This window comes from Streptomyces sp. F63 (assembly GCF_018070345.1).
GTDB lineage: Bacteria > Actinomycetota > Actinomycetes > Streptomycetales > Streptomycetaceae > Streptomyces.
In genome coordinates, this window is record NZ_JAGPXX010000022.1 from 1 (window position 1) to 102,105 (window position 102,105).

The following is a 102,105-nucleotide window of genomic DNA, read 5'->3' on the forward strand; positions in this document are numbered from 1 at the left end:
CGCCACCACCTGCTGAAACACCGCACCCGATGGCAAGCGGAACGCGACCCCGACACCGGCGAGGTCCGCTGGACCGCCCCCACCGGCCACACCTACACCACCCCACCCCACACCCCCACCACCTGAACCCGAACGCCTCACCCCTGGCCCGCACGACCGCCCACCACGATCGGTACCACCGACAGCCCGCCACGACGGTGGAGCAGCCGAAGAGCACCGGCGCGCGTGTGCTTCCGCGCACCCCCACCGGCACCAGCCACGCCAACGCTTTTCGACCGACCCCGGGCACGCACGACACCGGATAGACGACCGACCCCCGCCCAACCCCGACCCGGATGCCGTAACCCCCACCACGACAACCACCCGGCAGCCCGCAACCCACCCGCCACCACCACCGCGCCGCCCACCCGGCGCCCAACCCCAACCCACCCGCCACCGCGCCTGCACTCCCACTCCCACTTCCACTCACACTTCCACCAACCCATCGCAGGTGGTTGGCAGAAGCAGACGCCCGATGCCCCTCCTTCGCGAAGAAGACAGCCGCTCTGCGGCACCGCAATCGTTTCCGGCAGTGCTGCAACAGTTGGCCCTGCTCACGGTTCTGTCGTTGCAGCGGCCGAGTCTCCACGCGCTCCGCACTGTTGAGTTCACCGGAGTGGCCGTCACCGTTCGCCGGTGCGGCGACCGGTGGCCTGGCCTTCGCCCTCGGAACGGGGGCCTGCTGATCGTCTCGGGTCAGGCTTGACGACGGTGCTTCGGATCACCCGTCCGCCGCCCGTGGCGGTGCGGGGAGGGGGCCTTCCGTCACCCGGGATTCGCCGACCGGGCTCCCTGCGAATGGCGGCGCGGGAATACTCCCGGCATGAGCATCACCCTGTCCACTGCCCCGGACCTCCTGCTGGTGGCTGCCGCGCTGGTGTTGATGGTCCTGGGGCTCCTGCTGGACTCCGCTGTATCGGAGGGGAGCCGCTCGTGGCTGCGGCACCGTGTCGTCCGGCCGTACCTCCGGTTGCGGGCGGGGCTGGTGCGGTCGTTCGCCGGCCGGCTCATCCGGGACACCCGGGAGGTCCTGCTGCCGGTGGTGGGCAACCGTGTGGCGACCGACCCCTACCGGATTCCGCTGTGCATCACCCACTGGTGGAAGAGCCTTTTGGCCACGGTTCCGTTCCGCCTGCTGGTCTTCGTGGTGGTGCCCGTGGTGATCCTCAACGGGGCGGCGGAGGCGTGGATCCTGTTCCAGTCCGCGTCGTCCTTCCGCGGTTCCCTGTCCGAGGCCCGGTCGGAATTCGCGGAAGCGGTCCACCTGTTCGTGGACAAGGCGAGGGAGAAGGTCGGCGCGCCGGTGGCCGAGTACCTGGGCGATCCGGTGGGATCGCTGGGCGCGGTCCGCGTCTCCGCGATGCTTCTGCTGCTGCTCCTGGCCGTCTTCCTGACAGCCCGCCCGCTTCTGGCGTCGGTGCTGCACTCCGGGAGCGTGTCCGGCGATGAGGCGCCGCACCCGCTGGATTCCGCGGCGCCCGGACGCCGGTACTGGCCCGTGGTGGTGCTCGTGGCGGCTGCCGTGCAGAGCGCGCGGGCCTGCCGGAAGTGGGAGGCCAGGACGCGGCTGGGCACACCGCCGCGGATCTCCCTGCGGGTGGCGGAACGCGTGATCCGGCGGGCGTACCGCACCCGCAACGTCTCCGCCCGCCGCCACCACCGGCGGCATCTCAGGGCGCATGCGGCGCACGTCATCGGCGCACTGCGCGCGGTCGAGGTGAGACAGGATCGGGACAGCGCGGCCGCCTACCACGATCTGGCCGTCATGCTGCTGACCATCGCCGAGCGCTACGCCGAGGGCCGGATAGGGGAGTTGCTCGACGAAGCCGACCTGGTCGGGGTCGAACCGGTTGTCGATCGTGCGGGCCTCCGGTTCGCCGCGGCCGGCGCCGTGGTGCTGGGAGTACTGGGAGCCGCCTCGTGGGGCGGCGTGCCGGCGGAGGTCATGGGCCCGTTGCTCGGCGTCACGGCCACGGCGGCCGTGGTGCTGGCGTACGGCATGGGCATCCCCCGTCCCTCCGATCTGGTCGACATCGTGCGCGGTGCCGACCGGCGGTAGTCCGCCGCCCTCCCGGCCCGGTCCCGGCTCCCGGGCGCCGCTGTACGGGCGCCGCTGTACGGGCGCGGCCCGGGGGGCGCGGCCCGGGGGGTGCGGCCGAAAGGACGGGACGGAGGACGCGGCCGGGAGAACGGGACGGGCGGGACGGAGGGGACGGCCGGATCAGCCCAGGTCCGCTGCGAGGAGCGCGGCGGTTTCGGCGATCAGCGCGTTGTCGGGTCTCGCGTCGGGGGCGGGCTTGGTGGTGAGGACGGCCAGCACGATCGGGGTGCGGTCCGGGGTCCAGGCGATGCCGGCGTTGTTGTTGGTGCCGTAGTCGCCCCCGCCGGTCTTGTCCGCGAGGTCCCAGCCGGCGGGGAGACCGGCCCGGAACCGCTCGTCGCTGGTGGTGTTGGCCAGCATCCATCCGGTCAGCCGGTCGCGGTCGGCGGGGGGAAGGGCGTCCCCGGCGGCGAGCCGGGTGTAGGTGCGGGCGATCGCCCGCGGGCTGGTGGTGTCCTCGGCCCGCCACGGTTCCGCCGAGTTGAGTTCGGGCTCCCAGCGGTCCAGTCGGGTGGTGCGGTCGCCGATGGAGCGGCAGAAGCGGGTGACGGCGCGGGGGCCGCCGAGTTCGCGGAGGAGGAGGTTGGCGGCGGTGTTGTCGCTGAACCGGAGGGCGGCGTCGCACAGCTCCCCGACGGTCATGCCCTCGGCCACGTGTTGTTCCGTGACGGGGGAGTGGACGACGAGGTCGCTGTCGCTGTAGCGGATGCGCCGGGCCAGGAACGCGCCGCGCCGGTCGTGGTCGCGCAGGACGGCCGCGGCGGCGATCGGCTTGAACAGCGAGCACATCGGGAACCGCTCGTCCGCGCGGCGGACGACGGTCTCACCGGTGCCGAGATTCCGCGCGAACACGCCCAGCCGGGCGCCGTGTTCGGATTCCAGGGCCCGGAGGCGCCGGGAGACCTCACGGCTGCGCGGTGACGGCGGCAGCGACGGGGACGGGGCCGGCGCCGGGGGCGCCGGTGAGGGCGCGGCGGCCGCTCCGTCCGAGGGGACGCAGGCGGCCAGGGCCGCTCCGGCGCCGAGAAGGAACAGCGCGCGGCGGGCCGGACGGGTTCCGTGTGCCGTGTTCAAGACCGTGACTCCGGGTGTGTGAGGGGTTCGGCTGCCGGTCCGGTCCCCGATGGTGGACCAGACCAATCCCGAAGACGCACCAGGGGCTCGTCCGGTTCTGGAGCAGCCGGCATCCGCCGGGGCGGGCGGAAAGCCGCCCCGCTCACCGCTCACCGCTCACCGCTCACCGCTCACGGCTCTGCGGTTCCGCGGTTCTGCGGCGAGGGGGCGGCAGGGCGCCGGGGCGGGGGCCGTTGGCCGGTAAGGACCGATCAGGGGGCGGCGGGGTGCGGGCCGGTGCGCGGGGATCGGTTTCCGCGCACCGGCCCGCGGACCCGGGCCGCCCGGCGGGGGCGGAAGAGCGGCCCGGGCGAATGCGGGCTAACCGGTGTAGTGGCCGGTCAGCGGGCCGAGGGCGGTGGTCGCGTCCCGGCCGTGGGCAGGAGGCCGGTGGTGGGGCGGCGGGGCCGGACGGCCCGCCGGCGTGCCGTTCCCGGGTGCGGTGTCGTCTCCGGGTGCGGTGTCGCAGATGCCCGGACCGCCGCCGTCGGCCGGCGGGGCCGCGGGACGGACTTCGCCGGCCAGGGTCAGCACCGCCACCGCCGCCGCGGCGGTCGTCACCGAGCTGAGGACGCGCTCGTAGCGGTCCGGGACGTGCACGGCCCCGAGCCACCGCCGCTGAACGGCCCGGGCCCGGTGTCCGTGCGCTGCCGGAGCGGGTGTCGCGGACGGCTCGGCGCGGACGGCCCAGGAGGGGGCCGGCCGCGCCTCCGGGGGCCCGGAGTACGGGGAGGGGGACGGAGACGGCGGCGGTGGCCGGGAGGAGGAGCGGAACGGCATCGGCGGCTCACCCCTCCCCGCCGGGGCTGCCGGGCAGCCAGCGCACATCGGCGACGGAGACGACCGCCGTGCCCTCGGTGTAGAGCATGAACGGCACGTCGACATGGCGCAGATCCATCCCCAGGTCCGCCAACTCGGCCAGGGGAACCGCCAGTTCGCACCACCGGCCCGGCTCCGCACCGGCCAGGCGCCTCGTCAGGTCCAGGCCCGGCTGGGCCGGGTAGTCGTCGTGGCAGGCCAGCAGAAGCGGCTGCGAGGGGGATTCGGTGATCCGGAGGCGGAAGGCCAGCCGGCCGCCGTCGTCCGCGTAGCCGCGCAGGTCGAGCGGCTGCGCGTCCGGCTCCGGCCGCTCCGCGTAGACGAACGCCACCGGATAGCCCTTGAAGGTGAGGGTGAGGGCCCCCGGGGGATCGCCCTGGCCGCCGGGCTCGGAGCGGACGATCAGGGAGTCCACCGGCTCCTCCGGCGAGACGTCCACCCGGGACCAGGTGTTGTGGCCGCCGATCCGGAAGCGGTAGCCGGAGCCCGCGCCCAGCACCGGCAGCGGACCGGCGGCCGGGGGCGGGGGAGTGGTGTCCTCGAAGGTGTCGAGCGGGAGCGGGTGGCGGTGCGGGTCCGCGTCGTCCAGCGACAGGCCGTAGCCGTACGGGAAGAGCGGCGCGTGCTCGCCCGCCGGCTCCTGCTCCTCCGGCGGCACCCGGTAGCCGGGGATGTGCGGCGGGATCCGGTTGGCGGCCGAGGCGCGGCGGCTGCCCGGCCAGCTGAAGCCGAGCCGGCCGCGGACGTCGTGGGCCCGCTCGCCGTCCGGGCCGGCGAACAGGACGTCCGTGATACCGCCGCCCTCGGTGCCGGGCAGCCAGGCGACCACGAAGGCGTCCGAGAGGTTGATCTCCTCGGTGGTGTAGAGGGGGCGGCCGGTGAGCATCACCGTCACCACCCGCAGCCCGGCCGCCCGCAGCCGCCGCAGGGTCTCCAGATCGCGGGCGTAGGAGGCCTTCAGCTCGGAGTAGGCGAGGGAGCGCCAGGCTTTGATCGTGCCGCGCATCTCGGCGTAGGAGTCCTCGCCGATGACGACCAGCGCCACGTCGTACGCCGTCGGGTCCACCGGGCCCGGGTACGGGTCCACGGTGCAGCGCTCCTCGCCGGTGATCTCCCGGACCGCGCCCGCGACGGTCGTGGCGCCCGGCAGGTCGGACAGCCCGACGTCGTTGCCCTGCCAGGTGAGGGTCCAGCCGCCGGTCTGCTTCCGGATGTCGTCGGCCCCGCTTCCGGACACCAGTACCCGGGAGGTGCGCGGCAGCGGCAGCACCCCGCCGGTGTGCTTGAGGAGGACGACCGACTTGCGCACCGCCTCCCGGGCCAGCGCCCGGTGCTCCGCGCAGCCGAGGACGGCGGTGCCGTGGGTCAGGGCCCGGTCGCGGGGCCGGGGGCGGTCCCACAGGCCGGCGCGCATCTTCACCCGCAGCACGCGGGTCACCGCGTCGTCGATCCGGGCGGCCGGGATCTCCCCGGTGCGGAGCCCGGCGAGGGCGTTGCGGTACACCGACCGCCACGCCTCCCGGCCGGCGACCATCAGGACGTCCAGCCCGGCGTTGAGGGCGTAGTTGGCGTTGCCGACCGAGCAGCCGGCGACCTCCGCGTGGGCGTCCCAGTCGCTGATGACGATGCCGTCGAAGCCCATCGCGCGCTTGAGCACGTCGGTCAGCAGGTAGCGGCTGCCGTGCACCTTGGCGTTGTACGGCGGGCCGTGCCGCGGGGAGTGGTCGTAGTTGGCCGGGTCCTCCCAGCTGCTGAAGGAGGCCATCACCGACTGGGCGCCCGCGGCCAGCCCGGAGACGAAACCGGCGGCGTGGAGGTTGCGCACCAGGTCCTCGGGGGCGAAGCAGGTGCCGCGGTCGCCGCCGTCGGCGGTGCCGCCGTCGGCCACCCAGTGCTTGACGCAGGAGATCACCCGGGCCGCGGCCGTCAGGCCGTCCGGGCCGCCGCCGCCCTGGAGGCCGGCGACCATCTCGGCCGCGTAGGCGTGCACGAGCTCCGGGTCCTCGGACCAGCCCTCGTAGTAGCGGCCCCAGCGGCGGTCGCGCGGGACGGTGACGGTGGGCGCGAACGTCCAGTCCATCCCCGTGGCGGCGATCTCGCGGGCCGTGGCGGCGCCGATCCGGCGCAGCAGCTCCGGGTCGCGGGCGGCGCCCAGGCCGATGTTGTGGGGGAAGATCGTCGCCCCGTACACGTTGTTGTGGCCGTGCACCGCGTCGGTGGCCCACATGAAGGGGACGCGGAACGGCCGGTCCGCGTAGGCCGCCTCGGCGGCCTCCCAGTAGAGGTCGACCGTCTTCACCCAGTCCGCCGGGTCGGCGTGCCGGTTGCCGCCCGGCCAGATTCCCGCGCCGTTGAGCGCCGAGCCGATCTTGTACGTGCGGACGTCCCCGGGCGTCAGCTCGGCCAGCTCGGGCTGGACGAGCTGGCCGATCTTCTCCTCGGGCGTCATCCGCGCGAGGATCGAGCGGACGCGCTCCTCGACGGCAGGGTCGGCCGGCACGGCGGATGCGACGCGTGGCCACGCGGGCCAGTGGGCGAAGGGGGGCACCGGTCCTCCTCGGAACGCGGACGGGGGGGCGGGGCTGTCAGGTCGTGGGGCTGCCGGGACGCCGGGGCTGCCGCCGGCGGGACCGGAGCGGGGAGCGGCCGTCAGACCGGCACCCAGAACTGCTCGACCTCCCGGGCGCGGACGCGGGCCGCGAAGGCGTCCGGCACGACCGGACGGTCCTGGGCGGGGCTGTAGAGCGTCACCTGGGTGCGGTGCTCCGCCAGCGCGGCCCGTTTGGTCTCCAGGTGCTCGCGGATGTCGAGGGACAGCAGCCGCTCCCCGCCGTCGGGGACGGAGCGGCCGGGCTCGCTGCGGTTGGTGAAGCCGAACTCGGCCTCCGTCTGCTCGTCCCAGACCACGAACTTCCGCAGCCGGGGCGCCAGTCCGAGTTCTCCGAGGCAGTCGAGGACGACCTCGCCCGTCAGCCGGTGATCGGCGTTCAGCTCCCGGATCTCGTGCGGCAGGAACACCTCCTCGACGTCCGGGTGGGCCTGGAGCACCGCGCGGACGCGGGCCCGGAACTCCGGCAGCGCCTCGGCGAGCGCCGTGTCGGTGAAGCCGAGGAACTGGACGTCGTCCGGTCCCAGGCCCAGCGTGCGGGCCGCGGCCTCCGCCTCCTTCTGCCGGATGCCGGCCAGCTCCTCCGGGCCGGGATCGCTGCCGATGCCCAGCACGGCCCGGTGGGAGCGGGAGCCGTCGGTGGAGAAGACGATCTGCACCCGGGCGCCCTCGGCGGCGCGGCGGGCGATGGTGCCACCGCAGGCGATCACCTCGTCGTCCTGGTGCGGGGAGAAGACCAGCACCCGGCGGGGCGGGCCGTGCGGGCCGTCGGCCTCCGCCCGTTCGGCGGCGAGGTGCTCCGCGCAGTTGGGCAGTCCGCGGTCGCGGATGATGTCGTTGATGGCGAAGAAGTGGTTGCCGTCGACGAGCGAGGTGATGGGCGTGCCGTACTTGGAGGCGAAGTAGCGGTAGTTGGCGGCGACCGACCGCATGTTCTCGGTGTAGCTCTTGCTGTGCGGCACGTGGACGGCGCAGGCGTCGCGGTTCACGACGAACACGGCGCCGTCGCGGTGCAGCCGGTAGGAGAGGTCGACGTCCTCGGCGCCCCAGGCGCGGTACGCGTCGTCGAACAGGCCGACGGAGCGGAGCTGTTCGGTGCGGGCGGAGACATTGCAGGTCCACCAGACCAGCCAGGGCGCGGGCAGGGCGGCGAAGTCCTCGCCGTACTTGGCGTAGAACTCCTCGCGGATGTCCAGCCAGCGCCCCTCGCGCCGCAGGCCCGCCATGAAGGCATCCGGGTCCGCGTAGTCGATGGCGCGTTCGATCTCGGCGCCGTCCTCGTTGTCCTCGTTGAAGCAGAAGACGTAGCCGCACACGGCGACCGGCCGCTCGGAGGCGGCGTGGCTGTCCAGATGGGCGCGGAGCGCGCCGCTGTGCAGCAGCACGCCGGAGTCGGCGAGGACGCAGACGCCGCCCCGGGCGTTGGTGATCCCCGTGTTGCGGGCACGGGCGACGCGGTAGCCCTCGTCGGGGTGGGCGAAGTAGCGCAGGGCCAGCCGGTCCTCGTACTCCGTCACCAGCCGCGCGGTGCCGTCCGTGGAGCCGTCGTCGACGACCAGCACCTCGAACCGCCCGGACGGCAGGGTCTGCCGGGTGAGCGAGTCCAGGGTGTGCCGCAGCAGACCCGCGCGGTTGTAGGTGGGGACGACGACGCTGACGTCCGGTCCGGGAGTGCTACTCATCTCTTCCTCCGGTGACGAGCAGAAGGGCGGCCACCGCGCTCAGCGCGGCGCAGGCCCAGAACACATGGGTGAAGCCGAGCCACTGGGCGACGGAGCCGGCGGTCATCCCGCCGAGGAAGCTGCCCGCCTTGAAGGAGGCCCCGTAGAGGGCGGAGGCGGCGCCGATCCGGTCGGACATGGCGTTCTGCAGGATGATCACGGGGATGCTGAGCACGATCGCCGTCCACAGCGCGTTGGGCACCTGGAGCAGCAGCAGGACCACCGGGGACCCGGTGAACGGCAGTGCGGCGAAGAACAGCGTGGCGCACACCGCCGCGACGGTCACCAGCCGCCACTTGCCGATCCGTTCGGCCCGGGCCCCCGTGTAGATCATGAGCGGGATCTCCAGGGCGGCGGCCAGCCCGAGGAGTACCCCGGCGAAGCCCTTGCCGAGCCCCAGGTCCTTGGTGACGAACAGGGCGATATTGATCTGGTAGACGCTGTTGACGGTCAGCATCAGCACGATGACGGCCATCAGGGACCGGACGCGGGGAGTGAGCCCGGAGAAGGCGTTGCGGGGCGGGGCGGGCACGGCGGCCACCGCCCCGGCCTGCTCCGGGACGACCGCCCCGGCCTGCTCCCGGACGACTCCCCCGGCCTGCTCGGGGCCGGTCATCCCGGCCTGCTCGGGAGCCGTCCGCTCCGTCCCGGCGGCGCTCTCCGCGGCCGTGCCCTCCGGCGCGCCCCCCGCCGGATTCCCCGCCGGATTCCCCGCCGGATTCCCCGCCGGGCTCCCGGCGGGGCCGGCGTGCGCGGCGCCGGCGCGCGCGGTGTCGCCGCCCACCGCGCCCCCGCCGCCCTCCGGCCGGGCCGCCGCCGTGTCCGGGAGCGCCGTGACGCACAGGGCGGCGGAGAGCAGGTAGCAGACCGCCGCGGCGAAGAACAGACTGGAGAAGCCGCGGGAGGAGATCAGATGGAAACCGAACGGCGGGCCGACGATCCAGGCCACCGACGTCACCGAACGCAGCGCCGAGTTGAAGAACGCGGCGTCCGTGCCCCGGCTGTCCGCGAACTCCCGCGTGTAGGCGAAGAGCTGCGAGAAGACGGCGCCGCCGATGCCGAAGAACAGGGCTCCCGCGACCAGCAGCGCGTAGTAGTCGCGCAGCAGCAGATAGGCGACCGCGCCGGCGGCCGAGCAGGCCGCGCACAGCGCGAGCAGGGAGCGGCGGTTCGACATCCGGTCGGACAGCGCTCCCACGACCAGGTCGGAGAGGATCTCCGACGCCGCCCGCGCCGCGAAGAACAGCCCGATCATCAGCGGCGACACCCGCACCGCGTCGGACAGGAACAGGCTGGTGGAGGTGACGACCATGGCTCCGGCGACCCCGACCATGCCGGTGACGCCGATCAGGCTGTTGAGCGCGCCGTCCCTGAGGACGCCGGCGACGCGCGTCCTGGCGGTGGCGCTGGTGGTGGTGTGCACGCTTCTCCCTGGCGCGGGTCGGTCACGGGACGGGACTGCGGAACGCCTGCGGGCCTGGCCCGGGCGCGGCCGTCGGCAGCCGGGAGCGGCGCCGCTGCCGGTAGGGCAGCCAGGGCGGGAGCACACGGCCGTCGGGGACGAGCAGCGCGGCCTCGTAGTCCGTCCGGCCGATGTCCCCCGCGGCCAGCAGGCCGTCCCGGTCGGAGAGGGGGAGGGCGGCGAGGATCCGGTGCCGGAGGTGGTCCAGGTCGAACAGCCCGTCGTACGTCGCGGGGCGCGCCACGGCCGGGCCACCGGGGCGCAGCCGCGACGGCGCCACCGTGCCCGACACCAGCCGCCAGTAGGCGGCGAAGGACGTGCGCGGATCGGGGAGGGTGCCCGCGGCGAGCCCGATGCGGATGGTCTCCAGCCAGCAGTCGAGGTAGCGCCGGTCGTCCGGCCGGCCCGGGTGCCGCGCGCACCAGGCGGCCATCGCCTCGGCGTCCGGCAGCGCGGCCCGCCCCGCGAACACGGCCAGGGCCCAGGCGGCGATGGTCTCGAAGTAGGGGCAGGCGGTGCCGAACCCCTCCGTGCCCACCGGGGTGTTGATGACGGCGAGCGTCGGGTCGTGCCGGTAGAAGTGGTGCTCGTAGAGGTCCTCGCGGCGGAAGCCCTCGATGAAGCCGTAGTCCGGCATGCCGTAACCCAGGCACAGCACGACGTCGTCGTAGGATTCCTCGCTGCCGTCGGCCAGCACCGCGGCGCCGCCGGGCGTGAACCGCTCGAACGCCGGGCGGACCGTGATCCGGCCCCGGTGGACCCGCGGAACCGCCTTCTCGTTCACCTGCACGGCGCCGTGGAAGCCGTCCGCCGGCAGCAGGCCCGTCTCCCGGTACATCGCCATGTACTCGGGCAGCAGTTCGCCCAGCCAGGCCAGATAGTCCCGGTAGGGCATCTCCTCCAGCGCGACCCGGCCGGCGTACGAGAAGAGCGCGTCGTTGTAGACACCCCCGCAGTCGCGCGGCAGGAACAGGGCCCGCCCGCGCACCGACCAGTCCACCCGCGCACTGGTGTCCGACAGTTCGGCGGCGATGTCCGCGCCGCTCACCCCGCCGCCGACCACCAGCACCCGGCGCCCGGCGAAGTCCGCCGCGCCTCGGTACGACTTCGGTGTCCGGACCCGGACCGGCGCGGCCGGGTCCGGCAGGCTCTCCGGCAGCCGGGGCTCCCACAGTTCGCCGCTCGCGACCATCACCGCGTCGAAGACCTCGCTGCTCCCGCGGGCCCCGGCGGCCTCCTGCTCCGGGCCTTCCCGGCGGGCGGTGACCCGCCACCCGTCCGCCTCCCGCGCCACCCGGACCACCCGGTGGCCGAAGCGGCAGACCGGCAGCACCCCGAACGCCTCGGCGTAGGAGCGGAGATAGGCGTGCATCTGCGGGAGCGTGGGGAAGTCGTCCACACCGCGGGGCGGGAAGTCGGAGAACGGGAAGCTCATCCGCGAGCTCTGCATCCGCACCCCGGGGTAGGCGCCGCCGGAGGCCGGGTCCCAGATCCCGCCCAGATCGGCGTTCTTCTCGTAGACCACCACCTCGTGGCCCTCGGCCAGCGCCTGCTTGGCGCTGGTGAGACCGGCCGGCCCCGCTCCGATGACTGCGATCCGCGTGCGTCTCCTGGCGCGGGGGAGCGACGCGGCACGGGGCGGGACCGGCCGGGGTCCGGGTGAGGGCGACATGGCGTGGGGGTCTCCGGTGGGCCGTCAGATGAAGGGGTCGAAGTCGTCGACGGGCTCGGGCGGTTCGCGGTGCCGCAAGCCGCTGATCTCGACGTTGACGGGGTGCCGCGCGCAGTGGAAGCGGCAGTCCTCGCGCGGGTCGATGACGGTGGTGTCGGCGCGGGCCCACATCTCCCCGAACGGCATCTCCGCGATGTCGCCCAGCTTCCCCTTCTCGTGGCCCCGGTGGTACGGGCAGATGTAGACGCCGCCGGGGGTGACCGTGGTGCGCAGCTCGGCGACCGGGCAGGCCGCGTACTCCTTCTTCTGCACCGGGTCCGCACCGGACCGGACGGCCAGCCAGTTGGAGGACCTCAGCAGCCGGAACGAGCCGTCCTCCAGCTTGCGCAGCCGGGACCACTGCTCCTCGACGAGCTCGGTGTGCTCGGCGGCCTGGTTGACGGTGAAGTGGTCGGCGTCGAGCATCGCCTTGAGCTCGAAGTAGTCGCAGCCGATGTCCTTGGCGAGCTCGCCCGCCTGCTGCACCTCGGGGTAGTTGGTGGCCGTCAGCCGCCCCTGCCCGTCGAAGCGCTGCATCAGCAGGAACGAGTAGCCGAGCCGCCCGGCCTTGCGTTCGGCCAGCCGCCGCATGTCCGCGATGATCTGCGGGAACACACTGGACTTGCGGCGGCTGGGCCGGAAGACGTCGTACGTCCCGGGGGTGGCCGCGTCCAGGGAGACGCGGACCCAGGAGAGCATGGACGCCAGCTCGTCGAGATAGCGGCCGATCAGCGTGCCGTTGGTGACCAGCCCGATGCGGATGTTTGCGCCGTGCAGCACCTCGATGACGGTCCCGATGGAACGGTGCATCAGCGGTTCGCCGCCGCCGATCAGGATCACCGCCCGCACCCCGGAACCGGCCAGTTCGTGCGCCAGTTCGGTGATCCGGTCCCGGGAGAACTGCCCCTGGTTGAGCCCCCCCGAGCTGATGCACTCGGGGCAGGCGAGATCGCACAGGGTCGTGGGATCCAGATCGACGACCAGCGGCCATCTCAGCCGCCGGCCCCGCGCGACCTCCCGCACCGCCGGCAGCACCGAGCGCTGGTACAGCTTGCCGACGAGGTCGAGCTTGCGGCCGACGTCGGCCGCTCCCAGGTCTCCCGGTAACTCCGGTAACCCCGGTGACTTCGGTAACCCCGGTGACTCCGGTAACCCCGGTAACCCCGGTGACTCCGGTTGTCCGTCCGTTCCGTACACGGGTCCCCCGTTCAGGTGCCGCCTGCTGGTGGTGGGTCAGCCGTTCCCGTCGCCGGAGAGGCCGTTGCGCAGGGCCACCCCGCCGTACCAGAAGGCGCTGTCCTTGGGCGTGCGCAGCTGGCTGTCGAAGTCGACGTGCACGATGCCGAAGCGCTTGGCGTAGCCCTCGGCCCACTCGAAGTTGTCGAGGAGCGACCAGAGGAAGTAGCCGCGCACGTCCACGCCGTTCGTGATGGCCTGCTGCGTGGCCCGCAGATGTGCGTCGACGTAGGCGATGCGGTCGGCGTCGTGGACCTTGCCGTCGGGCGTGACCGGGTCGTCGTAGGCGGCACCGTTCTCGGTGATCATGATCTTGATGCCGGGGTAGTCGCCGTTGATCCGCTCCAGCATGGTGCGGAGCCCCTGGGCGTCGATCTCCCAGCCGATGTCCGTCAGCGGCCGGCCGCAGGACAGGAACCGCACGTCCTCCGCGCCGGGCCAGCAGGATCCCGGGCCCTCGGCGGGCTCGCCGCCGCCCGCCACGTGGTAGGAGGTGTAGTAGTTGACGCCGAGGAAGTCGATCGGCGCCCCGATCAGCGCCTCGTCGCCCTCCAGGATGTGCTCCGTGCCGCAGACCCGCTCCAGGTGCGCCCGGATGTCGGCCGGGTAGCCGCCCTGCATCACCGGGTCGAGGAAGAGGCGGTTCTGCAGGATGTCGATGCGGCGCGCCGCGTCGAGGTCGGCCGGGGCGTCCGAGGCGGAGGACACCGGGTAGAAGTTGAGGGTGGTGCCGATCTCCACGGGCCCGGGCGCCGCGGCGCGCAGCGCCGGGACGGCCAGGCCGTGGGCGAGCAGCAGATGGTGGGCGGCGCGCAGCGAGGCCGGCGGGTCCTGGACGCCCGGGGCGTGCTTGCCCTCCCCGTAGCCGAGGAAGGCCGCGCACCAGGGCTCGTTGAGCGTGGTCCACAGCTTGACCCGGTCCCCGAGCGCCTCGCGCATGATCCCGGCGTACTCGGCGAAGCGGTAGGCCGTGTCCCGGCTGAGCCAGCCGCCCTTGTCCTCCAGGGCCTGCGGGAGGTCCCAGTGGTAGAGGGTGACCGCCGGCTCGATGCCGCGCTCCAGCAGCGAGTCCACCAGGCGCCGGTAGAAGTCGAGGCCCCGGGCGTTCGCCGGGCCGGAGCCGTCCGCCTGGATCCGGGGCCACGAGACCGAGAACCGGTAGGCGCCGAGTCCGAGTTCGGACATCAGGGCGACGTCCTCGGGGTAGCGGTGATAGTGGTCCGCGGCCACGTCGCCGGTGTCGCCGCCGACGACCCGTCCGGGGGTATGCGCGAAGGTGTCCCAGATGGACTGTCCGCGGCCGTCCGCGTCCGCGGCGCCCTCGATCTGGTAGGCGGAAGTGGCCACACCCCAGAGGAAGCCGGTCGGGAAGGCGGCGACCCGAGGCTCCGCCTCGGGTGCCACAGCGGTCTGTTCATCCTGCATTGTCACGTCCGGACCTCTTCAACAACTGTCGAATACGGCTCGCAGCGCACCTGCGAAGCGAGTGGGAGCGTTCCCAAAATCGGGCGGAAAACGGCCGCCCGGCCGGCCTGGACCGCAGCGGGTGGGCGAGTAGCGGAAGAATCTCTGGGAGCGCTCCCACAAATGTGGCGGAGCGGATAGCCGGTGTCAAGATTTCAACGCGCTGCGCTCCGCCGCGCCGGGGGCGTGCGGACGCAACCCCGGCAGTCGGTCGTGCGCCCGTGACCTGCCGTTTTCCTCGCCCGCCGGTGTGTGCGAGCAGCAATTCCCCGGAAAGAAAAGCCCACCGCCGCCACCGGCCGCGCCCGTCCCGGCCGCGTCTCCCGCCCCGCCCGGCCCGGGAGCACCCGGCCGCCGGGGCGGCGGGCACGGCGCCGGTCCGGCCGCCGACGGACCGGCCGGTGCTTTCAACAAATGAATCGCACCCCTCCGCTCCCGCCCGGCTCGGGCGCCGCCTCCCCGCCCGGGGTTCCGCGGGCCGAAGCGGCGGGCGTGCCGGGGCGGCGGGCGTGCCCGGGGGGGGGCGAGGCCGCGCCCCGGGCCGGGCCGGGTCCGTGCCGGAGCGCACGGCTTCCCCGTCCCGTCCCCTCCCTCCCCGCGCGCCGTGCGCCGCCGCCCGGGCGCGCGGTGCCCCCGGCCGGAGCCGCGCCGGAGCCGCTACGCGGAGTCCCGGCGCACCAGCCGCGTCCCCAGCACCACATGCCGCTTCGCCGTCGTGCGGGAGCCGATCTCCTCCACCAGGACGCGCGCCATCGCCCGCCCCATCTCCTCGATCGGCTGCCGCACCGTCGTCAGCGGCGGATCGGTGTGCCGGGCGATCGCCGAGTCGTCGAAGCCGACCAGGGCGACGTCCTCCGGCACCCGCCGCCCGGCCGCCCGCAGGGCGCCCAGCGCACCGGCGGCCATCACGTCCGACGCCGCGAACACGGCGTCCAGCCGCGGCTCCCGTGCCAGCAGTTCCGCCATCGCCCGCCGCCCTCCGCTCTCGGTGAAGTCGGACTCCGCCACGAGATGCCCGTCGCTCCCCATCCCCGCGGCCCGCAGGGCCTGCCGGTATCCGTCCAGCCGGCACTGGGCGACGTACATGTCGAGCGCGCCCGTGATGGTGGCGATCCTGCGCCGCCCGCCGGCCAGCAGATGCGCGACGGCGGACCGTGCTCCGCCGACGTTGTCGGAGTCCACGTACGACACCGACTCCAGATCGGAGCGCCGCCCGCTGAGCACGGCCGGCAGCCCCAGGTCCTCCAGCAGGTCCGGCAGCGGATCGTGCTCGTGCACCGAGACGACGAGCACGCCGTCGACCCGCTGCGCGCGCAGATACTGCGCGAACCGCTGCCGCTCCTTCGTCGTGCGGATCAGCGTCAGCAGCAACTGCATCTCCGTCTCGGCGAGTTCCGCGCCGACTCCCCGCACGATGTCGGAGAAGTACGGCTCGGCGAAGAGCTTGGTCTCCGCTTCCGGCACGACCAGGGCGATCGCGTCGGTGCGATGTCCCGCGAGCGCCCGCGCCGCCCGGTTCGGCACGTAGCCGAGCTCGGCCACGGCCTGTTCGACCGCGGCCTTGGTCTGGTCGCTGACCCGCAGTGAGCCGTTGATCACCCGGGACACCGTCCCCCGGCCGACTCCCGCTCGCGCGGCGACTTCCTCCAGTGTCGGCTGCCGGCTCCGCCGTCCGTTCACCGCCATCAGGCCTCCCCACCGTCGGCCCTGTCCGGGCCGCCCCGACGGGTCGTGCGGGGAGGCCGGCAGTGCCGGTTCGGGCCGTCTCCGGCCACTCGTTCGGACCGGCGCCCGGCCCGATCCCGCCCCACCCTTTGGGAGCGCTCCCATGCTATCCGAGCCGCTGGGGCGTACACGCGTCGCCCCAGTCACTCCCGCGCCGGTGCCGGGGGTGGTTCCACGCCGCGGCCGCCGGGCTCCGCCTCGTCCCGCCGCGGCGGCCCCGCCGCCCCGGCGCTGCCGTCCTCCCTTCGGGAAGTGATGGGCCCTCATGCGGCAACGGCGCCGGTCCGCGTGGCGGTTGAGGTCTCGCGGCCGCCCGTGCACCCCTCCCCGCCTGCCCCTACGTCCGCCCTTTCGCGGCTCCGGGTGGCCGTTAGGACACATGCGCACAACGAAACCGTATTCACGTCTTGACACTTTCCCGCTGAGGCGCAAACCTTCGGGCATGGCACGAGTGGGAGCGCTCCCACCCCTCGCCAGGCGGAGTCGGGCCTTCCGGGGGAGGTCCGTACTCGGCAGCGCCCAGCACCACCAGGGCCGCCGGTCCGGAAGGGACCCGAACCGGCCGGTCAAGCCCCCTCACGGTCCGGCCCGGCCGGCGTCCCGGCGGCGCGCGTGCCGCCCCGGCCGCCCCGGTGCGGACCGTCCCGTGGCATCAGCCCAGAGATCCACCTGGACAAGGAGAGTGGAATGCGCACTTCCAGCAGGACCCGCGGCCGCAGCCGCAGAACCGCGGCAGCGGCGGTGGCCGGGCTCGCGGCCTGCGCCGTCTTGATCACCGGATGTGGCGGCGACTCCGAAGGCGGGGCCGGCAGCGACGGCAAGATCGAGCTGCGCGTCGGCACCTTCGGGTCGTTCGGCTACGACAACAAGACGGGCGCCAAGCTCTACGCCGAGTACGAAAAGCTGAACCCGGGCATCAAGATCGTCGAGAACAACGTCTCCGACGGCCAGAAGTACTGGGACACCCTGAAGCTGAGGCTCTCCCAGGGCAGCGGCCTCTCCGACATCCAGGCGATCGAGGTCGGCTACATCGCCGAGGCGACGAGCCCGGCCATGGCCGGCAAGTTCGTGGACCTCTCCACCGCCGACGGGGTCTCCACCGCCGACTTCCTGGACTGGAAGATCAAGCAGGCGACCACACCCGACAACAAGGTCATCGGCCTCGGCACCGACATCGGCCCGATGGCGATCTGCTACCGCAAGGACCTCTTCGAGAAGGCCGGCCTGCCGACCGACCGCGAGGAGGTCGGCAAGCTGTGGGAGGGCGACTGGGGGAAGTTCATCGAGCAGGGCAAGGAGTACCAGGCCAACGCGCCCAAGGGCACGGCCTTCCACGACTCCGCCAGCGGCCTGTTCAACGCCGTGATCTCCAGCTCGCCGGAGCAGTACTCCAACTCCCGCGGCCAGCTCGACTGGGAGAACAGCTCCGGGGTCGAGCAGGCCTGGGACCTGGCGGTCGAGGCGGCGGAGGCGGACCTCACCGCCAAGCTGCGCCAGTTCGACGAGAAGGGCTCCTGGAACGCGGCGTTCAAGAACTCCAAGTTCGCCACGGTGGTCTGCCCGAGCTGGATGACCAACATCATCAAGGACCAGGCGGGCCCGGAGAACCAGGGCAAGTGGGACATCGCCGCGCCGCCGGTGGCCGCCAACTGGGGCGGTTCCTTCCTCTCCGTGCCGAAGGCCGGCAAGCACACCAAGGAGGCCGCCAAGCTCGCCGCCTGGCTGACCGCCCCGGAGCAGCAGGCCAAGGTCTTCGCCAAGGCCGGTCTGATGCCGTCCACCACCGAGGCCATGCAGTCGGAGGAGGTGAAGACCGCCAAGATCGACTACTTCGGTGACACCCCGATCGGCGAGATCTACTCCGCCGCCGCCCAGAAGATCGAGCCCGCGCCGATCGGCCGCTACGACGGCCAGGTGAAGACCTTCCTCACCGACAACGGCATCCTCGACGTCGAGCAGCGCGGAACGGACCCGGACAAGGCCTGGGAGAACGTGAAGAGCCTGATCGAGGACAAGATCGATCAGTAACGGGACGGCGGGCCGCCCGCCCGGCTTCCCGCCGGCGGGCGGCCCGTACGCCTGAGTCACCGTCAGAACCGATCCCCGTGGAAGGACGCCACTCGTGGCTACCTCCGTACGGGCGGCCGCGGACGGCAGTCCGCCCCCCGCGCCGCCCGCCCCCCGACCAGCAGGGCGCCGCAAGGCTCCCAGCGCCTGGCGCAGCAAGCTGTACCGGCTGGACGTGAAGGCGACCCCCTACACGTTCATCGCCCCGTTCTTCCTCACCTTCGCCGCCTTCGGGCTCTTCCCGCTGATCTACACCGGCTGGCTCTCCCTGCACCGGGTGGAGCTGGGTGGCGAGGCGGAGTGGCGCGGTCTGGAGAACTACACCGGGCTCGCCGACAGCGACTTCTTCTGGAACGCGCTGGCCAACACCTTCACCATCGGCGTCATCTCCACCGTGCCGCAGCTGCTGATGGCGCTCGGCCTGGCGCATCTGCTCAACTACAAGCTGCGGGGCCGCGGTTTCTACCGGGTCGCGATCCTCGCGCCGTACGCCACCTCGATCGCCGCCGCGACCCTCGTGTTCGCGCAGTTGTTCAACACCGACTACGGCATGATCAACGGCTTCCTCGGTCTCTTCGGGATCGACCCGGTCAACTGGGAGACCGAGAAGTGGCCGGCGCAGATCGCCATCTCCACCATCGTCACCTGGCGCTGGACCGGCTACAACGCCCTGATCTACCTGGCCGCGATGCAGGCCGTGCCGAACGACCTCTACGAGGCCGCGGCGCTCGACGGCGCCTCCCGCTGGCGGCAGTTCATCAGCGTCACCATTCCGTCGATCCGTCCGACGATCCTCTTCACCATCGTCGTCTCGACGATCGGCGCCACCCAGCTCTTCGGTGAACCGCTGATCTTCGGCGGCAGCCTCGGCATCGGCGGCGGCAGCGCCAACCAGTACCAGACGCTGAGCCTGCTGATGTACGAGAAGGGCTGGGTCACCGGTTCCCTCGGCCAGGCCTCGGCCATCGCCTGGGTGATGCTGCTGCTCCTGCTGCTCGTCGGCGGGGCGCAGGCGCTGGTCTCCCGCAGGAACCGCAAGAAGACGGGGGCCTCCTCATGACGCACGCCCTGACCAAGGTCCCCCCGGCCCCGGCCGCCCGCCGGAGGGCTCCGGGCCCGCGCCGCGGGGGGAAGGCCGGCCGGGCCGGCGGCCAGCACCACGCCGGTCCGCTCACCTACGTCGTGCTCGCGCTGGCGGCGTTCTTCTCGCTGTTCCCGCTGTACTGGAACCTCGTCGCCGCCTCGCACACCGGCGAGCGCGTCGTCCAGGCGCCGTCGCCGCTCCTCCCCGGCGACCAGCTCTTCACCAACCTGGAGATCGCCTGGAACCAGGTCCACATGGGCCAGGCGCTGATCAACACCACCATCGTGGCGGGCACGGTCGCCATGAGCACGGTGCTCTTCGCCACCCTGGCCGGGTTCGCCTTCGCCAAGCTGCGGTTCCGCGGCCGCAACATCCTGCTGGCGGTCGTCATCGCGACGATGACCGTGCCGCCGCAGCTCAGTGTGATCCCGCTCTACCAGATCATCACCGAGCTCGGCTGGGTGGACCAGCTTCAGTCGGTCATCCTGCCCACCCTGGTGGCCGCGTTCGGCGTCTTCTTCATGCGCCAGTTCCTGCTGGAGGCGCTGCCGGTGGAACTCGTCGAGGCGGCCCGGATGGACGGGGCGAACAGCCTGCGCATCATCTGGCACGTCGTGTTCCCCGTCGCCCGGCCGGCGATGGCGGTCCTCGGGATGCTCATCTTCGTCCAGTCGTGGAACGACTTCTTCTGGCCGTTCATCGCGCTGACGCCGGACGGGAACCCGACGCTGCAGGTGGCCCTCGCCGGTCTCGGGGCCGGCAACCACACCGTCAACCACGCGGTCGTCCTGACCGGTGCGCTGATCGCCACGATCCCGCTGCTGGCGGTCTTCGCCCTGCTGGGCAAGCACGTGGTGGGCGGCATCACCGCGGGGGCCGTCAAGAGCTGAGACCCGCGCCGGCCCGCACACCGGAGCGCCGGAGCCCCCGCGGAGCGATGCCGCGCGGTGCTCCGGCGCTGACGTGGTGACGAGGACCCGCCGCGGCGGCGTCCGGCCCCGGCCCGGGGCTCGGCGCCGGCGTCCCGGCACGGCGGCACCGGCCGTGCCGGCCGCACCGTCCCACGCGATTCGGCCCGGCACCCCCCCAGCACCGCCCGGCACCCCCCGGCACCGCCCGGCACCCCCCGGCAGCACCCGGCACCCTCCAGCACCACCCGCCACCGCCCTGCAGCACCCGCCGTCCCCGCCCGGCCCGCGGGACCCCGCTCCGCGCCACCCCGCTCCGCCCGCCCGCCTCCGGCACCACCCCCCACCGGTCCCCGGGCCTCACCTCGCCGTCCGCACCGAGCCCAAGGAGTGCTTCTCCCATGACCGCGCACGACGTCCGGTCCGCCGCCTCGGCCCGCTCCTTCCCGCCGGGCTTCGTGTGGGGGGCGGCCACCGCCGCGTACCAGGTCGAGGGCGCCGCGACGGAGGACGGCCGCACCCCCTCCATCTGGGACACCTTCAGCCACACCCCCGGCAAGGTGTTCCGCGACCACACGGGTGACGTGGCCGCCGACCACTACCACCGGATGCCGGAGGACGTCCGGCTGATGCGCGAACTCGGCATCGGCGCCTACCGGTTCTCCGTCTCCTGGCCCCGGGTCCAGCCCACCGGCCGCGGCCCGGCCGTCCAGCGCGGCCTCGACTTCTACCGGCGGCTCTGCGACGAACTGCTCGCGAACGGCATCCAGCCCGCGGTGACCCTCTACCACTGGGACCTGCCGCAGGACCTGGAGAACGTCGGGGGCTGGCCGCGGCGCGCCACCGCCGAGCGCTTCGGCGACTACGCCGCGATCGTCGCGGAGGCCCTCGGCGACCGGGTCTCCCTGTGGACCACCCTCAACGAGCCCTGGTGCAGCGCCTTCCTCGGCTACGGCTCCGGAACCCACGCCCCGGGCCGCACCGACCCGGTGGCCGCGCTGCGCGCCGCGCACCACCTCAGCCTGGGCCACGGCCGGGCCGCCGCCGTGCTCCGCGAGACCCTGCCGCCCGGCGCCCAGGTCGGCGTCACCCTCAACCCGCACCTGGTCCGGCCGCTGTCCGAGACGCCGGAGGACCTGGAGGCCGTCCGGCGGATCGACGCGGTCGGCAACCGGATCTTCACCGGCCCGATGCTGGCCGGCGCCTACCCGGACGACCTCTTCGCGGACACGGCCCGCCTGACCGACTGGTCCTTCGTACGCGACGGCGATCCGGAGGCGATCCACCAGCCGCTGGACGCGCTGGGCGTCAACTACTACACCTCCCGCGTCGTCTCCGCCGCCCGCCCCGACGGGCGGACCGCGCGCGGCACCGCGCGCGCCGCCTCACCCTGGCCCGGGGCGGACGGCGTCGTCTTCCACCAGCCGTCCGGTGAACGGACCGCCATGGGCTGGCCCGTGGACCCCACCGGCCTCTATCACCTGCTGATGGGCTTCACCGCCGACTTCCCCGGTCTGCCGCTGGTGATCGCCGAGAACGGCGCGGCCTACGACGACCGGCCCGGCCCCGACGGCACGGTGCACGACCCGGAACGCATCGCCTACCTGCACCGTCATCTGGACGCCGTCCTGCGGGCGCTGCGGGACGGCGCCGACGTGCGCGGCTACTTCCTCTGGTCGCTGCTCGACAACTTCGAGTGGACCTACGGCTACGGCAAGCGCGTCGGGGCCATCTACATCGACTACGAGACCCAGACCCGCATTCCGAAGTCCAGCGCCCGCTGGTACGCCGGAGTCGCCCGCACCGGCCGCCTCCCGGACGAGGTCCCCCTTCCGCTCCCCGAGCAGGCGCCCATGCCGTTCCCCGGGCAGAACCCCGCCCCGCTCCCCGAGCGGATCTCCGGGCGGCCGGTCCCGGGGCGGCCCTCCGGGCAGCTCTCCGAGCAGTAGGCCCCGCCACGTTCCGCACGAGCCGCACGAGCCGCAGGTTCCGCACGAGCCGCACGTTCCGCACCAGCCGTGCGCGTTCCGCACGAGCCGAACAGACCGCACGCGTTCCGCACGCCGTGACACGAGTGAGAGGACACCCCTCCCCATGACCGACGCCGGCAGTCCGCAGGACCTTCCGCGTTTCCCCGCGCACTTCCGCTTCGGCGCCGCCACCGCCGCGTACCAGATCGAGGGCGCCCACGACGAGGACGGCCGGGCGCCGTCCATCTGGGACACCTACTGCCGCACCCCCGGCAAGGTCGAGGGCGGCGCCACCGGCGACACCGCCTGCGACCACTACCACCGCCACCGCGAGGACATCGCCCTGCTGCGGGACCTCGGCGTCGACAGCTACCGCTTCTCCATCGCCTGGCCGCGGGTCCGCCCCGGCGGCGACGGGAAGGTCAACACGGCGGGCCTGGACTTCTACGACCGGCTCACCGACCACCTGCTGGAGGCCGGCATCACGCCCTGCGCGACTCTCTACCACTGGGACCTGCCGCAGGCCCTGGAGGACCGCGGCGGCTGGCGGACGCGCGGGACGGCGGAGCTCTTCGCCGAGTACACGGCCGTCGTCGCCGAGCGGCTCGGGGACCGCGTCGGCCGCTGGATGACCCTCAACGAGCCCTACTGCAGCGCCTTCCTCGGCTACGCCCGGGGCCGGCACGCGCCCGGTGCGCGGGAGGGCCGCGGCGCCCTGGCCGCCGCCCACCACCTGCTGGTCGGACACGGCCTGGCGGTACGGGCGCTGCGCGAGGCCGGAGCCCGGGAGGTCGGGATCACGGTCAACCCCGAACTTCTGGTCCCGGAGCGGGACACCCCGGCCGACCACGCCGCGGTGCGGCGCGCCAGGACCGTGCACAACGACATCTGGCTGGACCCGCTGTTCGCCGGGCGCTACCCGCGCCACGAGCACGAGACGTGGGGCGGGCTCGCCGCCGGTCCCGCCTGGCGGCTCGACGGCGACCTGGAGCTCATCGGGCAGCCGCTCGACTTCGCCGGCGTCAACTACTACCGCCCGATGACGGTGCGCGACATCCCGCACACCGAGCCGGACCCCGCCGCGCGCACCGCCGTGGACATCGGCGCCGCCGAACTCTGGCGCGCGGACGTCCGCCGCACGACCATGGGCTGGCCCGTCGTCCCGGAGGCCCTGCGCGACCTCCTCGTACAGCTCACCCGGGAGTACCCGGCCCTGCCGCCCCTCCTCATCACGGAGAACGGCTCCGCGGAGGCCGACGCCGTGGCGGACGACGGCTCCGTCCACGACCCGGACCGGATCGCGTACCTCCACGACCATCTGCGGGTGCTGGCGGACACGATCGCCGCGGGCGTGGATGTCCGCGGCTACTTCGTCTGGTCCCTGCTGGACAACTTCGAGTGGGCCTTCGGCTACGACCGGAGGTTCGGCATCGTCCGGGTCGACTACGACACCCTGAAGCGGACCCCGAAGGACAGCTACCACTGGTACCGGTCGCTCATCGCGGACCACCGCGCCCGGCACGCCGGCGGCCCGGGCGGCACCGGCTGACGGACGCCGCCCGGCGGGCCCCGGCCGGCGACCGGAACATGCCACGTCCCGCCGCGGGTGGCTGCGGCGGGACGTGGACGAGGGGGCGCCCGGACCGGGTCAGGCCGCGCCGCTGCCGTAGGGCGCGTACAGGTCCAGCAGCCGGGTGCGGGCGGCCGTCAGCCGGTGCGCGACGATGCCGGCGACCGCGGTGGACAGGGCCCGCCCCAGCACCGGGTCCTCCTCCATCAGCGCCAGCACCTGAGCCGCGTCGAACTGGTACGCCCGGACGGGGCTGAGCGCCTCCGCGCCGAAGTTCCACCGCCGGGGCGGGACGAGCCAGGACCAGCCGAGGAGGTCGCCGGTCCCGAGCGTCTCCACGGTGGGGGAGCGGCGGCCGGGCACGTGCACGTCCACTGTGACGCTGCCGGACTTGATCAGCCAGAAGCGGTCGGCCGCGCGGCCCTCCTCGAAGATCCGCGTCCCGGCCGGGAAGACGACCTCCCGGGAGAGCTCCATCAGCCTCTCGCGCTGTTCCGGTGTCAGCGCGGCGAGTACGCCGTTCCTGTTGGTCATCATCGCTCCCTTCACGCGTTCCGGTGTCCCCCTCCGATGATCCGCCACCGGGGCCGCCGCCGTACGGGGCCGAAAGTCCCCGAATCGGGGTGCCGTCCCGCCCTGCTGGGGAACAGGGGAGGGTGCGACGGTGGAGCCCGGAGACCGGCGCGGTGGCCGGCAAAGACCGGAGAGGAGACGGTGGACCGATGGAACTGCCCGTGGTCGTGGGGGTCGACGGTTCGGAGGACAGCCTGGCCGCACTGGACTGGGCGGTGGACGAGGCCGCCCGCCACGGGACGGCCCTGAGGATCGTGCACGCCTCCCTCTGGGGCGGGTACGAGGGCACCGAGTCCGCCGCGGGCGCCACCCGTTTCGCCGATCCGCTGCCGGTCGAGAAGATCCTCGGGGCCGCCGAGGAGCGTGCCCGCAAGCGGGCCCCCCGGCTGGTGGTCAGCACCGAGGCCCTGCCCGACGACCCGGCGGCCGCCCTCGTCCGCGAGGGCCGCAACGCCTTCCTCCTGGTCACCGGCAGCCGCGGCCGGGGCGCCATCGGCGGCCTGCTGCTGGGCTCGGTCGGCCTGGCGGTGGCGGCCCGCGCCGACTGCCCGGTGGTCGTGGTCCGCGGTGCCGGGCAGCCGCCGGCCGGTTCCGGCGGGGTCGTGCTCGGCGCGGGCGACGAGACGGACGGCACCACCGCGGCCCGCTTCGCCCTCCGCGAGGCCGAGGCCCGCGGAACCGGGCTGACCGCCGTACGGGCCTGGCGCCGCCCGCACGAGCCGATGCGGCATCCCCTGCTCACCGGGAGCCCCGGCCAGGCGGAGGAGGAACGCGCCGCATGGGTCCTGGAGGAAGTGCTGCGGGAACCGCGGCGCGAGCATCCCGGGGTCGAGGTCACCCACCAGCTCACCGAGGGTCCGGCGCGCAAGGCCCTGCTGGACGCCTCCCGCGGCGCCGGTCTGCTGGTCGTGGGCGCGCGCCGGCGCGAGGGGCACCTCGGTCTCCAGCTCGGTATCGTCAACCACGCCGTGCTGCACCACGCCGCGTGCCCCGTGGCCGTCGTCCCCGAGCGGCGCTGATCCCGCTCCCGCCCGGGCCGGACCGCCGTCCGCCCCGGGCGGCCGTCCGCAGCCGTACCGCACCGGAGAGGGAGCCCTCGTGCACCAGGACCCCGCGACGGACGACCCGGCCCCGTCCCCCGGCCGGGGCCCGGACCCGCGGCGGCCGGCCGGCGCAGCCGTGCCCGCCGTACGGGCCTGGGTCCTGGACACCGACGGGGTGATCACCGACTCCGCCCGGGTGCACGCCGCGGCCTGGAAGACCGCCTTCGACGCCTGCCTGCGCGACCACCCGCCGCCCGACCCCGCCGCCCGCCGCCCCTTCGACCCCGGCGAGGACTACCGCCGCCACGTCGACGGGAGGGCCCGCCTCGACGGAGCCGCCGCCTTTATCGCCTCCCGCGGGCTGCGCCTGCCCGCCGGGGAGCCCGGCGACCCGCCCGGGACCGGTTCGGTGCGGGCCGTCGCCGCCCTCAAGGAACGCCTCTTCACCGAACGCCTCCGGGCCGGCGGCATCGAGGCCTACCCCGGGACCGTCCGGCTGCTGCGCGCCCTGAAGCGGGCCGGTGTGCCCCGCGCCGCCGCCTCCGCCTCCCGGCACGCCGGCGAACTGCTGGAGAGCGCCGGGGTACGGGATCTCTTCGACGTGCTCGTCGACGGCCGCGAGACGGCCCGGCTCGGGCTGCCCGGCAAACCCGACCCCGCGCTGTTCCTGGAAGCGGCCGCCCGGCTCGGCGTGCCGGCCCGGGAGGCCGCCGTCGTCGAGGACGCGCTCGCCGGAGTCGAGGCCGGCCGCCGCGGCGGATTCGGCCTGGTCGTCGGCGTGAACCGGACGGGGGACGAGGGCGCCGCCGGGGAACTGCGCCGGCACGGCGCCGACCGCGTGGTCGGCGACCTCGCCGAACTCCTGTCCGGCTCCGGCTCCGGCTCCGGCTCCGACTCCGGCTCCGGGGCCGCATCCGCACCCGGCTCCGCCCCGGGCCCCGCTCCCGCCTCCGAGACCCCGAAAGGCCCGGCATGAACGACTGGACCTGGCGGTACGAGGGCTACGACCCCGCCCGGGAACGCCTCCGGGAAGCCCTGTGCACACTCGGCAACGGCTACTTCGCCACCCGCGGCGCGGCCCCCGAGTGCACCGCCGACGGCGTGCACTACCCCGGCACCTACGTCGCCGGCTGCTACAACCGGCTCACCTCCACCGTCGCCGGCCGCGAGGTCGAGAACGAGGACATGGTCAACCTGCCGAACTGGCTGCCGCTGCGCTTCCGCGCCCACAGCGACGGCACGGCGGACACCGCCCCGGAGACCGCCTGGTTCTCCCCCGACGCGGAGGGCCTCCTCGGCCACGAGCAGACCCTCGACCTGCGCACCGGCACCCTGACCCGCACCCTCCGCTCCGAGGACGCGGCGGGCCGCCGCCTCCGCGTCGAGCAGACCCGCTTCCTGCACATGGCGGACCCGCACCTCGCCGTGCTGCGCACCGTCCTCGAACCGGAGAACTGGTCGGGTCTCCTGGAGGTCGAGTCCGGGCTCGACGGCGAGGTCACCAACTCCGGTGTGGCCCGCTACCGCGATCTCGCCGGACGCCATCTCACCGACGTCACCACCGGCATCCGGGAACCGGACACCGTCTGGCTGCACTGCCGCACCACCCGCTCCGACATCGGCATCGGCATGGCCGCGCGCACCACCACCACACCCCAGCCCGCCTCCTCCCGGCTGGAACCGGGCACCGCGCACACCCGCCGGCTGCTGCTCCTGCCCGCCGCGCCCGGCCGGCCCGTCACCGTCGACAAGACCGTCGCCCTGCACACCTCCCGCGACCCCGCCATCGGCGACCCGCTCCAGGCCGTCCTCGACCGCGCCACCCACGCGCCCGGCTACCCGGACCTGCTCGCCTCCCACCGCCGGGCCTGGCACGAGCTGTGGGAGCGCGCCGAACTGGACGTCCCCGGCGAGGCCGGGCGCATCCTGCGGTTCCACCTCTTCCACGTCCTGCAGACCCTCTCGCCGCACACCGCGGGACTGGACGTCGGCGTGCCCGCGCGCGGCCTGCACGGCGAGGCGTACCGGGGCCACGTCTTCTGGGACGAGCTGTTCGTGCTGCCGTATCTCAACCTGCACTTCCCGGAGGTGTCCCGCGCCCTGCTGGACTACCGGCACCGGCGGCTGCCGCGCGCCTGCCGCTCCGCGCGCGAGGCCGGCCGGCTCGGGGCCATGTACCCGTGGCAGAGCGCCAGCGACGGCCGCGAGGAGACCCAGGAGGTCCATCTCAACCCGCGGTCCGGCCGCTGGCTGCCCGATCACTCCCGGCTCCAGCACCACGTCGGCTCCGCGGTGGCTTACAACGTCTGGCACTACTGCGAGGCCACCGGCGACACCGGCTATCTGCAGACCAAGGGCGCCGAGACGCTGACGCAGATCGCGCGCTTCTGGGCGAGCGGCGCCGAGTTCGACCCGGCACTGGGCCGCTACCGCATCCGCGGCGTCGTCGGCCCGGACGAATACCACGAGGGCTACCCGGACGCGGACGCGCCGGGCCTCGACGACAACGCGTACACCAACGTCACCGCCGCCTGGGTGCTCACCCGCGCTCTGGAGGTCGTCCGCGCCCTGCCCGAGCCGCGCCGCCGCCAGCTGTTCGAGGAGACCGGGACCGATCCCGGCGAGCCGGACCTCTGGGAGGAGGTGTCCCGGCGGCTGCACGTGCCCTTCCACCGGGGCGTGATCAGCCAGTTCGAGGGCTACGGCGACCTGGCCGAGCTGGACTGGGACGGCTACCGCCGGAAGTACGGCGAGATCCGCCGCCTGGACCGCATCCTGGAGGCCGAGGGCGACAGCGCCAACCGCTACCAGGCCTCCAAGCAGGCCGACGCCCTGATGCTCGGCTACCTCTTCCCGCCCGCCGAACTCGCCGGGATCTTCCGGCACCTGGGCTACGCGCTCGACGACGACACCTGGCGGCGCACCGTCGACTACTACCTGCACCGCACCTCGCACGGCTCGACGCTCAGCGGCCTGGTGCACGGCTGGGTGCTGGCCCGGGTGCGGCGCGCCGACGCGTGGGAGTTCTGCCTGGAGGCGCTGAAGAGCGATGTCGCGGACCTCCAGGGCGGCACGACCGAGGAGGGCATCCACCTCGGCGCCATGGCCGGCACCCTCGACCTGGTGCAGCGCGGCCTGACGGGGATGGACCCGCGCGCCGACGCGCTCGTCCTCGATCCCGCGCCGCTGCCCGAGCTGTCCGAGTACTGCTTCACCGTCCGCTACCACAACCACTGGGGCCTGGCCATGCGGCTGAGCCCCGGCCGGCTCCGCGTGGACGTCCCGGAGTCCGACGAGCCGCCGGTCCGGCTGGTGCTCCCCGACCGGTCCGTCACGCTCCACCCCGGCGAGTCCTGCACGCTGGAGCTGACGGAGCCGTAGGGCCGGGCCGTCCCCGGGCCCGGGCACCGGGCCCCGGGGAGACACAGCCGCGGACCCCGCGGTGCGCAACGGGCCGCGGCGTGGGGAAGACTCGGACCGGACACGCGGCGCGGCACCCGCCGGCGCGGCGGATGCCCGGAGCACCGAAAGATCTGCCCGTACTCAGCACACGGAGGTAACTCCCATGCCCCGACCCGTCGTCGCCGGCCTGGACGGCACCCGGGCCAGCTTCGCGGCCACCGACTGGGCGGCCCGGGAGGCACTCCGCCGCGAGCTGCCGATGACCCTGGTCCACGCCTGGAGCTGGGAGCCGGTCGATCTGCCCGTCACCCAGGACCAGGAGGCCCAGCGCGAGGCGGCGCGGCGGATGCTGCACGAGGCCGCGGCCGGGCTGCGGGAGCGGTACCCGGACCTGGACCTGACCGTCGAACAGCCCCCGGCGCCCGCCGTCGCGGCCCTCCTGGAGCACGGCGAGCACGCCGCGATGACGGTGCTCGGCACCCGCGGCTACGGCCGTCTGCTCGGCTTCCTGCTGGGCTCGGTCGGCCTCCAGGTGCTGGGCCGGGCCACGGCCCCGGTGGTGATGGTGCGGGCGGCCGAGGACGAGAGCGGCGGGCCGGAGCGGCCGGCGCGGGACGAGGTCGTGGCCGGCCTGCACCAGTTGACGGCGAGCGGCGAACCCGTGTTCGCCTTCGCCTTCGCGCACGCGGCCGCGCACGGCATGCGGCTCCGCGCCGTACGGGCCTGGAGCCTGCCCACGGTCTTCAACTACAGCCCGGCGGCCATGAAGCTCGCCGACGAGTCCGGCGGCATCGAGGCGCACGAGAAGAAGATGCTGCACGACGCCCTGAAGCCCTGGCGGGAGCGGTACCCGGAGGTGGAGGTCGTCGAGCACGTGGACATCGGCGCCGCGGCGGAGGTACTGCTGACCGCCTCGGCCCGGGCCGGCCTCATGGTCGTCGGCCGCCGCGCGGCCCCGGGCCGCGGCCACCATCTGGGACCGGTGGCGCACGCGACGCTGCACCACGCCGACTGCCCGGTCGCGGTGGTCCCGCACGACTGACGCGGGCTGACGCGACGGCACGGCTCCGGCCCGCGGCCTCACCCCCCGGCGGGCCGGAGCCGGACGGGGCGCCTCAGGGCAGCGGGGTGCCGCCCGTCGCGTTGAGGATCTCCGCCGTGATGAAGCTCGCCTCCTGCGAGGCGAGGAAGACGAACGCCGGGGCCATCTCCGCCGGCTGGGCCGGCCGGCCCAGCGGGGCCTTGGCCCCGAACTCCTCCGTGTCCGGCATCGTGGAGGGGATCAGCGGGGTCCAGACCGGTCCGGGGGCCACCGCGTTGACGCGGACGCCGCGGTCCGCGAGGTACTGGGCCAGCCCGTGCGTGAAGGTGACGATGGCGCCCTTGGTGGCCGCGTAGTCCAGCAGGTGCGGGCTCGCCTTGTAGGCCTGCACGGACGTGGTGTTGATGATGCTGCCGCCCTCCGGGATGTGCGGCAGAGCCATCTTCGAGAGCCAGAACATGCCGTACAGGTTGGTGCGCATGGTCCGGTCGAACTGCTCGGTGGTGATGCCCTCGATGCTCTCCGGCTGCGCCATCTGGAAGGCCGCGTTGTTCACCAGGACGTCGATCCGCCCGAACTCCCCGACCGCGCGGTCCACCAGCGCACGGCAGTTGGCCTCCTCCCGGATGTCGCAGGAGACGGGGACCGCCCGCCGTCCCGCGTCCTCGACGAGCCGCGCGGTCTCCCGGGCGTCCTTCTCCTCTTCCTCCAGATGGGTGAACAGGACGTCGGCGCCCTCGCGGGCGAACGCCAGCGCGACGGCCCGCCCGATGCCCGAGTCGCCGCCGGTGACGACCGTGCGGCGGCCCTCCAGCCTGCCGCTGCCCCGGTAGGACGACTCGCCGTGGTCGGGCTCCGGCCGCATCTCCTCCGGGTGACCGGGGTGCGGCTGGTCCTGCTGGGGGAACTCCGGCCGCGGGTGCCGCGTCACGGGATTCTGCTGGTTGTCGCTCATCCAAGCCGCCCTGTTTCTCGCGCGTACGGGTGCGCATCGGGTGCCCTGCCGACCGCCGGGAAAACCGCACCGCCACCCGCACGGGCGGCGTACGCGCGGTGGTGCGCTCCATGGGCGAGGCTGCGGAGGGCGCGCGGAGGCGGCGGAGGCCGCGAGGAATATGCCGCGCGGCTGAACGCGCCGCCGTCCCCACCCGTAAGAGAGGAGCAGGCGGGCTGGCCGCCGCACGGGCTGAGGAGGTTCCCCTCGCATGACCGCGCATCGCACGGCTGTGCCGGCCGTACTCGCCGGTGCCGCCGCCCTGCTGCTCCCCGGCCTGACCGCGGCCCCGGCCGCCGCCCACGGGGCGCCGACCGGCCCGCTCAGCCGGGCCGCCGCCTGCGGGCCGGAGGGCGGTCCGTACGCCCGCTCCGCCGCCTGCCGCGCCGCCGTCGCCGCCAACATGGGGCAGCCGCTGGGCGCCTGGGACAACCTGCGCCGGGCGGACACCGGCGGCAGGGAACGCGAACGCCGGGTCATCCCGGACGGCCGGCTGTGCAGCGCGGGCCTCGACGCCCACCGCGGCCTGGACACCCCGCGCACCGACTGGCCGGTCACGGAACTGGCCGCCGGCTCCGGGCTCGCCCTCGGTTACGCGGGGACGATCCCGCACCCCGGCACCTTCGACCTGTACCTCACCCGGCCCGGCTACGACCCGTCGAAACCCCTGACCTGGTCGGACCTGGACGCCAAGCCCTTCGCGTCCGTCACCGGCCCGGAGCTCCGGGACGGCTCCTACCGCATCCGGGGGCGCCTCCCCGCCGACCGCACCGGGCGCCATCTGCTCTACACGGTCTGGCGGACCACGGACTCCTCGGACACCTACTACTCCTGCTCCGACCTCCTCCTCGTCCCGGCCGGGACGGCGGGCGGGTCCGGCGCCGGAAGCGGCGGCGCGGAGGAGGAACCCGCCCGGGGCCGGGGCGACAGCGGCGCCGGGGCGGCCGGCGGCCCGTCCGGGACGTCCCGCGCCCCGGAGCCCTCCGGCCGGGACGCCGCCGGGACCGCGGAGCCGTCCCGGGACGGGAAACCGGCCGGAGACAAGGCCGCCGCGGAGGACACCGCGGGAGGATCCCCGGACCGTGCGGCCGCCGGCGCCGGGGAGGACGCCCCGCGCCCGGACCCGCGGACCGTCGCCTACTCCCTCCCCGGCGGCTCCTGGGCGCTGCCGGCGGGCGTCGCGGCGGTCCTCGCGGGCGGCGCCGCCATGGTCACGCTGCTTCTCCGCCGTCGGCGTCCCTGATCTCTCCCCACCGGGTCGGGCCGCTGCCCGCCCCGGGGCCGGAAGGCGCCGGCCCGCCGATCCACCGCCGCCGCGGACGCGTCCGCGGCGCACCGAACCGACAAGGAGTTCCCCGCCGTGTCCCAACCGCTCGATACCGGCGTGCTGCGCAGCACCGCGCACAGCCCGTCCTGGGCCATGCTCAACCGCCTTTCGGGGAACGACACCTCCGGCGGCGCGGCCGGGGCCGTGCGGCAGCCGGCCGCGGCCGAGGGGTCCGGGAGAGTGGCGGCGCCGGCGCCGCCGCAGGCGACGCCGCTGAACCCGGTGGCCCCGTACGGCAACGGGGCGGCCCCGCAACCGCCGGGCGGCACCCAGCAGCGGCTGGACTTCTGCATCCCCTGCAACCCCTACTTCCCCACGCCGCACATGTTCGGGCGGCTGCGGGACTCCCTGGAGACGATCCTCAAGTACTACCCGAGCGACGCCGACACCGTCACCGCCGAACTCTGCACCGTCCTCGGGCTGAACCCGCAGACCGTCGCCATGGGCAACGGCTCCACCGAGCTGATCACCTGGATCGACCATCTGCTGGTCAAGGAGAGCCTGGCCATCCCCATCCCCACCTTCGGCCGCTGGACGGACCAGCCGCTGGAAACCGGCAAGCGGGTGGACATGTTCCCGCTGCGGGAGGAGCAGGACTTCGCGCTGGACCTCCAGGAGTACGTGCGGTTCATCCGGCGGCGCGGCTCCCGCGTGGCGGTGGTGTGCAACCCCAACAACCCCGACGGCGGCTATCTCCGCCGCAGCCAGATCGTCTGGCTGCTGGACGAACTCGCCGATCTCGACCTGGTGGTGATCGACGAGTCGTTCATCGACTTCGTCGACGCCGAACGCGCCCCGTCCGTCGCCGACGAGGCCACCATCCGGCCCAATGTGGTCGTCCTCAAGAGCCTCGGGAAGAACTTCGGCCTGCACGGCATCCGCTTCGGCTACTGTGTCGCCAACCCGGCCCTGGCCGCGACCATCCGGGACGCGCTGCCGAAGTGGAACCTCAACGCCTTCGCCGAGACCGTGGTCTTCATGCTCAAGGAGTACGGTGCCGAGTACCAGCAGAGCCTGGCCATGCTGGCGAGCGACCGCGCCACCATGGCGATGGCCCTGGCCGCGCTGCCCGAGCTGGTGGTCTTCCTCTCCCAGGGCAACTTCCTGCTGGTCAAGCTGCCGAACGGGGTGGACGGAGTCGCCCTGCGGGACCGGCTGCTGACCGAGCACGGCCTCTACGTCCGCGAGTGCGGCAACAAGCTCGGCAGCAGCAGCCGCTTCCTCCGCCTGGTCGTCAGGCCGTACGCGGACGTGGAGAGACTCGTCGCGGCCCTGCGCACCTGCCTCTACGGAACCCGGCCGTCGCCGCAGCAGGCGCCGCAGCCGCAACGGCAGCCGTCGCAGCCGCAGCCGCAGCCCCAGCCGCAGCCGCAGCCCCAGCAGCAGGTGCTGGCGGCACTCCCCGTGGGAGCGGCCGTCTCCTGATGCGGCGGCGTGTGACGGAAACGGGTGGGCGGGGCGGGATCGGGTGGCGCGAGCGGACGACCGGGCGGGCAGCGACCGGGGGCACGGGCGGGCGGGGCACACCCGCGAGGACCCGTCACCGGCAGGCACCGGCACGGTGGTTCGTGAGAATGTTGGGGCACAGCGATACGACCGGCCCAGGAGGCGGCAGGATGGCGCTATCGGCCCGAGAGGTGCTGGACGAGGCGGTGCGGGAACTGGCTCCCGACTCCGGGGGCAACCGCTTCGTCGCCCGCGTCGCGGAGGGCACCGCGCCCCCGGAGACGATCGGGGTCTTCGCCCTCGAACAGCGGCACATCATCGGCTCCGACCGCCGCGGCTTCCTCCACCTGGCGGACCGTGCCGCCACCGAGCCGGCCGTGGAGGCGTTCTTCACCGGTCTGGCCCAGGGCGAGACCCTGGCCCTGGACCGCCTCTCGGAGCTGGAGGCGGCCTGCGGCCTCGACGCGGACACCGTGCGTGACTACGAACCCCTGGCCGGCTGCCAGACCTACCCGGCCTATGTCTCCTGGCTCGCGCTCAACGCCGAACCGGTCGAGGCCGTCATCGCCGTCACCGCCAACTTCGCGGCCTGGGGCAACTACTGCGCCGAGCTGAGCAGAGGGCTGCGCCGGCACTACGGATTCACGGACGCGGCCTGCGGCTTCGTCGACTTCTTCGCCACCCCCGCGCCGGAGGTCACCGAGCAGGCGCTGGACGCCGTGCAGTCGGGCCTGGACTCCGGGCGGCGCTTCGGGCGGCGGGCGGTGCACCACTACGGGCGGCTCCTGCAGACCTATGAACTCATGTTCTGGGACACGCTCGCCGAACAGCCCGGGGCCCACCGCCCGCAGGATCCCCGCCCGAACACCGGCCGCGCCGGCGGCTGAAGGGCGCCCGCCGGGAGAAGCGTGCCGAACGGGGCGGCGCCGAACGGGGCGGCGCCGAACGGGGCGAACGGGGCGAACGGGGCCGCGCCTTCAGGCACCCGGGCCGGAGCGTGGAGCGTCCGGGGCGGCCCGGTCAGCTCTCCCGCCTCCTGCGGGTCCGCGAGCGGTTCTCCTTGCGCACGGCATCCAGCAGTTCCCGCCGCGACATCCTCGACCGGCCGGTGATGTCCATCCGCTGGGCCAGCTCGTACAGATGGGCCTTGGACGCCTGTTCGTCGACGCCCTCGCCGGTGGGCCCGCTCTGCGGCCGCGGCTGCGCCGCCCGGCGGTCGGACGGGCCCTTGCGGCCGCTCTCCTTGCGCTCCCAGTGGTCGCCCACCTTCTCGTACATGTGCTTGAGCGCGCCGAAGGCCACCCGGTGCGCGCGCTCGCCCTCGCCGTACTCCTCCACGGCCGAGTCATGCGCCTTGATCCAGGTGCGCTGCGCCTTCTTGTCGGAGCGCTCCAGGGTCGAGGGGAGTTCCTTGCGTCCCGGCACCGGGATCACCTGCCTTCTCCGTCTGCCTTCTCCGTCTGCCGTCTGCTGCTTGGTCGCCGGGTCCTGGTCGCGGTGTCGTGCGGTCCGTCCGTGACGACCGGACCGTCGGCCCGGCCCCGTGCGTCGCGGGTACCCGGACGGGGCGCTCCGATGCCCGCCGTCCCGTCCGCGGCACCGGTGTGGGCGTCTCCGTCCGCTGCGGCGACGGCGGTTCCGGCCGCTACGACCCGGTCGTGGCCACCGACGGCCTGCGCTCCGCGACCCGCGGGCTGATCGGGATCCCCGACCGCCCGGAGCCCACCGGCATGGGCATCTGGCGCGCCACGGCACCGCGCCCCGAGGGCGTCGACCGCACCGACCTCACCCACGGCGGCCCGTGCTGGATCGCCGGCTACTGCCCCACCGGCGGGGACTCCCTCTACGCGTATCCGGTCGAGCCGAAGCGCGACCCGGCCGCACTCGACCCGGCCCGGTACGCCGAGGAGATGCGGGGCCTCGCGGCCGGCTACGGCGGTGTCTGGAAGGAGATCGGCGAGCACCTCACCGATCCGGAACAGGTCCACTGCACCTGGTTCCACCGGCTGCTGGTGGAGGGTCCGTGGCACCGCGGCCGCGTCGTCCTCGCCGGGGACGCCGCCCACGCCTGCCCGCCGACCCTCGCCCAGGGCGCCGCGATGTCCCCGGAGGACGTCTCCGTCCTGGCCGGTCTCCTCACGGGCCCCGCCGCGTCCGCCTCCTCCCTCGACGCGCTGCTCACGGCCTACCGGGAGCGCCGGATGCCGCGCGTGCGCCGGGTCGTGGACGCATCGGTGCAGTTGGGGGAGTGGCTTGATGCGCGGCGACCGCGGCGCGGACGCCGCGGGCCTCATCGGCCGCACCATGACCGCCCTGCGTGCGGAACCGTGAGGGCCGCCGCGCCGGCGGACGGGCAGATCGGGCGCAACCGCGCCCAAGGGGTTGGGATACGCCCGTTTCCGTGTGAACCGGTGGCGGAGGCCGCGCTACCCCTGCTCCGCGCCGCGAGCGGAGGCCGGGGCGGTTGGCGTGCCGGCGGCGACCGGGTCCGCCTCCGCCCCGGTCCCGGCCTTCGCCTCCGTCTCCGCCGCGTCCCGGCCGGCCTCCGGACGGCGCGGACCGCCGCCGGCCGTGCCGCGCTGCGGGGCGAGGAAGAAGACCATGGTGGGGAGCAGGTACAGCAGCCAGGCCGCCACCTGGTACACGGTCGGGTCCGGCTGGAAGTTGAAGATCCCCTTCAGCAGCGTCCCGTACCAGCTGTCCGGCGAGATCGTGTCGCTGACGTCGAAGGCCTTGTCCGCCAGGCCGCCCAGGAAGCGTGCCTCCTGCAAGTCGTGCACCCCGTACGCGAGCACACCGGCGGCCACGACGATCAGCATCCCGCCCGTCCAGGTGAAGAACCGCGCCAGGTTGATCCTCAGCGCGCCGCGGTAGAACAGCCAGCCCAGCAGGACCGCGGTGGCGATGCCCAGCAGCGCCCCGAGCAGCGGCGCGGACGTCCCCTCGCCGCTGGCCCGCACCGATGCCCAGACGAACAGGGCCGTCTCCAGGCCCTCGCGGCCCACGGCGAGGAACGCGGTCGCGACGAGCGCGCCGGTGCCGAGCTCCAGCGCGGCGTCCAGCTTGCCGTGCAGTTCCCGTTTGAGGTGCCGCGCGGTGCGCCGCATCCAGAAGACCATCCACGTCACCAGGGACACGGCCAGGATCGACAGCGAGCCGCCCAGCAGCTCCTGCGCCTCGAAGGTCAGCTCCTGGGAGCCGAACTCCAGGGAGGCGCCGAAGCCCAGCGAGATGGCCACGGCGATCCCGACGCCGGCCCAGACCGGCTTCAGGGCGTCCCGGCGGCCGGTCTTCACGAGGTAGGCGACGAGGATGGAGACGACGAGGCTGGCCTCCAGCCCCTCCCGCAGGCCGATCAGGTAGTTGCCGAACATGCCGGTCCCTCCACTGGATTGATCACGAGAACAGCTCCCGGCCCCACCAGTCGTCCCGGTCGCGGACGCCCGGCGGAACGGCGAAGACGGCCGAACCCACGTGCTGGATGTACTCGTTGAGCGCGTCGCTCCGCGCCAGGTTCCGCTGGACGGGGATGAAGGCGTCCCGCACGTCCCGCTGGTAGGCGAGGAAGAACAGGCCGGCGTCGAGGCGGCCCAGCTTGTCGGTGCCGTCCGTGAACGAGTAGCCGCGGCGCAGCATCCGGGCCCCGCCGTTGGCGTCCGGGTGCGCCAGCCGGACGTGCGAGGTGGGCAGCATCGCCCTGAGGTTCGGCTCGTCGTGCTCCCGCGCCTTGCCGGCCGGCGCCCCCTCGCCCTTGTCGCGTCCGAAGATGTCCTCCTGCTCCCGCAGGGACGTGCGGTCCCAGGTCTCGATGTGCATCCGGATCCGGCGCGCGACGAGATACGAGCCGCCGGCCATCCACGCCGGGCCGTCCTTCTCCGGGACCCAGACGTGCCGGTCCAGGGCCGCGGTGTCCCCGGCCGCGATGTTCCGGGTGCCGTCCTTGAAACCGAACATGTTCCGCGGTGTCTGCGCGTCGGGCGTGGTGGACGAGGTCTTGCCGAAGCCGAGCTGCGACCAGCGGATCGCGGTCCTGCCGAAGCCGATCCGGGCCAGGTTGCGGATCGCGTGCACCGCGACCTGCGGGTCGTCCGCGCACGCCTGGACGCACAGGTCACCGCCGCTGCGCGCCGGGTCGAGGTTGTCGCCGGGGAAGGCCGGCAGGTCCACCAGGGCCTCCGGCCGCCGGTCCGCCAGGCCGAACCGGCCCTTGGCAAAGAGGGACGGGCCGAAGCCGAGGGTGAGCGTCAGCCGCGACGGTTTGAGGCCGAGCGCCTCGCCCGTGTCGTCCGGTGGGGCCTCCGGCAGCCCGCCGTGCGCGCCCTCGCCGACCGGCCGGCCCCGGGTCATCAGCGCCGCGGCGGCCGTCCAGTCCCTGAGGAGGCCGGCCAGTGCGGCCCGGTCCCCGGTGGTCACGTCGAAGGCCGCGAAGTGCAGCCGGTCCTGCACGGCCGTGGCGATGCCCGCCTGGTGGGGGCCGTGGAAGGGGACGGCGTCACCGGCCGGCCCGGCGGCCGCCGCGCCGTCGCCGCCGAACGCGGTGGCCGCGCCGCCGGCCGCGGCCGCGCCGAGCGCCAGCCCGGCACCGCCCCAGCCGATCAGGGCCCGGCGCGTGGGAGCCCGGCCCTCCGCCGGTCCGTCCCCGCTGCCGGCCGCGCCGGTGTTCTCCTCCGCCATGGAGCCGCCCCCTCCTTCTGCCCGCTGCGTGGTGTGCCGGGTACCGCCGGGTGTGCCGGTCACCCGGCGACGGCCGCGGCCAGCTTCGACAGCGGCTCCGCGAGCGCGTTGACCGCGTCGGACAGCTTCTTCCGCTCCGCCTCGCCGACCTTGTCGTAGGAGACGAAGGCGTGGTCCCCCCGGCCCTCGCGGTAGGTGTCGAGCAGCTCGTTCAGCGAGGTGAACTGCCGGTCCAGCTCCTTGACGAGCTCCGGGTCGTTCTCCCGGGCGACCGGCTTCAGCAGCTCGTACGACGTCTGCGCGCCCTCGACGTTGGCCTTGAAGTCCACCAGGTCGGTGTGGCTGTACCGCTCCTCCTCACCGGTGACCTTGCCGGTGGCGACCTCGTCCAGGAGTTCCTTGGCGCCGTTGGCCATGGAGGTCGGGGTGATCTCCGCGGAGCCGACTCTCTTCTCCCAGTCCCCGAGGTCCTTGATCAGGAGATCGGCCAGTTCCTTGTCGCGGGAGGTGATCTTCTTCTCCGCCCAGAGCGACTTCTCCAGACGGTGCCAGCCGGTCCAGTCCTTCTCCGGGTCCCGGCCGTCCTCCAGGCCGTCCTCGCGCAGGTCCACCTTGGGGTCGATGTCTCCGAACGACTCGGCGACCGGCTCGGTGCGCTCCCAGCCGATGCGGGACGCGGCGTACGCCTTCTTCGCGGCGGCGATGTCGCCGTCCTTCACGGCGTCCGCGAAGACCTGCGCCTTGGGCAGGGTCTCCTCCGCCTGCTCCCGGACGTACCGGCGGTAGGCGGCGACGGCGGCGTCCATTTCGGGACTGCGCTCCGCCTTCTCGCCGCCGCCGGTGGCCCTGACCTTCTGCCGGATGCCGTCGCCCTTCATGCCCGGCTTGCAGGCGATCACGTAGTCGCCGGGCTCGACCTCGGCGGTGATGGTCGCCCTGGTGCCGGAGCCGATGTTCTCCCGCTCGGTGACGATGCGGCCGTCCGGGAAGAGCAGGTAGACCTCGGTGACCTTGGAGCCCGTGTTCTCGACCGCCAGCCGGACGTGGCCGGCGGGGAACTCCTTCTCCGACACCTCGCACGAGGAGTCGCCGGCGGTCACCTCGACGGTGTCCTGCCCGCCCTTGGCGTCGCTCTTCTCGGCGCAGCCGGTGATGAGGGTCAGGGCGGCCGCGGTGACGGCCGCGGTGACGAGCGGGAGACGGACAGGGCGCATGGGCGGGCTCCGGTGGCGGACGGATCGGCGTGGCCTCGGGTGAGGTGTACCTAAGTTAACCCACCCTTACCGGGCCCCGGCCAGGGGGGTGCGCTGTGACAGAGCTCTCCCGGACGGCGCCGCTCCGCTCCCGCGGCCGTCCGGAAGCGCCGTCCGGAAGCGCCGTCCGGAAGCGCCGTCCGGCCCCGCCCGCCGTCCGCCGCCGGGGCCTACGCGCCGGTCGTGCGGGCGTACGTCAGGAAGGCCGCGCCGCTCTCCAGGACCGTGTGGCCGGTGAGTTCCCAGCGGCGGGGGTCGAAGGCGGTCCCGGAGGCGAAGAGGGGGACGCCGGTGCCGACGGTCAGCGGACTCAGCTTGATGATCAACTCGTCGATCTCCCCGTAGAGGGCTCCGGCCAGCTCACCGCCGCCGATCAGCCAGATGTCCTTGCCGTCGCCGCCGTCCCGGCCGGTCTCCCGCTTGAGCTCCCGGACCTTTCCCACCGGGTCCTCGGGCACGAGTTCGACGGCCGGGTCCGGGCTCTCGCTCAGGGTGCGGCTGACCACCAGGTGCCGCAGGTGCGGGTAGGCGTCGGTGATGTCGGCCCTGAGACCGATCTCGTAGGTGCGCCGGCCCTCGATGACGGTGCCAAAGCGTTTCGCCTCCGCCGTGACCGACAGCGCGGCCCGGGCCGGGGCCGGCAGGGTCTCCGGGTACTCGGCGACGATGTGGGCGAGGTAGTCCTCGGGGACCGGCCAGAAGCCGCCGGGGCCCGTGGGGTCGGCGCCGTCCGGGCCTGCGATGAAGCCGTCGAGGGTGGAGGCGATGTAGTAGACGAGCTTGCGCACGGGGGACCTTTCGACGATCGGCCGGCGGCGGTGGCGGCTCCCGCGTCCGGGCGCCGGGGGGCTTCGTGATCTTCGCACGCGTGCCCGGTCGGGCGGGGCCGATTCAGCCGCAGAGGCCGCGGATCAGTGCCCGTGCCGTCGTCGTCGCCCGCTCGGCCACCGTGTCCGCGGCCTCACCCGGCTCGCCGAACAGGCCGCTGAGCAGCAGGGCGGCGTAGCCGCGGGTCAGCGCGGCCAGGGCCTCCAGGAGGGTGGTGGCCAGTTCGTGGCCGCCGTCGGGGACCAGCGCGAACGCGTCCGGCAGCAGCATGTCGATGAACGCCCGCCCGCTGTCGCGGAGTTCGGGATGGGCCGCGCGCAGCTCGGTGTGGAAGAGGATGTCGAAGCCGCCCCGGAAACGCGCGGCCGCCCGGACGTAGACCTCGCCCACCGCCGCGAGCCGGTCCTCCGGGGTGCCGAGGTCCGCGGCCGCCGCGGCGTACATCTCGTTGACCCGCCGCGACACCTCCAGCGCGGCGGCCGCCAGCAGCGCGTCCCGGTCGGCGAAGTGGCGGTACGGGGCGCCCGGGCTGACGCCGGTGCGGCGCGCGGCCTCCGAGACCGAGAAGCCGCGCACCCCGGCCTCGTCGACGATCTCCAGCGTCGCGCGGACCAGTGCGGCGCTCAGATCGCCGTGGTGGTACGTGCCGCGCCGTCCCTTCGCCCTGGTCACCATCCGGTAGAGCCTACTCAAAGTCGTTCAGGGGCCGCGCCCGGTGGGCCCGCCGGTTCCGCGGGTTCTCGCCGGGCCCCGGTCACCTCACCGATCGCGGTGGGCCGGCGGGGCCGGCCGGCCCCCGGGCGGCGGCCCGGGACCGTATCGGGCGGCCGCCCGGGGCACAGCGGCCGCCCGGGGCACAGCGGTGTCCCGGGCTCCCGGCCCGGACCCCGGCGGTACCCCGGGACGGCGCCCGGGGCCGGGGACGGGAGCGGCGCCCCGGGGCCGGGCCGGGAACCGGAGCCGCCGCCCCGCCGCTCATCCCCGCGCCGTCTCCCTCAGCGCCGCGAGCGCCCGGCGGGCGTCCTCGACGCGGATCGGCAGGTCGCGGGCCCGGGTGCCGGTCGCGTGGTGGAAGGCGTTCGCGACGGCCGCCGCCGCGCCGACGAGGCCGAGCTCCCCGATCCCCTTGCCGCCGACGGGGTTCAGCCGGTCGTCGCGCTCGTCCAGGAAGACCGCCTCGATGCCGCGCACGTCCGCGTGGGAGGCGATGTGGTAGCCCGCCAGGTCCGGGTTCGCGAAGTCCCCGAACTCGCGGTCGACTTCCGCGCCTTCCAGCAGTGCCATCGACTGGCCCATCAGCATCCCCCCGACGAGTTGCGAACGAGCTGTCAGGGGGTTGAGGATCCGGCCGGCCGCGAAGACGCCCAGCATGCGGTCCACCCGGATCTCCCCGGTGTCCGTGTCGACCCGCACCTGCGCGAACTGGGCGCCGAAGCAGTGCCGCGACAGCTCGGCCCGGCCGGCGAGGTCCTCCGTCGTGTCGGCGCGCACCTCCAGGCCTCCCGGCGGTACGGCGCCCCCGGCCGCCGCCAGCTCCGCCGCCAGCGCCCGGCACGCCTTGTCCACGGCCCAGCCCCAGGAGGCGGTGCCCATCGAGCCGCCCGCGAACGCCGCCATGCCCATCGAGGCCCGGCCGATCTCCAGCCGGACCCGGCCGGGGGCGGTGCCGAGCGCGTCCGCCGCCACCTGGGTCAGCACCGTGCGGGCGCCCGTGCCCAGATCGGCCGCGCCCACCCGTACCCGGTAGCTGCCGTCCGCCTCGGCGCGGGCCAGTGCCGAGGACGGGAAGGTGTAGTCCGGGTGGTGCGAGGCGGCGACGCCCGTGCCGACCAGCCAGCGCCCCTCGCGGCGCGCCCCCGGCGCCGGATCGCGGTCCGCCCAGCCGAAGCGCGCCGCGCCCCGGCGCAGACAGGCCACCAGGCCGCGGCTGCTGAACGGCAGTCCGCTCTCCGGGTCGGTCTCCGGCTCGTTGACGATCCGCAGCTCGACCGGGTCCATGCCGAGTCCGGACGCCAGTTCGTCCATCGCGGACTCCAGGGCGAACATGCCCGGGGTGTGGCCGGGGGCGCGGAACCAGACGGGCGTCATCACGTCCAGCCGGGCGAGCCGCACCGCCGCCCGGGCGTGCGGTGCCGCGTACATCATGCGGGTGGAGGAGACGACCTGCTCGACGAACTCCGTCGACCGCGAACTCTGGATGACCGCCTCGTGGTCGACGGCGGTCAGCCGCCCGTCGGGCCGGGCGCCGAGGCGGACCCGCTGGATCGTCGGTGTCCGGTAGCCCGTGAGCACCGGCATCTGACGTCGCGTCAGTGCGATCTTCACCGGCCGGGCGACCGCCCGCGCGGCCAGGGCCGCCAGCACGATCGCGCCCCGCGGCGCGCCCTTGGCGCCGAAACCGCCGCCCACGTGCTCCGAGACGACCTCCACCGCGTCCGGGTCCAGCCCGAACAGCGCCGCCAGCGTCAGGGAGCTCAGATACGGGGCCTGGTCGGAGTTGTGCAGCACCAGCCGCCCGTCGCCGTCCCAGGCGGCGATGGCGGCGTGCGGTTCCAGCGGGCTGGGGAGCTCGGCCGGGGTCGTGTACCGGGCCTCGATCCGGACCTGAGACGCGGCCAGGGCCGCGTCCGGGTCCCCCCGCTCGGACATCCCCGGCGAGCCGTCGTTCGCCGAGACCTCCGGGACGTACAGGTCCTCGTCGTCCTCCCGCAGCACCGCGTCGTGCGGCTCCCGCTCATAGGTCACGGACACCGCAGCCGCGGCCTCCCGCGCGCCCTCCAGGGTTTCCGCGACGACCGCCGCCACGATCTGGCCCCGGTGCGCCACCTCGGGCGACTGCAGGACGAGCATGTCGGCGCCCGCGCCCAGGAGCTGTCCCGAGCGGGCGAAGTCCGCGCGCAGCCGGGGCGCGCTGGTGTGGTCGAGCACGGCCAGGACACCGGGGACGGCGAGCGCCGCCTCCGCGTCCACGCCGGTGACCCGGCCCCGGCCGACGGTGGCACCGACCGGCCAGACGTACGCGGCGCCGGGAACCGGGAACTCGTACGCGTACCGGGCCGCACCGGTGACCTTCTCCAGGCCGTCCACCCGCACCAGGGGGCTGCCGACGGCCGGCGCGCGCCCGGGCTCCGGGCCGCCCGCGCGGCCCGCGGCGGCCGGTGGTGCGGGGGAGGCCGGGGCGGCCCCCGCCGGTGGGGCGGCGCCGTTCGCGGGCCGGGCCCCGGCGGTGGTGTCGGTGCTCAACGCGGTTCCTCCCCGCTGCCGTCGGCGGCGGGCTCTCCGCCGTCCGTGAGGAGATCGCGGACGGTGGCCGCGATCAGGTCGGTGGTCAGGCCGAGTTTGAAGGCGTTGCCGGGCAGCGGCCGGGCGTCCGCGAGCTCGGCCCCGGCGGCGGCGCGCAGCAGCGTGTCCTCCGGACGGTGCCCGAGCAGCCGTTCCTCGGCCGCCCGCGCGCGCCAGGGGCGCGGGGCGACGCCGCCGAGGGCGATCGCCACCCGGTCCAGCGTCCCGTCCTCCGCGCGCCGCACCGACACCCCCACGCTCACCAGGGCGAAGGCGTACGACCAGCGGTCGCGCACCTTGCGGTAGCGCATCACGGCGCCGGGCGGCGGTGCGGGCAGCTCCACGGCGGTGACCAGCTCGCCGGGCGCCAGTACCGTCTCCCGGTGCGGGGTCCGGCCCGGCGGCCGATACAGCTCCTCCACGGGCACGTCGCGCTCGGTGCCGCCGGGGGAGCGCAGACGGACGGTCGCGTCGAGCGCGGCCAGCGCCACGGCCATGTCGGAGGGATGACTCGCCACGCAGTGCTCGGACGTGCCGAGGACGGCCAGTTCGCGGTGCGCGCCGGTGACGGCCGGGCAACCGGAGCCGGGCTCGCGCTTGTTGCAGGGCTTGGTGACGTCCTGGAAGTAGCCGCACCGGGTGCGCTGCAGCAGATTGCCCGCCACGGTGGCGGCCGACCGCAGCTGCCCGGAGGCGCCCGCGAGCAGCGCCTGCGCCAGCAGCGGGAAGCGCCGCCGGATGCCCGGGTCCCCCGCCAGGACGCCGTTGCGCACCGCCCCGCCGATGAGCACCGAGCCGTCGGGGCGGTGCTCGACGCGGTCGTGGGGCAGCCGGGAGACGTCGACGACGAGGCCGGGCCGGGCCACGCCGAGCTTCATCAGATCGACGAGATTGGTGCCGCCGCCGAGGTAGACGGCGTCGGGCCGGTCCGCCACCAGGGCCGCGGCCTCGTCGGCGTCGGCCGCCCGGACGTAGGCGAACTCCTTCATCGCGGGCACCTCCCGGACGGCGCGGCGGTTCCGCCGGGCCCGCCGGGCCCGGCGGAACCGGCGGAACCGGCGGCCGGAACGGGCGCGGCGGGGCCGTGCTCGCTCGGGTCCGCTCCCGCGGCCTCCAGGACGGCGGCCACGATGCCCTGGTGGGCGCCGCACCGGCAGAGGTTGCCGCTCATGCGTTCGCGGACCTCCTCGGGCGTCAGAGCGGCGGTGCCGGCCACGCCCGCCGCCGGGTCCCCGGTCACCCGGCTGGGCCAGCCGCGGGCGGCCTCGCCGAGGGCGCCGATGGCGGAGCAGATCTGGCCGGGGGTGCAGTAGCCGCACTGGAGGCCGTCGTGGGCCAGGAAGGCCCGCTGCACCGGGTGGAGGCCGTCCGCCGCGCCTGCTCCGTCCGTCCCGTCCGCCGCCCCCGTCCCGTCCGCCGCCCCCGTGCCGGCCGCCGCTGCCGTGCCCGCCGCCCCGCCGGTGAGAGCGGCCACTCCCTCGATCGAGACGATGTCGCGCCCCTCGGCGGTCACGGTCAGCGTCAGGCAGCTGTTGATCCGCTCCCCGTCGGCCAGGACCGTGCAGGCGCCGCACTGTCCGTGGTCACAGCCCTTCTTGGCGCCGGTCAGGCGCAGGTCTTCGCGCAGCGTGTCGAGCAGCGTGGAGCGGTTGTCCACGGTCAGATGGTGCTTCTCCCCGTTGACGCACAGCGTGATCTCGCTGGTCGAGGCGGTATGTAAGAGGCTCATACATAACAATGTATCATCCTCTTACATTGCGGCGCCGGGACGTGGGGAGCCGGGAACCGGGTTGCGGCCGACGGGATCGGAGATCGCGGGTGCGGGACGTACTGGAGGATCTGGAGCGCTGGTGGCGGGCCGGAGAGCCCGTCGGGATGGCCACCGTGGTGGCCACCTGGCGGTCGTCGCCCCGGCAGCCGGGCGCGACCATGCTGGTCGGCCCCGGCGGCACGGCGGTCGGGAGCGTGTCGGGCGGGTGCGTGGAGGCGGCGGTGCACGAGCTGGCGGCCGAAGCGGCGGCCGGGGCGCCGCCGTCGCTCCAGTCCTACGGGGTCGCCGACGACGACGCCTTCGCGATCGGGCTGACCTGCGGCGGCACCGTGGAGCTGTTCGTCGAGCGCGTCGACCGGACGACGTTTCCGGAGCTCGGCGAGGCGGCGCGGGCCGTCCGGGCGGGGGAGCCGGTGGCCGTGGTCACCTGCGTGGCGGCGAACCGCACCGGCGGTGGTGGTGACGGCGGTGACGGCCGTGGAGGTGCCGGCCGCGGCCCCGGTGGCGGGGGCGACGGCGGCCGCGGCGGTCGCGGCGGCCGGCCCCGGGAGGGAAGCCCGGGCCGCGGCCCCGGCCCGGCGGCCCGCCTCGGCCGGCATCTGGTGGTCGGGCCCGACCGCGTCGCCGGCTCCCTCGGCAGCCGCGCCCTGGACGCCGCCGTCACCGCCGACGTCCGCGCGATGCTGGCCGCCGGGCGCGGCGGCACCCTGCGCTACGGGTACGACGGGCGGTGCCCCGGCGAGGAGCTGCGGCTCTTCGTGGCCGTCCACGCCGCTCCTCCCCGGCTGATCGTCTTCGGTGCCGTCGACTTCGCCGCCGCCCTGGCCCGGATCGGGGCGTTCCTCGGCCACCGCGTGACCGTCTGCGACGCCCGGCCGGTCTTCGCCACCCGCCGCCGCTTCCCGGAGGCGCACGAGGTGGTGGTGGACCGGCCGGACCGCTATCTGCGCGCCGAGGCGGCGGCCGGACGGATCGACGGGCGGACCGCCGTCTGCGTCCTCACCCACGACCCCAAGTTCGACGTCCCCGTGCTGGAGGTCGCGCTCCGCCTGCCGCTCGCGTACGTCGGGGCGATGGGCTCCCGTCGTACACACCACGACCGCCTGGACCGGCTGCGCGCGGCCGGCCTCACCGGGCCCGAACTCGCCCGGCTGGCCTCGCCCATCGGTCTCGACCTGGGCGCCCGGACCCCGGAGGAGACCGCCGTGAGCATCGCCGCCGAGATGGTCGCCGAGCGCACGGGCGCCACCGGAAGCCGCCTCTCCGGTCTGATGGGGAGCATCCACCCGCCCGAGCCCGAGCCCGAGCCCGAGCCCGAGCCCGAGCCCGAGCCCGAGCCCGGGACCGGGACCGGGCACGCACCCGGGCCTGGGGCCGCCTCCGTGCCGGAGACCGCCTCCGGTGCCGTGCCCGCACGCGGCTTCCGCCGGGCAGGCGGCCCCACGGCCTGACGGCCTGACGGCCTGACGGCCTGACGGCCTGACGGCCTGACGGCCTGACGGTTCGGCCGTCCCGCCTCCGGCCGTCCGGTCACCGGCGGAGCCTCCCGGAGCCGTCCCGGAGCCGCCGCGGGGCCGCCGCGGAAGTCCCCGCGCCCCCGCCGTACGGCGGGTGACGCCGCCGTACGGGCCGGTGTGGCGGAACCCCCGGATGCCGGTCCGATTCCGATCGCACACCCTGTGACGACTGTGTGTGCGCGGGCAACATCTTGGTGCTACTGCTCGGCCGGGTGCAGACGTTCGATAGGGTCGGCGCCGCCGACTCTCCGAAGTTCCTTTTTTGCCTCGGAGAGTCGTCAACTTGCCTTCTTGGGGGCAATGTTGACGTTTTTCTTCCGAAGACCGGATCCGAGAGCAGGGGGAAGCGTGGGGAACACGGCCGTCGTACCAGGGCGCCCGCCGCCGTCTCCGGTTGCCGGTGACCCGTGTCCGCCGTCCCGTTCATCAGTCCAAGGACGTTCATGATCGATTCCCATCTCTTACCGGAGCTCTTCCTCGGCGGCGGCCTGGCCGCCACCCTGGCGGCCCTGGCACATCAGACCCGTGGCAAACACCGTCTGAAACAGGCCAGAACAGCCGCGGAAGAGCAGAGCGAGCGAGCGCGGCAGCGGGCCGAGCTGGCGCGGTACGCCAACCGGGCGGCGGAGTCCGAGGCCCGGCACCTCGTCGAACGGCGGCTGCCCGCCGTGGTCGACGTCGAAGCGCGCGGGCATCCGGGTGTCGTCGTCCCCGGCCTGCTGGAGCCCGACCTCAAGAACACCCCGGTCGACAGCGCCTACAGCGCCGCGGAAGCCCTGGTGCGGGAGGCCGTGGCGATCACCCGGGAGAGCATCGGCCGGGACGCGCGCGCCGGGGTGCGGGGGATCGCCGACGAGGCGCAGACCTACCTCGTCCGGCTGCAGATGAAGATCGACGAGGAACTGGACAAGTACCCGGCGGCCGGCGCCTACCACCAGAGCCTCACGGACATCGACCACTTCGCGACCCGCGCCCTGCACACCCTGCAGCGGCTGCGGATCCTCGCCGGCTCCTGGCCCGGCGTCCAGCGCGCCAACTGCACCTTCCGCGAGATCGTCGAGAGCGCCCGGGGGCGCATCGACGCCTACGACCGGGTCTCCTTCACCTATCTCCCGCGCACCGCCGAACTGTTCGTCGAGGGCCGGGTGGTCGAGCCCGTCACCGTCGCCCTCACCGAACTGCTGAACAACGCCACCTCCTACTCCAGTGACCAGGTCACGGTCTACGTCCAGGAGGTGCGGAGCGGCTTCAGCATCGTGGTCGAGGACAGCGGCCTCGGCATGAACGTCTTTCAGCGCGAGGAGGCGGAGCGGCTGCTGCGGCAGAGCACCGTCATGGACGTCACGAACCTGCGCGACGAGCGGCAGCTGGGATTCGCGATCGTCGGCCGGCTCGCCGCCGACTACGGGTTCCGCGCCGACGTCGGCGCTCCCTCCGCGGGCGGCGGGGTCAAGGCCGTGCTCCTGGTGCCCGGCGCGCTGATGGGAGACGCCCCGGAGGACACCGGGGCGGTGCGCATCGGACCGGAAGCCGGTGCCTCCGTCCGCACGGGGACCGCGGGACGCCCGCGGCCCGTCGCCCGGGAGGAGCAGCCCGCCGGCGCCGGCCCGGCCGCCCCGGACCCGCTGCCCGCGCCGGCCGGGCCGGCGGCCCCCGCGGACGGCCGCGACACCCCGGCCGAGCCCCCGCTGTCCACCGAGTCCGGCCTGCCGAAACGGCGCCGCCGCAGCCGTCCCCGGACCCCGGAGGGCCCCTCCCAGGAAGCGGCCTCCGACACCACCGACCCCGACACCCTCGCTGCCGGCTTCGACCAGATGCGGCGCGCACTCAGCGCCGGATACGCCGCGCCCGACACCGGAGGAACCTCCACCGATGACTGAGCACACCGCCGACACCGTGGACATGACCTGGGCCCTCAACGAGCTCGCCAGGGAACGCGGAGTGGTGAACGTCCTGCTGTTCACCTCCGACGGCCTGCTGCTGGCCGCCTCCGACGGGCTCTCCCGGGACGACGCCGAACGCGCCTGCGCCGCCTTCTCCGGCATGAAGGCCCTCAACCAGGACCTCTCCGGCTTCTGCGGCCTGGACGAGGGCGACGGCGAGGGGCGGCTGACGTGGCGGCACATCGTCAGCGACATGAAGGACCACACCGTCCTCGTCTTCGCCGCCGGCCGGCGCACCGGGGTCGCCGTCTCGGTGCGGGGCGACTCCATGAGCCAGGAGGTGGCGGTGGCCATCACCGCCACCATGAAGATGATCCGAGGGCTCCGCCCGGTGCTGGAAGCCCGGGAACGGCCGGCCCCGGCCGGCACCTCATGACGCCGCCCGCGCACCGCCGCCGCGGGATGGTGCGGTCGTACACCGTCACCGGCGGCCGCGCCACCCCGTCCCGTACCAGTCTCGACGAGGCGACCCTGCTCATCGCCGACCACAAGATGCCCCTGACCGGTCTGAGCCCCCACGCGCACCGGGTGATGGACCTCTGTCTGCCCGGAGTGCTCTCCGTGGCGGAGGTCGGCCACCACCTGCAACTCCCGGGCGCGGTCACCAAGGTGATCGTCTCCGGGCTGGTGGACAGCGGCCACCTGGTCGCCCGCTCACCCGTTCCCGCCGCTCAGCAGCACGACATGGCACTGCTGGAGAGGATCCTGGATGCACTCCACGCGCTCTGACCGCTATCTGCCCGCCGGCGCCCAGTCGGTGAAGATCGTCGTTCTCGGGCCCTTCGCCGTCGGCAAGACCACCTACGTCGGCTCCGTGTCGGAGATCCGGCCGATGCGCACCGAGGAGCGGATGACCCGGGCCGGCGAACTCGTGGACGACCTGCGGGGGATGGAGGGCAAGGACACCACCACCGTCGCCATGGACTTCGGCCGCCTCACCCTCACCGAGGACATCGTGCTCTACCTGTTCGGCGCCCCCGGCCAGCCCCGGTTCGGGAGCATGGTGCGCTCCCTCATGGAGGGCGCGCTGGGCGGACTCGTGCTGGCCGACACCCGGCGGCTCGACCAGAGCTTCGACTCCATCGACCTGCTGGAGGACGCCGGACTGCCCTACACCGTCGCCGTCAACGAGTTCGACGGCGCCCCGGTGCACAGCGACGCCGAACTGCGCGACGCCCTCAGCATGGACGAGGACACGCCGCTGGTCCGGCTGGACGCCCGCTTCCGCGACTCCGCCAAACAGGGCCTCATCTCCCTCGTCAGCCAGATCCTCCGCCGCCAGAGTCTGGAGCCCGCCCGATGAACCGGCCGCCGACCCCCCGCTGCCCCGTGCTGCACGGCGCGGACTTCGCGGCCCGCCCGCAGGACGCCTACGACGCCCTGCGGGAGACCGCCCCGGTCGCCTGGGCCGAAATCGCCGACGGGGTGCACGCCCTGGTCGTGACCGGCCACCGCGCCGCCATCGACCTGCTCAACGACACCGAGACCTACGCCAAGGACTCCCGCGCCTGGGCAGCGCTGCAGCAGGGGCAGGTCCCCCCGGACAGCCCCGTCCTGGCGCTGATGGCCTGGCGCCCCAGCCTGCTCTACGCGGACGGGGAGCGGCACGAGCGCCTCCGCCGGGCCATGGACGACTGCCTCGCCCGGATCAGCCCGCACCAGCTCCGGGAAACCACCCGCGCCCACGCCGCCGCGCTCGTGGCCCGCTTCGCCCCCGACGGGCGGGCGGACCTGATGACCCAGTTCGCGGACATGGTGCCGCTGCTGGTCTTCGCCGACCTCCTCGGCTGCCCGCCCGAGTTCTCCAACCGGATGGTCACCGCCTGCCAGGGCATGATCAACGCCGGGCCGGAGGCGGGGCGGGCCGCGGCAGACCTGGCGGCCTGCCTGGCGGAGCTGCGGGAGTTCCGCAAGCTGCGCCCGGGCCAGGACTTCACCTCCTGGCTGCTCGCCCACCCCAGCGGGCTCACCGACGACGAGATCCTGCACCAGCTCGTCGTGGCCGTCGGCGCGGGCACCATCCCGACCGCCGCCTGGATCGCGCACGGCCTGCGGCTCCTGCTCAGCGACGACCGCTACGCCGGCGACCTCACCGGCGGTGCCGTCACCGTCGGCCGCGCCCTGGAGAAGGCGCTGTGGACCCACTCGCCCATGGCCAACTTCTCCGCCCACTACGCCCGTTACCCCACCCAGCTGCACGGGGTGCCGATCCCGCCGGGCGTCCCCATCCTCATCAGCCACGCCGCCGCCAACACGGACCCGGCCCTGGCCGGCCTCGGCTACGAGAACCGCTCCCACCTGGCGTGGTCCGCCGGACCGCACCGCTGCCCGGCCGCCGGCCAGGCCACGGTCATCGCACGGACCGCCATCGAGACCGTCCTCGACCGGCTCTGGGACCTGGAGCTCACCGAGGACTCCGTGCCCAACCGGCACGGGCCGTTCCACCAGTGCCCCGCCTCGATGCACGTCACCTTCCGGCCCCAGCCGGAAGACGTACCACTCCCTGCCGCCACGTTCTCAGGAGGTACCGCGTGACCAGCACCCCCGTCAGCACCCCGGCCGCCGCAGGCACTGCCCCGGGCGGCCCCGCGGCTCACGGCGAACCCGCCACGCCCGCCGCACCCGTCACCCTCGACACCAGCGGCCGCCGGCTCTACGCCCAGACCGACGAGCTGCGCGCGGCCGGGCCGGCCACCCCCGTCCTGCTGCCCGGCGGCCTCACCGCCTGGTCCGTCACCCGCGGGGAGACCGCCAAGCACCTGCTGACCCACCCCCATATATCCAAGGACGCCCGCAAGAGCTGGCCCGGCCACCAGCCCGGCTCCCACCCCTGGCTGACCTCCTGGGTGGACGTCGTCTCCATGTTCACCAGCGACGGGGACGACCACAAACGGCTGCGCTCCCTCGTCGGCAAGGCGTTCACCCCGCGCCGGATCGAGGCCATGCGCCCGGCCGTCGAGGCGATCGTCACCGCGCTGCTGGACGACCTGGAGGCCCTGGACGCGGGCGAGCACCCCGTGGTGGACCTGCGCGCCCGGTTCTCCTACCCGGTGCCCACCCGGGTGATCTGCGATCTCTTCGGGGTACCCGCGGAGCAGCGGCCCGAGATGCTCCGCGTCATCGACGCCGTGCTCGACACCAGCGCCACCGCGGAGCAGGCCATGGCCACCCGCCGCGATCTGTTCGCCGCGATGCACACCCTCATCGCGAGCAAGCGCGCCGCGCCCGCCGAGGACATGACCGGCCTCCTCCTCGCCGCCCACGAGGAGGACGGCGACCAGCTCAGCGAGGAGGAGCTGGTCTCCACCCTGATTCTGATGATCGGCGCCGGCAGCGAGACCGCCGTCTCCCTCATCGACCACGCCGTCGAGGCGATGCTGGCCCACCCGGAGCAGCTCGCCACCGTCCTGGCCGACCCGGACCGCTGGGACGACGTGATCGAGGAGAGCCTGCGCCTGCACCCCCCGATCATGCATCTGCCGCTGCGCTACGCCACCGCGGACATCGACCTCGGCGAGGGCGTCGTCCTCCGCCCCGGCGACCTCGTCCTGATCGGCTTCGGCGCCCACGGCCGCGACCCGGAACTCCACGACGGGCGGGACGTGTTCGACATCGACCGGGCGGACAAGCAGCACCTGGCCTTCGGCCACGGCATCCACTTCTGCCTCGGCGCGCCCCTGGCCCGCCTGGAGGGGCGGATCGCGCTGCCCGCGCTGTTCGAACGTTTCCCCGGGCTGAGCCCGGCCCGCGGGCCGGAGGAGCTCCGGCCGCAGCCCTCCTTCATCGGCAACGACTACCGCGAACTCCCGGTCCGCCTGCGGTCCGCCGGTGGTGCGGCGGCGGCATCGCCGTCCGCGGCGGACTGAGCCGGCCGCCCGGCACCGCGGCCCCGCCGGCCCCCGGCCCCGCCGGCCCCCGGCCCCGCCGGGGGCCGGTCAGTGCTCGTGTCCCGGGTCGTGGCCGGGGATCGTGCCGTCCTCCTCGGTCACCAGGAAGAGGCCCGCCATCCCCATGTCCGCGTGGCTCTGGACGTGGCAGTGGTACATCCAGGCCCCGGCGCCCACGCCCTCGCCCGCGATCACCTGGAAGCCGAACGAGTCCGCCGGGCCGGTGATCCTGTTGTCGATGACGGGGGTGTGGTCGTCGGGGCCGGCGAGCAGCCCGGTGCGGTTGTCCGCCCAGCGGTGCCCGTGCAGATGGAAGGTGTGGTAGTACTCGCCGTGCGTGATCGAGATGAACTCGACCCGCTCGCCGAGCTTCGCGGTGACGTCGTACGGGTCGTCGGCGGCGCGGTTGTTGATCGTCATGTCGTTGAAGACGATGGTGAACTGCTGGTCCGGCAGGACGTCCCCCGCGCGGCGCACGACCAGCGGGCCGTAGAGGCCCTTCCGGATGCCGGCCGTGCCGTGGACGGTGCCGACCGCGTGGTCGTGGTAGTGCCAGTAGCCGGCGCTGCCCGCGTCCCAGGTGCCGTCCGCCCGGCGGCGGGGTTCATGGGTGCGCCAGGTGTGGGTGCGGCGCTCGCCCGGCGCCACGGTGCTTCTGCTCAGCGGGGTGCCGTCGCTGCCGAACGCGTAGTCCACGCCGTGCGGATGGAGGCTGAGGGTGACGTCGGCGAGGTTCACCAGCTCGATGTGCAGGGTGTCGCCCTCGGTCATCTCCAGCAGCGGCCCGGGGACGGTCGCCCCGCCCGGCTTGAGGCCGTAGCCCAGCCGCCCGCCGGGGAGGTTCTCCGCGTAGAGGGTCAGGTACCGGACCTCGCCGCCGGCCTGCGCGGTGGCCGTGCTCCGGGCTCCGGCCGCGTTCCGTAACGGTGCCGGGCCGCCGGGCGCGGCCGCGGCCGCGGTGGGGGAGAGGGCCGCCGGGGCGGCCAGGGCGGCCGCGGCGACGCCGCCGGTGAACGACCGCCGTGAGAAGAAGCGCCGCGCCGTGCCGCTGCCGCCTGCCTCGGTCATCTGAGCTCCCATCCCCCGCGGGCCGTCGCCCCGGGGCGTCTGCGGGTCGTCTGGGGTCGTCGCGTCCGTCCGGGAGGGACCGCCCGGCCCCGGTGCTGCCAGGGCGGGGACGGCATCAAGGTAGCGGCCCCCGAGGGGTTCTTCCAGGGTCTGGACAAAGTTTGTTGATGTGCGGTCATTGGTATTGGCGGTCCGTCAAAAGCCCTCTAGCTTCGAGACATTGCTGCGATCACAGAGGGGTGAGAGAGCTATGCGGGCCAATCCGCAGCCAGGACCCTCGGCACAACGAGGGCGCACCAGGGGCCGCGCGTGGACGACAGCAGCGCTGGCCGCCGCAATGACCGCGACCCTGCTGGGAGGGGCCCCGGGGGCCACGGCCGGTCCCGCCGGCCCGCGACCCGCGCCGGCGGTGCCGCTGCCACCGGTCGCCGCGGCGGCGGAAGCCCCGCCGTCCGCGGCATCCTTACCCGGGGGCTCCGCCGCCGGGGACGTCGGCGTGCTCGTCTTCCACGACTCCGGAGGCCGGCCCTCGGCCAGGACCGCGGCCGGAATCGAGGCCGTGGAGGAGATCGGCCGCCAGGGCCCGGCCGAGGAGCGGTTCACCGTCGACGCCACCGACGACCCCGCCGTCTTCACCACGCAGAAGCTGCGCCGCTACAACGCGGTCGTCTTCCTCTCCACCCCCGGTGACGTCCTGAACAACGCGCAGGAGGACGGCTTCCGGGCCTACGTCGAGTCCGGCGGCGGCTTCCTCGGCGTGTACGACGCGGCGCGCACCGAGCCGGACTCCTCCTGGTTCACCGGCCTCATCGGCACCCGGCCCGCCGGTGACGGCTCGCCCGGGGTGCAGCGCGCCACCGTCGAGACCGGCGACCGCGGCCACCCGGCCACCGCGGACCTGCCCCAGGAGTGGTCCCGCAAGGACCACTGGCTCAGCTGGCGGCCCAACCCCTCCGGCGAGGTGCACACCGTCGCGCGGGTCCGCGAGCGCACCTACGACCCGGGCGCGGACGCCCTCGGCTGGGACCACCCGGTCTCCTGGTGCCGCGACTACCGCGGCGGCCGCTCCTTCTACACCGGCATGGGCGGCACCGAAGCCGCGTTCGCCGAGGAGCGGCTGCGCACCCATCTGCGCGGCGCCCTGCTGTGGACCACCCGGCTCGCCCGCGCCGACTGCCGGGCCACCATCACCGCGAACTACGAGGCCACCCGCGTCACCGAGCCCAACACCCCCGGGCAGGCCGACCGGATCGGCGAGCCGCACGGCCTCGTCACCGCCGGGGACGGCCGCGTGTTCCACATCGGCCGCGGCGGCGGCGCGAACGGCGATCCCGTGGTCACCGACTGGGACGACCCCGACGTCGGCCTCGGCATGGGCACCGTCCACGTCTGGGACCCGCGCACCGGGGAGAGCCGGCTCGCGGGCGTCGTCGAGGTCTTCGGCAACAAGGGCGGCGGCGGGGAACTCGTCAAGAACGAGGAGGGCCTGCTCGGGATCGAACTCGACCCGGACTTCGCGGAGAACGGCTGGATCTACCTCCACTACACCCCGCACTCGGAGATCGACCGCGAGAACCACCTGGCGCGGCGCCGCGTCTCCCGCTTCACCCTGGACCACGCCACCAACCGCTTCGACCCGGCCTCCGAGAAAGTGCTCCTCTCCTGGGAGGTGCAGATCCACAGCTGCTGCCACGCGGGCGGCGGCATGGCCTGGGACTCGGCGGAGAACCTCTACATCGCCACCGGTGACACCAACTCCAGCCAGTTCAGCGGTGGTTACTCCGGCAACAACCCGGAGCCGGCCTTCCGCGGCGTCTCCTTCGCCGACGCCCGCCGCACCGCCGGCAACACCAACAACCTCAACGGCAAGATCCTCCGCATCCACCCCGAGGACGACGGCACCTACACGATCCCCGAGGGCAACCTCTTCACCGGCGAGGAGGAGGGCGGCGGCAGGACCCGCCCCGAGATCTACGTGATGGGCGTGCGGAACCCCTCCCGCATCTCCGTCGACCGGGAGACGGACACCCTCTACGCGGGCTGGGTCGGCCCCGACGCCGGTGCGCCCAGCCCCGTCTGGGGCCCGGCCAAGTACGACACCTTCGCCGCCATCACCCGGGCCGGCAACCACGGCTGGCCCTACTGCATGGGCAACAAACAGCCCTACCGCGACCGCAACCTCCCCGACCCCTCCCAGCCCCTCGGCTGGTACGACTGCGATCACCTCAGGAACGAGTCCCCCCACAACGACGGCCTGGTGGACCTCCCCCCGGCCCGCTCCAACACCATCTGGTACTCCCCCCAGGGCGGCGTCCCCGACTACCCGCGCGACGGCGACGGCATCCCCAGCTACCAGCAGGACGAGGCCCGCTATCTGCTGCCCTGGCTCAAGGGCGGCTCCCAGGCGGCCATGAACGGCCCGGTCTACCGCCACGACGACGGCAGCGGCAGCGCCGTCACGTGGCCGGAGTACTGGGACGGCAAGTGGTTCGTCGGCGACTTCTACGACGGCGAGCAGCCGCGGCACGCCGTCGCCCTGGACCCGGACACCGCGGACAAGGGCGGCCTGCCCGTCCACGCCGAGAGCCTGGACGGCATCGTCCCGGCCGGCCCGGGCGGCATCCGCAACCTCATGGACTGGAAGTTCGGGCCGGACGGCGCCCTCTACGTCCTCGACTACGGCCGGGGGTTCTTCACCTCCACCCGCGAGTCGGCGCTGTGGCGCATCACCTACCGGGGCGGACCGCCCACACCGCTGCCCGGCGACCTGGTGACCGGGGCCGGCACGACCGGAGACGGGAGCAGGGGATGAACGGGACCAGAGGGGCCGCGGTGCCCCGGCGGCTCACCGGATCGCGCGGCCTGCTCACCGCCCTGGTGCTGGCCCTGCTGGCGGCTCTCGGACTGAGCGCGCCGCCCGCCGCGTACGGCAGGGACGGCGCGCGCCCCGCCACGGCCGCCGACCAGGTGCTGACCTGGACGGCCGGCAACCCCACCGACCGCTATCTGACGGCCCCGGCGGAGGCGGTGGCCGGCCCGGCCACCATCGTCTTCGAGAACAGCGAGGCCACCGGCAACACCACCGGTATGCCGCACACCCTGACCTTCGACACCTCCGACCCCTCGCGCCACAACGCCGACGTCGATCTCAACATCCTGGCCAACCCGGCCGACGACAACGGCGGCCGGCACACCGCCGAGGTCACCCTCACCCCGGGCACGTACCGCTACTACTGCACGATTCCGGGGCACGGCGCCATGCAGGGCACCCTTGTCGTCACCGATCCGGGCGGCGGCGAGGACACCACCGCCCCGGAGACCTCCCACGAGATCAGCGGGCAGCGGGACGCGGACGGCGCCTACCTCGGCGGCGCCACGGTGGCCCTCACCGCCTCCGATGCCGGTTCGGGGGTGGAGCGGGTCGAGTTCGCGCTGGACGGCGGGGAGTTCGCGGAGTACGCGGCGCCCGTGGCGGTGGACGCGGTGGGTGCGCACCGGCTGGTGTACCGGGCGGTGGACCGGGCGGGGAACGTGTCGGCGGAGAGGGCGGTGGAGTTCACGGTGGTGGCGCCGCCGGAGGAGGACACGACGGCGCCGGAGACGTCGGCGGAGGTGAGCGGTGAGCGGGACGCGGACGGCGCCTACCTCGGCTCCGCCACCGTGACCGTCACCGCCTCCGATGCCGGTTCGGGGGTGGAGCGGGTCGAGTTCGCGCTGGACGGCGGGGAGTTCGCGGAGTACGCGGCGCCCGTGGCGGTGGACGCGGTGGGTGCGCACCGGCTGGTGTACCGGGCGGTGGACCGGGCGGGGAACGTGTCGGCGGAGAGGGCGGTGGAGTTCACGGTGGTGGCGCCGCCGGAGGAGGACACGACGGCGCCGGAGACGTCGGCGGAGGTGAGCGGTGAGCGGGACGCGGACGGCGCCTACCTCGGCTCCGCCACCGTGACGATCACCGCCACCGACGCCGGATCCGGTGTCGGACGCGTGCAGTACTCCCTCAACGGCGGCCCGTATCTGGCCTACACCGCACCGGTGACCGTCGCCCGGGCCGGCGCGCACCTCCTCCGTCATCGCGCCACCGACAAGGCCGGCAACACCTCGGCGGCGAGGACGGTGGCCTTCACGGTCGCCGAGGAGGACACCACCGGGCCGGACTGCCCCGAATCCGACAACCGGCGGACCGTCATCATCGGCACCGTCGACACCGGTGTCCCCAACCGCCTCACCGGCAACGGCTGCACGATCAACGAGCTGATCGAGGACGAACGGGCGTGGGACGGGGAGAACGACTTCCTGCGTCACGTCACCGCCGTCGCCGACGGCCTCCGCGCGGAGGGCGTGGTCGACGAGCGCGAGCACACCCTCCTCACCCGCGCGGCCCGCGAGTCCGCCATCGGAACGCCGGGTCACACCGGCGGCTACCGCACCCTGTTCGACGGCTCGGCCGCGTCCTTCGCCGACTGGGAGCACGTCGGCGGCGGTGCCTTCGGCCTCACCGGCGGCGGCGCGATGACCAGCAGCACCACCCGCGGCGGCCTCGGCATGCTCTGGTACCCGGACCGCCAGTTCGGGGACTTCTCCCTCAGGCTCCAGTTCCGCGACGACGCGCCCGGCTCCGGCCGCGCCAACAGCGGGGTGTTCGTCCGCTTCCCCGACCCGCACTGGCATCCGGGCGAGTCCCGCCCGGAGTGGGTCGCCATCAAGTACGGCCACGAGAACCAGATCCTGGACCGCGCGGACGGCGACATGTACAAGACGGGATCCGTCTACGGCTTCGACAAGGTGAACCTCGACGGTGCCGGTGTGGAGGAGAAGGGGGTCTGGAACGACTACGAGATCCGGGTCGTGGACCAGCGCTACTGGATCCTCCGCAACGGCGTGCTGCTCAACGTCTTCGACAACGACCCGGGCCTGGTTTTCAGCCCGCCCCGCGCGGACGACCCGGGCACCGCGGGCCGGCAGTACGCGGACGGTTTCATCGGCCTGCAGACCCATGGCACCAGCGATGTGATCTCGTTCCGCAACATCCGGATCCAGGAGCTGTAGCGGCTCCCCGGAGAGCCGCGAGCCGGGGAGCCGCGAGCCGGGGAGCCGGGGAGCCGGTTGGACGGGGAGCCGGAGAACGCGGCACCGCCGCCCCGGGCACGGGACTCCCGTGCCCGGGGCGGCGGCCCGATCCCCGCCCGCCCCCCGGCCGGGGGGCGGGTGAGCGGATCAGCTGTGGGGGCAGTTGCCGCGGAACTCCTCGATCTGCAGGCTCGGCCGGGGAATCGGGCAGAGGAACTGCTCGTAGCGGGTGTCGTTGTCGACGAACCGCTTCAGCCAGGAGAGGGAGTACTTCGCGATCTGCGTGTCCGGGAGGTTCGGAGCGAAGTGCGTGGCGTTGTTCAGCTCCATGTACGCCCGGTTCGTGGAGGACCGCAGGCTCTCGTAGAACGGCTCGGCGTGGGTGCGGACCGAGGCGATGCTGTCGGCCTCGGCGCCGATGATGAAGGTCGGGACGGTGACCTCACCCCAGGTCTTGTCGAGGTTCCACGGGGTCAGCGGGATGGCCGCCTTGAGCGAGGGCCGGTCGCTGGCCGCCTCCAGCGCGCCGCCGCCGCCCATGGAGTGGCCCATGACGGCCAGCCGGTTGCGGTCGATCCGGCCGCGGACGGCGCTGTCCTCGACGAGGTAGTCCAGCGCCGCCAGCAGCTGGCGGCCGCGCTGGCCGGGCTGGTCCAGACGGGTGTTGGTGTCGATGGTCAGCACGACGAAGCCCTGGGAGGCCAGCCGCGGCCCGTACCAGGCCATGCTGCCCTCGTCGGCGGTGAACCCGGGGGCGATCGCGACCGCGCCGAAGGTGCCGTCCGAGGTGGTGGTGGGGTAGTAGATCGTGCCGCCGCCGAATCCGACGACGAGCGAGGAGACGTTCCGCTCGGACACCGAGTACGGGCCGCGGCTCGCCTCGATGCTGCGCTCGGTCGGTGCCGGGCCCCGCTCGTAGGGGTTCTCCGCAGCGGCCTGAACGGCGGCCTGAACGGTGGTCTCCGGGGCGGCCTGGGCGGCCGGCGTCAGTGCGGCGCCGGTCCCGGTCAGGGCCAGCGCGAGTCCGGCCAGGGTCAGCCGGAAGGTGCGGGAACGGGGTGCGCGGTGGTGCCGGCCCGCCCCGGGGGTGGAGGTGTCGTGGTGCAGCGGCTCCATGAGCGTGTACTCCCTGAAGTCAAGGGGGGTGTGGGGGAACGTGGGTCATCGTTCAACCGCTTCGCGCCCGCCACATCGGTGAAATCACCGGCCTTCGCGCCGTGTTGGCGCCGCGGTCTCCGAACCCCCAGGTCAGACCCGGCCCGTTGAGCTGTCTCCTTCGCCGGGACGATGCGCGCCCGCCCCGCGAGCCGCGATCATGGCGGGGTGTCCTCACTCCCGAACCCGCCACGGAACACGCCCCCTGAGCCCGCGATGGTGGTGTGCGGCGACGACGCGCTCGCCCACCGGCTCGCCGCCGAGCTCTCCGGGATGTACCAGGAGCCGGTGACGCTCGTCCTGCCGCCCACCGGGGAGGGGCGCCGCCCGCTGGCCGGCATCCCGGGCCGCCGGGAGCCGGTGGCGCCCGTACGGGTGATCGAGGCCCGCTCCCTGGAGGACGAGGTGCTGGCCGAGGCCGGGGTCGCCACCGCACAGGCGCTGGCCCTCGTCCACGACGACGACGAGACCAACATCCACGCCGCCCTCCGCGCCCGCCGGCTCAACCCCCGGGTGCGGCTGGTCATCCGCCTCTACAACCGCAAGCTGGGCCGGCATCTGGAGGAACTCCTCGACCGCTCCGTGGAGATCGCCGCCCCCGACCTGGACCGGGCCGCCGTCGACGCCTCCACCACGGTCCTCTCCGACGCCGACACCGCCGCACCCGCGCTCACCGCCGCCGCCGTCGTCGGCACCAGCAAGGTCGTCCACGCCGACGGGCTGATCCTGCGCGCCGCCGAGCGGCCGCCCGCGGCGGGCGGGGGGCCGGACCCCCGGCCCTCCCTGTGCACGCTCGCCCTGTACTCGGCCGCCGACGGCCCGGACGCGGGGGAGGGCTCCGAGGACAGCGGCGACGAGGGCCCGCGGCTGCTGCCCGGCGACGAACTGGCGGCGGCGTCCCCGGAGCGCGGCCGGGTGGTCCTGGAGACGGTCAGCCACGACGGTGTACCGCCGGTGCCGCGCCGCCTGGGCCGCACCCCGCCGCTGAGCACCCTGTTCTCCCGGCGGATGCGGATGGCGCTGCTCGGACTGGTGACCGCGGTCGGGGCGCTGGCCGTCGCCTCCGTCCTGCTGACCGGTGACGACCCGCTGCACGCCGCCTACCTGACCCTGCTCGACCTCATCGCCATCGGCGACCCCGCCGAGGGAGAGGAAACCGCCCGGCAGATCCTCCAGCTGCTCTCCGGCATGGTGGGCCTGCTGCTGCTCCCCGTCCTGGTGGCTGCCGTGCTGGAAGGACTCGGCACCTTCCGGTCGGCGAGCTCGCTGCGCCGCCCGCCGCGCGGGCTCTCCGGGCACGTGGTGCTGCTCGGGCTGGGCAAGGTCGGCAGCCGGGTCCTGTCCCAGCTGCACGAGATGGGCGTCCCCGTGGTCTGCGTGGAACACGACCCCGACGCCCGGGGCGTGGCGCTCGCCCGCCGGTACCGGGTGCCGACGGTGATCGGGGACGTCACGGAGGAGGGCGTGCTGGAGGCGGCCAAGGTGCACCGCAGCAGCGCCCTGCTGGCCCTCACCAGCTCCGACAGCACCAATCTGGAGGCGGTGCTGTACGCCCGCGGGGTCTCCGGCCGCCTGCGGGTGGTGCTGCGGCTCTACGACGACCGGTTCGCCGCCGCCGTCTACCGCACCCTGCGCGACTCCCACCCCGGGGCGACGACCCGCAGCCGCAGCGTGTCCTCGCTGGCGGCGCCGGCCTTCGCCGGGGCGATGATGGGCCGCCAGGTGCTGGGGGCCATCCCGGTCGAACGGCGGGTGCTGCTGTTCGCCGCGGTGGAGGTGAAGGACTGCCCGGCCCTGGTGGGCCGCACGGTCCGGGAGGCGTTCCGGCCCGGCAGCCGGCGGGTCCTCGCCCTGGACGTGGCCGCCCCGGCGCTCCGCCGTCCCGACCTCGCGGCCCTGCCGCCGGGCTGGCAGACCGTGGAGCGGGAGCTGCTGTGGCAGCCGCACCCCGGCTACGTGCTGCGGCCGGAGGACCGTGTGGTGCTGGCCGTCACCCGGCAGGGCCTCGCGGAACTGCTGGGCCGGAACCCGCGGTCCGGCGGGGACGGCCCCGGGTGCGCGGCCCGGGGCTGAGCCGGGGCGTACGGGGCAGGGGGCCGGAACGGGGCAGGGGGCCGGAGGAGAGGGGCGTGAGCCGGACGAGGGCCCGTCCGCGGCCACCGGATGGTGGTGCGGAACGGGCCCTCGTGCGCTGCGGCCGTGCGGCGGCGGTGCTCCGGGTCAGAGCTTGGCGGCCGGCTCGCCCATCCCGTCCCCGCCGGAACCGGAGACTCCCGCCCGGCGGTCGCGGAGGTGCTGGAGGAAGGAGGCGAGTTCCCGCTTGACGATCGGCGCCAGCAGGTAGAGGCCGATGATGTTGATGACCGCGGCCAGGAACAGCATCGCGTCCGCCATGTCGATCAGCGCGCCGAGGGTGAGCATCGAACCCGCCGCGACGATCACGCTGAACAGCACCTTGTAGATGTTCTCGCTGGTGCGGCTCCGGCCGAAGAGGTACGTCCAGCACTTCAGGCCGTAGTAGCTCCAGGTGATGATCGTGGAGAAGGCGAAGAGCAGCACCGCCACGGTCAGGACGTACGGGAACCACGGCAGGACGGTCTCGAAGGCGTCGGACGTCAGCGTCACGCCGTCGCCGGGACCCTCGCCCGCGGCGGCCGCCTCACGGGCGTTCTCCCAGCTCGGGGTGGAGGCGATGACAATGGTCAGCGCGGTCATCGTGCAGATGACGACGGTGTCGATGAACGGCTCCAGCAGCGCGACCAGGCCCTCGGTCACCGGGTGCCGGGTCTTCACGGCGGAGTGCGCGATCGGCGCGGAGCCGATGCCCGCCTCGTTGGAGAACGCGGCCCGCTGGAAGCCGACGATCAGCACACCGATCGCACCGCCCGCGACGCCCTGGGGGTTGAAGGCACCGCTGATGATGCTGTTGACCGCGTCCGGCAGGGCCGGGATGTTGACGCCGATGACGATGAGACAGGCGGTGACGTAGATGCCCGCCATGGCCGGCACCAGCCGGCTGGTGACATTGGCGATGGACTTGATCCCGCCGAGGAGCACCAGGGCGACCAGAGCGGCGAGCAGCACGCCGAAGAGGAGGGCGCCGGTGGAGTTGCCGAAGACGCCGTCCTCGCCGCCGGTGACGGACCGGAGCTGGGTGAAGCTCTGGTTGGCCTGGAAGAGGTTGCCGCCGAAGAAGGTGAAGAAGAGCAGGGAGACCGCGACGCCCACGGCGAGCACCTTGCCGACGCCGCTCATGCCGCGCTCGGCGAGGCCCTTGCGCAGATAGTGCATGGGGCCGCCGGAGACGGTGCCGTCCTCGTGGATGTCCCGGTACTTCACGCCCAGGGTGCACTCGACGAACTTGGTGGCCATGCCGAGCAGACCGGCGATGATCATCCAGAAGGTGGCTCCGGGCCCGCCGATGGTGACGGCGACGGCCACACCGGCGATGTTGCCGAGGCCCACCGTGCCGGAGACCGCGGCGGTGAGGGCCTGGAAGTGGCTCACCTCACCGGGGTCGTCCTTGTCCTCGTATTTGCCCCGCACCAGGTCGACCGCGAGTTTGGCGCGGCGGGCCTGGACGAAGCCGAAGTAGAGGGAGAAGACGACTCCCGCGACGACCAGCCAGCCCACGATCCAGGGGAAGGGGGTGGGGAAGACGCCGAAGTCGGTCTCGTAGAAAACCCACTTGACCAGAAACGCGGCTACGGGATCGAAGACACCGTTGACGGTTTCCTCGATCGTCGAGGTGACGGAATTGCTTGCCATGAAGGGAACCTCTGGCTGGTGTGGTGCTGAGGACGAGGGCTCACCATCCGGCGGTTGCCGATGGTGCGCTGATAAGACGGATTGGGAGTTCCTATCACGGAGAGCGACCGCACCGGTGTGACCTGGGTCACTGAGTGGCCCGGGCATGGCAGTCTTTATTCCCCTGTAACCGGGCAAAAGCGCGGGATAGATTCGCTATACAGGAACACCGGCCCCGGTGAGCGGTGCGGCGCCGCGCACGCACCGTTACATGATCGCAATGCTCGGCCCGGCCCCCTCCGTCCCCGGGCAGGCGGTGGAGGGCCGGGCCGGACGCCGTCCGCGTTCCTCAACGCGTCACGACATGCCGCTCGTCCGGGACGCAGTGCGTCATGGTGAGGCCCGAGACGTCGCGCGGCGGGTTCTTGCCGAGATTCGCCAGCCGCCGCTGGTCCTCCTCGGTCAGCTGCTGGCCCGGCAGTGGTTCGAGATGCGCCACCTCCGGGGTGTCGATCCCCAGCCCCTCGCCGACCCGCAGCCCGAGGTCGTTCTCCACCAGCAGGAAGTGCCAGAGCATGCGCTCCCGCACCGGGCGGTCGCACTGGGAGAGCAGGGTGACGCAGTTCCGGACCAGGTCGTCGCGCTCCCACTCCTCCAGCAGCAGATAGCGCTGCCCGGCCTGGAGGTAGTCGTTGGTGCGGGGGATGCGCTTGCGGGTCAGCTTGCCGCGGATCTCGGGGCCCTGGTCGTCATGGGTGGGGTAGGCCGCCTCCTGCAGCCCGCCCAGCGCCGACGGCTCGTAGTTGATGTGGGTGTTCTCCGCGCCGCCGTCGACGTGGTACGCCATCTGGCCGTCGCGCTGGTGGGTGCGGACCGGGGCGTTCCTGGCCTGGTTCACCGGCAGTTGCAGGTAGTTGGGGCCCACCCGGTAGCGCTGGGTGTCGCTGTAGGAGAAGGTCCGGCCGACGAGCATCTTGTCGTCCGAGAAGTCCAGCCCGTCGACCAGCACACCGGTGCCGAACGAGATCTGCTCGTTCTCGGCGAAGTAGTTGGCGGGCATCCGGTCGAGCACCATCCGGCCCACCGGCCTGGGCGGGAAGTCCTGCTCGGGCCAGGTCTTGGTGTCGTCCAGCGGGTCGAAGTCCAGCTCCGGGTGCTCGTGGTCGTCCATCATCTGGACGAGCAGCTCCCACTCCGGGTGGTCGCCGCGCGCCACGGCCTCGTAGAGGTCCTTCGTCGCGTGGCCGGTGGACTCGGCCTGCACGTTGGCGGCGTCCTCCTCCGTCATGCTGCGCACGCCCTGCTTGGGCATCCAGGTGTACTTCACCAGCTTGGTGCCGCCGTGGGCATCCACCCACTTGTAGGTGTTGACCCCGAAGCCCTGCATGTGGCGGTAGTCCGCCGGGATGCCGCGCGGGCTGAACAGATTGACCAGCATGTGCATCGATTCCGGCGTCTGGCTCATGAAATCGAAGATGCGGTTCGGCTGCTGCTCGAACGTGACCGGGTCGGGCTTGAGCGCGTGGATCACGTCCGGGAACTTGATCGCGTCCCGGATGAAGAAGACGGCGAGGTTGTTCCCCACCAGGTCCCAGTTGCCGTCCTCGGTGTAGAACTTCACCGCGAAGCCGCGCGGGTCCCGGGCGGCCTCCGAGGAGTCCCGGCCCCCGATGACGGTGGAGAAGCGGACCGCGACGTCGGTGCGCTTGCCGCGCTCCTGGAAGAGCTTGGCGCGGGTGTAGCGGTCGATCGGCTCGTCGCCCCAGGCGCCGTACGCCTCGAAGTAGCCGTACGCGGTCACGCCGCGGGCGTGGACGACGCGCTCCGGGATCCGCTCCCGGTCGAAGTGGCTGATCTTCTCCAGGAACTGGTAGTTCTCCAGGGTGGCCGGTCCGCGCGGACCGACGGTGCGCTGGTTCTGGTTGTCGTAGACCGGGTGCCCCTGCCGGTTCGTGAGCACCGGCCTCTCGTCCCCCCGGCCGGCGCCCTTCTTCTCCACGTCCGTCACGGTGCTGGGCTCCTTCGCTCGTCGGTGCGCCGCGCCGCGCCGATTGCCGCGAGCGGCTGCGTGTGCGTACCCCGATGGGAGGGCGGCCTAACAGCAGAAGGAAGGGCGTTCCTCCGGTTCCGCGGGAGCGGCATCGCCGTAATTGCAGATGTACTTGCAGTGACGGTCGCTCCGGAGCGAGGATGGTTCTTCCCGGGCGAACCGCCCCCTCAACCGCCCCTCGGACGCTGTGGAGTGCGCGATGACAGCACATCAGGCACGGCGGGGCGGCGGCCCGGATCCGACCGGGCCGCAGCGCCGGGGCGGCCCCCGCGCCGGTGCGCCGGGCGGAGCCCCGCCCGCCACCGGTCCGGTGCCGGGCACGGCGGGGACGACGCGGGCGGCCGCGCCCGGCCCGGCCGCGGCCGAGACGGACCGCGAATGGGACCCGTTCACCCGCCTGCTCCTGCTGCTGGAGGTCTCCGGGCGCCGGTCCTGGCTGGAGGGCCTCACCTCCCCCGACCGCACCTGACCGGCGGGGACCGCGGCTCACCCCGCCCCGGGCGTGCCGGGGATCGCCGGGGCGCAGCCGCCCGGCCGGGCGGCAGCGGCCTCACCGGCGGGGGAGCTTTCCCGCCGCTTTCCGCGTCCGCCGTCCACGGTCCGCCGCCGGCCGCACGCCCGGCTTCCGGGGGCCGGGGCCCGGCGGTGGAGTAAGCCGGGGAGACGGGGTACCTGCCACAGAAGCGCACCGGTGGGTTCCGTGGACCGGTGCGCCGTCCGCCGCGTCCCAGGAGGAGACCCCACCATGGCCATCGCCACCGTCAACCCGGCCACCGGCGAGACGCTGAAGACCTACGACCCCCTCGGCGGCGCGGAGACCGGCGAGCGGATCGACCGGGCGCGCCGGGCCTTCCACACCTACCGCCTCACCGGCTTCGGCAGGCGCGCCGAGCTGATGAACCGCGCGGCCGGTCTGCTGGAGGAGGAGCAGGAGGACATCGCGCGGACCATGACGACCGAAATGGGCAAGACCCTGGCCGCCTCCCGCGCCGAGACGGCCAAGTGCGTCAGGGCGATGCGCTGGTACGCCCGCAACGCCGAGGCCCTGCTGGCGGACGAGGAGCCGGCGGCCGCGGACATCGAGGACGCGGGGGCCGTCCGCGCGTACGTCCGCTACCGCCCGCTCGGGGTCGTCCTGGCCGTCATGCCGTGGAACTTCCCGCTCTGGCAGGTGATCCGCTTCGCGGCACCCGCCCTGATGGCGGGGAACACGGCCCTCCTCAAGCACGCCTCCAACGTGCCGCAGACCGCCCTCTACCTGGAGGACCTGTTCCGCCGGGCGGACTTCCCGGGAGGCTGCTTCCAGACACTGCTGGTCGGCTCCGGCGCCGTCGAGGGCATCCTGCGGGACCCGCGGGTCGCCGCCGCCACCCTCACCGGCAGTGAGCCAGCCGGCCGTTCGGTGGCCTCGATCGCCGGGGACTCCGTGAAGAAGACGGTGCTGGAGCTGGGCGGCAGCGACCCGTTCGTCGTCATGTCCTCCGCCGACATCCCCGAAGCGGCGAGGACCGCCGTGACCGCGCGGGTGCAGAACAACGGCCAGTCGTGCATCGCCGCCAAGCGCTTCATCGTGCACACGGACGTCTACGACGACTTCGTGGGCCGGTTCACCGCCGCGATGAGGGAGCTGACCGTGGGCGACCCGATGGACGAGTCCACCGACGTCGGGCCACTCGCCAGTGAGCGCGGCCGGGCGGACCTGGAGGAGCTGGTCGAGGACGCACGGGCGGGCGGGGCGAGCGTGCTCTGCGGTGGCCGTCGGCCGGAGGGGCTGCCGGACGGCTGGTTCTACGAGCCCACGGTGCTGGCGGACGTCACCCCTTCGATGCGCATTCATCGCGAGGAGGCGTTCGGGCCGGTGGCCTCCGTCTACCGGGTCTCCGGCACGGACCAGGCGGTGCAGCTGGCCAACGACACCCCGTTCGGGCTCAGCTCCAATGTCTGGACCCGCAACCCGGAGGAGCAGCGGCGCTTCGTCCGTGATCTCGAAGCGGGCGCCGTGTACGTCAACGGCATGACGGCCTCGCATCCCGCGCTGCCCTTCGGCGGCGTCAAGCGGTCGGGTTACGGGCGCGAGCTGGCCGGGCACGGCATCCGCGAGTTCTGCAACGCCACCGCGGTCTGGTACGGGCCCTCGCACGCCGAGACCGGGCCCGCCGCCGTGGAGTGAACGGCCCGGAAGGGGGCGGGCCGCCGCGGTTCGGCCGCGCCGCGCCGGGCCGCGCCGGGCCGGGCCGCGCCGCGCCGGGCCGCGCCGCGCCCGTGCCCCCGCCCGGCTTCCGTGGCCCGGCCCGTACGGGCGGAACCGGGCGCCCGGAGGCAGGCGGCCGCCGGGCCGGGCGCCGCGTGCGCGCGGCCCACGGCCGGGCCGGGCCCGGCAGGCCGGTGGTTCCCGGCCGGGAACGGAACCACCCGGCCCCGGATGCGCCCGAATGGGGGGAGCGGCCGGGGTGAAGGGCCCCCGGGCCGGGTACGCGTCCCCCCGTCCCCGGCGGGCCGCCGCCGGGGCATACCCGCCGGACCACGAACTGGGAGACCTCGATGACGAGCCCGAACCCCGACCCCGTACCCCCGGCTCCGACCCCGCCGCCGGGGCCCGGCCCCCGTCCCGTACCGGAACCGGTGCCGCCGGCCCCCACCCCGCCGCCCGGCCCCGGGCCCGGGCCGACGCCCGGTCCCAACCCGGGGCCCACGCCCGTACCGGAGCCGGACCCGATCCCGCCCGTCCCGCCCGGCCCGAACCATCCCGAGCCCACACCGGAGCCGCAGCCCAATCCCAGCCCGGTCGGCGGAACGGCGGCGAACTGACCGATGGACCTGCTCGACGCCTTCGACACCGCGTGGCTGGAGTTCGACCGCCGGGTGCACCGGATCCGCGCGGACCAGTGGGGCGACCCCACCCCCTGCACCGCATGGACGGTGCGCGACCTGGTGAACCACCTGACCGGCGAGCATCTGTGGGCCCCCCGGCTGCTGCGCGGAGCCACCCTGGCCGAGGTCGGCGACCGCTTCGACGGCGATGTGCTCGGCGACGACCCCGTCGCGGCCTGGGAGCGGGCCGCCGCGGAGTCGCACGCCGCCTTCCACCGGCCCGGCGCGCTGGACGGCCGGGTCCACACCAGCGGCGGGGAGACGCCCACCACCGCCTACGGCTGGCAGATGACCACGGATCTCACCGTGCACGCCTGGGACCTGGCCCGGGGCATCGGTGACGACGACGCCCTCGGCGACGAACTCGCCGCGACGGTGTACGAGCGGGTCGAGCCGGAGGCGGCCGGCTGGCAGGGCTCCGGTCTCTTCGCCGCACCGGTGCCGGTGCCGGACGGTGCCGGGGCGCAGGACCGGCTCGTCGCCCTGCTCGGCCGGAAGCCGTGACCCGGGCGGGTGCTGCTCCTGTCCAGCGGGGCCGCACCCGGGCCGGGCGCGGCCCCGCACGGCCGCCGTCCCGGCGACGGGGCTGCTCCGGCGCCGCCCGGTGCGGGCGGCGCCGGGGGCTCACCACGATCCGCCGTCGCTCCGGCCACGCCCCCGCGGGCCCCGGTACCCGGCCGCGAACGCCGCCCTCCGGGCCCGCCGGCGGCGCACCCGCTGCCGCAGGGCCCAGGCCAGCGCTGCGCAGAGAGCGGCGGCCGCCCCGGCGTACGGCAGCAGCCGCCCGGTTCCGGAGGTGGTGTCGTTCTCCGGCACGGTGGCGGTGCCGGCGCTCCGCACGGCCGCCGGCGGCCCGTGGTGCGGCTCGGAGGCGTGTTCGGCCGGCGGAGGGTTGAGGGTGCCGACCGAGGGGGCGTCGTCGGCGATGGAGAAGCCCCAGTCCAGCAGGGACCGCGCTTCCTCGTAGACGGCGTGGGGGCGGCCGGACCGCGGGTTCATGACGGTGACGAGCAGGGTGCGCCCGTCCCGCCGTGCGGCGGCCGCCAGGGTGTTCCCCGCGTGGGTGGTGTAACCGTTCTTCACTCCGATGAGCCCGGGGTACGGCTCCACTCCCGGCCCGCCGCTCAGCAGCCGGTTGGTGTTCTGGACGGCGAAGGTGCCGAGGGGCCGCCCCCGCGCGTCCCGGCCGGTGGGGAAGCGCGTGGTGGCCAGGCCGGCGTAGCGCGCGAAGTACGGCTGTGCGAGCCCCGCGCGCGCGAAGAGACTCAGGTCGTACGCCGAGGACACCTGGCCCGGGGCGTCGTAGCCGTCGGGTGAGACCACCCGGGTGTCGAGCGCGCCGAGCATCCGTGCCCTGGCCCGCATCTGCCGGACGGTGTTCTCCACCGAGCCGTTCATCGCGGCCAGGACGTGCACCGCGTCGTTGCCGGAAGCGAGGAAGACCCCGCGCCAGAGATCGGCGACCGTGTACCGGCGGCCCGGCCGCAGTCCGACCATGCTGCTGCCGGCGCCCACGGCCCGGAGGTCCGCGTCCCGCACGGTGCGCAGGTCGTCCTGGGGGAATTTCGGCAGCAGGGTGAGGGCGAACAGCATCTTGAGGGTGCTGGCGGGCGGGAGTCTGAGATGGGCGTTCCGGGCGGCCAGGACCCGGCCGGTACGGGCGTCGGAGACCATCCACGACCGGGCGGACAGGTCCCGGGGGAGGGTCTTCGCCGCTCTGCCGCCCGGCAGATGGAGGCCGGGGGCGGACAGGGGCCGGGTGTCGCGGACCGCCGAGCGGGGGCCGTGCCGGCCGTCCTGCCGTTCGTCCGCGTGCGCCGTGGGCACGGTGCAGCCGGTGAGGAGGGCGAGGAGGGCGAGGGCCGCGACACCGCTCCGCGGGATGATTCCGGGGGACTTGTCCATATCTGCACCGTAGGAACGGTCCGCCGGGCCTGCCGCGTGTTCCTGCTCCATCCGGGCCGCTGTCCCGACGCCACGCCAAATCCCGTGCCGCGCAAGCCAGGTGACGGTGTGCCGGTGCGCGTGCCGCCGTGCGGGCAGCACGAACGCCGCCGGGCCGGCCGTCCCTCCGGGGCCGGGCGGCGTGCCGGCGTCCGGAGCCGCCCCGCCCCGTCCGTCCGTCCGGCGGGCGGGCGGGCGGCGGGGCGGGGCCGGGGACGGGTCCGCCGGGTGGAAGCGGTGGTGCCGGGGTATCCGGGGGCCGTCCCGGCGGAAGGCGGAACCCCGGCGGTGAGGTCCTGGGCGTGGGGGTCCGGGGCGCGGGGGTCCGGGGCCGGGCCCGGAGGGCTGGACCAGCGGCGGTCCGGGGGAGGACCGGCAGGGCCGCCGCCGCGTCGTCAGCCCGCCTGTGTCGCGGGGACGACGAACACGACCCCGCGGCCGGCGGCGGTGCCCGTGCGCTGTTCGCCCGGCGACATGAGGACGCCCGGCTCGCCTCCGCAGTCGGCGGCCGGGTAGAGCTGGGCGGCCAGCTCGGTGTCGTTGCGGAACGCCGTGGGCACGACGCCGTCGAAGGGGTAGCAGATGCCCACCCGGGGGGTGTCGATCTGCTGTTCCGGCCGGGTCTCCCCGTAGGCGAAGGACAGGGGGGCGGGCAGTTCGGAGGGTACGGAGGCGGACGGCTTGTCGCTCCCGTCGCCGGCCGAAGTGTCCTCGGACGACGCCATCTTGGCGCCCACGAGTACCGCCGCGATGATTCCCGCCGCCGCCGCGACGGACAGATATCTGGTCAACACGCGCATGGGTCCTCCAGGGCCGGTTCAACACGTTCTCGTGATGCACCTTGGCCCCCGGCGACCCGCCGGCCCACCAGGCATACCGATAAGTAACCCGATAAGCCTACTAATTGTTTCCGTGGCTCCCCCTCCTCTCGGCCGCCCGGGGGAGTACCGGCCGCGGGCGGCCGGAGGCCAAGGGATGCGGCCGCTCACCACACGCAGCACAGTTGGGGCATGGAGATGCTTTCGCTGAGGGCAACGGCCGGGGAGCAGTTGGCGGCGGCGTACCGGAGGGAGGGCGGCCGCGCCGCCGTCACCGTCTTCCCCGGGCGCGGCCGCCGGCTGCGGCAGACCGTCATCGCGCTGCGCGGAGGAGCGGGGCCCACCGAGCACGACAGCCCGGGCGAGGCCACCGTGCTCGTGCTGACCGGGCGGGTCCGGGTGGGCACCGGCCCCGGCGACGTCACGGAGGGGACCAACGGCGATCTGATCCTGCTCCCGGACACCCGCCACGAACTGGAGGTGCTGGAGGACTCGGTGGTCCTGCTCACCGTGGCCGGGAACTGATCCGCAGCCGGCCGCACCGCCGCCGAAGTTTCTGCTGGGGACATTGAACACACGGGCGGTCACGGTCCGTACCTCCTGCCGTCAGAGGCGCACACCCGCGCCGGACGGGAATGCGGATCGCAGGAGAAGATGATGAGGAAGTGGCAGAGCGCCTCGATCGCGGTGACGGCGTCGGCGGTGATGCTGTTGACCGCCTGCGGCCAGGAGCCGGGCGGCGCCGGTGCGAACGCGGCGCAGCCGGCGGGCCAGGCGGAGGCCGCCGTTCCGCAGGACACGGGAGGTGTTGACGGAGCAGGCGGCAGCACCGGCGCTGCGCAGAAGGCCAAGCCCGCGGGGCAGCTGACCATCGGTGACAGCGAGGAACTCGGGCCGGTCCTGACCGACAGCGCGGGGTTCACCCTGTACCGCTTCGACAAGGACACCGCGAACCCGCCGAAGTCCAACTGCGAGGGTGACTGCGTCAAGGCGTGGCCGCCGGTCCCGGCCGCCGACGTCTCCTCGACCAGTGGTATCGACCAGGCCCTGCTGGGCGAGGTCACCCGGTCCGACGGCACCAAGCAGCTGACCGTGGACGGCTGGCCGATGTACCGCTACGCCAAGGACACCGAACCCTGGCAGACCAACGGCCAGGGAGTGGGCGGCACCTGGCACGCGGCGGCACCGGACGGCAAGAAGGCGGAGCCCGGCAGCGAGACGGGCGGCGAGCCCGCGGGCAGCGCCCCCGCCGGCGGTACCGGGGCCGGAGCGGACCTGCCCGCCATCTCGGCGGTCAAGGACGCGAAGCTCGGCGAGATCCTGCGCGACGCCGAGGGCCGCACGCTCTACCGGTTCACCAAGGACAGCGCCTGGCCGATGAAGTCCAACTGCGTCGGCAAGTGCGAGGAACTGTGGAAGCCCGCCCGACCGGTCGATCTGAAGGACGTCGAGGACGTCAACCCCAAGCTGCTGACCACCTTCAAGCGGGCGGACGGCAGCAAGCAGCTGTCCATCGACTGCTGGCCGCTGTACTGGTACACCGGTGACGAGAAGCCGGGCGACACCAACGGCCAGGGCGTCGGCGGCACCTGGTTCACCGTGGCCCCCAGCGGAAAGCTGATCAAGGACTGACGGCCCGCGCCGGGCGAGCCACGCGCCCGGAACCCCTGCCTCTTCCCGCCCCGCCGGACCACCCGGCGGGGCGGAAGCCGTCACGGGGCCGTCACGCTCGGGCATCTCACCGGTCGTGCATCCGGACCGGAGGTGACACAGTGGCCTTGGAGGTCGTACCTGCGAAGCCGGCGCACCGCCGACGGCGGTCGACCGCGTCGGGAGGCCACATGGTGGAACGAGACGCGGCCCCACGTGCGGGGCCGCCCGGCGGCGACACCCGCCTGCCCCCCGACACCGCCAGGAACCTGGCCCTCAACCGCATCGGCCTCTTCGAATGGGACATCGAGAGCGGCCGCATGCAGATGGACCCGGTGGCCCTGGACATCTTCGATCTCCGGCCGGAGGAGTACCCCGGCGACGCCGACTCGCTCATCAGCCGGCTCACCCAGGAGGAGTCCGACCGCATCGACGCCGTCGTGGACGAAGCCCTGGCGAGGGGCCGCGAGGCCCACGGCACCTACTTCCGCATCCGCCGGCGTGACGGCTCGCTGCGCTGGGCCCACGGCCAGGGCCACTTTCTGCCCGAGGAAACCGGCCGGCCGCGGCGCATCGTCGGCATCGTCCGCGATGCGACCCAGGAGCTGACCAGCGCCGTTGAGCGGGGCGCCGTGGAGGTCGGGCACCGCCCGCCCGTCATCGGGATCGAGATGACCGCCGCCGCCCTCAGCCGGGCCCTGACCGTCCGGGACGTCATCGAGGTTCTGGAGAGCATCGGCGGCGGCATCGGCACCGTCCCCGAGAGACCCGTCACCCTGATGCTGGGGCTGGTGGAGGGCGGCCGGCTCCACCTGGTCACCCGGGGCCGGGTCGGCGCGGTGCCGGTGCCGGAGTACTCGGCGCTCGACGACGAGAACCCCATGTGCGAGGTGGTGCGCACCAGGGAGCTCCGGCTGATCGGCTCCCGCCAGGAGTACGCCGAACGCTACCCGCGGCTGTGGCCGCACCTGGAGCCGCTGGAGTTCGGCTCGGCCGCCTATCTGCCGCTGGTCGCCCAGTCGCGGACGCTGGGCGCGGTCGGCATCCTCTTCAGCGAGGAGGTGCCCTTCACTCCCGAGGACCGCGGCTCCTACATCGGCTTCAGCAGCTCCCTCGCCCAGAGCCTCCAGCGGGCCATACTCTTCGACCACGAACACGAGATCGCCGAGGGCCTGCAGCAGACCATGCTGCCGCGCATCCCCGCAGTCCCGGGAGCCGAGGTGGCCGTGCGCTACCGCGCGGCCCGCCTCCGCCGCGAGCTGGGCGGCGACTGGTACGACCTGGTCCCGCTGCCCGGCGGGAAGGTCGGTGCGATCGTCGGGGACGTCACCGGGCACGACATCAAGGCGGCCGCCGTCATGGGCCAGCTGCGCATCGCCCTCCGGGCCTACGCGGCCGAGGGGCACTCGGCCGCCACGGTCATGGCCCGGGCCTCCGTCTTCCTCCAGGAACTGGGCGGCGACCGCTTCGCCACCTGCCTCTACGCCGAGGCCGACCCGCTCGCGGGTGAGCTGCGGATCGTCCGGGCCGGCCATCTCGACCCGCTGCTGCGGCAGGCCGACGGCACCTGCCGCCCGCTCCCGGTGGCCGGTGGCCTGCCGCTGGGGCTGTCGGCCGAGTTCGACGCGCTGGAGTATCCGGTGACGCCGGTGGAACTCGGCGCGGACGAGACCCTGGTCCTCTACACCGACGGGCTCATCGAGCAGCCCGGCACCGACCTGGACGAGGGCCGCAGGGAGCTCATCGAGGCCGTGACCACCGGCCCGTACGACCTCGAGGAACTCGCCGACCACTTGCCCAGCGCCCTCGGGTACCGGACCGGTGACGACGACACGGCCCTGCTGCTGATGCGCCGGGTGGGGGCCCCGGCACCCCACCTGCGGCGGCGGCTCCACCAGCACGTCGCCCCGGCGGACCCGGAATCCCTGGCCACCGCCCGGCACATGCTCCGCGAGGCGGTACGCGCCTGGGGCATCACCGACCGGGCGGACGACATCGAACTGGTCGCCGACGAGCTGATCACCAACTCCCTGCTGCACACCGACGGCGGTGCCGTGGTCACCGTCCTCATGCTGCCCGGGGCCGAGCGCCGGCTCCGGCTGGAGGTCCAGGACCGTTCCAGCGGCTGGCCCCGCCGCCGCCAGCCCGGTGACGCGGGAACCTCCGGGCGCGGGCTGCTGCTGGTCGACATGCTGACCGATGTCTGGGGCGTGGAGTCCCGCGGGCCGGGCAAGGCGGTCTGGTGTGAATTCGGCACCACGGCGGGACACTGACAGCCGGATGCCGGATGCCGGATGCCGGATGCCGGATGCCGGATGCCGGATGCCCGCGGAAGTCGGGTACCAGAGGCCGGATGCCTGTGGAAGTCGGGTACCGGAGGCCCGGAGCGAACCGGCCCGGCCGGCCCACCGGGCCGTGCGCTCCGGACCCGCGCTCGGTCCACCGCGCTCTCCTCCACCGCGTTCCGGCTCCCGACCCCGGGGCACGGGGAGCGCCTTGCGGCGGCCGGAGTGGGACGGCCCGTTCCCCGGCGGCCGGGGCGGCCCGGACCGATGAACGGTGCGCGGGCCGCTCCGGGCACGCTGCGAACGGGAGCGGGCGCGGGCGGCTGCCCGGTCCGCCGGAACAGCGTGGTCAGAGTTTGCGGAAGGTACGGGCGTCGTCGGTTGCCGACAGCACCATGCCGAGATCCGCCCCGGCGGACGCCGTGACGACGGCCGCCACCGCACCTTCGACGAACGGCGCGTCCGCGATCCGTACGCCCTCGGGAAGCGCGTCCGGGCCCGTGTCGGCCAGCAGCGTCTTGACGGTGAGCACCGCGCTGCCCATGTCGCAGAGCACCACGACCCCCGCACCCTCGTCCGCCCGTGCGACCGCCCGGCGGACCAGCTCCGAGCTGGTGCCGATGCCCCCGGCCTCCGCGCCGCCCGCGGGGACGACCGGCGAGGGATCTCCGGCACCCACCAAGTCCCGGGCCAAGTCGGCGGTGGACCGGGCCACTTCACGGCTGTGCGAGACGAGCACCACCCCGACCCGGCCCGGTGCGCGGCCGGCAGCTGCCCGATCGGCTTCGGCCCCGTCCCTGTCCCCGGCCCTGTCCCTGTCCCCGGCCCTGTCTCCGGCTCCGGCCTCGGTCCCGGCCTCGGTCCCGGCCTCGGTCCCGGCCTCGGCCTCGGTCCCGGCCTCGGCCTCGGTCCCGGCTGGGCCTCCGCTTCCGGCCCGGGCTCCCGCCCCGGCTCCGGCCTGCCCGCCGGTTCCGGCACCCGTGCCCGTGGCGGTTCCGGTGGTCCCTCCCGCCTCTGGGGCGGGGCCGCCGGCCGCCTCGTGCAGGGCGGTGAACAGCAGGGCCGTGGATGTGGCGCCCGGATCCTGGTGGCCGATGCTCCGCTCGCCGAGATAGCTGGCACGGCCACGGCGCGCCCGCATCGGGACCGTCGCCCCGGCCCCCTCCCGGGCGGCGCCGGCCGCCGCCGCCAGCGCCTCGGTCAGCGGCGCGCCCTCCCCGAGGGCCCGCTGGTACGCCTCCGCCGCCGGGGCGAGGGCGTCCACCATGGTCTTGTCCCCGGGCCCGGAGTCACCGAGCCTCCGCACCCCGGCCACGGCGGCCGCCAGGGCCTCGCCCAGGGCCTGCGGCGATACGGTCGCGTCCTCGCCGAGTGCCTTCGCGGCGCGGCGCAGCACCGTTCCGTAGAGCGGGCCGGACGCGCCGCCGACCTTGCCGATCAGATGGGTGCCGAACCCCTTGAGCAGAGCGCCCGGCGTCGCGGCCGCCGCGTACGCCTCGGAAGCGGAGGCGGAGTCGAAACCGCGCCGCATGTTGGAGCCGTGGTCGGCGTCTCCGATGGCCGAGTCGAGATCGGTGAGATGGTCCGCCTCCCGCCGGATCGCGGCGGCGGCGAGGTCCAGCCAGCGGCGGAAGAAGGCGGTGTCGAGCACGGGGGCGGGGGAGTCCGGGGACGCGGTCATGGTGGAACTCCTCGGTTCGCGGCGGCTGGTACGGGAGCCGGGAGGGGCGGCCCGTACGGAACCCGTCCAGTCTGGAGGCCGCGGCCCCGCCCGTCGACGGCGTTGATCGGGTTGTCGGTGCGCGTGTCGCGTCGTGCGCCGCCGTCGCGCGCCGCCGGGTTCGCGCCGCGCGGCCGTGGCGCACCGCGATCCGGTGAGGGGCTTCCGCTTCCGTCACCGGACTCCGGCGCGCGCCGGTGCCTCTGGAGCCCCGGCGCCGCCGGAGCGGCGGTGCCGTCCCGGCGGGGGCGAGGGGACGGGAGGCGTGCCGGCCGGCTGGACCGACCGGGGGCACGGGCTCCGGTGGACCGTCATATCCCTCAGCAGCAGACGACGTTGTCATCAGCGCATGGGGGACCACGGCTAGGGCTCCGTGCTCCGGCTGTTGGCGTGCTCCGGCTGTCGGCCCGGCCGCGTCGTCCGACCGCGCGTCCCCCGGGCGTAACGGCGTGCCGGGCAGGGGAACCTCCGCCCGGTCCGGACGGAGGGGCGGGGGCGGGCCCTTCCGACGGCCACCGGCTTCCGCCGGGAGCGGAGGGCCACGGACCGGCGCGTCCGCCGCTCGGACCCCGAGGCGCGCCGGGCGGCGCGGAACCGGCTCAAAGCCCGGGCGTGCTGATGGGGGCGGGCAGCCGCCGGCCGCCCGCGGCACCGGCCGGGCGCCAACCCGGCGCGGCGGGCTCTTCCTTGACGGTCCCGGCGGTCGTGCCGCCGTCACGCCCGCCGGCGGAATCCGCGGACGCGGGTCCTCCCGCCGCGCGTACGCAGCGGGATCCGGCGGACTCAGGGCGGAGACGGCGGGACGCCACGCGCCGGGAGGGGCCGGCGCGGGCGGGACGTGACGCCTACGGCGCGGGCGGGACGGTCCGGGCGGCGCCCCGGGGGCGGTCAGGCCCGGTGCCGCATCGGGGGAAGGCGGAGCGGACGCGAGCCGGGCCCGCCGATGTGCGAGAAGGGCTGGGTCCGCCAGTCCAGGCTCTGGGGGAGCGTCAGCAGCAGTGCCGCGTCCTGCTCATGGGCGTCCAGCGAGTCGTCGGCCGGGGACGCCTCGGCGATGTTCCGGCCGGTGCCCGGGCAGACGGTGAGACCGAAGGGGTTCCACGGGCTGGGGCAGAGCGCGTGCTCGGGCAGGACCTCCTCGTCGGCGAGGAGCGCGATGGGGCGCGCGCAGTCCGGGCAGGTCACCCGGAACATCTCGTAGGTCTCGTGGGTGCTGTCCTCGTCGCCGTCGCCGGCCGCTTCGACGTCCTGCGGCCGGAAGTCGGCGGCGACGGCGGATGTCCGGTCGCGGTCGCCGCGACCAGGGCGCTTCACGCTGCGCATATGTTCTTCTCTCCCCCTCGATGGGACGGTGAGGCGCTGTGGCCTCGACCACAGCAGACTTTTCCCGCGCCTCGGCGCGGGTAATCGCGGCACTTCCGCGGACCGGGCACCAGGGGTGTGGTCTTCATCACACGACGTGGGTGGCAAGCCGCTGACCTGGGCTCAACGGCTGTGCCGTGCGCGGCACTTGCCGGTGCGCCGCCCGGCCCGGCGCCCGCCTCCCCGGGACGGGGCGCCCGCCTCCCCGCCGCGGAACGGGAGCCGGGACGGCGCACCCTCCCGTGTGCCGGGGCGGCCCCGCCCTTCCGCGTGCCGGGAATCGCGGCGCGCCGCCCCGGCCCGCCGCGCCCGGCGGGCCCGGTCCTGACCTGCGCCGCCCCCCTGGATCCGCCGGGCGGCCGCGCCCGGCGTCGGCCGGCGGGCCGGCTCCCGCGGGACGTGGACAGCGGCGCGCGGCCGGACCCGGGCGTGCCGCCGCCCTCGCGGCCTCCGGCGGACCGGCCGCCCGGGCCGCCGCGGGATCGCCGTCGCGCGCGGCCGCCGGGCCGGTGGTGTGCCGCACGGCGCGAGGGGCGAGGCGCGAGGAGCGAGGGGGCGAGGGGGCGAGGGCGAAGGCGGCCGCCGCCGCGACCGGAGGGTGTGCCGGGAAGTCCGGCGGCGACGGTACGGGCTCCGGGCCGCGGACGGCGCACGCGTGCCCGAAAGGCGTGTGTCTCGCGGAGGCGGTGACGCTGTAGGTTCTACGGCTGTGGAGGAACTGGACCGGCAGATCGTGGAACTGCTCGTCAAGGACGGGCGCATGAGCTACACCGACCTGGGCAAGGCCACCGGCCTGTCCACCTCGGCGGTGCATCAGCGTGTCCGCCGGCTGGAGCAGCGAGGGGTGATCCGCGGCTACCGGGCCGTCGTCGACCCCGAAGCCGTCGGGCTGCCGCTCACCGCGTTCATCTCCGTGAAGCCCTTCGACCCCAGCGCGCCGGACGACATCGCCGACCGGCTCGCGGGAGTGCCCGAGCTGGAGGCCTGCCACAGCGTGGCGGGGGACGAGAACTACATCCTCAAGGTCCGCGTCGCGACGCCCCTGGAGCTCGAACACCTGCTCAGCCGGATCCGTTCGCTGGCCGGGGTGTCCACCCGCACGACCGTCGTCCTCTCCACCCCGTACGAGGCGCGCCCGCCCCGCGTCTGACCCCGGGGCGCGTCCGGCCGCTCGGTGGGGCGACACTGGGAGCCGATTCCGCCCCGACGCGACGATCCGGTGAGGCAGCCCCAGTGAACGACCGCTCCCCCCTCCAGGCCGACGACGACCGCACCGTGCTGCTGCGCGGGGGGACGGTCCACAGCCCCGCCGACCCGTTCGCGACCGCGATGGTCGTCGAGCACGGCCGCGTCGCCTGGGTGGGCTCCGAGGGGGCCGCGGACGCCTTCGCCGACGGCGTCGACGAGGTCGTCCGGCTCGGCGGGGCCCTCGTCACCCCGGCCTTCACCGACGCGCACGTCCACCTCACCGCCACCGGCCTCGCCCTGACCGGCCTCGACCTCTCCGGTGCCCGCGGCCTCACCGAGGCCCTGGACCTCGTACGCGCCCACGCCGCGGCCCGCCCCGGCGACCGGGTGCTGCTCGGCCACGGCTGGGACACCGCCTCCTGGCCCGAGGGCCGGCCCCCGTCCCGTGCCGAACTGGACGCGGCCACCGGCGGCCGGCCGCTCTACCTCAGCCGCGTCGACGCCCACTCTGCCGTCGTCACCAGCGCCCTGCTCGACCGCGTGCCCGGCGTCGGCGCCCTCGCCGGCTTCCGGGCCGACGGGCCGCTCACCGGGGACGCGCACCACGCCGTACGGCGCGCCGCCCTGGCGGCCGTCACCCCCGGCTCCCGCGCCGACGCCCAGCGCGCCGCCCGCGCCCATGCCGCCTCGCGGGGCATCGGCTCGCTCCACGAGTGCGCCGGGCCCGACATCTCCGGCGAGGACGACTTCACCGCGCTGCTCGCCCTCGCCGCGGCCGAGCCCGGCCCGCGCGTCGTCGGCTACTGGGCAGAACCCGTCGCGAACGCGAAGGACGCGGAGCGGATCCGGAGCCTGGGCGCCGTCGGCGCGGCCGGCGACCTCTTCGCCGACGGCTCGCTCGGCTCGCACACCGCGCACCTGCACGAGCCGTACGCCGACGCCCCGCACACCGGCGCCGCGCAGCTGGACGCCGCCGAGGTCGCCGCCCATGTCGCCGCCTGCACCGAGGCCGGACTCCAGGCCGGCTTCCACGCCATCGGCGACGCGGCGCTGAGCACCGTCGTCACGGGGGTGCGGGCCGCCGCCGCGAAGCTCGGGCCCGACCGGGTGCGGGCCGCGCGGCACCGCGTCGAGCACGCCGAGATGCTCACCCCGGAGACGGTCGCCGCCTTCGCCGAACTGGCCCTCACCGCCTCCGTGCAGCCCGCGTTCGACGCCGCCTGGGGCGGCGAGGACGGCATGTACGCGCGGCGGCTCGGTGCCGGGCGGGCCCGCACCCTCAACCCGTACGCCGCGCTGCTGCGCGCCGGTGTGCCGCTCGCGTTCGGCTCCGACAGCCCCGTCACCCCGTTCGACCCGTGGGGCACCGTGCGCGCCGCCGCCTTCCACCGCACCCCCGAGCACCGCATCACCGTCCGCGGAGCCTTCACCGCCCACACCCGGGGCGGCTGGCGTGCCGCCGGGCACGACGACGCCGGGGTCCTGGTCCCCGGCGCGCCCGCCGACTACGCGGTGTGGGAGAGCGGCGACCTCGTCGTCCAGACCCCGGACGAGCGCGTGGCGGCCTGGTCCACCGACCCCCGCTCCGGCACCCCCGGCCTGCCCGAACTCCTGCCCGGGGGACCGCTGCCGGTGTGCCTGCGGACGGTGGTCGGCGGACGCACGGTGTACACCCGCCCGAACGAGTGATGTGCCGGAGTGCCGTCCGGGTGCCGTCCGGCGGGGCCGGCCGGACCCGTGTTTCCGCCGCTACCTGCGGATCTTCCCCACTGACCTGCTGGGTTGCCACAACGACGCAGGTCAGAGGAGTGTTGACAGAAAGCGGTCGGCGGCCGGTAGGTTCGGCCGCGTCCACCACAGGACGTCCGACCGGGGAATCTCCGCGCAGTCGTCGAGCGCCGCTGGGCCACGGGTGGTGCACCGGCACGGTGTGCCGCCACTGGGAGCCAGGTCCAGCCTCCGCGCCAGGGGACGGGGGAGGATTCCGGCCGGTCGGCAGGTGCGACCCGGGTGGGGCCCGGACGCTCAGTAGACAACGGCTTCGGTCGGCCCGCAGCCAGCGGGTCCCGGGTCGGCCCGAAGGGCACCGGGCCCCGCCGTAGCGCCTCCCGCTGCGGGGCCCCGTCGTTCCGGTGACCGGTTCCGTCCCGGCTCTCCGCCCCTGGGCCCGCGGGGCGCCCGCCCCCCCCACAGCCCGCCCGGGAACCGCCGCTCCACGGCTCCGCCGCCTCGTGCCCGCGCAGCGGGCCCCGCGGCCCCCGGCTCCGCGGTCCCGTCCCCGGCCATGTCGAGGCCCCCGCCCCGGTGGCGCGATGGTTTCCCGTCCCGGCCGCCGTGGTCGTGTGGTTTCCGTGCGGTGGTGACGCGGTCCGGCGGCCCTGTCGTCCCACGGTCCGGGAGGATGCCGGCCGGTCGGCAGGTGTGACCCGGGCGGGGCCCGGCCGCTCGGCGGACCCCGGCCCCGGTCCCGGCCGTGGATCCGCGGTCCCGTGGCGGCGCCCGGGCCGTCAGAGGCCCGCGCCCTCCGGCCGGGATCCGGGTGCCTGCGGCCGCGCGTCAGCAGACCGAGCGCGGCGACGGCGGCCGTGGCTCCGCACCCCGTCCGCCTCCCGGGCCTTCAGGGGCGCCGGTGCGCGCCATGCCCGCGGCCCCGGGCCCGGCCGGGAAGAACCGGCAGGACTCCGCCTTTCGGCGGACGGCGGGGTACCGTCACCTCATCAGCGCACGACCTGCAGGAAGGCACGCCACCGTGCATTCGGGCCCCGCCACCGATACGGACCGCCCCTCCGGGGACCGCCCGCCCCCCGAGGGCCCGGCGGGATCCGCCCCGGCGACCGGTGCGGAGGGTGCCGTGGCGCCTGTCGCGGAATCCGTTTCCGGGCCCGGCCCGGAGGCCGGTGCGCCCCCGGCCGCGGAGCCCGCGGCCGCCGCCGGTCCGGCCCGCCCGGGGCGGCCGGGGCGGCTGCGCCGGACCGGGCGGCTGGTGCGGCGCGAGGCGCCCCGGAGTGCGCTCGCCGCCGTGAGCGGAACCGGCCTGGCCCTCGCCTTCCCGCCGTACGACCTGTGGCCGCTCGCCCTGCCCGCCGTCGCCGCGCTCGGTCTGCTGACGCGCGGCCGCACCGCGCGGCAGGGCGCCTGGACCGGCTTCGCCTTCGGACTGCCCTTCTTCTTCGTCCTCCTGCGCTGGCTGCATGTCATCGGTTATGACGCCGTGTTCGGCCTCTCCGTCATCGAGGCGCTGTTCCTGAGCGCGCTCGGCGCAGGGCTCGCCCTGACCTCCCGGCTGCCGCTGTGGCCGCTGTGGGCGGCCTGCCTGTGGGTCGCCGAGGAGTGGGCGCGTGACCGGCTGCCGTTCGGCGGCTTCCCCTGGGGACGGCTGGCGTTCGGCGTCACCGGCTCGCCCTATCTGCCGCTCGCGGCGCTCGGCGGCGCGGTGCTCGTCACCTTCGCCGTCGCCCTGAGCGGCGCCCTGCTCGGCTCGGCCGCCCTGGCGCTCGCGCGCGGGCTGCGGACCGGACCGCGCACCGCCCGGGACGGCCGGGACGGTCCGGGGCAGCCGGACGGCCCGGCCGGTGAGGAGGCCCCGGCCGGGCAGGACAGCCCCGCCGGCGCGGTGCCGGACCCGAGCGCCGGCCCCTCCACCGGCCCTTCCACCGGCCGCGCCCGCCCGGCGGCCGGCCGGGCCGTCCTCCCGCGGGCCGTCCTGCCCGCCGTGCTGGCGCTGGCCGCGGCCCTGGCCGGGTACGCGGTCCCGGTGCCCACGGACCCCGACGACACCGTCCGGATCGCCGTGGTCCAGGGAAACGTCCAGCAGCCCGGGATGGACTTCCTCGGCCGCCCCATGCTCATCCTGAACAACCACGTCGAGGCCACCCTCGACCTGGCCAGGGAGGTCGAAGCCGGCCGGGAGGAGCGCCCCGACCTGGTCATCTGGCCGGAGAACGCCTCCGATCTCGACCCCTTCCGGTACCCGGAGGCGGGCGCCCGGATGGACGAGGCGGCCCGTGCCGTCGGCGTCCCCATCCTGGTCGGGGCCCTCGTCGACCACCCCACCAAGGAGGGCTACGTCGAGAACCAGGGCATCGTCTGGGACCCGGAGAGCGGCCCCGGCGCCTCCTACACCAAGCAGCACCCGGTGCCGTTCGGCGAGTACGTGCCGTTCCGCGAGCAGCTCAGCAAGGTCATCACCCGGCTCCAGCGGGTGCCGCGCGACTTCTACCCCGGCGGGACCACCGGAGTCCTGCAGACCGGACCGGCGCGGCTCGGCGACGTCATCTGCTTCGAGGTCGCCTATGACGAGATCGTCCGCGACACGGTCAACGCCGGGGCCCGCGCCCTCGTCATCCAGACCAACAACGCCACCTACGGCCGCACGGGGCAGCCGGAGCAGCAGCTCGTGATGTCCCGGCTGCGCGCCGTCGAGCACGGCCGCGCCGTCGTCACCGCCGCCACCAGCGGGATCAGTGCGGTGGTGCGGCCGGACGGTGTGATCGACCAGCGCACCGAGGAGTTCACCCGCGATGTGATCACCGCGGACCTTCCGCTGCGCGACGACACGACCGTCGCTGATCGAATGGGAGCGGCGCCCGAATGGGTGCTCGCTATCGTGGGCCTCCTGTCCTGCGTCGCCGCGATCGCGCTCGGCCGGCGAGGACGTACGGACCGGAGGGGATAGCAGTGGCAGACGGCGGACAGCGGCGGCACGGCCCGCTCGGCACGGTTCTGGTGATCATTCCGACCTACAACGAGGCCGGCAACATCAAGCCGATCGTGGACCGGGTGCGGTCCGCCGTCCCCGAGGCCCATGTCCTCGTCGCCGACGACAACAGCCCCGACGGCACCGGCAAGCTCGCCGACGAACTCGCGGCCGAGGACGGACACGTCCACGTGCTGCACCGGAGGGGCAAGGAGGGCCTGGGCGCCGCCTACCTCGCCGGCTTCCGGTGGGGGATCGAGCAGGGCTACGGCGTCCTCGTCGAGATGGACGCCGACGGCTCGCACCAGCCCGAGGAACTGCCCCGGCTGCTCACCGCCCTCAAGGGCGCCGATCTGGTGCTCGGCTCCCGCTGGGTGGCCGGCGGCCGGATCGTCAACTGGCCCCGGTCACGGCAGCTGATCTCCCGCGGTGGCAGCGTCTACTCCCGGCTGCTGCTGGACGTCCCGGTACGCGATGTCACCGGCGGCTACCGGGCCTTCCGGGCCGAGACGCTCAGCGGGCTCGGCATGGACGACGTCGCCTCGCAGGGCTACTGCTTCCAGGTCGATCTGGCCTGGCGGGCGGTGAGGGCCGGCTTCCACGTCGTCGAGGTGCCCATCACCTTCGTCGAACGGGAGATCGGCGACAGCAAGATGAGCCGCGACATCTTCGTCGAGGCGCTGTGGCGGGTCACCGCCTGGGGCGTTGGTGCTCGGGCGCAGCGTGTCCTGGACCGCGTGGGCCGCGCGGCCTCCCGCCGGGAGGGGTAGTAGCCGTGACCGGGAGGGCCCACCGGCTCGCCGTGCCCGGTGCGGCACTCCCCGCCCTTCGGCCGGGGGATCCCCGCGCCGTGTTGCCGCATCGCCCGCGTACATCCGGTGCGCGGGCGGCACTCCGCCTTACGGCACTCCGCGCCGGACACCGCGAGCTCCCCGGCAGACCTTCCCGGTCACAGCACCGGGGCCGTCCGGGCGTTCCCGCGCCCGGCTCCTGAGGGCTCCGGCCCCTCACGGCGGCTCACCGTGCCCGCCGCGCCGCGTCGCCGGGCACGCCCACCGGAGGGCTCCGCCGCAGGTTTTCGCCCGCGCCCCCTGGGCATTCGGGGTGCATGGTACATATCGGCTACACCATGCTGACCGAGCAGGCCGGGCCGCGTGAACTGGTCGGACATGTGGTCCGCGCCGAAGAGGCCGGGTTCGACTTCTCCGTCACCTCCGACCACTACTTCCCCTGGCTCACGAGCCAGGGCCACTCCCCGCACGCATGGACGGTGCTCGGGGCCGCCGCCCAGGCGACCTCCCGCATCCCGCTGATGACGTTCGTCACCTGCCCGACGATGCGCTACCACCCCGCGGTGGTCGCACAGAAGGCCGCGACCCTGCACCTGCTCTCCGAGGGCCGGTTCCGGCTGGGCCTGGGAGCGGGGGAGAACCTCAACGAGCACATCACCGGCGGCGGTTGGCCCGCGGTGGATGTACGGCACGAGATGCTCGAAGAGGCCGTGGACATCATCCGGGCGCTCTTCGGGGGCGGTTACGTCAACCACCACGGAACCCACTTCGACGTGGAGTCCGCCAAGGTGTGGGACCTCCCGGACGAGCCCCCGCCCATCGGCATCGCCGTCTCGGGCGACCAGTCCGGCGAACTCGCGGGGCGCATGGCGGACTTGGTCATCGCCGTCGAACCGAAACGGGAACTCCTCGAGGCCTTCGACCGGTACGGCGGCGCGGGCAAACCCCGCGTGGGCCAGGTGCCGGTCTGCTACGACACCGACCGGGACGCGGCGGTGCGCCGGGCCCACGAGCAGTTCCGCTGGTTCGGCAGCGGCTGGAAGGTCAACTCCGAGCTGCCCGGGCCCGCTTCCTTCGAGGCGGCCACCCAGTTCGTCCGCCCGGACGACGTGGCGGAGGCCATTCCCTGCGGTGACGACGTCTCCGCCTTCGTGGAGGCCGTACGGCCGTTCGCCGAGGCCGGGTTCACCGAGGTGGCCCTGGTGCAGATCGGCGGCGAGAGCCAGCACGCCTTCCTGGACTGGTCGGAGAAGACCCTGCTGCCCGCACTGCGCGAGGCGTTCTGACCGCCGGGCCGCGGGCCGGCCGCGGGCGCCCGCGCAACGACTGTTCCGCTGGGCACGTTCCGCACCGCACACGACACGTCCCCGCACCGCCCATGACCACACCGGAGCTCCCGGCCGGGTCCTTCCCCGGCCGGGAGCTCCGGTGTGGTCGACTTCCCGAGCTGAGTCCGCGTCAGCCCGGGGACTCATCGGGTTCGCCCCGGTCGTCCCCGTCCGGGCGCCGGCCGCGCCGCCGTGCACCCGCCTCGTCCGGGTCCGGCAGCCTCTCCCCGGAGGAGTCGGCCGCCTCGTCCGGAATCTCCCCCTCCCACTTGTCGGCTGCCCTGTCACGGCCGTCGACCTGCTGGTCGGGCAGGTCCCGGGGGACGGCGTGGCCGCCCGCCCCGGGTTGCTCGGAGCGTCGTTCCGCCATGTCCGGGTCCCCTCTCTCGTGCTCGCACCTGGTTCCGAGCCGTGTGCCGCGCGGGTACCCGCGCGCCAACCGGTCATGCGGGGGCGGCCGTCCGCCCCGTCCCGCCGGCCCGCCCCGTCCCGCCGGTCAGGCCGCGGTACGGGCCCGCCGGCGCTCCCGCTCGCGGCGCCGGTGCATCGGGCGCCGTTCGTCCTCGGAGGTGCCACCCCAGACCCCCGAGGTCTGGGCGGTCTCCAGGGCCCAGTCGAGGCACGCGTCGATGACCGGGCAGCTCGCGCACACCTCCTTCGCCGCCTGCTCCTGGCGCAGGGCCGGGCCGGAGGTGCCGACGGGAAAGAACAGGTCTGGGTCGGTATCGCGGCACGCCGCGTTCAGACGCCAGTCCATGAATGCCACTCCGTTCGGTTCGTCTTGGCTTCTGATCGGATGCGCTCTGTGTCGGTTCTTCTCCGCGTACCCGATGCCGTGTACCCAACGCGTCCGTCCCGCTGCCCGGCCCGCGCGATCGCCAGGCACACTGGAGACATGACGACCGGCGTACCCCACCACCGACCCGAACCGCCCCCGGGCCGCGGCTCCGGACCGACCGCCGCCCGGCCCCGGCGCTCGCCGCGGCGAAGCCTGGTGCCGCTGGCCGTGGCCGCCTGGGTGGTGCTGGAGATCTGGCTGCTGACCCTGGTCGCCGATGCCTTCGGGCCCCTCACCGTGGTGCTGCTCCTGCTCGCGGGTCTGCTGCTCGGCGCGTACGCCGTGAAGCGGGCCGGCCGGCGCGCCTGGCGGGGGCTGACGGAGAACCTCCAGCGCGGCACCGCGCCGGGGGCGCCGCCCGCCGAGGGCAGCAGGGCGAGCGGCAACACCCTGCCCATGCTGGGCGGTTTGCTGCTGATGCTGCCGGGGCTGGTCTCCGATCTGGCCGGTCTCCTCTGCCTCTTCCCGCCGACCCGGGCGCTGCTGCGCCGCTCCGCCGAGCGTTCACTGAGCCGGCGGATGTCCGCGGCGGGGCGGGGCGGTCTGGACGACGCCTTGCGGCAGGCCCGGATGCACCGGCCCGGCGGGAAGGTCGTGCAGGGGGAGGTCATCCACCGCGACGGCGGTGAGAACGCGCCCGGGGGGAACGCCGGGGGCGGGAAGGGGCCCGGGCGCGACGGAAACGGGGCCTCCGACGGGAACGGGACCGGCGGCCGCGGCGGGAGCTCGGACGGCCGGGGCGGCGAACCCCCGCTGCCCCGCTGAACGCCGGGCCGGCGGCGCGCCGCCGGCCCGGGCGCATACGAAGGACCCGGACCACCATTCCCGTGGTGGTCCGGGTCCTTCGCCGTCAGTGCCGCCGTACCTCCGCCGGCGCGGGAACTGCCGCCGGTGTCAGGCGGACTTGCGGTTGTCCCGGGGGTGCACGGCGATGTTCATCGCGCCGGAGCGCAGCACCGCCAGCCGCTCGGCCAGCACCTCTTCCAGCTCCTCGCGGGTGCGCCGCTCCATGAGCATGTCCCAGTGCGTCCGCGCGGGCTTGCCCTTCTTCTCCTCCGGGCCTTCGCCGTCCACGAGCAGGGCCTGGGCCCCGCACACCTTGCACTCCCATTCCTGCGGAATCTCCGCCTCCACCGAGAACGGCATCTCGAATCGATGGCCGTTCTGGCATGCGTACTCCACCGCCTGGCGCGGGGCCAGATCGATGCCGCGGTCGGTCTCGTAGCTGGTCACCACAAGTCGCGTGCCGCGGAGAGCTCGCTCACTCATGAATTGTGCCTCCCGGGCTTGTCGCCCACAGGACAGATGTCGCTGTCGTCGTCATCCGGTCAACGTCCGGTCGGCGGTAAAGATTCCCGTTGCGGGACATGCGTCGCCCGTCGTGCCGCCCCTTGTTGTACCCACCGTGGCCCGGTTTGTCACATCTGGCAGGAGATGTCACCCAGCGCTTCTCCTGGTTCAGCTTGCAGTAACGGTCCGCCCTGTGGGCAAAGGCGTACACTACCGCTCCACCGTCGTCCGCGTTAAATCCGGTCGGGCACCGGGTTCCCCGCGGCGGCCACCGCGCGCCGTACGGGCAGCCGCGCCAGCAGCAGGAAACCGAGCGCGAAGAAGACCACCAGCGAGATGATCGCGTCCCGGTAGCTTCCCGTCAGCTGATACGTCAGACCGAACAGCAACGGGCCCAGCCAGCTCGTTCCCCGGTCGCTCATCTCGTACGCCGAGAAGTACTCCGCCTCCTTGCCCCGCGGCACCAGCTGGGAGAACAGCGACCGCGACAGCGCCTGGCTGCCGCCCATGACCAGCCCGATCGCCGCCGCCAGGGCGAAGAACCACACCGGCGCGCCGGCGGGCAGGAAGTACCCGGCGGCGACCGTCAGGGTCCAGGCCCCGAGCGAGCCCAGGATGGTGCGCCTGGTGCCGTAGCGGGCGGCCAGCCGCCCCATGCCGAGCGCGCCGAGGACCGCGAGGACCTGCACCAGCAGGATGGCGAGGATCAGCGTGGTCTGGTCCAGGCCCAGCTCCTCCGAGCCGTACACCGACGCCTGTGAGATCACCGTCTGCACGCCGTCGTTGTAGAGGAGGTAGGCGACGAGGAAGAGCAGGGTCAGCGGATGCCGCCGCATGTCCCGCAGGGTGCCGCGGAGCTGGCGCCAGCTCTGCCCCACCGAACCCGCCCGCGCGGGGCCGCCCTCCACGGCGGCGGCGGGCACCGGGGGCCGGTCGCGGAGCCGGCGCAGCGGGACGATCGCGAACAGGCCCCACCACAGCCCGGCCGAGGCCAGGCAGATCCGCACCGCCATGCCCTCGGACATCCCCAGCGAGGCATGTCCCGTGTACAGCGCCAGATTGGCCAGCAGGACGAGCGCACCGGAGGCGTAGCCGAAGGCCCAGCCCTTCGAGGAGACGGCGTCCCGCTCCCCGGGTCCGGCGATCTGCGGCAGAAAGGCGTTGTAGACCACCATGGCCACCGAGAACGAGGCGTTGGCCACGACCAGCAGGAAGCCGCCCAGCAGATAGCGGTCGCCGGAGAGGAAGAACATGCCGGTGGTCGCGGCCGCGCCCAGATACGCGAAGAGCGCCAGCATCGGCTTCTTCCGGCCGGTGCGGTCCGCGACCGCTCCCGCCAGCGGCATCACCAGCACCGAGACCAGCACGGACAGCGACACCGCGTACGCGAAATAGGAGCCCGCCCGCACCGGCAGGCCCAGCGGGTGCACATAACCGTCGGCGTCGGCCGCGGCCCGGGCGACCGCCGTCAGGTACGGGCCGAGGAACACGGTGACGACGCTGGTGGAGAAGACCGAGACGGCCCAGTCGTAGACGTACCAGCCGCGCTGCTCCCGCCTGCGCTCGGCCGCCGCGGCGGGGCCCGCGGCGGCCGCCGGGTCACCTGCCGGGCCGCCCGTTCCGCCCGCCGGGCCGCCCGTTCCGCGCGCCGGGGGCGTGCCCTCCTCCGCCGTGCCGCCGCCCGCCGTACCGGGGAGCGCGGTGTGCCCGCCGCCGGCCCCGCCCGTGATCTCCGCACTCATGCGGCCCCCTCGCCCCTGCCCGTCGCCGCGGGGGGCGCGCCGCCGGGGCAACGCCCGGGTCAGGCCCAGGCGCCTCGTTCGGTCAGCACCGTGCGCAGCGTCTCGATGTGATCGGTCATGATGCCATCGACCCCGAGGTCCAGGAGAGCCGCCATCCGCCCGGCGTCATTGACCGTCCACACGTGCACCTGCAGGCCCAGGGCGTGCGCGGCCCGTACGAAGGCCCGGTCCACCACCCGCAGTCGCCCGTGCCGCTCCGGCACCTGGACGCAGACGGCGCTGCGGCGGGACCGCGCCGGGAACCGGTACGAGCGCAGCCGCAGGCCCAGGACGCCCCGGGTGCCGAGCGAGGTCGCCAGGCGCGGGCCGCCCAGCTGCTGGGCGCGGGCCACGCGCGCCTCGGAGAAGGAGCCGACGCAGACCCGGTCCCAGGCACCGGTCCGGCGCAGCAGCCCCATCAGCGGGGGGAGGGCCGCCCCGGCCTTCACGTCCACGTTCCAGCGGGCCTCCGGGAACTCCTCCAGGAGCTCTTCGAAGAGCGGCAGCGGTTCCGTCCCCGCCACCCGCGCCCGCCGCACCCGCGACCACGGCAGCTCGGCTATCACACCGCGGGTGTCGGTGACCCGGTCCAGGGTCGCGTCGTGGAAGGCGACCAGCGCGCCGTCCGACGTGGCGTGCACGTCGGTCTCCAGATAGCGGTAGCCCGCGGCGACCGCGCGCCGGAAGGCGGCCGCGGTGTTCTCCAGGCCGTCCGCCGCGCCGCCGCGGTGGGCGAAGGCCAGCGTGGCCGGATGGTCGAGGAAGGGATGGCGTACGGCCCGGTTCGGTGTCACGGCGGCAGTATCGCCGCCCCGGTGTGCTCCGCGGACACCGGGCGGCCGCGGGGGAGGGGGCACGGCGCCGGGTGCGGCCGCCGTTCGTACCGGGAAGCGCCTCAGCCGGCGTCGCGGCAGCCGGTCTTCGGGTCGCAGGCCGGGGCACTCTCCGGCCCGGACGGGCCCGGGGTTCCCGTTCCGCCCGCCGTTCCCGGCAGTCCGTTCGCACCCGGTGTCCCCGCCGGGCCGGGCTCCGGGTCTCCCGCGTCCGCCGTCCCTCCGGGGAGCGCCGCGGCCGGCGCCGGGACCGCGCACACCCGCAGGAAGAACTGCGCCAGCGGGCCGATGGCCAGCGCGTACGCCACCGTGCCGGCACCCACCGAGCCGCCGAGCGCGAACCCCGTGGCCAGGACCGCCAGTTCGATGCCGGTGCGGATCAGCCGCAGCGAGCGGCCGGTGCGCCGGTGCAGCCCCGTCATCAGCCCGTCCCGCGGGCCGGGGCCGAAGCGGGCCGCGATGTAGAGACCCGTCGCCGCCCCGTTGAGGACGATCGCCGCGGCCAGCAGCGGGATCCGCACCGCCAGCGCCCGGGCGTCCGGTACGAGGGCGAGCGTGGCGTCCATCGCGAGCCCGATCACCACCACGTTGGAGACGGTGCCGAGGCCCGGCCGCTGCCGGAGCGGCACCCAGAGCAGGAGCACCGCCGCGCCGGTGAGGATCAGAACCGTTCCGATCGACAGCCCGGTGCGCTCGGCGACCCCTTGGTGGAAGACGTCCCAGGGGTCGAGACCGAGTTCGGCGCGGACCATCATCGCCACGCTCACGCCGTAGAGCACGAGCCCCGCGTAGAGCTGGACCAGCCGCCGCGTCAGCCGGCGATCCCCCCTCGGCCGGCGATCCCCCGTCGGTATGGACACCTGGACTCCCTGTGTGGTGGTGGGTGAGTGGTGGCACTGGCCTGGCGCGTGGCAGTCTGTGGTCCGGGACCTCTGCGGTTCCATGGCCAATTTCGGGAAGGTGGACCGCAAAGATGAGTCAGTGGACCTCGGCGGTGGGGGCCGCGCAGCTGGCCAGGCTGCTCCGCTCGCAGAACCACGGGGGCAACGGCGCGCCCGCCCCGGCCGGCGGCCGGCGGGCCCCGGTCTACCGGGCCCTCGCGGACGGGGTGCGGCTCCTCATCCACGAGGGACGGGTCCCGGTGGCCGCCAGGCTGCCGGCCGAACGGGAGCTGGCCGCCGCGCTCTCCCTGAGCCGCACCACCGTGGCCTCCGCCTACGAGACGCTGCGCGCCGAGGGCTTCCTGGAGTCACGGCGCGGCGCCGGCAGCTGGACGACCGTCCCCGCGGGCAGCCCGCTGCCCACCCGCGGTCTGGACCCCCTGCCGCCGGACGCCGCGGAGACGATGATCGACCTCGGCTGCGCGGCCCTGCCCGCGCCCGAACCCTGGCTGACCCGCTCCGTCGAGGGCGCTCTCGGCGAACTGGCGCCCTACGCCCACACCCACGGCGACTACCCGGCCGGCCTCCCCGAGCTGCGCCAGGTCCTCGCCGACCGCTACACCGCACGGGGCATCCCGACCATGCCCGAGCAGATCATGGTCACCACCGGCGCCATGGGCGCCGTCGGCGCCATCTGCCATCTCTTCGCGGGCCGAGGGGAGCGGGTGGCCGTCGAATCGCCCAGCTACGCCAACGTGCTGCAGCTGATGCGTGAGGCGGGCGCCCGTCTCGTCCCCGTCGCGATGGCCGAGGGGCTGGCGGGCTGGGACCTGCCCGCCTGGCGCGAAGTGCTGCGCGACGCGGCACCGCGCCTGGCCTATGTGGTGGCCGACTTCCACAACCCCACCGGCGCGGTCGCGAGCGAGGAGCAGCGGCGGCAGCTGGTGGCGGCGGCCCGTTCGGCGGGCACGGTGCTCGTCGTGGACGAGACCATGGCCGCTCTGCGCCTGGACGCGGACTTCGAACTCCCGCGCCCCGTCGCGTCGTTCGACGCGGCGGGCAGCACGGTGGTCACCGTCGGCTCGGCCAGCAAGGCATTCTGGGCCGGGATGCGCATCGGCTGGGTGCGCGCGGCGCCGGAGATCATCCGGTCCCTGGTCGCGGCCCGGGCCTATGCCGACCTGGGCTCTCCCGTGCTGGAACAGCTCTCCGTCAGCTGGCTGATGCGCGGCGGCGGCTGGGACGAGGCCGTGCGGATCCGCTGCCGCCAGGCGCGGGAGAACCGGGACGCGCTGGTCGCCGCGGTGCGGCGGCACCTGCCCGACTGGGAGTTCTCCGTTCCGCACGGCGGGCTCACCCTCTGGGCGCGCACGGGTGGGCTGTCCGGCTCGCGCATCGCGGAGGCGGGGGTGCCGCTGGGGGTCAGGGTGCCGTCCGGGCCGCGCTTCGGCGTGGACGGGGCCTTCGAGGGCTACGTCCGGCTGCCGTTCACGGTGGGCGGCGCGGTGGCCGACACGGCGGCGGCCCGCCTCGCGCAGGCGGCCCGGCTGGTCGAGACGGGCGTGACGGGCGCGGCCGCCGCCGCGGACTCGCGCAGTCTGGTCGCCTGACGGATCCGGCGGCCCGACCGATCCGGCCGCCTGAGGGCCGCTCGCCCGGCGATCCTCCCGGCCGCCGGACGGGGGCGGCCGTGCCCCGGCCGTGCCCCGGTCAGGCCCCCGCCACGGATGACGGCTCCGGGAGCAGCGCCAGCACGGCCAGCCGGTCGGCCTCCGCGCACTCCTCGTCGCACGGGTCCGGGGTCGCCGGGACCTGCAGCCGGTGCACCGGCCCGTGGCCCAGCCGTGCGTAGCCCCGCCCGGGCGGGACCTCCGGCGGCGGTGTGGTGGGCGGCGGCACGCCGAGCACCGCCGCGGTCTCCTCGGGCGTGGCCGGGCCGAGCACCACGCGCGCCCGGGTCTGCGTCCGCACCGTGCCGTCCAGGGAGTCCACGCCGTCGAGGTGGTCGGCCACCACCACCGTCACCTGCGCCGCGCGGCCGTGGCGCAGCGGCACCCGCAGCAGTTCCTGCGGGTCGGGCCGCCCCTCCGAGGCCGCCAACTGGCTGAGCGCGGCCGGGCGGTCGACGAGGATCCACAGCCGGCGCCGGACGTCCTCCGGTACCGGGTGGCCGGTCCGCCGGGCCTCATGGAGGGAGAGCAGCCGCCGCTCCGTCTCGTGCACCGCCCACTCCAGGACGGCCAGGGCGCCGCTGAGACCGCACTCGACGGCCGGCACGCCGCGCCGGCCGGCCAGGCAGGCGTACTCGCCGCCGCCGCTGCCGTCGACCACCAGGACGTCGCCGTCACGCAGGGCCTGCAGGGCGATGGAGCGGAGCAGGGTCGTCGTGCCGCTGCCCGGCCGGCCGAGGGCGATGAGATGCGGCTCGGCGGAGCGCGGGCCCGTCCGCCACAGCACCGGGGGGACGTCGGCCGCGTCCTCCAGGGCGTCGCCGCGGACCGCGGGCAGGGTGCGCCGGACGCTCTCCGGGCCGGTGAAGCCCAGCACCGTCTCACCCGGTGCCGTGACGAAGCGCTGGGCGCGGATGTCGTCGGGGAGAGGCGGGAGGGCGGTCAGGGCGAGGACGTTGCCCTCCTCGTCCCAGTCGAACAGATACTCGCGCCCGCGTCCGCACTTCGCGTGCAGCACCTGTTCGATCCGGGCCCGGAACTCGGGCTCGCCGTCGGGGAAGTAGGGCGGGTAGCGCAGTTCGAGCAGGACCGGGCGGCCCGTGTCGTCGAAGGCGTGGCCGAGGAAGACGGCCTCCCAGTCGCCACCGTGCGCGTAGAGCGGATCGGGGTCGTCCTCCGCGCGGAAGTACGGCACCAGCGCCTCGTACAGGGTCCGGAGCCGCTCCGCCTCCGCCTCGCCCGGGACGGCCTTCCCGGCGGCCGTTCCGCCGCGCCCGGCCCAGGCGGCCGCGGCCGTCAGGGCGGCCACGGCGAGCAGCGGCCCGTGCGGGAGCAGAGCCGTCGCGGCCACCCCCGCGGCGGCCAGCAGCAGGGCCGGGCCGCGCCGGTCGCGCGGGGTCCGCGCCCAGCGGCGGCGGCCGGCGGCGGTCAGCCGGCGCAGCCCCCGGCCGATGACGATCAGGGGGTACAGCACGTCCGTGGTGTGGTCGGCGGCCGCGCGCAGCAGCCCTCTCCCACGGTCGTACCGAGCGCTCCCGGCGTTCGGTACGGGGACGCCGGTCAGGGTGCGCCGGTCCACGTTCGCTCGCTCTCCTGTGGGTCGTGCCGCTGACGCGGGCGGGCCGACGCGGCCGGAGCGGCCGCCCGCCCGCGTCTCAGAACCGGATGTTGTCCAGCAGGCTGGCGAGGCTCGCGCCGCCCGCCTTGATGCTCGGCGCGACCGCCGTGCCGGCCAGGTAGAAACCGAAGAGGGCGCAGACCACCGCATGGGAGATCTTGAGCCCGTCCTTCCGGGTGAAGAGGAAGACGATGACACCGAGCAGGACGACGCCCGAGATGGACAGAATCATGGTGTTCTCCTGGCTGTGGGGACGGTTACCACGAGTGCTTCCAGATTCACACCAAGTGCCCGGCCCGGCGAAGGCGCAAAGGAGTGAAGAAGTCGCCACCGCCCCGGACGGCCCCGTCCGCCACACGGGCCGGAACGGCGTCGTACGGCGCCGGCCGTGTCCTCCGCGGCCGGCGCCGCGATCAGCCCAGTAGGGTGGCGAATCACTCGTACGGGCGTGGGCCCGGAAAGGCGGAGCGGCGGATGAGCGACACCGGAGCGGGCGAGCCGGCCGGCGAGGCGGGGCCGGGACCGGTGGACGACGAGGTGATCGAGCTCGCGGGCAGGATCTTCGATCTGGCACGGGCCGGCGACGCGGAACGGCTCGCGGCCTATCTCGACGCGGGCGTGCCCGCGGACCTCACCAACGACAAGGGCGACACCCTCATCATGCTCGCCGCCTACCACGGCCACACGGCCGCGGTGGAGGCCCTGCTCGGCCGGGGCGCGGACCCGGACCGCGCCAACGACCGCGGTCAGACGCCGCTGGCCGGCGCGGTGTTCAAGGGCGAGGACGGGGTGGTGCGCGCCCTGCTGGCGGGCGGCGCGGACCCGGCTCTCGGCACCCCGTCGGCGGTCGACACGGCCCGGATGTTCGCCAAGACGGAACTGCTGAAGATGTTCGGCGCCGCCTGACCGTCCTCCCCGGCCGTCCTCCCCGGCCGTCCTCCGTGACCGTCCTCCCCGGCCGTCGTCCACGCCGGCGCAGGGACGGACTCCGCCACGCCGGTGACCACCGCCGGCTCCGGCCTTCTTCCCGCGCCGCGCCGCGCTCCGCCCCGCTGCCGGGCCCGCCCGGCGCACGGAAAAGCCGTGAGGAGGACGCCCAGCCCTCGATACCATCGGGAGCCCGGCCGGGGATGCGGCGCGCGGAGGTCCCGCCGCCCGGGGCGCGGGGGAGGGGAGTCGTGGTGCTGGACGAGGTGACCGCGCTCCGCTACGTCATGCCGCTGCGCGCCGGCGGCTCCGTCCCCGGCGTCGTCGAGACCGACGACCTCGGAACCTACGTCGTCAAGTTCACCGGCGCCGCCCAGGGGCGCAAGGCGCTGGTCGCCGAAGTGCTCGCCGGCGAACTCGGCCGCCGGCTGGGCCTGCCGGTGCCGCGGCTCGTCCGGGTCCGGTTCGACCCGGCCGTCGCCACCGGGGAACCCGACCGGGAGATCCAGGAGCTGCTGCACTCCAGCGCCGGGCTCAACCTCGGCATGGACCTGCTGCCCGGAGCCCGGGACTGGACGCCGGCCGAACTGGTCCCCGGCCCGGCCGAGGCGGGGCGGATCGTCTGGTTCGACGCCCTCACCGGCAACGTCGACCGCACCTGGAACAGCCCGAACCTGATGGTCTGGCACGGCCGGCTGTGGCTCATCGACCACGGCGCCGCCCTCGTCTTCCACCACCGCTGGGACCGGGCCCCCGGCCACATCACCCGGCGCTACCCGTTCACGGGGCACGCCCTCGGCCCGTACGCGCCGGACGTCGCCGCGGCCGACGCGGAACTGGCGCCGCTGGTCACCGCGGAGCTGCTGCGCGAGGTGGCGGCGCTCGTCCCCGACACCTGGCTGGCGGACGAGCCCGGCTTCGCCTCACCGGCGGAGCTGCGCGAGGCCTATGTGACCCATCTCGCGGCCCGCGCCGCCCGCTCCGCGGAGTGGCTGCCCGGGGACTTCGCCAGTCCCGGACAGCTGCGCCGCGCCGAGGCCGCCCGCGCCGCCGCCACCCGCGCCGGCCGCCCCGCCTGGCTCCGGCACATCCCGGGCTGAGCCCTTCCGCCCGTCCCGCCGGGGCCGTGCCTCCGCTCCCTCCGCGTCCCCTCCGCCCGACGGGGCAGAGCTCTGACAGCGGGGCGCGCGACGATCACGGCTCCCCGACCACAGCCGATCAGGGCGCGCCCCGGCACGGGCGGGCCGGAGGAGGGGACCCATGCCGCTGACCGATCTGCCGCTGGACCAGCTGCGCACCTACCGCGCCGGAACACCCGAACCCGCGGACTTCGACGCCTTCTGGGCCGGCACCGTCGCGGCGGCACGCGGCGCGGCGGGCGGCGGCACGGCCCGGTACCGGCCCGTCGAGGAGCCGCTCCTCACCACGGTGGAGGTCTTCGACGTACGGTTCCCCGGCTGGGGCGGCCAGCCGGTCGCCGCCTGGCTGCTGCTGCCCCGCGGGGCGCGCGAGGCGGGCGGGCGGCTGCCCGCCGTCGTCCAGTACCTCGGATACGGCGGCGGCCGCGGGCTCCCCGTCGAGCACCTGGTGTACAGCGCCGCCGGGTACGCCCATCTCGTGGTGGACAGCCGGGGCCAGGGCCACGACACCCCCGACCCCGACCCGGTGCCCGGCACCCAGTACGTCGGCGGCTTCATGACCCGCGGCATCGACGACCCCGGACACCACTACTACCGGCGGCTGATGGCGGACTGCGTCCGCGCCGTCGACGTCCTCCGCGAGCACCCCGCCGTGGACCCGGACCGCGTCGTCGTGGCCGGTGCCAGCCAGGGCGGCGGGCTGGCGCTGGCCACCGCGGCCCTCGCCGGGGACGCGGTGGCCGCGGCCCTCGTGGACGTCCCGTTCCTCTGCCACTTCCGGCGGGGCGCGGAGCTCGCCGCCCTCGGCCCGTACCCGGAGCTGGCCGACTACCTCGGCCGGCACAAGCGCGTCGACCCCGAGCTGGTCTTCGGCGCCCTCGACTACTTCGACGGCGTCCACTTCGCCCCCCGGACCGGCGCGCCCGCCCTGTTCAGCGTCGGGCTGATGGACCCGGTGTGCCCGCCGTCCACCGTGTACGCCGCTCACAACGCGTACAAGGGCGACCGGGAGATGCGGGTGTGGCACTTCGCCGACCACGCCGGCGGCGGGGCCTCCCAGACGGAGGAGCAGCTGCGCTGGCTCGCCGACCGCGGGCTGGCCCCCTGACCGGCCGGGCCGCCGGGTGCCGGTCCGCGGGGCCGCCGGTCCGCCGGGTGCCGGTCCGCGGGTCCGCCGGTCCGCCGGGCACCGGGACGCCGGAGCGCGGCGGCTCGTTCTCCGGTGCGCGGTGCCCGCCCGGTGTCCGATCCGTACAAGACCCGGGCCGGGCCCGGTGCCTACGGTGCCCGCATGACACCTCGATTCGACGCCGTGGGCCTGGTCGTGGCCGACCTGGCCGCATCCCTCGCCTTCTACCGCCGCCTCGGCCTGGACGTGCCCGGGGACGCCGGGGACGGTCCGCACGCGGAAGCGGCGCTGCCCGGCGGCCCGCGGCTGCTCTGGGACACCGCCGAGAGCGTCCGGTCCTTCGACCCGGACTGGACGCCCCCGAGCGGCGGCCACGCGATCACCCTGGCCTTCGCCTGCGACACACCGGACGACGTCGACGCCGTGTACGCCGAGTTCGCCGCCTCCGGCCACGGCGGCCTCCCGCCCTGGGACGCCGCATGGGGCCAGCGCTACGCCACCCTGACCGACCCGGACGGCAACACGGTCGACCTCTTCGCCCCGCTCCCGGCCGCGGACTGACCCCACGGGGCCGCCGGGGAGGCAGTCCGTGTCCGTCAGCCGGAGGACTGCGGGGCCAGCAGCCGCGCCGGCGGCAGACCCGCCAACGCCCGGACCTCGCGGGTGAGATGGGCCTGGTCGCAGTAGCCCGCGAGGACCGCCGCCTCCGCGAGAGGGCGGCCGGCCCGGGCCAGGTCCAGGGCGCGGTTCATCCGCAGGATCCGCGCCAGCGTCTTCGGCCCGTAGCCGAACGCCGCCAGGGAGAGCCGGTGCAGCCCGCGCGCGCCGAGCCCCGTCCGCTCGGCGACCTCCGCCACGGGCCGTCCCGCGCGCAGCCCGGCCACGACCGCCGCCCGGCGCGGATCGGGCGGGCCCGCGCCGCGCAGCGCCCGAGCCGCGGCCCGCTCCAGCACGTCCGCGGGGTCGGCCGCCTCCGCCGCGCGCTCGGCCAGCCGCCGCACCTCCGCCTCCGGGCGGAGCGCGGCCAGCGGGAGCCGCCGGTCCCTCAACTCGTGGGCGGCCACGCCGAAGACGGCCGGTCCGGTGCCGGGCGGGAAGCGCAGGGCGGTGTAGCGGGTGCCGGGCCGGGCGGCCGGCAGATGCGCCCGGGTGTCGGGCCCGGCGACCACCAGCTCCGTGCCGTCCCAGATCAGGTCGGTGCAGCCGTCGGGCAGCACCCGCTGCTGCCGGACCCCCGCCGTCAGGGACCAGACGACGGCGGGTACGCGCGCGGAACGTCTCTCCTCGTACACCGGGCCAGGGTCGCACGCGGATGGCGGAGCCCGTCACCCGCTCGGCGGCGACGCGCCCCGACGCGCCGCCCCTTCCCGCGAACACCCCGCCACCTGCGCCGATGCGGCAGACGCGGGACCCCGGGCTGCTCCATTGGCAGGACGGTGAACTCCGCCGCGCCGCGCGCGCTTGACGGCTCGTCGGGCTTGCATGGTGCCGACGGCGCGGAGCCCGAGCGGACGCGGGTCCGCCTCCCGCCGGAAGGAGCACTCCCATGCGCAACATCTCCCGCCTGCTCGCCACCACCGCTCTGACCGCGATAGCCCTGGGGGGCGCCGCCACGGCGTCGCAGGCCGACGGGCACCCGGACTCCCGGATGAGGATCAGCCCGAAGATGCCGAAGGCGGGAGCCCATGTGGTCATCAGCGTGAGGAGCGGGTGCGAGGACCGCCGGATGACGGCGAAGTCCTTCGGGCTGGACCACGAGGTGACCCTCCACCGGCAGGGCCACCGTTCCTTCGCCGGCAGCGGCAGGGTCAAGGACGACGCCAAGCCCGGCCGCACGTACTGGGTGCGGGCCCACTGCCGGAGCAGCGGAGACGCGGTGGTGGGCCACTTCACGGTCGGCCACCGGGCCTGGCGCGGGTCGCACGCCGGTGAGGGCGGCAGTGCCGGCGGCGGCAACGCCGGCATGACCGTGGCCGGCACCGGGCTGGTGGCGCTGGCCGCCGGCGGCTCCGTCCTGGCGCTGCGCCGCCGCGACGACACGGCCTGACGCGGTGCCGCTCCGGCACGGGCCCTGACCGGGCCGGCGGTGCCCGTGGTGCGCCCCCGCCCCGCCTCGGGGGCGCACCACCCGGGCCGCCGCCGCGTCCCGCCCCCCCATCGCCTCCCCATTCGTCCCCACCCGTCCCCGACACCGGACAGCAGGAGACCGGCAGGAGAGGAACGTCCATGACTCCGGTATGCACCTTCGGCGCGAACCGACCCGCCGGCGGCACCGGCACGGGCCGCAGGCCCCGTGTGATGCCCCGGCTGCTGCGCGGAGGCGCAGCCGGGATAGCGGGGGTGCTGCTCACCGCCAGCCCGACCTGGGGCGCGGGCATGGACATCAGCCACCGGTACCTGTCCGAGCGCGACGACCGCGTCCGCACCCACGGCAGCCCGGGCCCGCGCGGCGACCGCCGGGGAGACCCCGGCGGGCCGCCGGCCGCCGCCCCCGGCGGAACGGAGCGGGGCGCGGCCGGCACGGGGGAGTCCGGGGCCCCGGACGGCCCGGCCCCCGGAACCGGCGCCGCGCACGGCTGGACGCTTCCCGTGGCCGACGCCGCGGTGTCCGCGGCCTACGGCATCCCCGGCGGCTGGCTCGCGGGCCGCCACACGGGCCTCGACTTCGCCGTCCCCGTGGGCACCCCGGTACGCGCGCCCGGGCCGGGCGAGGTCGTGACGGCCGGCTGGGGCGGGGACTACGGCAACTTGGTGACCCTGCGGACGAAGGACGGCCAGTACCTCCTCTTCGCCCACCTCTCCCGGGTCGACGCGGCACCGGGGCAGCGGGTGGGCCCGGGAGAACTCCTCGGCCACTCCGGCAACACCGGCCGGTCGAGCGGCCCGCACCTCCACTTCGAGGTGCGGCAGAGCACGGAGTACGGATCCGACATCGACCCGCGGTCGTATCTGGCCTCCAAGGGCGTCCGGTTCTGACGCCCGCCGCCCCCGGACGCGCCGCCGCCCGCGGGCCGGGCGGCGGCGCCGGGCCATACGGTCCGGATCAGCCCAGGGACGCCGTGAGGGTGATCGTCGTCCCGGCCAGGGCCTGGCTCACGGGGCAGTTGGCCTTGGCGTCCTCGGCCGCCGCGGTGAAGGACTCGGCGTCCGTCCCGGGCACCTCGCCCGACACCGTCAGATGGATCCCGGTGATGCCCGTACCCGGCTGGAAGGTGACCTCCGCCCGGGTCGTCAGCCGGGTCGGCGGGGTTCCGGCCTTCGACAGGCCGTTGGAGAGGGCCATCGAGAAGCAGCTGGAGTGCGCGGCGGCGATCAGCTCCTCCGGGCTCGTCCGGCCGTCGGGCTCCTCGGCGCGGGACGGCCACGACACCGGGTACTCCCCGACTCCGGAGGAGTCCAGGGTGACGGTGCCCCCGCCCTCCAGCAGATTGCCTTCCCAGACCGTGTGCGCGGTGCGTGTGGTGGCCACGATGGTTCCCTCCTGTGGTACGGCTGGCGTCCAGCCGATGGTCCGCCCCCGTCCGGCCGCTCCGGCCGCGACGCGCCGTGCGGGGGCGGCCGCTGCCGGAACCGGTCCGCGACATCCGTCCCGATACGGGACAGAGCGGACCGGGCCGTTGTGCGCCCGGCGGGCAGCCGCGGCGGGGGGCCGCGGAGAGGGGAGGGGGAGGGGAGGGGG

Annotated in this window: 80 protein-coding genes and 1 pseudogene; 43 read left to right on the forward strand and 38 right to left on the reverse strand. The window is 74.6% G+C overall.

Going from position 1 to position 102,105, the window contains the following annotated elements; all coding sequences use genetic code 11:
• Window positions 1-862: 862 nt before the first annotated feature.
• The gene (locus KBZ10_RS20475; protein ID WP_210989135.1) at window positions 863-2,098 is read left to right on the forward strand and encodes a hypothetical protein; all 1,236 of its coding nucleotides are present in this window, start codon (window positions 863-865) and stop codon (window positions 2,096-2,098) included.
• A gap of 162 nt (window positions 2,099-2,260) precedes the next feature.
• On the opposite strand, the gene bla is transcribed toward KBZ10_RS20475, so the two are convergent.
• The 9 genes from bla to KBZ10_RS20520 form a co-directional block, all read right to left on the reverse strand.
• Complete coding sequence (gene bla / locus KBZ10_RS20480; protein ID WP_374223388.1) at window positions 2,261-3,148, reverse strand: class A beta-lactamase; 888 nt, start codon at window positions 3,146-3,148, stop codon at window positions 2,261-2,263.
• 426 nt (window positions 3,149-3,574) lie between these two features.
• Window positions 3,575-3,853, reverse strand: a complete 279-nt coding sequence (locus KBZ10_RS20485) for a hypothetical protein (protein WP_210989137.1) — start codon at window positions 3,851-3,853, stop codon at window positions 3,575-3,577.
• Between the two features lie 187 nt (window positions 3,854-4,040).
• Entirely contained in the window at window positions 4,041-6,620 is a 2,580-nt protein-coding gene (locus KBZ10_RS20490; RefSeq protein ID WP_210989138.1) for a glycoside hydrolase family 3 protein, read from the reverse strand.
• Window positions 6,621-6,721: 101 nt separating this feature from the next.
• Window positions 6,722-8,362 carry a PIG-L family deacetylase gene (locus KBZ10_RS20495; protein WP_210989139.1) on the reverse strand — a complete coding sequence of 547 codons (1,641 nt, stop codon included), beginning with the start codon at window positions 8,360-8,362 and terminating at the stop codon, window positions 6,722-6,724.
• Window positions 8,355-9,824 carry an MFS transporter gene (locus KBZ10_RS20500; RefSeq protein WP_210989140.1) on the reverse strand — a complete coding sequence of 490 codons (1,470 nt, stop codon included), beginning with the start codon at window positions 9,822-9,824 and terminating at the stop codon, window positions 8,355-8,357. Before KBZ10_RS20500 ends, KBZ10_RS20495 begins: the two co-directional genes overlap by 8 nt.
• 22 nt (window positions 9,825-9,846) lie before the next feature.
• A complete protein-coding gene (locus KBZ10_RS20505; protein ID WP_210989141.1) occupies window positions 9,847-11,535 on the reverse strand; it encodes an FAD-dependent oxidoreductase in 1,689 nt (562 codons plus the stop codon).
• A 24-nt stretch (window positions 11,536-11,559) separates the two neighbouring features.
• Window positions 11,560-12,609, reverse strand: coding sequence for a radical SAM protein (locus KBZ10_RS20510; protein ID WP_307847526.1), 1,050 nt, complete (start codon window positions 12,607-12,609; stop codon window positions 11,560-11,562).
• Window positions 12,610-12,807: 198 nt separating this feature from the next.
• The gene (locus tag KBZ10_RS20515; protein ID WP_210989202.1) at window positions 12,808-14,235 is read right to left on the reverse strand and encodes a GH1 family beta-glucosidase; all 1,428 of its coding nucleotides are present in this window, start codon (window positions 14,233-14,235) and stop codon (window positions 12,808-12,810) included.
• A 696-nt stretch (window positions 14,236-14,931) separates the two neighbouring features.
• On the reverse strand, window positions 14,932-15,960 hold the full coding sequence (locus KBZ10_RS20520) for a LacI family DNA-binding transcriptional regulator (RefSeq protein ID WP_210989142.1): 1,029 nt from the start codon (window positions 15,958-15,960) through the stop codon (window positions 14,932-14,934).
• A 726-nt stretch (window positions 15,961-16,686) separates the two neighbouring features.
• Between KBZ10_RS20520 and KBZ10_RS20525 the strand changes: the two genes are divergently transcribed.
• From KBZ10_RS20525 to KBZ10_RS20545, 5 genes are all read left to right on the forward strand, one after another.
• Complete coding sequence (locus tag KBZ10_RS20525; protein ID WP_210989143.1) at window positions 16,687-18,027, forward strand: ABC transporter substrate-binding protein; 1,341 nt, start codon at window positions 16,687-16,689, stop codon at window positions 18,025-18,027.
• 94 nt (window positions 18,028-18,121) lie between these two features.
• Window positions 18,122-19,126, forward strand: a complete 1,005-nt coding sequence (locus KBZ10_RS20530) for a carbohydrate ABC transporter permease (RefSeq protein ID WP_210989144.1) — start codon at window positions 18,122-18,124, stop codon at window positions 19,124-19,126.
• The gene (locus tag KBZ10_RS20535) at window positions 19,123-20,040 is read left to right on the forward strand and encodes a carbohydrate ABC transporter permease (protein ID WP_210989145.1); all 918 of its coding nucleotides are present in this window, start codon (window positions 19,123-19,125) and stop codon (window positions 20,038-20,040) included. Before KBZ10_RS20530 ends, KBZ10_RS20535 begins: the two co-directional genes overlap by 4 nt.
• Window positions 20,041-20,459: 419 nt before the next feature.
• The gene (locus KBZ10_RS20540; protein WP_210989146.1) at window positions 20,460-22,007 is read left to right on the forward strand and encodes a GH1 family beta-glucosidase; all 1,548 of its coding nucleotides are present in this window, start codon (window positions 20,460-20,462) and stop codon (window positions 22,005-22,007) included.
• Between the two features lie 145 nt (window positions 22,008-22,152).
• The gene (locus KBZ10_RS20545; RefSeq protein ID WP_210989147.1) at window positions 22,153-23,577 is read left to right on the forward strand and encodes a GH1 family beta-glucosidase; all 1,425 of its coding nucleotides are present in this window, start codon (window positions 22,153-22,155) and stop codon (window positions 23,575-23,577) included.
• 99 nt (window positions 23,578-23,676) lie between these two features.
• Here the strand turns inward: KBZ10_RS20545 and KBZ10_RS20550 are convergent, their stop codons facing one another.
• Window positions 23,677-24,132, reverse strand: a complete 456-nt coding sequence (locus KBZ10_RS20550; protein WP_210989148.1) for a Crp/Fnr family transcriptional regulator — start codon at window positions 24,130-24,132, stop codon at window positions 23,677-23,679.
• 188 nt (window positions 24,133-24,320) lie between these two features.
• On the opposite strand from KBZ10_RS20550, the gene KBZ10_RS20555 reads away from it, so the two are divergent.
• The 4 genes from KBZ10_RS20555 (at window position 24,321) to KBZ10_RS20570 (ending at window position 29,658) form a co-directional block, all read left to right on the forward strand.
• Window positions 24,321-25,190, forward strand: a complete 870-nt coding sequence (locus KBZ10_RS20555; protein ID WP_210989149.1) for a universal stress protein — start codon at window positions 24,321-24,323, stop codon at window positions 25,188-25,190.
• Between the two features lie 160 nt (window positions 25,191-25,350).
• Window positions 25,351-26,190 carry an HAD-IA family hydrolase gene (locus KBZ10_RS20560; RefSeq protein WP_307847530.1) on the forward strand — a complete coding sequence of 280 codons (840 nt, stop codon included), beginning with the start codon at window positions 25,351-25,353 and terminating at the stop codon, window positions 26,188-26,190.
• On the forward strand, window positions 26,187-28,595 hold the full coding sequence (locus KBZ10_RS20565) for a glycoside hydrolase family 65 protein (protein WP_210989151.1): 2,409 nt from the start codon (window positions 26,187-26,189) through the stop codon (window positions 28,593-28,595). The genes KBZ10_RS20560 and KBZ10_RS20565 overlap by 4 nt, the downstream gene beginning before the upstream one ends.
• Before the next feature lie 184 nt (window positions 28,596-28,779).
• Window positions 28,780-29,658 carry a universal stress protein gene (locus KBZ10_RS20570; protein ID WP_210989152.1) on the forward strand — a complete coding sequence of 293 codons (879 nt, stop codon included), beginning with the start codon at window positions 28,780-28,782 and terminating at the stop codon, window positions 29,656-29,658.
• Between the two features lie 73 nt (window positions 29,659-29,731).
• On the opposite strand, the gene KBZ10_RS20575 is transcribed toward KBZ10_RS20570, so the two are convergent.
• Entirely contained in the window at window positions 29,732-30,613 is an 882-nt protein-coding gene (locus KBZ10_RS20575; RefSeq protein ID WP_210989153.1) for an SDR family oxidoreductase, read from the reverse strand.
• Window positions 30,614-30,863: 250 nt separating this feature from the next.
• Here KBZ10_RS20575 and KBZ10_RS20580 point away from each other — a divergent pair, with 250 nt between their 5' ends.
• The 3 genes from KBZ10_RS20580 (at window position 30,864) to KBZ10_RS20590 (ending at window position 34,312) form a co-directional block, all read left to right on the forward strand.
• Window positions 30,864-31,895, forward strand: a complete 1,032-nt coding sequence (locus KBZ10_RS20580; protein ID WP_210989154.1) for a lytic polysaccharide monooxygenase — start codon at window positions 30,864-30,866, stop codon at window positions 31,893-31,895.
• Between the two features lie 117 nt (window positions 31,896-32,012).
• Entirely contained in the window at window positions 32,013-33,404 is a 1,392-nt protein-coding gene (locus KBZ10_RS20585) for a histidinol-phosphate transaminase (protein WP_307847527.1), read from the forward strand.
• Between the two features lie 191 nt (window positions 33,405-33,595).
• On the forward strand, window positions 33,596-34,312 hold the full coding sequence (locus KBZ10_RS20590; RefSeq protein ID WP_210989155.1) for a transcriptional regulator: 717 nt from the start codon (window positions 33,596-33,598) through the stop codon (window positions 34,310-34,312).
• 133 nt (window positions 34,313-34,445) lie between these two features.
• On the opposite strand, the gene KBZ10_RS20595 is transcribed toward KBZ10_RS20590, so the two are convergent.
• Window positions 34,446-34,850, reverse strand: a complete 405-nt coding sequence (locus KBZ10_RS20595; protein ID WP_210989156.1) for a ChaB family protein — start codon at window positions 34,848-34,850, stop codon at window positions 34,446-34,448.
• 125 nt (window positions 34,851-34,975) lie between these two features.
• Here KBZ10_RS20595 and KBZ10_RS20600 point away from each other — a divergent pair.
• Window positions 34,976-35,756, forward strand: a pseudogene (locus tag KBZ10_RS20600) (FAD-dependent monooxygenase); the annotation flags it as partial.
• Between the two features lie 95 nt (window positions 35,757-35,851).
• Here KBZ10_RS20600 and efeU read toward each other — a convergent pair.
• The 8 genes from efeU to KBZ10_RS20640 form a co-directional block, all read right to left on the reverse strand.
• Window positions 35,852-36,799: an iron uptake transporter permease EfeU gene (efeU, locus tag KBZ10_RS20605; protein ID WP_210989157.1), complete on the reverse strand. Its 948-nt coding sequence runs from the start codon at window positions 36,797-36,799 to the stop codon at window positions 35,852-35,854.
• A 22-nt stretch (window positions 36,800-36,821) separates the two neighbouring features.
• Complete coding sequence (efeB, locus tag KBZ10_RS20610; RefSeq protein WP_210989158.1) at window positions 36,822-38,099, reverse strand: iron uptake transporter deferrochelatase/peroxidase subunit; 1,278 nt, start codon at window positions 38,097-38,099, stop codon at window positions 36,822-36,824.
• Window positions 38,100-38,158: 59 nt separating this feature from the next.
• Entirely contained in the window at window positions 38,159-39,313 is a 1,155-nt protein-coding gene (efeO, locus tag KBZ10_RS20615) for an iron uptake system protein EfeO (RefSeq protein WP_210989159.1), read from the reverse strand.
• Window positions 39,314-39,522: 209 nt separating this feature from the next.
• On the reverse strand, window positions 39,523-40,140 hold the full coding sequence (locus KBZ10_RS20620) for a dihydrofolate reductase family protein (RefSeq protein ID WP_210989160.1): 618 nt from the start codon (window positions 40,138-40,140) through the stop codon (window positions 39,523-39,525).
• A 103-nt stretch (window positions 40,141-40,243) separates the two neighbouring features.
• Window positions 40,244-40,855, reverse strand: a complete 612-nt coding sequence (locus KBZ10_RS20625; protein ID WP_210989161.1) for a TetR/AcrR family transcriptional regulator — start codon at window positions 40,853-40,855, stop codon at window positions 40,244-40,246.
• A 300-nt stretch (window positions 40,856-41,155) separates the two neighbouring features.
• Entirely contained in the window at window positions 41,156-43,273 is a 2,118-nt protein-coding gene (locus tag KBZ10_RS20630; RefSeq protein ID WP_307847531.1) for a xanthine dehydrogenase family protein molybdopterin-binding subunit, read from the reverse strand.
• Window positions 43,274-43,419: 146 nt separating this feature from the next.
• The gene (locus KBZ10_RS20635) at window positions 43,420-44,451 is read right to left on the reverse strand and encodes a xanthine dehydrogenase family protein subunit M (RefSeq protein WP_210989162.1); all 1,032 of its coding nucleotides are present in this window, start codon (window positions 44,449-44,451) and stop codon (window positions 43,420-43,422) included.
• Window positions 44,448-45,191, reverse strand: coding sequence for a 2Fe-2S iron-sulfur cluster-binding protein (locus KBZ10_RS20640; protein ID WP_210989163.1), 744 nt, complete (start codon window positions 45,189-45,191; stop codon window positions 44,448-44,450). The genes KBZ10_RS20635 and KBZ10_RS20640 overlap by 4 nt, the downstream gene beginning before the upstream one ends.
• Window positions 45,192-45,280: 89 nt before the next feature.
• Between KBZ10_RS20640 and KBZ10_RS20645 the strand changes: the two genes are divergently transcribed.
• From KBZ10_RS20645 to KBZ10_RS20675, 7 genes are all read left to right on the forward strand, one after another.
• A complete protein-coding gene (locus KBZ10_RS20645) occupies window positions 45,281-46,684 on the forward strand; it encodes an XdhC family protein (protein WP_307847528.1) in 1,404 nt (467 codons plus the stop codon).
• Window positions 46,685-47,193: 509 nt separating this feature from the next.
• The gene (locus KBZ10_RS20650; protein WP_210989164.1) at window positions 47,194-48,630 is read left to right on the forward strand and encodes an ATP-binding protein; all 1,437 of its coding nucleotides are present in this window, start codon (window positions 47,194-47,196) and stop codon (window positions 48,628-48,630) included.
• A complete protein-coding gene (locus KBZ10_RS20655) occupies window positions 48,623-49,069 on the forward strand; it encodes a roadblock/LC7 domain-containing protein (protein WP_210989165.1) in 447 nt (148 codons plus the stop codon). Before KBZ10_RS20650 ends, KBZ10_RS20655 begins: the two co-directional genes overlap by 8 nt.
• Window positions 49,066-49,422, forward strand: coding sequence for a DUF742 domain-containing protein (locus KBZ10_RS20660; RefSeq protein WP_247702703.1), 357 nt, complete (start codon window positions 49,066-49,068; stop codon window positions 49,420-49,422). Before KBZ10_RS20655 ends, KBZ10_RS20660 begins: the two co-directional genes overlap by 4 nt.
• The gene (locus KBZ10_RS20665; RefSeq protein WP_210989166.1) at window positions 49,403-49,996 is read left to right on the forward strand and encodes an ATP/GTP-binding protein; all 594 of its coding nucleotides are present in this window, start codon (window positions 49,403-49,405) and stop codon (window positions 49,994-49,996) included. The genes KBZ10_RS20660 and KBZ10_RS20665 overlap by 20 nt, the downstream gene beginning before the upstream one ends.
• Window positions 49,993-51,228: a cytochrome P450 gene (locus KBZ10_RS20670; protein WP_210989167.1), complete on the forward strand. Its 1,236-nt coding sequence runs from the start codon at window positions 49,993-49,995 to the stop codon at window positions 51,226-51,228. The genes KBZ10_RS20665 and KBZ10_RS20670 overlap by 4 nt, the downstream gene beginning before the upstream one ends.
• Window positions 51,225-52,559: a cytochrome P450 gene (locus KBZ10_RS20675; RefSeq protein WP_210989168.1), complete on the forward strand. Its 1,335-nt coding sequence runs from the start codon at window positions 51,225-51,227 to the stop codon at window positions 52,557-52,559. The genes KBZ10_RS20670 and KBZ10_RS20675 overlap by 4 nt, the downstream gene beginning before the upstream one ends.
• A gap of 69 nt (window positions 52,560-52,628) precedes the next feature.
• On the opposite strand, the gene KBZ10_RS20680 is transcribed toward KBZ10_RS20675, so the two are convergent.
• Entirely contained in the window at window positions 52,629-53,648 is a 1,020-nt protein-coding gene (locus KBZ10_RS20680; RefSeq protein WP_210989169.1) for a multicopper oxidase domain-containing protein, read from the reverse strand.
• 250 nt (window positions 53,649-53,898) lie between these two features.
• Between KBZ10_RS20680 and KBZ10_RS20685 the strand changes: the two genes are divergently transcribed.
• Both KBZ10_RS20685 and KBZ10_RS20690 read left to right on the forward strand, forming a co-directional pair.
• Complete coding sequence (locus tag KBZ10_RS20685) at window positions 53,899-56,460, forward strand: ThuA domain-containing protein (protein ID WP_374223384.1); 2,562 nt, start codon at window positions 53,899-53,901, stop codon at window positions 56,458-56,460.
• The gene (locus KBZ10_RS20690) at window positions 56,457-58,694 is read left to right on the forward strand and encodes an OmpL47-type beta-barrel domain-containing protein (protein ID WP_210989171.1); all 2,238 of its coding nucleotides are present in this window, start codon (window positions 56,457-56,459) and stop codon (window positions 58,692-58,694) included. Before KBZ10_RS20685 ends, KBZ10_RS20690 begins: the two co-directional genes overlap by 4 nt.
• Window positions 58,695-58,862: 168 nt before the next feature.
• On the opposite strand, the gene KBZ10_RS20695 is transcribed toward KBZ10_RS20690, so the two are convergent.
• The gene (locus tag KBZ10_RS20695; protein ID WP_210989172.1) at window positions 58,863-59,831 is read right to left on the reverse strand and encodes a serine aminopeptidase domain-containing protein; all 969 of its coding nucleotides are present in this window, start codon (window positions 59,829-59,831) and stop codon (window positions 58,863-58,865) included.
• Window positions 59,832-60,086: 255 nt separating this feature from the next.
• On the opposite strand from KBZ10_RS20695, the gene KBZ10_RS20700 reads away from it, so the two are divergent.
• Entirely contained in the window at window positions 60,087-61,943 is a 1,857-nt protein-coding gene (locus tag KBZ10_RS20700) for an NAD(P)-binding protein (RefSeq protein ID WP_210989207.1), read from the forward strand.
• A gap of 147 nt (window positions 61,944-62,090) precedes the next feature.
• On the opposite strand, the gene KBZ10_RS20705 is transcribed toward KBZ10_RS20700, so the two are convergent.
• Entirely contained in the window at window positions 62,091-63,638 is a 1,548-nt protein-coding gene (locus KBZ10_RS20705) for a sodium:alanine symporter family protein (protein ID WP_210989173.1), read from the reverse strand.
• A gap of 328 nt (window positions 63,639-63,966) precedes the next feature.
• Complete coding sequence (locus tag KBZ10_RS20710) at window positions 63,967-65,625, reverse strand: catalase (protein ID WP_210989174.1); 1,659 nt, start codon at window positions 65,623-65,625, stop codon at window positions 63,967-63,969.
• Between the two features lie 241 nt (window positions 65,626-65,866).
• Here KBZ10_RS20710 and KBZ10_RS20715 point away from each other — a divergent pair, with 241 nt between their 5' ends.
• The 3 genes from KBZ10_RS20715 (at window position 65,867) to KBZ10_RS20725 (ending at window position 69,042) form a co-directional block, all read left to right on the forward strand.
• Entirely contained in the window at window positions 65,867-66,136 is a 270-nt protein-coding gene (locus tag KBZ10_RS20715; RefSeq protein ID WP_210989175.1) for a hypothetical protein, read from the forward strand.
• A gap of 276 nt (window positions 66,137-66,412) precedes the next feature.
• Complete coding sequence (locus tag KBZ10_RS20720) at window positions 66,413-67,837, forward strand: NADP-dependent succinic semialdehyde dehydrogenase (RefSeq protein WP_210989176.1); 1,425 nt, start codon at window positions 66,413-66,415, stop codon at window positions 67,835-67,837.
• A 641-nt stretch (window positions 67,838-68,478) separates the two neighbouring features.
• Window positions 68,479-69,042 (forward strand): TIGR03086 family metal-binding protein, encoded by a 564-nt coding sequence (locus KBZ10_RS20725; RefSeq protein ID WP_210989177.1) that lies wholly within the window; start codon window positions 68,479-68,481, stop codon window positions 69,040-69,042.
• A gap of 120 nt (window positions 69,043-69,162) precedes the next feature.
• Here the strand turns inward: KBZ10_RS20725 and KBZ10_RS20730 are convergent, their stop codons facing one another.
• The gene (locus KBZ10_RS20730) at window positions 69,163-70,443 is read right to left on the reverse strand and encodes a D-alanyl-D-alanine carboxypeptidase family protein (protein WP_210989178.1); all 1,281 of its coding nucleotides are present in this window, start codon (window positions 70,441-70,443) and stop codon (window positions 69,163-69,165) included.
• 434 nt (window positions 70,444-70,877) lie between these two features.
• Window positions 70,878-71,282, reverse strand: coding sequence for a hypothetical protein (locus KBZ10_RS20735; RefSeq protein ID WP_210989179.1), 405 nt, complete (start codon window positions 71,280-71,282; stop codon window positions 70,878-70,880).
• A gap of 210 nt (window positions 71,283-71,492) precedes the next feature.
• On the opposite strand from KBZ10_RS20735, the gene KBZ10_RS20740 reads away from it, so the two are divergent.
• From KBZ10_RS20740 to KBZ10_RS20750, 3 genes are all read left to right on the forward strand, one after another.
• The gene (locus KBZ10_RS20740) at window positions 71,493-71,825 is read left to right on the forward strand and encodes a LuxR family transcriptional regulator (protein WP_210989180.1); all 333 of its coding nucleotides are present in this window, start codon (window positions 71,493-71,495) and stop codon (window positions 71,823-71,825) included.
• 132 nt (window positions 71,826-71,957) lie between these two features.
• Complete coding sequence (locus KBZ10_RS20745; protein WP_210989181.1) at window positions 71,958-72,932, forward strand: SCO0930 family lipoprotein; 975 nt, start codon at window positions 71,958-71,960, stop codon at window positions 72,930-72,932.
• Between the two features lie 209 nt (window positions 72,933-73,141).
• Complete coding sequence (locus tag KBZ10_RS20750; protein ID WP_247702704.1) at window positions 73,142-75,223, forward strand: SpoIIE family protein phosphatase; 2,082 nt, start codon at window positions 73,142-73,144, stop codon at window positions 75,221-75,223.
• 361 nt (window positions 75,224-75,584) lie between these two features.
• Here the strand turns inward: KBZ10_RS20750 and dhaL are convergent, their stop codons facing one another.
• Together dhaL and KBZ10_RS20760 are read right to left on the reverse strand one after the other, a co-directional pair.
• Window positions 75,585-76,916, reverse strand: coding sequence for a dihydroxyacetone kinase subunit DhaL (gene dhaL, locus KBZ10_RS30355; protein WP_210989182.1), 1,332 nt, complete (start codon window positions 76,914-76,916; stop codon window positions 75,585-75,587).
• Window positions 76,917-77,843: 927 nt separating this feature from the next.
• Window positions 77,844-78,278, reverse strand: coding sequence for a hypothetical protein (locus tag KBZ10_RS20760; protein ID WP_210989183.1), 435 nt, complete (start codon window positions 78,276-78,278; stop codon window positions 77,844-77,846).
• 748 nt (window positions 78,279-79,026) lie between these two features.
• Here KBZ10_RS20760 and KBZ10_RS20765 point away from each other — a divergent pair.
• From KBZ10_RS20765 to KBZ10_RS20790, 5 genes are all read left to right on the forward strand, one after another.
• On the forward strand, window positions 79,027-79,467 hold the full coding sequence (locus tag KBZ10_RS20765) for an Lrp/AsnC family transcriptional regulator (protein ID WP_210989184.1): 441 nt from the start codon (window positions 79,027-79,029) through the stop codon (window positions 79,465-79,467).
• Window positions 79,468-79,550: 83 nt separating this feature from the next.
• A complete protein-coding gene (locus KBZ10_RS20770; RefSeq protein WP_374223385.1) occupies window positions 79,551-81,194 on the forward strand; it encodes an amidohydrolase in 1,644 nt (547 codons plus the stop codon).
• A gap of 1,162 nt (window positions 81,195-82,356) precedes the next feature.
• On the forward strand, window positions 82,357-84,180 hold the full coding sequence (gene lnt, locus KBZ10_RS29650; RefSeq protein WP_374223386.1) for an apolipoprotein N-acyltransferase: 1,824 nt from the start codon (window positions 82,357-82,359) through the stop codon (window positions 84,178-84,180).
• Between the two features lie 2 nt (window positions 84,181-84,182).
• Complete coding sequence (locus tag KBZ10_RS20785) at window positions 84,183-84,971, forward strand: polyprenol monophosphomannose synthase (RefSeq protein WP_307847529.1); 789 nt, start codon at window positions 84,183-84,185, stop codon at window positions 84,969-84,971.
• Between the two features lie 338 nt (window positions 84,972-85,309).
• Complete coding sequence (locus KBZ10_RS20790; protein WP_210989186.1) at window positions 85,310-86,278, forward strand: LLM class F420-dependent oxidoreductase; 969 nt, start codon at window positions 85,310-85,312, stop codon at window positions 86,276-86,278.
• Window positions 86,279-86,450: 172 nt separating this feature from the next.
• On the opposite strand, the gene KBZ10_RS20795 is transcribed toward KBZ10_RS20790, so the two are convergent.
• Window positions 86,451-86,690 carry a hypothetical protein gene (locus tag KBZ10_RS20795; RefSeq protein ID WP_210989187.1) on the reverse strand — a complete coding sequence of 80 codons (240 nt, stop codon included), beginning with the start codon at window positions 86,688-86,690 and terminating at the stop codon, window positions 86,451-86,453.
• A gap of 126 nt (window positions 86,691-86,816) precedes the next feature.
• On the reverse strand, window positions 86,817-87,077 hold the full coding sequence (locus tag KBZ10_RS20800) for a WhiB family transcriptional regulator (protein ID WP_210989188.1): 261 nt from the start codon (window positions 87,075-87,077) through the stop codon (window positions 86,817-86,819).
• Between the two features lie 138 nt (window positions 87,078-87,215).
• On the opposite strand from KBZ10_RS20800, the gene fxsA reads away from it, so the two are divergent.
• A complete protein-coding gene (gene fxsA, locus KBZ10_RS20805) occupies window positions 87,216-87,923 on the forward strand; it encodes an FxsA family membrane protein (RefSeq protein WP_210989189.1) in 708 nt (235 codons plus the stop codon).
• Window positions 87,924-88,052: 129 nt separating this feature from the next.
• On the opposite strand, the gene KBZ10_RS20810 is transcribed toward fxsA, so the two are convergent.
• From KBZ10_RS20810 to KBZ10_RS20825, 4 genes are all read right to left on the reverse strand, one after another.
• A complete protein-coding gene (locus KBZ10_RS20810; protein ID WP_030548181.1) occupies window positions 88,053-88,427 on the reverse strand; it encodes an RNA polymerase-binding protein RbpA in 375 nt (124 codons plus the stop codon).
• Window positions 88,428-88,681: 254 nt separating this feature from the next.
• Window positions 88,682-90,190 carry an MFS transporter gene (locus KBZ10_RS20815; protein ID WP_210989190.1) on the reverse strand — a complete coding sequence of 503 codons (1,509 nt, stop codon included), beginning with the start codon at window positions 90,188-90,190 and terminating at the stop codon, window positions 88,682-88,684.
• A gap of 59 nt (window positions 90,191-90,249) precedes the next feature.
• Entirely contained in the window at window positions 90,250-91,023 is a 774-nt protein-coding gene (locus tag KBZ10_RS20820) for a glycerophosphodiester phosphodiesterase family protein (RefSeq protein WP_210989191.1), read from the reverse strand.
• Window positions 91,024-91,124: 101 nt separating this feature from the next.
• Window positions 91,125-91,922: a YitT family protein gene (locus KBZ10_RS20825; protein ID WP_374223387.1), complete on the reverse strand. Its 798-nt coding sequence runs from the start codon at window positions 91,920-91,922 to the stop codon at window positions 91,125-91,127.
• A 113-nt stretch (window positions 91,923-92,035) separates the two neighbouring features.
• Between KBZ10_RS20825 and KBZ10_RS20830 the strand changes: the two genes are divergently transcribed.
• Window positions 92,036-93,553: a PLP-dependent aminotransferase family protein gene (locus KBZ10_RS20830; protein ID WP_210989192.1), complete on the forward strand. Its 1,518-nt coding sequence runs from the start codon at window positions 92,036-92,038 to the stop codon at window positions 93,551-93,553.
• A 100-nt stretch (window positions 93,554-93,653) separates the two neighbouring features.
• Here KBZ10_RS20830 and KBZ10_RS20835 read toward each other — a convergent pair whose 3' ends face one another.
• A complete protein-coding gene (locus KBZ10_RS20835) occupies window positions 93,654-95,177 on the reverse strand; it encodes a hypothetical protein (RefSeq protein ID WP_210989210.1) in 1,524 nt (507 codons plus the stop codon).
• A gap of 91 nt (window positions 95,178-95,268) precedes the next feature.
• Window positions 95,269-95,463 (reverse strand): hypothetical protein, encoded by a 195-nt coding sequence (locus KBZ10_RS20840; RefSeq protein WP_210989193.1) that lies wholly within the window; start codon window positions 95,461-95,463, stop codon window positions 95,269-95,271.
• A 242-nt stretch (window positions 95,464-95,705) separates the two neighbouring features.
• Between KBZ10_RS20840 and KBZ10_RS20845 the strand changes: the two genes are divergently transcribed.
• The 4 genes from KBZ10_RS20845 (at window position 95,706) to KBZ10_RS20860 (ending at window position 98,987) form a co-directional block, all read left to right on the forward strand.
• A complete protein-coding gene (locus KBZ10_RS20845; RefSeq protein ID WP_210989194.1) occupies window positions 95,706-96,137 on the forward strand; it encodes an ankyrin repeat domain-containing protein in 432 nt (143 codons plus the stop codon).
• Window positions 96,138-96,412: 275 nt separating this feature from the next.
• Window positions 96,413-97,258 carry a HipA family kinase gene (locus KBZ10_RS20850; RefSeq protein WP_210989211.1) on the forward strand — a complete coding sequence of 282 codons (846 nt, stop codon included), beginning with the start codon at window positions 96,413-96,415 and terminating at the stop codon, window positions 97,256-97,258.
• Between the two features lie 160 nt (window positions 97,259-97,418).
• The gene (locus KBZ10_RS20855) at window positions 97,419-98,405 is read left to right on the forward strand and encodes an alpha/beta fold hydrolase (RefSeq protein WP_210989195.1); all 987 of its coding nucleotides are present in this window, start codon (window positions 97,419-97,421) and stop codon (window positions 98,403-98,405) included.
• Window positions 98,406-98,588: 183 nt separating this feature from the next.
• Window positions 98,589-98,987, forward strand: coding sequence for a VOC family protein (locus KBZ10_RS20860; protein ID WP_210989196.1), 399 nt, complete (start codon window positions 98,589-98,591; stop codon window positions 98,985-98,987).
• A 35-nt stretch (window positions 98,988-99,022) separates the two neighbouring features.
• Here KBZ10_RS20860 and KBZ10_RS20865 read toward each other — a convergent pair whose 3' ends face one another.
• Window positions 99,023-99,718: an AraC family transcriptional regulator gene (locus KBZ10_RS20865; protein ID WP_210989197.1), complete on the reverse strand. Its 696-nt coding sequence runs from the start codon at window positions 99,716-99,718 to the stop codon at window positions 99,023-99,025.
• Between the two features lie 254 nt (window positions 99,719-99,972).
• Between KBZ10_RS20865 and KBZ10_RS20870 the strand changes: the two genes are divergently transcribed.
• Window positions 99,973-100,473, forward strand: a complete 501-nt coding sequence (locus tag KBZ10_RS20870) for a hypothetical protein (RefSeq protein ID WP_210989198.1) — start codon at window positions 99,973-99,975, stop codon at window positions 100,471-100,473.
• 179 nt (window positions 100,474-100,652) lie between these two features.
• Window positions 100,653-101,402: a M23 family metallopeptidase gene (locus KBZ10_RS20875; RefSeq protein ID WP_210989199.1), complete on the forward strand. Its 750-nt coding sequence runs from the start codon at window positions 100,653-100,655 to the stop codon at window positions 101,400-101,402.
• 67 nt (window positions 101,403-101,469) lie between these two features.
• On the opposite strand, the gene KBZ10_RS20880 is transcribed toward KBZ10_RS20875, so the two are convergent.
• Complete coding sequence (locus tag KBZ10_RS20880; protein ID WP_210989200.1) at window positions 101,470-101,895, reverse strand: OsmC family protein; 426 nt, start codon at window positions 101,893-101,895, stop codon at window positions 101,470-101,472.
• Window positions 101,896-102,105: the final 210 nt, after the last annotated feature.

What these genes read in the sequence shown, in the direction of transcription:
- KBZ10_RS20525 (WP_210989143.1), top strand. Translation starts at nt 16,687, where the DNA reads ATGCGCACTTCCAGCAGGACCCGCGGCCGCAGCCGCAGAACCGCGGCA.
- KBZ10_RS20665 (WP_210989166.1), top strand. Translation starts at nt 49,403, where the DNA reads ATGCACTCCACGCGCTCTGACCGCTATCTGCCCGCCGGCGCCCAGTCG.
- KBZ10_RS20690 (WP_210989171.1), top strand. Translation starts at nt 56,457, where the DNA reads ATGAACGGGACCAGAGGGGCCGCGGTGCCCCGGCGGCTCACCGGATCG.
- KBZ10_RS20655 (WP_210989165.1), top strand. Translation starts at nt 48,623, where the DNA reads ATGACTGAGCACACCGCCGACACCGTGGACATGACCTGGGCCCTCAAC.
- KBZ10_RS20625 (WP_210989161.1), bottom strand. Translation starts at nt 40,855, where the DNA reads ATGGTGACCAGGGCGAAGGGACGGCGCGGCACGTACCACCACGGCGAT.
- KBZ10_RS20760 (WP_210989183.1), bottom strand. Translation starts at nt 78,278, where the DNA reads ATGCGCAGCGTGAAGCGCCCTGGTCGCGGCGACCGCGACCGGACATCC.
- KBZ10_RS20860 (WP_210989196.1), top strand. Translation starts at nt 98,589, where the DNA reads ATGACACCTCGATTCGACGCCGTGGGCCTGGTCGTGGCCGACCTGGCC.
- KBZ10_RS20565 (WP_210989151.1), top strand. Translation starts at nt 26,187, where the DNA reads ATGAACGACTGGACCTGGCGGTACGAGGGCTACGACCCCGCCCGGGAA.
- KBZ10_RS20790 (WP_210989186.1), top strand. Translation starts at nt 85,310, where the DNA reads ATGGTACATATCGGCTACACCATGCTGACCGAGCAGGCCGGGCCGCGT.
- KBZ10_RS20555 (WP_210989149.1), top strand. Translation starts at nt 24,321, where the DNA reads ATGGAACTGCCCGTGGTCGTGGGGGTCGACGGTTCGGAGGACAGCCTG.
- fxsA (WP_210989189.1), top strand. Translation starts at nt 87,216, where the DNA reads ATGACGACCGGCGTACCCCACCACCGACCCGAACCGCCCCCGGGCCGC.
- KBZ10_RS20535 (WP_210989145.1), top strand. Translation starts at nt 19,123, where the DNA reads ATGACGCACGCCCTGACCAAGGTCCCCCCGGCCCCGGCCGCCCGCCGG.
- KBZ10_RS20855 (WP_210989195.1), top strand. Translation starts at nt 97,419, where the DNA reads ATGCCGCTGACCGATCTGCCGCTGGACCAGCTGCGCACCTACCGCGCC.
- KBZ10_RS20570 (WP_210989152.1), top strand. Translation starts at nt 28,780, where the DNA reads ATGCCCCGACCCGTCGTCGCCGGCCTGGACGGCACCCGGGCCAGCTTC.
- KBZ10_RS20840 (WP_210989193.1), bottom strand. Translation starts at nt 95,463, where the DNA reads ATGATTCTGTCCATCTCGGGCGTCGTCCTGCTCGGTGTCATCGTCTTC.
- KBZ10_RS20640 (WP_210989163.1), bottom strand. Translation starts at nt 45,191, where the DNA reads ATGAGCCTCTTACATACCGCCTCGACCAGCGAGATCACGCTGTGCGTC.
- dhaL (WP_210989182.1), bottom strand. Translation starts at nt 76,916, where the DNA reads ATGACCGCGTCCCCGGACTCCCCCGCCCCCGTGCTCGACACCGCCTTC.
- KBZ10_RS20715 (WP_210989175.1), top strand. Translation starts at nt 65,867, where the DNA reads ATGACAGCACATCAGGCACGGCGGGGCGGCGGCCCGGATCCGACCGGG.
- KBZ10_RS20545 (WP_210989147.1), top strand. Translation starts at nt 22,153, where the DNA reads ATGACCGACGCCGGCAGTCCGCAGGACCTTCCGCGTTTCCCCGCGCAC.
- KBZ10_RS20745 (WP_210989181.1), top strand. Translation starts at nt 71,958, where the DNA reads ATGAGGAAGTGGCAGAGCGCCTCGATCGCGGTGACGGCGTCGGCGGTG.
- KBZ10_RS20695 (WP_210989172.1), bottom strand. Translation starts at nt 59,831, where the DNA reads ATGGAGCCGCTGCACCACGACACCTCCACCCCCGGGGCGGGCCGGCAC.
- KBZ10_RS20875 (WP_210989199.1), top strand. Translation starts at nt 100,653, where the DNA reads ATGACTCCGGTATGCACCTTCGGCGCGAACCGACCCGCCGGCGGCACC.
- KBZ10_RS20740 (WP_210989180.1), top strand. Translation starts at nt 71,493, where the DNA reads ATGGAGATGCTTTCGCTGAGGGCAACGGCCGGGGAGCAGTTGGCGGCG.
- KBZ10_RS20735 (WP_210989179.1), bottom strand. Translation starts at nt 71,282, where the DNA reads ATGCGCGTGTTGACCAGATATCTGTCCGTCGCGGCGGCGGCGGGAATC.
- KBZ10_RS20720 (WP_210989176.1), top strand. Translation starts at nt 66,413, where the DNA reads ATGGCCATCGCCACCGTCAACCCGGCCACCGGCGAGACGCTGAAGACC.
- KBZ10_RS20870 (WP_210989198.1), top strand. Translation starts at nt 99,973, where the DNA reads ATGCGCAACATCTCCCGCCTGCTCGCCACCACCGCTCTGACCGCGATA.
- KBZ10_RS20845 (WP_210989194.1), top strand. Translation starts at nt 95,706, where the DNA reads ATGAGCGACACCGGAGCGGGCGAGCCGGCCGGCGAGGCGGGGCCGGGA.
- KBZ10_RS20815 (WP_210989190.1), bottom strand. Translation starts at nt 90,190, where the DNA reads ATGAGTGCGGAGATCACGGGCGGGGCCGGCGGCGGGCACACCGCGCTC.
- KBZ10_RS20580 (WP_210989154.1), top strand. Translation starts at nt 30,864, where the DNA reads ATGACCGCGCATCGCACGGCTGTGCCGGCCGTACTCGCCGGTGCCGCC.
- KBZ10_RS20670 (WP_210989167.1), top strand. Translation starts at nt 49,993, where the DNA reads ATGAACCGGCCGCCGACCCCCCGCTGCCCCGTGCTGCACGGCGCGGAC.
- KBZ10_RS20650 (WP_210989164.1), top strand. Translation starts at nt 47,194, where the DNA reads ATGATCGATTCCCATCTCTTACCGGAGCTCTTCCTCGGCGGCGGCCTG.
- KBZ10_RS20660 (WP_247702703.1), top strand. Translation starts at nt 49,066, where the DNA reads ATGACGCCGCCCGCGCACCGCCGCCGCGGGATGGTGCGGTCGTACACC.
- KBZ10_RS20795 (WP_210989187.1), bottom strand. Translation starts at nt 86,690, where the DNA reads ATGGCGGAACGACGCTCCGAGCAACCCGGGGCGGGCGGCCACGCCGTC.
- efeU (WP_210989157.1), bottom strand. Translation starts at nt 36,799, where the DNA reads ATGTTCGGCAACTACCTGATCGGCCTGCGGGAGGGGCTGGAGGCCAGC.
- KBZ10_RS20575 (WP_210989153.1), bottom strand. Translation starts at nt 30,613, where the DNA reads ATGAGCGACAACCAGCAGAATCCCGTGACGCGGCACCCGCGGCCGGAG.
- KBZ10_RS20495 (WP_210989139.1), bottom strand. Translation starts at nt 8,362, where the DNA reads ATGAGTAGCACTCCCGGACCGGACGTCAGCGTCGTCGTCCCCACCTAC.
- KBZ10_RS20540 (WP_210989146.1), top strand. Translation starts at nt 20,460, where the DNA reads ATGACCGCGCACGACGTCCGGTCCGCCGCCTCGGCCCGCTCCTTCCCG.
- KBZ10_RS20475 (WP_210989135.1), top strand. Translation starts at nt 863, where the DNA reads ATGAGCATCACCCTGTCCACTGCCCCGGACCTCCTGCTGGTGGCTGCC.
- KBZ10_RS20830 (WP_210989192.1), top strand. Translation starts at nt 92,036, where the DNA reads ATGAGTCAGTGGACCTCGGCGGTGGGGGCCGCGCAGCTGGCCAGGCTG.
- KBZ10_RS20590 (WP_210989155.1), top strand. Translation starts at nt 33,596, where the DNA reads ATGGCGCTATCGGCCCGAGAGGTGCTGGACGAGGCGGTGCGGGAACTG.
- KBZ10_RS20700 (WP_210989207.1), top strand. Translation starts at nt 60,087, where the DNA reads ATGGTGGTGTGCGGCGACGACGCGCTCGCCCACCGGCTCGCCGCCGAG.
- KBZ10_RS20705 (WP_210989173.1), bottom strand. Translation starts at nt 63,638, where the DNA reads ATGGCAAGCAATTCCGTCACCTCGACGATCGAGGAAACCGTCAACGGT.
- KBZ10_RS20635 (WP_210989162.1), bottom strand. Translation starts at nt 44,451, where the DNA reads ATGAAGGAGTTCGCCTACGTCCGGGCGGCCGACGCCGACGAGGCCGCG.
- KBZ10_RS20550 (WP_210989148.1), bottom strand. Translation starts at nt 24,132, where the DNA reads ATGACCAACAGGAACGGCGTACTCGCCGCGCTGACACCGGAACAGCGC.
- KBZ10_RS20730 (WP_210989178.1), bottom strand. Translation starts at nt 70,443, where the DNA reads ATGGACAAGTCCCCCGGAATCATCCCGCGGAGCGGTGTCGCGGCCCTC.
- KBZ10_RS20810 (WP_030548181.1), bottom strand. Translation starts at nt 88,427, where the DNA reads ATGAGTGAGCGAGCTCTCCGCGGCACGCGACTTGTGGTGACCAGCTAC.
- KBZ10_RS20685 (WP_374223384.1), top strand. Translation starts at nt 53,899, where the DNA reads ATGCGGGCCAATCCGCAGCCAGGACCCTCGGCACAACGAGGGCGCACC.
- KBZ10_RS20800 (WP_210989188.1), bottom strand. Translation starts at nt 87,077, where the DNA reads ATGGACTGGCGTCTGAACGCGGCGTGCCGCGATACCGACCCAGACCTG.
- KBZ10_RS20725 (WP_210989177.1), top strand. Translation starts at nt 68,479, where the DNA reads ATGGACCTGCTCGACGCCTTCGACACCGCGTGGCTGGAGTTCGACCGC.
- efeO (WP_210989159.1), bottom strand. Translation starts at nt 39,313, where the DNA reads ATGCGCCCTGTCCGTCTCCCGCTCGTCACCGCGGCCGTCACCGCGGCC.
- KBZ10_RS20750 (WP_247702704.1), top strand. Translation starts at nt 73,142, where the DNA reads ATGGTGGAACGAGACGCGGCCCCACGTGCGGGGCCGCCCGGCGGCGAC.
- efeB (WP_210989158.1), bottom strand. Translation starts at nt 38,099, where the DNA reads ATGGCGGAGGAGAACACCGGCGCGGCCGGCAGCGGGGACGGACCGGCG.
- KBZ10_RS20505 (WP_210989141.1), bottom strand. Translation starts at nt 11,535, where the DNA reads ATGTCGCCCTCACCCGGACCCCGGCCGGTCCCGCCCCGTGCCGCGTCG.
- KBZ10_RS20680 (WP_210989169.1), bottom strand. Translation starts at nt 53,648, where the DNA reads ATGACCGAGGCAGGCGGCAGCGGCACGGCGCGGCGCTTCTTCTCACGG.
- KBZ10_RS20515 (WP_210989202.1), bottom strand. Translation starts at nt 14,235, where the DNA reads ATGCAGGATGAACAGACCGCTGTGGCACCCGAGGCGGAGCCTCGGGTC.
- KBZ10_RS20520 (WP_210989142.1), bottom strand. Translation starts at nt 15,960, where the DNA reads ATGGCGGTGAACGGACGGCGGAGCCGGCAGCCGACACTGGAGGAAGTC.